107 protein-coding genes, 11 tRNA genes, 1 pseudogene, 1 riboswitch and 1 other annotated feature are annotated in these 115,343 nt (G+C 40.8%); of the genes and pseudogenes, 19 read left to right on the top strand and 100 right to left on the bottom strand.

Annotated features, from left to right (window positions below):
- Window positions 1-61 precede the first annotated feature (61 nt).
- The 3 genes from ptsP to EFB00_RS11050 form a co-directional block, all read right to left on the bottom strand.
- Window positions 62-1,789 (bottom strand): phosphoenolpyruvate--protein phosphotransferase, encoded by a 1,728-nt coding sequence (ptsP, locus tag EFB00_RS11060; RefSeq protein WP_122646850.1) that lies wholly within the window; start codon window positions 1,787-1,789, stop codon window positions 62-64.
- On the bottom strand, window positions 1,789-2,055 hold the full coding sequence (locus tag EFB00_RS11055; protein WP_122646849.1) for a phosphocarrier protein HPr: 267 nt from the start codon (window positions 2,053-2,055) through the stop codon (window positions 1,789-1,791). The genes ptsP and EFB00_RS11055 overlap by 1 nt, the downstream gene beginning before the upstream one ends.
- A gap of 150 nt (window positions 2,056-2,205) precedes the next feature.
- Window positions 2,206-2,409, bottom strand: a complete 204-nt coding sequence (locus tag EFB00_RS11050) for a hypothetical protein (RefSeq protein ID WP_122646848.1) — start codon at window positions 2,407-2,409, stop codon at window positions 2,206-2,208.
- Window positions 2,410-2,694: 285 nt separating this feature from the next.
- Between EFB00_RS11050 and EFB00_RS11045 the strand changes: the two genes are divergently transcribed.
- Together EFB00_RS11045 and EFB00_RS11040 are read left to right on the top strand one after the other, a co-directional pair.
- The gene (locus EFB00_RS11045) at window positions 2,695-4,938 is read left to right on the top strand and encodes an ATP-dependent Clp protease ATP-binding subunit (RefSeq protein WP_206423504.1); all 2,244 of its coding nucleotides are present in this window, start codon (window positions 2,695-2,697) and stop codon (window positions 4,936-4,938) included.
- Window positions 4,939-5,154: 216 nt separating this feature from the next.
- Window positions 5,155-5,472: a DUF1827 family protein gene (locus EFB00_RS11040; RefSeq protein ID WP_122646846.1), complete on the top strand. Its 318-nt coding sequence runs from the start codon at window positions 5,155-5,157 to the stop codon at window positions 5,470-5,472.
- Window positions 5,473-5,653: 181 nt separating this feature from the next.
- On the opposite strand, the gene EFB00_RS11035 is transcribed toward EFB00_RS11040, so the two are convergent.
- The 6 genes from EFB00_RS11035 to EFB00_RS11005 all read right to left on the bottom strand — a co-directional run bounded on the left by EFB00_RS11035 (window position 5,654) and on the right by EFB00_RS11005 (window position 13,284).
- The gene (locus EFB00_RS11035) at window positions 5,654-6,757 is read right to left on the bottom strand and encodes an alpha-hydroxy-acid oxidizing protein (RefSeq protein WP_122646845.1); all 1,104 of its coding nucleotides are present in this window, start codon (window positions 6,755-6,757) and stop codon (window positions 5,654-5,656) included.
- Between the two features lie 663 nt (window positions 6,758-7,420).
- The gene (locus EFB00_RS13490; RefSeq protein ID WP_164709469.1) at window positions 7,421-7,597 is read right to left on the bottom strand and encodes a hypothetical protein; all 177 of its coding nucleotides are present in this window, start codon (window positions 7,595-7,597) and stop codon (window positions 7,421-7,423) included.
- A gap of 698 nt (window positions 7,598-8,295) precedes the next feature.
- Window positions 8,296-8,601, bottom strand: a complete 306-nt coding sequence (locus tag EFB00_RS11020) for a bacteriocin immunity family protein (protein WP_122646842.1) — start codon at window positions 8,599-8,601, stop codon at window positions 8,296-8,298.
- A 313-nt stretch (window positions 8,602-8,914) separates the two neighbouring features.
- Window positions 8,915-10,492 (bottom strand): peptide chain release factor 3, encoded by a 1,578-nt coding sequence (locus tag EFB00_RS11015; RefSeq protein WP_122646841.1) that lies wholly within the window; start codon window positions 10,490-10,492, stop codon window positions 8,915-8,917.
- A gap of 177 nt (window positions 10,493-10,669) precedes the next feature.
- A complete protein-coding gene (locus EFB00_RS11010; protein WP_122646840.1) occupies window positions 10,670-12,043 on the bottom strand; it encodes a hemolysin family protein in 1,374 nt (457 codons plus the stop codon).
- 110 nt (window positions 12,044-12,153) lie between these two features.
- On the bottom strand, window positions 12,154-13,284 hold the full coding sequence (locus tag EFB00_RS11005; protein WP_122646839.1) for an AI-2E family transporter: 1,131 nt from the start codon (window positions 13,282-13,284) through the stop codon (window positions 12,154-12,156).
- A 124-nt stretch (window positions 13,285-13,408) separates the two neighbouring features.
- Here EFB00_RS11005 and EFB00_RS11000 point away from each other — a divergent pair, with 124 nt between their 5' ends.
- Entirely contained in the window at window positions 13,409-13,840 is a 432-nt protein-coding gene (locus tag EFB00_RS11000; protein ID WP_122646838.1) for a GNAT family N-acetyltransferase, read from the top strand.
- Window positions 13,841-13,916: 76 nt separating this feature from the next.
- On the opposite strand, the gene EFB00_RS10995 is transcribed toward EFB00_RS11000, so the two are convergent.
- The 4 genes from EFB00_RS10995 to recX form a co-directional block, all read right to left on the bottom strand.
- On the bottom strand, window positions 13,917-14,933 hold the full coding sequence (locus EFB00_RS10995) for an N-acetylmuramoyl-L-alanine amidase family protein (RefSeq protein WP_122646837.1): 1,017 nt from the start codon (window positions 14,931-14,933) through the stop codon (window positions 13,917-13,919).
- A gap of 133 nt (window positions 14,934-15,066) precedes the next feature.
- Window positions 15,067-15,600: a nucleoside tri-diphosphate phosphatase gene (ntdP, locus tag EFB00_RS10990; protein WP_122646836.1), complete on the bottom strand. Its 534-nt coding sequence runs from the start codon at window positions 15,598-15,600 to the stop codon at window positions 15,067-15,069.
- A gap of 91 nt (window positions 15,601-15,691) precedes the next feature.
- The gene (gene mutY, locus EFB00_RS10985) at window positions 15,692-16,852 is read right to left on the bottom strand and encodes an A/G-specific adenine glycosylase (RefSeq protein ID WP_122646835.1); all 1,161 of its coding nucleotides are present in this window, start codon (window positions 16,850-16,852) and stop codon (window positions 15,692-15,694) included.
- Window positions 16,842-17,642, bottom strand: coding sequence for a recombination regulator RecX (recX, locus tag EFB00_RS10980; protein WP_122646834.1), 801 nt, complete (start codon window positions 17,640-17,642; stop codon window positions 16,842-16,844). The genes mutY and recX overlap by 11 nt, the downstream gene beginning before the upstream one ends.
- A gap of 108 nt (window positions 17,643-17,750) precedes the next feature.
- On the opposite strand from recX, the gene rlmD reads away from it, so the two are divergent.
- Window positions 17,751-19,127, top strand: a complete 1,377-nt coding sequence (gene rlmD, locus EFB00_RS10975; protein WP_122646833.1) for a 23S rRNA (uracil(1939)-C(5))-methyltransferase RlmD — start codon at window positions 17,751-17,753, stop codon at window positions 19,125-19,127.
- Between the two features lie 25 nt (window positions 19,128-19,152).
- On the opposite strand, the gene EFB00_RS10970 is transcribed toward rlmD, so the two are convergent.
- The 11 genes from EFB00_RS10970 to EFB00_RS10920 all read right to left on the bottom strand — a co-directional run bounded on the left by EFB00_RS10970 (window position 19,153) and on the right by EFB00_RS10920 (window position 32,776).
- Window positions 19,153-19,350 carry a basic helix-loop-helix domain-containing protein gene (locus EFB00_RS10970; RefSeq protein WP_122646832.1) on the bottom strand — a complete coding sequence of 66 codons (198 nt, stop codon included), beginning with the start codon at window positions 19,348-19,350 and terminating at the stop codon, window positions 19,153-19,155.
- An 82-nt stretch (window positions 19,351-19,432) separates the two neighbouring features.
- Window positions 19,433-23,788, bottom strand: a complete 4,356-nt coding sequence (locus EFB00_RS10965) for a PolC-type DNA polymerase III (RefSeq protein ID WP_122646831.1) — start codon at window positions 23,786-23,788, stop codon at window positions 19,433-19,435.
- A 249-nt stretch (window positions 23,789-24,037) separates the two neighbouring features.
- Window positions 24,038-25,687, bottom strand: coding sequence for a proline--tRNA ligase (proS, locus tag EFB00_RS10960; RefSeq protein WP_164709468.1), 1,650 nt, complete (start codon window positions 25,685-25,687; stop codon window positions 24,038-24,040).
- Between the two features lie 48 nt (window positions 25,688-25,735).
- Complete coding sequence (gene rseP / locus EFB00_RS10955; RefSeq protein WP_122646829.1) at window positions 25,736-27,004, bottom strand: RIP metalloprotease RseP; 1,269 nt, start codon at window positions 27,002-27,004, stop codon at window positions 25,736-25,738.
- Window positions 27,005-27,164: 160 nt separating this feature from the next.
- Window positions 27,165-27,959, bottom strand: coding sequence for a phosphatidate cytidylyltransferase (locus EFB00_RS10950; RefSeq protein ID WP_122646828.1), 795 nt, complete (start codon window positions 27,957-27,959; stop codon window positions 27,165-27,167).
- Entirely contained in the window at window positions 27,956-28,759 is an 804-nt protein-coding gene (locus tag EFB00_RS10945) for an isoprenyl transferase (RefSeq protein ID WP_122646827.1), read from the bottom strand. The genes EFB00_RS10950 and EFB00_RS10945 overlap by 4 nt, the downstream gene beginning before the upstream one ends.
- Before the next feature lie 207 nt (window positions 28,760-28,966).
- A complete protein-coding gene (gene frr, locus EFB00_RS10940) occupies window positions 28,967-29,524 on the bottom strand; it encodes a ribosome recycling factor (protein ID WP_122646826.1) in 558 nt (185 codons plus the stop codon).
- Between the two features lie 2 nt (window positions 29,525-29,526).
- A complete protein-coding gene (gene pyrH, locus EFB00_RS10935; protein ID WP_122646825.1) occupies window positions 29,527-30,249 on the bottom strand; it encodes a UMP kinase in 723 nt (240 codons plus the stop codon).
- A 139-nt stretch (window positions 30,250-30,388) separates the two neighbouring features.
- Entirely contained in the window at window positions 30,389-31,270 is an 882-nt protein-coding gene (gene tsf, locus EFB00_RS10930; RefSeq protein WP_122646824.1) for a translation elongation factor Ts, read from the bottom strand.
- 128 nt (window positions 31,271-31,398) lie between these two features.
- Window positions 31,399-32,205: a 30S ribosomal protein S2 gene (gene rpsB / locus EFB00_RS10925; protein ID WP_122646823.1), complete on the bottom strand. Its 807-nt coding sequence runs from the start codon at window positions 32,203-32,205 to the stop codon at window positions 31,399-31,401.
- A 334-nt stretch (window positions 32,206-32,539) separates the two neighbouring features.
- On the bottom strand, window positions 32,540-32,776 hold the full coding sequence (locus EFB00_RS10920; protein WP_122646822.1) for a hypothetical protein: 237 nt from the start codon (window positions 32,774-32,776) through the stop codon (window positions 32,540-32,542).
- 224 nt (window positions 32,777-33,000) lie between these two features.
- On the opposite strand from EFB00_RS10920, the gene EFB00_RS10915 reads away from it, so the two are divergent.
- The gene (locus EFB00_RS10915; protein ID WP_122646821.1) at window positions 33,001-33,471 is read left to right on the top strand and encodes an arginine repressor; all 471 of its coding nucleotides are present in this window, start codon (window positions 33,001-33,003) and stop codon (window positions 33,469-33,471) included.
- A gap of 110 nt (window positions 33,472-33,581) precedes the next feature.
- On the opposite strand, the gene argS is transcribed toward EFB00_RS10915, so the two are convergent.
- The 4 genes from argS to arcA form a co-directional block, all read right to left on the bottom strand.
- The gene (gene argS, locus EFB00_RS10910; protein WP_122646820.1) at window positions 33,582-35,273 is read right to left on the bottom strand and encodes an arginine--tRNA ligase; all 1,692 of its coding nucleotides are present in this window, start codon (window positions 35,271-35,273) and stop codon (window positions 33,582-33,584) included.
- A 67-nt stretch (window positions 35,274-35,340) separates the two neighbouring features.
- Window positions 35,341-35,533 (bottom strand) — a binding site (T-box leader).
- Between the two features lie 170 nt (window positions 35,534-35,703).
- Window positions 35,704-36,648: a carbamate kinase gene (arcC, locus tag EFB00_RS10905; RefSeq protein ID WP_122646819.1), complete on the bottom strand. Its 945-nt coding sequence runs from the start codon at window positions 36,646-36,648 to the stop codon at window positions 35,704-35,706.
- 117 nt (window positions 36,649-36,765) lie between these two features.
- The gene (gene argF, locus EFB00_RS10900) at window positions 36,766-37,785 is read right to left on the bottom strand and encodes an ornithine carbamoyltransferase (protein ID WP_122646818.1); all 1,020 of its coding nucleotides are present in this window, start codon (window positions 37,783-37,785) and stop codon (window positions 36,766-36,768) included.
- A gap of 80 nt (window positions 37,786-37,865) precedes the next feature.
- A complete protein-coding gene (gene arcA / locus EFB00_RS10895) occupies window positions 37,866-39,095 on the bottom strand; it encodes an arginine deiminase (RefSeq protein WP_122646817.1) in 1,230 nt (409 codons plus the stop codon).
- Between the two features lie 482 nt (window positions 39,096-39,577).
- Here arcA and EFB00_RS10890 point away from each other — a divergent pair, with 482 nt between their 5' ends.
- The gene (locus tag EFB00_RS10890; protein ID WP_122646816.1) at window positions 39,578-40,252 is read left to right on the top strand and encodes a Crp/Fnr family transcriptional regulator; all 675 of its coding nucleotides are present in this window, start codon (window positions 39,578-39,580) and stop codon (window positions 40,250-40,252) included.
- A gap of 87 nt (window positions 40,253-40,339) precedes the next feature.
- Here EFB00_RS10890 and tsaD read toward each other — a convergent pair whose 3' ends face one another.
- The 6 genes from tsaD to EFB00_RS10860 form a co-directional block, all read right to left on the bottom strand.
- Window positions 40,340-41,344, bottom strand: coding sequence for a tRNA (adenosine(37)-N6)-threonylcarbamoyltransferase complex transferase subunit TsaD (gene tsaD / locus EFB00_RS10885; protein ID WP_122646815.1), 1,005 nt, complete (start codon window positions 41,342-41,344; stop codon window positions 40,340-40,342).
- A 6-nt stretch (window positions 41,345-41,350) separates the two neighbouring features.
- A complete protein-coding gene (rimI, locus tag EFB00_RS10880) occupies window positions 41,351-41,812 on the bottom strand; it encodes a ribosomal protein S18-alanine N-acetyltransferase (protein ID WP_122646814.1) in 462 nt (153 codons plus the stop codon).
- Window positions 41,805-42,347 carry a ribosomal protein S18-alanine N-acetyltransferase gene (gene rimI, locus EFB00_RS10875; protein WP_122646813.1) on the bottom strand — a complete coding sequence of 181 codons (543 nt, stop codon included), beginning with the start codon at window positions 42,345-42,347 and terminating at the stop codon, window positions 41,805-41,807. Before rimI (EFB00_RS10875) ends, rimI (EFB00_RS10880) begins: the two co-directional genes overlap by 8 nt.
- Entirely contained in the window at window positions 42,331-43,044 is a 714-nt protein-coding gene (gene tsaB / locus EFB00_RS10870) for a tRNA (adenosine(37)-N6)-threonylcarbamoyltransferase complex dimerization subunit type 1 TsaB (protein WP_122646812.1), read from the bottom strand. Before tsaB ends, rimI (EFB00_RS10875) begins: the two co-directional genes overlap by 17 nt.
- Before the next feature lie 248 nt (window positions 43,045-43,292).
- The gene (locus EFB00_RS10865; RefSeq protein ID WP_164709467.1) at window positions 43,293-44,039 is read right to left on the bottom strand and encodes a hypothetical protein; all 747 of its coding nucleotides are present in this window, start codon (window positions 44,037-44,039) and stop codon (window positions 43,293-43,295) included.
- A 95-nt stretch (window positions 44,040-44,134) separates the two neighbouring features.
- Window positions 44,135-45,940 (bottom strand): LPXTG cell wall anchor domain-containing protein, encoded by a 1,806-nt coding sequence (locus tag EFB00_RS10860; RefSeq protein ID WP_122647093.1) that lies wholly within the window; start codon window positions 45,938-45,940, stop codon window positions 44,135-44,137.
- Between the two features lie 415 nt (window positions 45,941-46,355).
- Between EFB00_RS10860 and EFB00_RS10855 the strand changes: the two genes are divergently transcribed.
- The gene (locus tag EFB00_RS10855; protein ID WP_122646810.1) at window positions 46,356-47,870 is read left to right on the top strand and encodes a helix-turn-helix domain-containing protein; all 1,515 of its coding nucleotides are present in this window, start codon (window positions 46,356-46,358) and stop codon (window positions 47,868-47,870) included.
- Between the two features lie 58 nt (window positions 47,871-47,928).
- Here the strand turns inward: EFB00_RS10855 and EFB00_RS10850 are convergent, their stop codons facing one another.
- Genes EFB00_RS10850 through EFB00_RS10835 form a run of 4 tightly spaced genes read right to left on the bottom strand, consistent with a single transcriptional unit; the run spans window position 47,929 to window position 52,590 of the window.
- The gene (locus tag EFB00_RS10850) at window positions 47,929-48,915 is read right to left on the bottom strand and encodes a LacI family DNA-binding transcriptional regulator (RefSeq protein WP_122646809.1); all 987 of its coding nucleotides are present in this window, start codon (window positions 48,913-48,915) and stop codon (window positions 47,929-47,931) included.
- Between the two features lie 11 nt (window positions 48,916-48,926).
- Window positions 48,927-50,414 carry a UDP-glucose--hexose-1-phosphate uridylyltransferase gene (gene galT / locus EFB00_RS10845; RefSeq protein ID WP_122646808.1) on the bottom strand — a complete coding sequence of 496 codons (1,488 nt, stop codon included), beginning with the start codon at window positions 50,412-50,414 and terminating at the stop codon, window positions 48,927-48,929.
- 16 nt (window positions 50,415-50,430) lie between these two features.
- A complete protein-coding gene (galE, locus tag EFB00_RS10840) occupies window positions 50,431-51,420 on the bottom strand; it encodes a UDP-glucose 4-epimerase GalE (protein ID WP_122646807.1) in 990 nt (329 codons plus the stop codon).
- Between the two features lie 12 nt (window positions 51,421-51,432).
- Entirely contained in the window at window positions 51,433-52,590 is a 1,158-nt protein-coding gene (locus EFB00_RS10835; RefSeq protein ID WP_122646806.1) for a galactokinase, read from the bottom strand.
- A gap of 155 nt (window positions 52,591-52,745) precedes the next feature.
- Between EFB00_RS10835 and EFB00_RS10830 the strand changes: the two genes are divergently transcribed.
- Window positions 52,746-52,913: a DUF3042 family protein gene (locus tag EFB00_RS10830; protein ID WP_122646805.1), complete on the top strand. Its 168-nt coding sequence runs from the start codon at window positions 52,746-52,748 to the stop codon at window positions 52,911-52,913.
- A gap of 161 nt (window positions 52,914-53,074) precedes the next feature.
- Here EFB00_RS10830 and EFB00_RS10825 read toward each other — a convergent pair whose 3' ends face one another.
- The 10 genes from EFB00_RS10825 to EFB00_RS10780 form a co-directional block, all read right to left on the bottom strand.
- A complete protein-coding gene (locus EFB00_RS10825) occupies window positions 53,075-54,865 on the bottom strand; it encodes an FAD/NAD(P)-binding protein (RefSeq protein ID WP_122646804.1) in 1,791 nt (596 codons plus the stop codon).
- Window positions 54,862-55,227 (bottom strand): DUF488 domain-containing protein, encoded by a 366-nt coding sequence (locus EFB00_RS10820; RefSeq protein ID WP_122646803.1) that lies wholly within the window; start codon window positions 55,225-55,227, stop codon window positions 54,862-54,864. The genes EFB00_RS10825 and EFB00_RS10820 overlap by 4 nt, the downstream gene beginning before the upstream one ends.
- Window positions 55,228-55,336: 109 nt before the next feature.
- A complete protein-coding gene (locus EFB00_RS10815; RefSeq protein WP_122646802.1) occupies window positions 55,337-55,735 on the bottom strand; it encodes a rhodanese-like domain-containing protein in 399 nt (132 codons plus the stop codon).
- A gap of 15 nt (window positions 55,736-55,750) precedes the next feature.
- The gene (locus EFB00_RS10810; protein WP_122646801.1) at window positions 55,751-56,716 is read right to left on the bottom strand and encodes an ROK family glucokinase; all 966 of its coding nucleotides are present in this window, start codon (window positions 56,714-56,716) and stop codon (window positions 55,751-55,753) included.
- A 5-nt stretch (window positions 56,717-56,721) separates the two neighbouring features.
- Window positions 56,722-56,928, bottom strand: coding sequence for a YqgQ family protein (locus EFB00_RS10805; RefSeq protein WP_122646800.1), 207 nt, complete (start codon window positions 56,926-56,928; stop codon window positions 56,722-56,724).
- Window positions 56,929-57,125: 197 nt separating this feature from the next.
- Window positions 57,126-57,824 carry a rhomboid family intramembrane serine protease gene (locus tag EFB00_RS10800; protein WP_122646799.1) on the bottom strand — a complete coding sequence of 233 codons (699 nt, stop codon included), beginning with the start codon at window positions 57,822-57,824 and terminating at the stop codon, window positions 57,126-57,128.
- A gap of 10 nt (window positions 57,825-57,834) precedes the next feature.
- On the bottom strand, window positions 57,835-58,374 hold the full coding sequence (locus tag EFB00_RS10795) for a 5-formyltetrahydrofolate cyclo-ligase (RefSeq protein WP_122646798.1): 540 nt from the start codon (window positions 58,372-58,374) through the stop codon (window positions 57,835-57,837).
- Between the two features lie 86 nt (window positions 58,375-58,460).
- Complete coding sequence (locus EFB00_RS10790; protein WP_122646797.1) at window positions 58,461-59,432, bottom strand: FecCD family ABC transporter permease; 972 nt, start codon at window positions 59,430-59,432, stop codon at window positions 58,461-58,463.
- Window positions 59,429-60,409: a FecCD family ABC transporter permease gene (locus EFB00_RS10785; RefSeq protein ID WP_122646796.1), complete on the bottom strand. Its 981-nt coding sequence runs from the start codon at window positions 60,407-60,409 to the stop codon at window positions 59,429-59,431. Before EFB00_RS10785 ends, EFB00_RS10790 begins: the two co-directional genes overlap by 4 nt.
- Window positions 60,406-61,200: an ABC transporter ATP-binding protein gene (locus tag EFB00_RS10780; RefSeq protein WP_122646795.1), complete on the bottom strand. Its 795-nt coding sequence runs from the start codon at window positions 61,198-61,200 to the stop codon at window positions 60,406-60,408. The genes EFB00_RS10785 and EFB00_RS10780 overlap by 4 nt, the downstream gene beginning before the upstream one ends.
- A gap of 179 nt (window positions 61,201-61,379) precedes the next feature.
- On the opposite strand from EFB00_RS10780, the gene EFB00_RS10775 reads away from it, so the two are divergent.
- Entirely contained in the window at window positions 61,380-62,309 is a 930-nt protein-coding gene (locus EFB00_RS10775) for an ABC transporter substrate-binding protein (protein WP_122646794.1), read from the top strand.
- A gap of 143 nt (window positions 62,310-62,452) precedes the next feature.
- Here EFB00_RS10775 and EFB00_RS10770 read toward each other — a convergent pair whose 3' ends face one another.
- The 3 genes from EFB00_RS10770 to rpmG all read right to left on the bottom strand — a co-directional run bounded on the left by EFB00_RS10770 (window position 62,453) and on the right by rpmG (window position 64,246).
- Entirely contained in the window at window positions 62,453-63,052 is a 600-nt protein-coding gene (locus tag EFB00_RS10770; RefSeq protein WP_122646793.1) for a DUF5052 family protein, read from the bottom strand.
- 293 nt (window positions 63,053-63,345) lie between these two features.
- Entirely contained in the window at window positions 63,346-63,867 is a 522-nt protein-coding gene (locus tag EFB00_RS10765; RefSeq protein ID WP_122646792.1) for a GNAT family N-acetyltransferase, read from the bottom strand.
- A gap of 229 nt (window positions 63,868-64,096) precedes the next feature.
- A complete protein-coding gene (rpmG, locus tag EFB00_RS10760; protein WP_122646791.1) occupies window positions 64,097-64,246 on the bottom strand; it encodes a 50S ribosomal protein L33 in 150 nt (49 codons plus the stop codon).
- A gap of 289 nt (window positions 64,247-64,535) precedes the next feature.
- Here rpmG and EFB00_RS10755 point away from each other — a divergent pair, with 289 nt between their 5' ends.
- From EFB00_RS10755 to EFB00_RS10745, 3 genes are read left to right on the top strand one after another with little or no spacing between them, the layout of a single operon-like run.
- Window positions 64,536-65,651, top strand: a complete 1,116-nt coding sequence (locus EFB00_RS10755; RefSeq protein WP_122646790.1) for a hypothetical protein — start codon at window positions 64,536-64,538, stop codon at window positions 65,649-65,651.
- Window positions 65,652-65,656: 5 nt separating this feature from the next.
- Entirely contained in the window at window positions 65,657-66,856 is a 1,200-nt protein-coding gene (locus EFB00_RS10750) for a hypothetical protein (protein ID WP_122646789.1), read from the top strand.
- On the top strand, window positions 66,853-67,716 hold the full coding sequence (locus tag EFB00_RS10745; protein ID WP_122646788.1) for an ABC transporter ATP-binding protein: 864 nt from the start codon (window positions 66,853-66,855) through the stop codon (window positions 67,714-67,716). Before EFB00_RS10750 ends, EFB00_RS10745 begins: the two co-directional genes overlap by 4 nt.
- A 276-nt stretch (window positions 67,717-67,992) precedes the next feature.
- Here EFB00_RS10745 and EFB00_RS10740 read toward each other — a convergent pair whose 3' ends face one another.
- From EFB00_RS10740 to EFB00_RS10720, 6 genes are all read right to left on the bottom strand, one after another.
- Entirely contained in the window at window positions 67,993-69,624 is a 1,632-nt protein-coding gene (locus tag EFB00_RS10740; RefSeq protein ID WP_122646787.1) for an ATP-binding cassette domain-containing protein, read from the bottom strand.
- An 84-nt stretch (window positions 69,625-69,708) separates the two neighbouring features.
- Entirely contained in the window at window positions 69,709-69,846 is a 138-nt protein-coding gene (locus EFB00_RS13485) for a hypothetical protein (protein WP_164709466.1), read from the bottom strand.
- A 288-nt stretch (window positions 69,847-70,134) separates the two neighbouring features.
- Entirely contained in the window at window positions 70,135-70,590 is a 456-nt protein-coding gene (locus EFB00_RS10735) for a hypothetical protein (RefSeq protein ID WP_122646786.1), read from the bottom strand.
- A gap of 76 nt (window positions 70,591-70,666) precedes the next feature.
- The gene (locus EFB00_RS10730) at window positions 70,667-71,026 is read right to left on the bottom strand and encodes a thioesterase family protein (protein WP_122646785.1); all 360 of its coding nucleotides are present in this window, start codon (window positions 71,024-71,026) and stop codon (window positions 70,667-70,669) included.
- The gene (locus tag EFB00_RS10725; RefSeq protein WP_122646784.1) at window positions 71,023-72,234 is read right to left on the bottom strand and encodes a CCA tRNA nucleotidyltransferase; all 1,212 of its coding nucleotides are present in this window, start codon (window positions 72,232-72,234) and stop codon (window positions 71,023-71,025) included. Before EFB00_RS10725 ends, EFB00_RS10730 begins: the two co-directional genes overlap by 4 nt.
- A complete protein-coding gene (locus EFB00_RS10720) occupies window positions 72,231-72,590 on the bottom strand; it encodes a nucleotide pyrophosphohydrolase (protein ID WP_122647092.1) in 360 nt (119 codons plus the stop codon). The genes EFB00_RS10725 and EFB00_RS10720 overlap by 4 nt, the downstream gene beginning before the upstream one ends.
- Before the next feature lie 125 nt (window positions 72,591-72,715).
- Here EFB00_RS10720 and EFB00_RS10715 point away from each other — a divergent pair, with 125 nt between their 5' ends.
- The gene (locus tag EFB00_RS10715) at window positions 72,716-73,609 is read left to right on the top strand and encodes a YitT family protein (RefSeq protein WP_122646783.1); all 894 of its coding nucleotides are present in this window, start codon (window positions 72,716-72,718) and stop codon (window positions 73,607-73,609) included.
- Between the two features lie 79 nt (window positions 73,610-73,688).
- Here EFB00_RS10715 and EFB00_RS10710 read toward each other — a convergent pair whose 3' ends face one another.
- From EFB00_RS10710 to rpsN, 4 genes are all read right to left on the bottom strand, one after another.
- Window positions 73,689-74,282, bottom strand: coding sequence for a YpiB family protein (locus EFB00_RS10710; RefSeq protein ID WP_122646782.1), 594 nt, complete (start codon window positions 74,280-74,282; stop codon window positions 73,689-73,691).
- 9 nt (window positions 74,283-74,291) lie between these two features.
- Window positions 74,292-75,554, bottom strand: coding sequence for a tetratricopeptide repeat protein (locus tag EFB00_RS10705; RefSeq protein WP_122646781.1), 1,263 nt, complete (start codon window positions 75,552-75,554; stop codon window positions 74,292-74,294).
- Window positions 75,555-75,562: 8 nt separating this feature from the next.
- Window positions 75,563-76,606: a hypothetical protein gene (locus EFB00_RS10700; protein ID WP_122646780.1), complete on the bottom strand. Its 1,044-nt coding sequence runs from the start codon at window positions 76,604-76,606 to the stop codon at window positions 75,563-75,565.
- 186 nt (window positions 76,607-76,792) lie between these two features.
- The gene (gene rpsN / locus EFB00_RS10695) at window positions 76,793-77,062 is read right to left on the bottom strand and encodes a 30S ribosomal protein S14 (protein WP_122646779.1); all 270 of its coding nucleotides are present in this window, start codon (window positions 77,060-77,062) and stop codon (window positions 76,793-76,795) included.
- A 372-nt stretch (window positions 77,063-77,434) separates the two neighbouring features.
- Here rpsN and EFB00_RS10690 point away from each other — a divergent pair, with 372 nt between their 5' ends.
- Window positions 77,435-78,016: a bactofilin family protein gene (locus tag EFB00_RS10690; protein WP_122646778.1), complete on the top strand. Its 582-nt coding sequence runs from the start codon at window positions 77,435-77,437 to the stop codon at window positions 78,014-78,016.
- 83 nt (window positions 78,017-78,099) lie between these two features.
- On the opposite strand, the gene EFB00_RS10685 is transcribed toward EFB00_RS10690, so the two are convergent.
- The 8 genes from EFB00_RS10685 to EFB00_RS10650 all read right to left on the bottom strand — a co-directional run bounded on the left by EFB00_RS10685 (window position 78,100) and on the right by EFB00_RS10650 (window position 87,124).
- Window positions 78,100-79,500, bottom strand: a complete 1,401-nt coding sequence (locus EFB00_RS10685) for a glycoside hydrolase family 1 protein (RefSeq protein WP_122646777.1) — start codon at window positions 79,498-79,500, stop codon at window positions 78,100-78,102.
- Between the two features lie 255 nt (window positions 79,501-79,755).
- Window positions 79,756-80,031 carry an HU family DNA-binding protein gene (locus EFB00_RS10680; RefSeq protein ID WP_122646776.1) on the bottom strand — a complete coding sequence of 92 codons (276 nt, stop codon included), beginning with the start codon at window positions 80,029-80,031 and terminating at the stop codon, window positions 79,756-79,758.
- Between the two features lie 239 nt (window positions 80,032-80,270).
- The gene (gene der, locus EFB00_RS10675; RefSeq protein ID WP_122646775.1) at window positions 80,271-81,581 is read right to left on the bottom strand and encodes a ribosome biogenesis GTPase Der; all 1,311 of its coding nucleotides are present in this window, start codon (window positions 81,579-81,581) and stop codon (window positions 80,271-80,273) included.
- Between the two features lie 148 nt (window positions 81,582-81,729).
- Window positions 81,730-82,938 carry a 30S ribosomal protein S1 gene (gene rpsA, locus EFB00_RS10670; RefSeq protein ID WP_122646774.1) on the bottom strand — a complete coding sequence of 403 codons (1,209 nt, stop codon included), beginning with the start codon at window positions 82,936-82,938 and terminating at the stop codon, window positions 81,730-81,732.
- A gap of 176 nt (window positions 82,939-83,114) precedes the next feature.
- Window positions 83,115-83,789, bottom strand: a complete 675-nt coding sequence (gene cmk, locus EFB00_RS10665; RefSeq protein ID WP_122647091.1) for a (d)CMP kinase — start codon at window positions 83,787-83,789, stop codon at window positions 83,115-83,117.
- A 192-nt stretch (window positions 83,790-83,981) separates the two neighbouring features.
- Window positions 83,982-84,656: a LysM peptidoglycan-binding domain-containing protein gene (locus tag EFB00_RS10660; protein ID WP_122646773.1), complete on the bottom strand. Its 675-nt coding sequence runs from the start codon at window positions 84,654-84,656 to the stop codon at window positions 83,982-83,984.
- A gap of 73 nt (window positions 84,657-84,729) precedes the next feature.
- Window positions 84,730-86,115 (bottom strand): RecQ family ATP-dependent DNA helicase, encoded by a 1,386-nt coding sequence (locus EFB00_RS10655; protein WP_122646772.1) that lies wholly within the window; start codon window positions 86,113-86,115, stop codon window positions 84,730-84,732.
- Complete coding sequence (locus tag EFB00_RS10650) at window positions 86,108-87,124, bottom strand: helix-turn-helix domain-containing protein (RefSeq protein ID WP_122646771.1); 1,017 nt, start codon at window positions 87,122-87,124, stop codon at window positions 86,108-86,110. The genes EFB00_RS10655 and EFB00_RS10650 overlap by 8 nt, the downstream gene beginning before the upstream one ends.
- A gap of 29 nt (window positions 87,125-87,153) precedes the next feature.
- Here EFB00_RS10650 and EFB00_RS10645 point away from each other — a divergent pair, with 29 nt between their 5' ends.
- A complete protein-coding gene (locus tag EFB00_RS10645) occupies window positions 87,154-87,378 on the top strand; it encodes a ferredoxin (RefSeq protein ID WP_122646770.1) in 225 nt (74 codons plus the stop codon).
- Window positions 87,379-87,583: 205 nt separating this feature from the next.
- Here EFB00_RS10645 and EFB00_RS10640 read toward each other — a convergent pair whose 3' ends face one another.
- From EFB00_RS10640 to tuf, 17 genes are all read right to left on the bottom strand, one after another.
- Window positions 87,584-88,924 carry a M20 family metallopeptidase gene (locus EFB00_RS10640; RefSeq protein WP_122646769.1) on the bottom strand — a complete coding sequence of 447 codons (1,341 nt, stop codon included), beginning with the start codon at window positions 88,922-88,924 and terminating at the stop codon, window positions 87,584-87,586.
- A gap of 137 nt (window positions 88,925-89,061) precedes the next feature.
- Window positions 89,062-90,582: a YfcC family protein gene (locus tag EFB00_RS10635; RefSeq protein WP_122646768.1), complete on the bottom strand. Its 1,521-nt coding sequence runs from the start codon at window positions 90,580-90,582 to the stop codon at window positions 89,062-89,064.
- A 546-nt stretch (window positions 90,583-91,128) separates the two neighbouring features.
- The gene (locus tag EFB00_RS10630) at window positions 91,129-91,737 is read right to left on the bottom strand and encodes an ECF transporter S component (protein ID WP_122646767.1); all 609 of its coding nucleotides are present in this window, start codon (window positions 91,735-91,737) and stop codon (window positions 91,129-91,131) included.
- A 133-nt stretch (window positions 91,738-91,870) separates the two neighbouring features.
- Window positions 91,871-91,995: riboswitch (FMN riboswitch) on the bottom strand.
- A 76-nt stretch (window positions 91,996-92,071) separates the two neighbouring features.
- Window positions 92,072-92,791: a pseudouridine synthase gene (locus tag EFB00_RS10625; protein WP_122646766.1), complete on the bottom strand. Its 720-nt coding sequence runs from the start codon at window positions 92,789-92,791 to the stop codon at window positions 92,072-92,074.
- Window positions 92,791-93,450 carry an SMC-Scp complex subunit ScpB gene (scpB, locus tag EFB00_RS10620; RefSeq protein WP_122646765.1) on the bottom strand — a complete coding sequence of 220 codons (660 nt, stop codon included), beginning with the start codon at window positions 93,448-93,450 and terminating at the stop codon, window positions 92,791-92,793. Before scpB ends, EFB00_RS10625 begins: the two co-directional genes overlap by 1 nt.
- On the bottom strand, window positions 93,440-94,195 hold the full coding sequence (locus EFB00_RS10615) for a segregation/condensation protein A (RefSeq protein ID WP_122646764.1): 756 nt from the start codon (window positions 94,193-94,195) through the stop codon (window positions 93,440-93,442). Before EFB00_RS10615 ends, scpB begins: the two co-directional genes overlap by 11 nt.
- A 14-nt stretch (window positions 94,196-94,209) precedes the next feature.
- Window positions 94,210-95,100: a site-specific tyrosine recombinase XerD gene (xerD, locus tag EFB00_RS10610; RefSeq protein WP_122646763.1), complete on the bottom strand. Its 891-nt coding sequence runs from the start codon at window positions 95,098-95,100 to the stop codon at window positions 94,210-94,212.
- Between the two features lie 144 nt (window positions 95,101-95,244).
- Window positions 95,245-95,733, bottom strand: coding sequence for a ferric iron uptake transcriptional regulator (gene fur, locus EFB00_RS10605; protein ID WP_122646762.1), 489 nt, complete (start codon window positions 95,731-95,733; stop codon window positions 95,245-95,247).
- 114 nt (window positions 95,734-95,847) lie between these two features.
- On the bottom strand, window positions 95,848-96,711 hold the full coding sequence (locus EFB00_RS10600; RefSeq protein ID WP_122646761.1) for a CvfB family protein: 864 nt from the start codon (window positions 96,709-96,711) through the stop codon (window positions 95,848-95,850).
- A 10-nt stretch (window positions 96,712-96,721) separates the two neighbouring features.
- On the bottom strand, window positions 96,722-97,045 hold the full coding sequence (locus EFB00_RS10595) for an AzlD domain-containing protein (protein ID WP_122646760.1): 324 nt from the start codon (window positions 97,043-97,045) through the stop codon (window positions 96,722-96,724).
- On the bottom strand, window positions 97,038-97,751 hold the full coding sequence (locus tag EFB00_RS10590; protein WP_122646759.1) for an AzlC family ABC transporter permease: 714 nt from the start codon (window positions 97,749-97,751) through the stop codon (window positions 97,038-97,040). The genes EFB00_RS10595 and EFB00_RS10590 overlap by 8 nt, the downstream gene beginning before the upstream one ends.
- A gap of 94 nt (window positions 97,752-97,845) precedes the next feature.
- Window positions 97,846-99,690 (bottom strand): cell division site-positioning protein MapZ family protein, encoded by a 1,845-nt coding sequence (locus tag EFB00_RS10585; RefSeq protein ID WP_122646758.1) that lies wholly within the window; start codon window positions 99,688-99,690, stop codon window positions 97,846-97,848.
- A 178-nt stretch (window positions 99,691-99,868) separates the two neighbouring features.
- Window positions 99,869-100,975: an RNA polymerase sigma factor RpoD gene (gene rpoD, locus EFB00_RS10580; protein ID WP_122646757.1), complete on the bottom strand. Its 1,107-nt coding sequence runs from the start codon at window positions 100,973-100,975 to the stop codon at window positions 99,869-99,871.
- 16 nt (window positions 100,976-100,991) lie between these two features.
- Window positions 100,992-102,851: a DNA primase gene (gene dnaG, locus EFB00_RS10575; RefSeq protein WP_122646756.1), complete on the bottom strand. Its 1,860-nt coding sequence runs from the start codon at window positions 102,849-102,851 to the stop codon at window positions 100,992-100,994.
- 226 nt (window positions 102,852-103,077) lie between these two features.
- Window positions 103,078-103,923: a DUF368 domain-containing protein gene (locus EFB00_RS10570; RefSeq protein ID WP_122646755.1), complete on the bottom strand. Its 846-nt coding sequence runs from the start codon at window positions 103,921-103,923 to the stop codon at window positions 103,078-103,080.
- Between the two features lie 62 nt (window positions 103,924-103,985).
- Window positions 103,986-104,612 carry a lysozyme family protein gene (locus tag EFB00_RS10565; protein ID WP_122646754.1) on the bottom strand — a complete coding sequence of 209 codons (627 nt, stop codon included), beginning with the start codon at window positions 104,610-104,612 and terminating at the stop codon, window positions 103,986-103,988.
- Window positions 104,613-104,848: 236 nt separating this feature from the next.
- Complete coding sequence (gene tuf / locus EFB00_RS10560) at window positions 104,849-106,036, bottom strand: elongation factor Tu (RefSeq protein WP_122646753.1); 1,188 nt, start codon at window positions 106,034-106,036, stop codon at window positions 104,849-104,851.
- A gap of 246 nt (window positions 106,037-106,282) precedes the next feature.
- Between tuf and EFB00_RS10555 the strand changes: the two genes are divergently transcribed.
- Window positions 106,283-106,639, top strand: coding sequence for a YxeA family protein (locus EFB00_RS10555; RefSeq protein WP_122646752.1), 357 nt, complete (start codon window positions 106,283-106,285; stop codon window positions 106,637-106,639).
- Window positions 106,640-106,756: 117 nt separating this feature from the next.
- Here the strand turns inward: EFB00_RS10555 and EFB00_RS10550 are convergent, their stop codons facing one another.
- Window positions 106,757-107,761 (bottom strand): nucleoid-associated protein, encoded by a 1,005-nt coding sequence (locus EFB00_RS10550; RefSeq protein ID WP_122646751.1) that lies wholly within the window; start codon window positions 107,759-107,761, stop codon window positions 106,757-106,759.
- A 211-nt stretch (window positions 107,762-107,972) separates the two neighbouring features.
- On the opposite strand from EFB00_RS10550, the gene EFB00_RS10545 reads away from it, so the two are divergent.
- The gene (locus EFB00_RS10545; RefSeq protein WP_122646750.1) at window positions 107,973-108,677 is read left to right on the top strand and encodes a hypothetical protein; all 705 of its coding nucleotides are present in this window, start codon (window positions 107,973-107,975) and stop codon (window positions 108,675-108,677) included.
- 96 nt (window positions 108,678-108,773) lie between these two features.
- Here the strand turns inward: EFB00_RS10545 and EFB00_RS10540 are convergent, their stop codons facing one another.
- Window positions 108,774-111,185 carry a hydroxymethylglutaryl-CoA reductase, degradative gene (locus tag EFB00_RS10540; protein ID WP_122646749.1) on the bottom strand — a complete coding sequence of 804 codons (2,412 nt, stop codon included), beginning with the start codon at window positions 111,183-111,185 and terminating at the stop codon, window positions 108,774-108,776.
- Window positions 111,186-111,368: 183 nt separating this feature from the next.
- Here EFB00_RS10540 and EFB00_RS10535 point away from each other — a divergent pair, with 183 nt between their 5' ends.
- Window positions 111,369-112,523 (top strand): hydroxymethylglutaryl-CoA synthase, encoded by a 1,155-nt coding sequence (locus EFB00_RS10535; RefSeq protein WP_122646748.1) that lies wholly within the window; start codon window positions 111,369-111,371, stop codon window positions 112,521-112,523.
- A gap of 205 nt (window positions 112,524-112,728) precedes the next feature.
- A complete protein-coding gene (locus EFB00_RS10530) occupies window positions 112,729-113,460 on the top strand; it encodes a potassium channel family protein (protein ID WP_122646747.1) in 732 nt (243 codons plus the stop codon).
- 212 nt (window positions 113,461-113,672) lie between these two features.
- On the opposite strand, the pseudogene EFB00_RS10525 reads toward EFB00_RS10530, so the two are convergent.
- From EFB00_RS10525 to EFB00_RS10470, 12 genes and pseudogenes are all read right to left on the bottom strand, one after another.
- Window positions 113,673-114,173 (bottom strand): annotated as a pseudogene (locus tag EFB00_RS10525) (ClbS/DfsB family four-helix bundle protein).
- A 146-nt stretch (window positions 114,174-114,319) separates the two neighbouring features.
- Window positions 114,320-114,404 (bottom strand) — tRNA-Leu (locus EFB00_RS10520).
- Window positions 114,405-114,432: 28 nt separating this feature from the next.
- Window positions 114,433-114,503: transfer RNA gene (locus EFB00_RS10515), tRNA-Cys, on the bottom strand.
- A gap of 36 nt (window positions 114,504-114,539) precedes the next feature.
- A tRNA-Gln gene (locus EFB00_RS10510) sits at window positions 114,540-114,611 on the bottom strand.
- 8 nt (window positions 114,612-114,619) lie between these two features.
- Window positions 114,620-114,692 (bottom strand) — tRNA-His (locus tag EFB00_RS10505).
- A gap of 17 nt (window positions 114,693-114,709) precedes the next feature.
- Window positions 114,710-114,783: transfer RNA gene (locus tag EFB00_RS10500), tRNA-Trp, on the bottom strand.
- Between the two features lie 3 nt (window positions 114,784-114,786).
- A tRNA-Tyr gene (locus EFB00_RS10495) sits at window positions 114,787-114,867 on the bottom strand.
- A 1-nt stretch (window position 114,868) separates the two neighbouring features.
- Window positions 114,869-114,944 (bottom strand) — tRNA-Phe (locus EFB00_RS10490).
- Window positions 114,945-114,970: 26 nt separating this feature from the next.
- Window positions 114,971-115,046, bottom strand: a tRNA-Asp gene (locus EFB00_RS10485).
- A gap of 8 nt (window positions 115,047-115,054) precedes the next feature.
- Window positions 115,055-115,127, bottom strand: a tRNA-Val gene (locus tag EFB00_RS10480).
- Between the two features lie 14 nt (window positions 115,128-115,141).
- Window positions 115,142-115,213, bottom strand: a tRNA-Glu gene (locus EFB00_RS10475).
- Window positions 115,214-115,222: 9 nt separating this feature from the next.
- Window positions 115,223-115,311: transfer RNA gene (locus tag EFB00_RS10470), tRNA-Ser, on the bottom strand.
- Window positions 115,312-115,343: the final 32 nt, after the last annotated feature.

The following is a 115,343-nucleotide window of genomic DNA, read 5'->3' as shown; positions in this document are numbered from 1 at the left end:
TAAAAAAAGATGGAAGAACAGCTGATATTCAGCTATCCATCCATCTTTTTTAAAAGTATCGTTATTTTACGTATTGTTCTACTAATTCAACAACTTCTTCTAACGTGTCGCATTCTTTCAATGCGCGGTCAGCAAGTTCTTGCATATCAGTAGTAGACAAGCGTTTCATCAAGCTGCGAGTCTTCAATACAGAAGTCGCGCTCATTGAGAACTCATCCAAGCCCATACCCATCAACAATGGTACAGCTGTTTGATCTCCCGCCATTTCTCCACACATACCAGCCCATTTACCTTCTGCGTGTGCAGCATCGATCACGTTTTTGATCAAGCGCAAGATAGAAGGATTGTATGGTTGATACAAGTAAGAAACGCGTTCGTTCATACGGTCAGCAGCCATTGTGTATTGGATCAAGTCATTTGTTCCGATACTGAAGAAGTCAACTTCTTTCGCGAATTTATCTGCTAAAACAGCAGCTGCTGGAATTTCGATCATGATCCCTACTTGGATCGAATCAGAGATCGCAACGCCTTCGCTGATCAGTTTTTGACGTTCTTCTTCGTAAATTTTCTTAGCTGCACGGAATTCTTTCAATGTAGCTACCATTGGGAACATGATACGCAAGTTGCCGTGAGCAGAAGCCCGCAGCAATGCCCGCATTTGAGTACGGAACATGTCATCGCCTAATTCAGACAAGCTGATACGCAATGCACGGTAACCCAAGAACGGATTCATTTCATGAGGCAGTTGCAAGTAAGGAAGTTCTTTGTCGCCCCCGATATCCATCGTACGAACAACAACAGGTTTGTCTCCCATACCTTCTAAAACAGCTTTGTAAGCCGTATATTGATCTTCTTCAGTTGGAAAATCAGATGAATCCATGTATAAGAATTCTGTACGGTACAAACCGATCGCTTCAGCGCCGTTATTGTGTACGCCATCTAAATCTTTTGGCGTACCGATATTAGCAGCTAATTCGAAATGTTTGCCGTCAGCTGTAACTGTTTCTGCATTTTTTAATTTTTCCCATTCTGCTTTTTGAGCAGCATAGTCTTCTCCAGCTTTGATAAATTCAGCTTTTTGTTCTTCGTTAGGGTCGATGATCACGTCCCCTGCGATCCCATTGACAGCTAAAATATCGCCGGCCTTAACTTTAGCAGTGATTTCTTTTGTTCCCACGATTGCAGGAATTTCTAAAGAACGTGCCATGATGGCAGAGTGTGAAGTACGTCCGCCGATATCAGTTACGAATGCTTTAACAAAATTGCGGTCTAATTGCGCCGTATCACTTGGAGTCAAGTCATGGGCAACCACAACAACTTCTTCGTTGATCATGGATGGATTTGGTAAAGTAACCCCTAACAAATGTGCCATGATACGTTTTGCAACGTCACGAATGTCAGCTGCGCGTTCTTGCATATAAGCATTGTCATCCATCGCTTCGAACATACCGATATACATGTCAGTAACTTCTTTCAATGCTGATTCAGCATTGACTTTGTTATCTTTCACGTTTTGCTTGATTTGACCAATCATTTCTGGGTCGCTAAGAACCATTAAATGAGCGTCAAATACTTGCGCTTCTTCTTCACCGAGGCTTTGCGCTGCTTTTTCCCGAATTTGAGTCAATTCATCGGTAGACTTTGCCAAAGCTTCGTCTAAACGTTTTTCTTCTGAATCTGTATCTTCCACAGTTTTTTTGCTGAAAGATAAATCCGGTTGAACTAGCAGGTAAGCTTTCGCAACGGCTACTCCGTCACTTGCGGCGATCCCTTTTAGCATTTCAGCCATTATTCAGATAATCCTTCTTTCTTCATTGTATCAACGATTGCTGCCATTGCGTCTGCTTCGTCAGCACCTTCAGCTGTGATTGTAACGTCAGAACCTTGACCAACGCCTAAAGACATAACGCCCATGATTGATTTAAGGTTTACAGATTTGCCTTTGTACTCTAAGTTGATGTCAGAGTTGAATTTGCTTGCTGTTTGTACTAATAAGGTAGCTGGACGTGCGTGAATTCCAGTTTCTGCTACTACGCGAAAGTCTTTCTTTTCCATAATCGATCGTTCTCCTTTATAAAACAAAGTTTTTTTGTTAGGGCTTCTTCTGCTTTTTACAATGTAAAAAAGGCATTTAAAAATCCCTTTCAACTGTAAAGATTACCATTTTTTTATCAATGTTACAACCGTTTTCTACTAATTAATCGTTTATTCAACCGTTGGCGGCTGATTTTTTTGATAGCGATAAATGATTTTTCCGTTTAGACCGGCTTCTCCAACGAAAGCTGTGCGATCTTCGCATTTCAGCCAAGCTTCGCGAAACGTCAAAAAGTCCGCCTGCTCTACTAAAAGTTCAGCAAGCGTTCCGTCACGCAGCTCCCGCAATTTTTCTTCGTAAGGATTTTCAAACATCATTTTCCCTCCTCTGCATTATTAGTATACTTATTTTTTGGCATTCCACAAGAAGGCGAAATCACTGCTTTATGCTTAGTCTAAGCAATAGTGAAAAGAACTTCTGTTCGAGTGTAATTAGTTGCATCTTATCAAAAAGTCAGTATAATAAAATCAAAGGTCAAATTTGGTCAGTTGTTTTACACGACCGATTTGATCTTCTATTGAGTTTATCTTTTTACGAAAGACGCGATACGCGTTAAAATTGATTCATAGGAAAAAAGGATGAAAGGTCGTGACTATTCTATGCTTTGTCAAAACTGTGGCAAGAATGAAGCAACGATTCATTTATACGCAAATGTAAATGGTCAAAGAAAACAACTAGATTATTGTCAAAGTTGTTACCAAAAAATCAAAAATCAAAAAGGAAGTCAACCAAATATGATGCAACAAGATCCTTTTGGTTTTGGAAGCCTTGACGATCTATTCCGACAAATGTCTCGTCAAATGCAACAAGGACCTGCTCCGGAACAAACTCCTCCTACCCAATTCGGCGGCGGAAATAATTTCAACGGCGGACAACCACCCCAAGGAAACCCTAACGCCGGCGGTTTATTGGATGAATACGGGATCAACATCACTGAACAAGCCCGTCAAGGAGATATCGATCCAGTCGTAGGACGTGATGAAGAAATCCAACGTGTCATCGAGATCCTTAATCGCAGAACCAAAAACAATCCTGTATTGATCGGCGAACCCGGTGTCGGTAAAACTGCCGTCGTCGAAGGTTTCGCACAAAAGATTGTAGACGGCGATGTGCCGCAAAAATTGATGGACAAAGAAGTCATCCGTTTAGATGTTGCTTCGCTTGTTCAAGGAACAGGAATCCGCGGACAATTTGAAGAACGGATTCAAAAATTGATTGAAGAAGTCAAACAATCACAAAACGTGATTTTATTTATCGATGAAGTCCATGAAATCGTAGGAGCCGGTTCTGCTGGCGATGGCAACATGGATGCGGGAAATATCTTGAAACCAGCATTAGCTCGCGGTGAATTGCAAATGGTGGGCGCTACTACCCTCAACGAATATCGGATCATTGAAAAAGATGCTGCTTTGGAACGTCGTTTGCAGCCAGTCAGAGTCGATGAACCTTCTGTTGAAGAAACCATCACTATCTTAAAAGGTCTGCAACCTCGTTATGAAGATTACCATCATGTTAAATATACAGATGAAGCTATCGAAGCAGCGGCTGTCTTATCAAACCGCTACATTCAAGATCGTTTCTTACCGGACAAAGCTATCGACTTGCTGGACGAATCCGGTTCTAAGAAAAATTTGACGATCCAAATCGTCGATCCAAAAGTTATCGATAAAAAATTAGCGGATGCTGAAGTACAAAAACAACAAGCTTCTCAAGAAGAAGATTTCGAAAAAGCCGCTTATTATCGTGATCAAATCAATAAACTGCAAAAAATGAAAGAACGCCAAATCAGCGAAGAAGAAATCCCGGTGATCTCTGAAAAAGATATGGAACAAATCGTTGAAGCTCGAACAGGTATTCCAGTTGGCGAACTGAAAGAAAAAGAACAAACACAATTGAAAAACCTAGCTGCCGATTTGAAAGCCCATGTGATTGGCCAAGATGAAGCAATCGACAAAGTAGCTAAAGCGATTCGTCGGAATCGTGTCGGCTTAGGCAAACAAAATCGCCCAATCGGTTCTTTCCTATTTGTCGGTCCTACCGGTGTCGGTAAAACGGAATTAGCTAAACAATTAGCGTATGAAATGTTTGGTTCAGAAGACTCCATGATTCGTTTCGATATGTCTGAGTACATGGAAAAACACAGTGTCTCCAAACTGATCGGTTCTCCTCCAGGTTATGTAGGCTATGAAGAAGCTGGCCAATTAACAGAAAAAGTACGCCGGAATCCTTACAGCTTGATCCTTTTAGACGAAGTTGAAAAAGCGCATCCTGATGTGCTGCACATGTTCTTGCAAATCTTGGATGATGGCCGTTTGACAGATGCTCAAGGTCGAACTGTCAGCTTCAAAGATACTTTGATCATCATGACAAGTAATGCCGGAACTGGGAAAGTCGAAGCGAACGTCGGCTTTGGTGCTGCTCGCGAAGGAATCACTCGTTCTGTTTTAGGTCAGCTGAACAATTACTTCACACCGGAATTCTTGAACCGTTTTGATGGGATCATCGAATTCAAAGCATTATCAAAAGAAAATCTATTGAATATCGTCAACTTGATGTTAGAAGATGTCAATAAAATGCTTAGCGGACAAAATATCCATATTGATGTACCAAAAAATGTACAAGAAAAATTGGTAGATCTAGGGTACAACCCAGCGATGGGTGCTCGTCCATTACGTCGTACGATCCAAGATCAGATCGAAGATGGTATCGCAGAATACTACTTGGATCATCCAAAGATCAAAAATCTAAAAGCAAAATTAGACAAAGACGGCAATATCGAAGTAGTCGCAAAAAATGCGCCTGCTAAACCAAAAGAGTCTGAATCTGGCGAAACAACAGAATAAACCGGTTTTTCAGTTATTGAATCCAGGACAACAGCCCCATCAACGCTGTTGTCCTGGATTTTTTATTCTCTAGATTCCTTGCAGCTAGAGACTCCCTTTACTCATTAACGTTATTTTTTTCTTATAATAGGGGTTATCGCTTTCCAATTCAGCAAAAGAAAATATATAATAGAGTTATTAAAAGTATACCGTGTATACTATGAGGGGTGAAAAAAGATGAAATTGATCAACGTAACCAATAGTCATTCTCGTATGGTCAAAAATCAGCTTGAAAATACAGATGCCGAGCTAGTCAAAGTGTATACAGACGGATCAACGACCGTGGTCTATACTGTTGCTCCATCACATAACGAGATTCTTTTGATTAACAAAAAACGAAACTTACGCTCATCCGAGATCCAAGAAGTAAAAGAATATTTTTTGAAAAAACTCCCTGAAGGCTCCTACTATCCAGACTCCATTACAACGATCGAGCTTCCCGGTTTAGTGGAAATCTCGATCAAAAAGCCAGTTTCTTCCAAAAAAGCGGTATAAATCCAACAGTTGATAAAATAGACAGACCAAAAAATGATGTCAAAAATAAACTATCCGAATGATAGAAAATCACACCTATATTTTACAAGTTTGCGTCGCAATTGTTAACGCAGTGATCCTCAGCTACCATTCGGATAGTTTTTTTATTTTGTTTTTCTTATTCTTGAAATACCTTTAATCTTCAACAATAGTTGTTTTCTCTTAATTTCGTTTTTTTGATATCTTCGACGGTTTGCGCTCCTGCTAACTGCATGACCATTTCCAATTCTCTTTTGAAGAATTCAAATACTTGGATGACCCCAGTTGCTCCTCCCAACGCAAGACCATAAATCGCTGGACGACCGATCGCCACCAGATCTGCTCCTGATGCGATTGCTTTAAAAATATGTTGTCCTCGACGCACACCACTATCAAATACGATAGGCGCCCGTCCGTTGACTGCTTCGGCAACATATTGAAGGGAATCAAAGGATGCTGGACCGCCATCTAATTGCCGCCCTCCATGATTTGAGACCCAGATACCGTTCGCACCAGATCCTAGTGCCCGTTCCACATCTTCTTCTGATTGGACTCCTTTTACATAGACCGGCAACTCTGAATATTTTGCAATAAATTCAACGTCTTTAGGACTTAATTTTTGTTTTGAGGAGCCGTAAACCGCGTCCATGGTTTGCCCGATCCCTGATTGGTAAGCTTGCACGATCGGCATCGCTAATGGGAAAGTAAATCCATTACGGCGATCCGTTTCGCGATTTCCTCCTACTGTTGCATCTGCTGTCAAAACGATCGCTTTGGCACCATTGCGTTTTGCCATATCTAAAATATCACGATTGATTCCATCATCTTTACTCATATAAAATTGGAACCATTGCGGTGCATCTGCTCCGCCGGCTGCGCGTATCTCTTCTAATGTTCGCGAAGCGTAAGAACTGGCGGTATAGATCGTACCAAATGTTGCTACACCCTTTGCGGAAGCTTCTTCTGCCGCTACATTGGCAAGCCCGTGAGCCGCAACCGGTGCCATGATGATAGGAGCCGTCAATTTATCACCGGCAAATTCCGTCGTTGTATCCGGTAATTCAACATCTTTCAACACATGAGGAATGATCAATTTATGATTGAAAGCCCGTTCATTTTCTCGATAAGTAAAAATATCACCGGCACCACTGTTGATATAGCCGTATCCTCCAGTGGGAATCACCGTCTTTGCGGCTTCTTCCAGATCAAAAACATTGATAAAATCAATAGGACCTTCCGCTTTGCTTGCTTCATAGAATTTTTCCATTTGCTGCGCCTACTTTCTTCTAAGATAACGTTTTCATTTTGCTTTACCTTTTAATAGTAACGCTAGAAATTTAAAACAGCAAATGATTTGACTGATAGAAAAGAGTCTCATATTAGAATGAAATTCCTTTGTACCTTCAGTTGCCTTGACTTTGCTATTTATATATATAATCTGCAAAAGTAATGCATAAATAGAAGACTGCCAGTAAAAAGATTTTCTGATATCAGTCCGTTAGCGGCATAAACAAACTTCCTATACTTAGGATGTCAAACAAAACTAGTACTGCAATAGTTGTTTTCGTTGTATTCATTCACTCCTTCCTCTTCGTAAAATTTTTTCAAATCACCTTGCCATCTAATTGAAAACCCACCACGCTGATAGAAAAATAGTTAATGTCATCAAAAGAGAATATAAAAATACTTGATGTCTTTGTTTTTCCTTGTAGGATTTCTGCAAATAATAAAACCAATACAATGCCAAAACTCCGCTATCAAGAAAATTTACGTTTGTATCTGTCAAAAGTCCATAAATTCCGATCAAAACAATCATTAGTACATATAGAAACAATACTTGTTTGTCTCTCTTTGTTTTAAACATTTTGATCACATCCTAAATTAAATCGATAATAGTAAATGTAAAAAACAATTTCTTCATAAAGAACTATCATCTACTTGATTCATCTGCTTTGTCGATTTTGGGTTGTTCAGGATCATTGATCCCATTGAAATTTATATTTATTTCCTCTGTTTTTGATTCTTTTACTCCATTATGAACGGCGGCTTTTATTAAAAAAATAAAGAAAAAAGCAATGATTCGTAATACTTGGCATAAAATATTCAAAAAACTAAACCACTTGCTGTTTCGCTATATATTATTGACCACTCCTCCTTCTAACTTCTTTTAGCCCATCAAACTGTCTTTTTTATACCATTTTCTTATACAACTCTTTCTGTTATGAATATATCACCTAAAAAACTCACTAATACCTTTAGTTTAGAACAATTTTCTTTTCACTAACACTTAGTTTAAAATATACCTTTTTTGAATTCATTTTCATAATTGGCTAAAATTTTTTAGGTTTCATTCTATATGTCGAAAGAAGTTTTCGTTACTTTAACATAAACCACCGATTTTTGAAAAGTAAATTGTTCGCTAAAATAAATATTTCAAATCTAAATTTACTAGTTGACTACTATCTCAAAACGGTTTTTTGTCAGTAGGATACTCAACTTCTTTAAGAACTTTCTTGATTTTCCACCACTGGAAAAATATAGCAAAACACCCGATCATACACAAAGATCCAATAAGAATTTTCTTCTTTAAAAGAATGACTAAACTAAGCAAGAAAAAAACTATCCCCATCAATAAATAATACACAAGATAACGTTGGAATTTTCTCATCATGCTCTCCTTTGAATAATCCTGTTTTTCTTCTCACATTTCGCTTATTTAATTAATACAAACTTTTATACACCCGTCTATTATGTTTTAGTGGTATCCTATCTATTTTTGTATTTTTTACATCACATTACTTGTCTCTAGTGTCCAAACGTAATTGGTGCAGATGCCAAACCGCGTCCTAATTCCTTTTCAAATTTTCCTACTGTCGAAATGTCCATATAAAATTTTGCGACAGGCTTAGACAATTCTCCACGAATAGCTGCGGGTCTCAAATTTTTTTCTAAATTATTCATAACTCTAGGAAAGTAATTATTTTTTTCTAGATTATTTTTCGCTTCTAACAAGATCTTTCGTTCGTTTTCCTTGATTGTTGAATCCAGCACCAAATCATACAGATTCGATAGTATAGTTTCTTTAATTTCTTTTTGACTTGTTTTTTTCATAATGATCTCCTATCTAAATACTTTTCATTAATTATAACGCTAGTTACTATACTTGCAAAACATAGCTATTTTTATCAACAAAATAATAATCATCATTTAGCATATCAAATATAGATAATACACTTACCAAATATTGATAGAGAAATTTCTTTTATTCATAGCTTTTTAAAAATTTTTTACTTTGATGATCAGCTACGCAAAAAAGCCTTTCTACCAGCTCAGGTAAAAAGGACTTTTTACAAATTGTTCTATTAAATTGCGAAAATCTATCGCTTGCGACGTTCAGCATTACAAGATACTGAATATCGCTTTCTTACATCAAACTCTTCAACTTCACATCAGGATATTTATCCGCAAACCAGCGTTCCGCGAATTGGTTTTCAAATAAGAACAATGGTTGGTCGAAACGATCTTTTGCTAAAATATTGCGGCTGGAGCTCATTCGTTCATCCAGATCTTCTGGGTCGATCCAGCGGGCGATTTTGTTCCCCATTGGTGTCATCACTACTTCGGCGTTGTACTCGTTTTTCATCCGGTATTGGAAGACTTCAAATTGCAGTTGTCCTACCGCGCCGATGATGTATTCATCGGTCAAATAAGTTTTATACAATTGGATCGCGCCTTCTTGCACCAACTGATAGATTCCTTTATGGAAGGACTTTTGTTTCATGACGTTTTTCGCAGAGACTTTCATGAACAGTTCCGGCGTGAAGGAAGGCAGTTCTTCATAAGCAACTTTTAATTTGCCTTCATACAATGTATCACCGATCTGATAATTACCGGTATCATATACCCCGATGATGTCGCCGGCTACGGCTTCTTCGATATTTTCACGAGTGTCCGCCATAAATTGCGTAACATTGCTCAGCTTCATTTTCTTGCCTGTCCGTTCCAAAAAGACATCCATGCCTCTTTCAAAAGTTCCTGAACAGATACGGACAAATGCGATCCGATCCCGGTGAGCAGGATTCATATTGGCTTGGATCTTAAAGACGAAGCCGGAAAAATCTGATTCGTAAGGACTGATCTCTTCTTCATCCATCGTTTTATGAGCATAAGGTGCTGGTGCGTATTGTAAAAATGTTTCCAAGAATGTCTGTACACCAAAGTTGGTCAACGCCGAACCGAAGAAGACGGGCGTTTGATTTCCTTTCGCGATTTTTTCTTCATCGAAATCATCGCCGGCTTCTTGCAATAATTCGATTTCTTCTAGTACTTGTTGGTAAACATTGTTTTGCTGCAAAGGATGATCTGCCGGAATCTCTCCGTTTTCATCCAATTCAACAAATCGTTCTTCCGGATTTTCCGGACGATACAATTCAACACGCTGATTGTGGATGTCATAAAGACCTTGCAGACCTTTACCCATACCGATCGGCCAATTCATTGGATAAGATTCGATATTCAATAATTCTTCTAGTTCTTCTAAAAGATCTAACGGTTCGCGACCATCGCGATCCAGTTTATTGATAAAAGTAAAAATCGGGATACCGCGTTTTTTGACGACTTGAAAAAGTTTTTTCGTTTGCGCTTCGATCCCTTTTGCGCTGTCGATGACCATTACGGCACTATCGACGGCCATCAATGTCCGGTAAGTATCTTCAGAGAAATCCTCGTGCCCTGGTGTATCCAAAATATTGATCCGTTTGCCATTATAGTCAAATTGCATCACCGAACTGGTTACCGAGATCCCCCGTTGTTTTTCGATCTCCATCCAGTCGGATTTTGCAAAGTTTCCGGTTTTCTTTCCTTTTACGGTACCGGCTTGGCGGATCGCTCCACCAAATAAAAGCAGTTGTTCAGTAATCGTCGTTTTCCCCGCATCCGGGTGGGAAATGATGGCAAACGTTCGACGACTGTCGACTTGCTCATGTAATTTCGGGTTGTCCATTTCATTCATCCTTTTCATTTTCTTTATCTAGTGTCACCTGTATTTTTCAACTAGGATAGTATAGCATGGATCAATATAAAAGTTCAAAATTGTTTTTGAGGAAGTTATAAAATCCATAAAAAGAGAGCAAACCAAACGGCATGCTCTCTTGTCCCATCTGATCAGTAAAGATGTTTACTATCTGCGAGGTTCATCTTCTTCAAACTCTTTACGAAAATGCCGGCGTTCTTCTTCCGGTTCGACATCTGTATCTTCAGGATGGAAAAAAACTCTGATCTTCAATACGCGCGAACCTTCCATCTCTTCTGAGACCAACGTAATGTTGTCTACGTCAAAAGAAAGTTTCTCGCCTTCATCAGGAATCGTTCCCAACGCAGTGATCAAATAACCCGCCATCGTATCTACGTCGCTCATATGCAGATTTTCGTCAAATATTTCGTTGAATTCATCGATCAGCATCCGACCTTGGATCATATATTCGGACTCGTTGATCTGTTCATACATGTTTTCGACTTCATCTGATTCGTCATCGATCTCGCCGACGATTTCTTCCAACAGGTCTTCTAAAGTCACAACCCCAACGACACCGCCGTATTCATCCAGCAGGATCGCCATTTGGTTTTGTGTCCGTTTCAATTCGTAAAGCAGATCATCAATAAATACCGTTTCCGGCATAAACAACGGTTCTTGTAAAATATTATGCAGATCAAGTTTGTCAAATCCGACTTGATACGCTGCTTTTAATAGATTTTTCGTATGCAGGACACCGATAACTTTATCTTTATCCTCATCATAAACTGGAATACGAGAATAACTTTCAGACAAGATCTCTGATACGATATCATCTACTGGATCATTAACGTCCACCATAAATGCATCTGTACGTGGAACCATCACTTCTCTGGCAACTTTTGTATCTAATGAGAAAACTCCTTGAAGCATCTCACGTTCTTCGTCTTCCAAAACGCCTTCTGTTTCCAGCATGTACCGCATTTCGTCACGAGTCATCTTATCGTCTTCATCATCAAAATCCATCGGTGTGATCCGCGCCAACAAGCTAGTTGAAGCCGACAACAGCCAAACGAACGGTTTTGCGATCTTTCCTAAAGAACGAATGACTCCTGAAGTAAATGAAGCAACCTCTTCTGTTTTATTTAAAGCGATTCGTTTTGGATATAGTTCACCAAAAACAATGGAAACATATGTCAATATCGCAAGGACGATAACGCTGGAAATACTTTTTGCCGCAGGAATATCTCCCAACGCAGATGCCAAACGGCTGGATAATGTATCAGCAAGCGAAGCCCCAGATAAAATATTTACAAGGGTAATACCAACTTGAATCGTTGAAAGAAAATTGGTAGGATCCTCTAAGATTTTTAATAGTTTCTGTGACTTGACGTTCCCTTCTTCAGCTTTTTGCTCCACTCGGTTTTTATTGATAGAAACCAATGAAATTTCCGAAGCGGCTAAAAAAGCATTGATCAACGTAAGAACGATCAATAATAAAATTTGCGCTAAAAGCGACTGACTCTCCGGGTCAGCATTCATAATAGCAATCTCTCCTTATTTTTAAACAATTTTATAGAAAAAAAGCGTGGCATTCTGCCACGCTAAAATCGTATCACAAAGCGGTTTTCTTTGCAATAAAAAGCCCATCATCATAAATCATTTGTAGTATCTGTCAGCTTTTCTCGGCTTTCTTTGATCCGATTCGTGCGGATCAAACGAACAACGAACACAATGATCGTCCGGCAAATCGCATAAAAAGGAATCCCCAAGAAGATACCGAACAGACCAGCGATGTTCCCAGCCACGAGCAAAACTAAAATGATCGTTAGCGGATGGATCGACAAAGATTTGCCGATTACATTTGGATAGATCACATTACCGTCAATTTGTTGGACGACAAGCACGACTACGCAACACAATAACGCTGTGAAAGGTTCATTGAAGACTGTCGCTAACACTGCCGGCAAAAGTCCCAGATAAGGTCCCAGATAAGGGATCAAATTAGTGATCCCGGCGATAACGCCAAATAAAAAGGCATAGTCGACACCAATGATCAGATAGCCGATAAACGTGAATGTACCAACGAAGATACATTCGATAGCTTGTCCGCTGATATAATTAGACAACGTTTGATTCAATTGTCCCAATAGGTCAACGATCTCTTTTCGGTTTTTTTCCGGGAAAAAGCGTTGGATATTCGGCACTAGACGGTCACCGTCTTTCAGCATGTAAAAGAGAATAAACGGCACCGTTATGATCGTAACGGTTGTGGAAGCGACTGTGCTGAAAATCGATCCTAAACTATTTGACAACCCGCTTAAAAAGCGTTGGATAAGTGCTGAATAGGAAATATCCATTTTTTCGATCTGTTGTTCGATGTCGATCTGATTGAAGATCGGGTTTTCGATGAATTTCCTCGCCCAATTTTGCATATTGCTTACAAATGTCGGGATATTTTCAGCCAAAGAAGAAATCTGACTGACCAAGCTTGGGATCACGCTGAGAACCATCCACACCAGTACACCTACTAAAAGAATGAAAACCAGAATGACTGCGTAGATTCTTTTCATTTTCGTATACTTGATCAAAAAGTTGACGATCGGATTCAACACGTAATATAAAAAGCCGCCAATCAAGACCGGAAGAAATAACGTCGTGAAGAAAGTTCCGATCGGTTGGAACAAGAAATTTATTTTTGTTGAAACAAAGACCAATGTCGCTAGGATCAGTAGTTCAAGCGACCAAAACATCAATTTTGAATTTTTTAGTTTATCAAACAATGTCTTCCCTCCCTATGATCATATTATAACCTATCTTTAAAAAAACAGCTTGTCTTAATTGCGTTCTGATCAATTATTTTGCAGATCCTTCAACTTTAGGTATACTACTAACGAGGTGAGAAGAGTGATTATTGTACAAACTAAAGATACGATGAGTCAAATCTATTTGGATGCCTTGAAGATCCGCTATCAAGTATTTGTTAAAGAGCAAGGTGTTCAATTAGAAAGAGAGATCGACAAAGACGAAGCATACGCGGTGCATTTCGTACTCTACGAAGATAACGAAGCACTAGCTACAGTTCGTCTGTTGCCAGTGGATGAAACGACGATGAAACTGCAACGGATGGCGGTCAAAAAAGAAGCCCGTCATCGTGGTCTTGGCAACATCATCATTGCTGAAGCAGAAAAGTTTGCAAAACAACAAGGATTTACTACCATCAAATTAGGCGCGCAATTGACTGCCCAAGAATTTTATGAAAAAATGGGCTATCAAGCATATGGCGAAGTTTTCCTTGATGCTGGCATTCAGCACATCGCAATGAAAAAAGAATTATAAACAAGATGAGACAAACGCATGAATTTAGCCTTTGTCTCATCTTGTTTGTTTTTATTTTTGTTTTTATCCTTGCCATTTATTCTTTTTCAACATTCCAGATAAGATAATCTTCATCAGCAAATTTTTTCACACTGGCTAAAACCGCTTGAGCAACTTTTTGGCGATATTCTTCTGTCGTGATGACTTGCAGATCCTCATCGGAATTCATATACCCGAGCTCCAACAGCAGACTAGGAATATATGTTTCTCGGATCACATAATAATTTCCTTCTCGTACCCCATTATTATTAAGCGTTGATTCCTTCGCTAATTCCTGAGTAACAGTCTCAGCAAATTTTTTCATTTTATCGTAGTAATAGTACGTAGTGAATCCCTTCATCACATTTGCGTAGTCATAATTATCGTAATGAAAACTAAGAAACAGATCAGAATTTTTTTCCAGACTGAATTCAGTGATTTCCGATAGTTCCAAATAGGTGTCTTCGGTGCGAGTATAAATCACGTTTATCCCGGCTTTTTCAAGAACTTCTCCAGCAGCCAGCGCAGTCTTCAAGGTCAATTCTTTTTCCATGACCGTTTCATCATTACTGACCGCACCTGAATCCATCCCGCCATGCCCCGCGTCTAAAACAACGGTCAACTGCTGCAGCTGTTTTGGTTCCTTATAGCGAGTGATCTCTTTGATTTTAGTGTTTTCCTTTGAGATATAGCCGGTCTTTCCTTTGTTTGTCTGAACATGGATCCAATTTTTTTCTTCACCTAAATAAGCGGTCCATTCTCCCCGATGGAGCTTTTCTTGGACTGCGCTGTTTTCATCCGCCTGTTTATACAAAGCAACGAAATCATTCTCAGTAACTACTGCTGAATCATAGAGTTTGGGGTCCACATAAACTTGGACCAATTTTTCAGTAGTTTCTTCTCGAACAGGTTCTTCTGGTTCAGAACTTGTGATCGTTTTTTCAGTGGATACTTCTGAGTTATCCGGAGGGGATGATTGTTTCGTGCTGGCCCCCAAACTGGCACAAATAACGATCGCTAACAAAAAAATAACAAGTATAACGTGTCTTGATTTAACGGAGAAGTTTTTATTCATAGGCTGTCCTGCTTTTCATTGATACTTTTATTTTACTTTACATACCTTAATCTTGTCTTAAATCAGCTCCTGATGTAAGAGGGCAAAATTGTTATAAAAAAACAACAGGCAATAGAGCACCTGCTGTTTTTCCTCATTTACGTGACAATTGCTTGTAGCGGTTATACCAAATATCAATATAGCCTTCTGAGAATGGTCCTTTACCATTATTGATCCAGTCTACCAGTATTTTGACATTTTCTTTTAAAATATAGTCAATGTCATCAGGATAATGCATGATCTTGCTGTGCAATTCATACTCATCCACATCTAATAAACGTTTTTCACCATCTGGAAATACCTTGATATCTAAATCATAATCGATATATTTCAAGGCTTCGTCATCCAATAAATAGGGTGAAGCTAGATTACAATAATAGGAAACCCCCTTTTCTCTGATCATTGCTATTACATTGAACCAGTATTTTTTGTGAAAATAAACGATTGCTGGTTCGCGTGTTACCCAACGGCGGCCATCTGACTCGGTCACTAATGTGTGATCGTTCACGCCGATCATTGAATACTCACTTGTTTTCAATACCATCGTATCACGCCACGTTCGATGCAAATTGCCATCATGTTTGTAACTCTGGATGGAAACAAACTCTCCCTCTTTAGGAACTCGCATAGCTACCCTTCCCTCAGCAGTCTTACTGCATTTGTTTGGGTGTTCATTACACCGACATCGTAAACATTATAGCAATAAAAAAAGGCTTTGCCTAGAAATCTTTATCTGATAAATGATTTTTCTTCAACTGTTCCACTAATTTTTGCTGCGGCTTAGGAAATACATACTCATTGAAAGCATTTACGGAAGCAAAACGCTGATTCTCTTCCAGTTCTTTTTGTTCCGTTCGTCCGTAAAATAAAAGCACATGCCATTTCAAATGGCTAAAAATATGGGTGATCTCACCTAGATGCCGTTTTTGCCAGACTACTTTCTGATCAAAGAACTCCGGCAGCTCCGATTCCTCAGCTACAAATAATGAAAGCTGTTCATCTGTTTTCTTCTGCCATTCCTTCAGCAGACGTTGATACTCCGTCTCGGAAACTTCCATTAGCGGAAATGTCCACATGGAGGCCAAAAGACCGCTGGCAGGACGCTGTTGCAGCAGATACTCGCCTTTAGAGTTTTCAAGAGCGGTAGCTACATAATAAACATCTTTAGGTTTGAGTTTTTTCGTTTTGACAGGAAAATCTTCTTGACGACCGTCCTTGTAGGCTAAACAGAAATCCTGCAATGGACATTCCGCACATTCTGGCGATGTTGGTGTACAGATTCTTGACCCCAGATCCATCAAGGCTTGATTGAATTCTCCTGGTTCTTCGTGTGAAATGATTTTTCGCATCGCTTCGTCAAACGTTTTGCGGCTGCTGGCTTTAGCGATATCTTCATCGATCTCGAATAGACGGCTGACGACCCGCATCACGTTACCATCGATCGCCGGTTCCGGCAGACCAAAGGCGATACTAGCAATCGCTCCGGCGGTATACGGACCGATCCCTTTTAGCTTTCGGATCTCCTCGATAGTTTTCGGCATCTCTCCGTGGTACTCGTCGACGATCTGCTGAGCCGCGATTTTTAAATTTCGTGCGCGGGAATAATAGCCTAATCCTTCCCAAACTTTTAAAAGTTTCTGTTCATCTGCCGCCGCCAAATCATGAATCGTCGGGAACAATTCCATAAAACGGTAATAATACCCAATGACTGTTTCTACTCGTGTCTGCTGGAGCATGATCTCCGAGATCCAAATGGCATAAGGATCAGAGGTCGCCCGCCACGGCAGATTGCGTTTTTCCCGATGATACCATTCTAAAAACTCCGCCTGTAATCTGGCGACAGTTTCCGGTGATAACTCGTTCCATTTCTCATTCTTCATCTTCTAATCCTTTTTCTTCTAAAAATCGTTGGATTTCCTCTAACTGAAATCCTTTTTGAAATAAGCTTTGTTTGATCTTATTGTCGCGTTCTCTAGGTGCTTTTCGTTGATGGCGCCGCCAGAGCCGTTCGCCTTCTTTTACCAGCGCTTCGTATTCGTCGTCTTCTTGTTTATCAAAAGGAAGATCTTCCATTACCAGACTGATGACATCTCCGGAAAAACCTTTTTGCATCAATGCCGTCCGCACCTTCTGGATCGTTTCCTTGTAACTTTTCCCGTGGATCCGCCGTAGACTTTTTTCAGCTACATGGCTGGCGACTTCTAATTGTTGGTCAAAGGAATACAAAGTGATGACCTGCTCGATCAATTCTTCTGTCAGTCCTTTTTGACGAAGCTGCTGCTTGACGACAGTCGGTCCTTTGTCAGAAGTACGCATCTGTGTTCGTACATAGCTTTCACCATAGATCCGATCATCCACGACTCCCAAGTCTTTTAAACGACTGATAATCCGATTGCGATCTTCTGCCGGGATTTCTTTTTCTTTTAGGAAACTGCGGACTTCTTTTTCAGAACGCAATTGATAGCTGATATAATTCATCGCTAATTGGACGCCTAAGTCATATCCCGTATTTTTTTGAAGTTTTTTAAAGTCCTCTTCGGAAAGTTCCATCCCCTTCAACAGACGATGACGGACCAGCATATCCTCTGAAACTCGAAGCTGTTCACCGTTAGAAAACTCGACTGTGAAAAAATTGCTTTTGCCTTTACTGATACGTACTACTGTGATCAATGCTGTTTCCTCCTTGCGAACATATATTCTAGTTTATCATAAAAATTATATTTCTCTACCTAAACTGTGTTAAAATAAACCGAGAAATTATTTTGAAAAGGAGTTCTTATGTCCGAACAAATCCTTAAAAACGGCCAAACAATAAAACTAAAAATCAAACGCCTAGGTATCAACGGTGAAGGAATCGGCTATTATAAACGCTTGATCGTCTTCGTTCCGAAAGCACTGCCTACAGAAGAGGTCATGGTCAAAGTCACTAAAGCCACCCCTCGTTTTGCGGAAGCGCAGCTGACAAAGATCGTCAAAAGCAGTCCGGATCGTATCACACCTCCTTGTCCTTTTTACGATCGTTGCGGCGGTTGTCAGTTGCAGCATTTGGCGTATCCACAACAATTAGATTTCAAACGGGACTTGCTGAAACAGTCTCTTGAAAAATTCAAACCCGCCGGCTATAAAAATTATCGTCTTTTAAAAACTATCGGAATGGAAGATCCTTGGCATTACCGCAACAAAGCCCAATTCCAACTGCGTTATAATGAAACCGCCAAACGAGCAGAAGCCGGACTTTATGAAGCGGACTCTCATCGCTTGGTCGCCATTGATAATTGTCTAGTCCAGCATGAAAATACACAAAAAGTTATCAATACCGTCGTTCAGCTGATCAATAAATATCAGCTACCGATTTATAACGAGCGGAAAAATTCTGGCATCTTGCGGACACTGATGGTGCGAGAAGGCATCCAAACCGGCGAGATCCAGCTGGTCTTCATCACCAGTACACCGAAACTGCCGCAAAAAAACGCGCTGATCCGCGAGATCAATCAGCGTCTGCCTAAAGTCGTTTCCATCATGCAAAATGTCCAAAAACAAAAGACCTCTGTCGTTATGGGAGATGAAACGATCCATCTGTGGGGCAAAGAAAGTATTCGCGAAAAATTGAATGATCTGACTTTTGATTTATCAGCCCGCGCCTTTTTCCAATTGAACCCGGAACAAACAGCCGTTTTATACGGTGAAGCCCGTAAAGCGTTGGCGCTTCAAAAAGACGAAACATTAGTAGACGCCTACTGCGGTGTCGGCACCATCGGCTTGAGTCTTGCGCCTTTGGCTAAAGAGATCCGCGGAATGGACATCATTCCCCAAGCGATCGATGACGCTCGGAAAAATGCACAGGATATGGGCTTTACCAATACCCATTATGAAACAGGAACAGCTGAAACCCTGCTGCCTAAATGGCTAAAAGAAGGTTTTGAACCGGATGCAGTCGTTGTCGATCCGCCTCGGACCGGATTGGATCAGCAGCTTCTGCAAACTTTGATCAAATATCCATCAGAAAAATTAGTTTATATCTCCTGCAATGTTTCGACTTTAGCTCGTGATTTGGTAACATTAGCAAAAGTCTACGATATTCATTATTTACAGTCCGTCGATATGTTCCCTCAGACTGCTCGTTGCGAAGTCGTTGTAAAAATGACCAAAAAGTAAAAAAGAAGGAATGGCTGAATCTCAGCTATTCCTTCTTTTTATTCTCTGAAACAGGCGGTTGGTCCCATAATTTAGGACTCCAAATATTGCCTTCTAGTGCAACTTGAAGACTTTCATTATCATCTTCCAATTGCTCGATATAACGGATCGCTTCTTGGATCACCAATGCGTTCTCAGGACTCTCCAATGCTGAAAGCTGTTCTTCCAACCATTTATTCCGCATCCTTCTCACCTCATTCTCAGTTTATCATAGATCAAAACCAGCTAAGGTGTTTGGTGCTTGTAGATGTTTCTGCAGATATCTCTTACAGCATGTCGAATAATGATAATTGGTTTTCGTCAGGAAGATCTTTTAGTACCCCTTGCTCTGTCATATAGTCGATCAGTGTCTTGGAGACTTTCCCGCGATTGGCCAGATCTTCTTTTGACAAGAATGGGCCATCTTTCCGAGCTTCCACGATTTGTTTGGCCACGTTTGATCCCAAACTTGGTACTGCTCGGAATGGTGCAATCAATTTATTGCCTTCGATCACGAAATTATTAGCATCGGATTTGTATAAATCGATCATTCCAAATTCATAGCCGCGTTCCAACATTTCATTGGCTAATTCCAAAACTGTCAGCATATTTTTTTCTTTCGTAGAAGCATCCATACCTTTGTCTGTGATCTCTTTCATGCTGGCTTTGACGGCGTCTTTTCCTTTTGCCATAGCTACCAAATCGAAATCATCAGCACGTACAGAAAAATATGCACAATAATACAAAATTGGGAAGTAGACTTTGAAATATGCCACCCGCAACGCCATCAAAACATAGGCTGCCGCATGGGCTTTCGGGAACATGTATTTGATTTTCGAGCAAGAGTCGATGTACCATTCGGGAACATTGTTTTCTCTCATGGCTTTCAAATAAGTTTCCCGCAGTTCTTCAGGGATCTTGTTCCATTGTCCTTTACGCACGGTTTCCATGATCTTGAAGGCCATCCCGCTTTCAAGACCGGCGTGCATCAAGTAAACCATGATGTCATCCCGACAACCGATAACGTTCGCTAATGTCGCTTCACCGCGGCGGATCAACTCTTCCGCATTACCCAGCCAAACGTCCGTACCATGTGATAGTCCGGAAATTTGTAAAAGCTCCGCAAAAGTCGACGGATGGGTCTCTTCCAACATGCCCCGTACAAAACGGGTACCAAATTCAGGAATCCCCAATGTTCCGGTCTTAGAATAGATCTGTTCTTCCGTCACATCCAAAACGTCCGGTCCGGCAAAGATCCGCATTACTTCCGGATCATCAGTCGGGATCGTTTTAGGATCAACTCCGGAAAGATCCTGCAGCATCCGGATAACGGTAGGATCATCGTGTCCTAGAATATCAAGTTTCAAAATATTGTCATGGATCGAATGGAAATCAAAGTGAGTGGTTTTCCATTCCGCATTCAAATCATCAGCGGGATATTGGATCGGTGTGAAATCATAGACATCCATATAGTCAGGGATAACGATGATCCCCCCCGGGTGCTGCCCGGTAGTCCGCTTGACACCAGTCGCGCCTTTTGCCAGCCGATCGACTTCTGCTCCGCGGAAATGCAAGTTGTGATCGCGTTCGTAGCCTTTTACGAAGCCGTATGCGGTCTTATCCGCTACGGTACCAATCGTTCCTGCCCGATAGACATAATCCTCACCAAAAAGCACCTTCGTATAATTATGGGCTTCTGGCTGATATTCACCAGAGAAGTTCAAATCGATATCGGGCACTTTATCTCCGTGGAAGCCTAGGAAAGTTTCGAAGGGGATATCATGACCGTCTTTTTTCAAGCGTGTACCGCATTTTGGACAGGCTTTTTCCGGCATATCAAAACCAGAACCGTAAGAGCCGTCTTCGTAAAACTCGGAATACTGACACTCTGGGCAATAATAGTGAGGCGCCAGTGGATTGACCTCTGTGATCCCGGTCATTGTGGCAACAAAACTGGAACCCACCGATCCCCGTGAACCAACCAGATAACCATCGGCATTGCTTTTATGCACTAATTTTTGAGCAATCAGATAGATAACGGAAAACCCGTTACCGATGATGGAATTCAATTCCTTTTCCAATCGTTTTTCAACGATCTCCGGTAAAGGATCGCCGTATAATTCCTTCGCCCGTTGATAACTTAGATCTGTGATCTCTTGTTCAGAACCGGGGATCTTTGGTGTATACAGCTGATCTTTGACTGGGATCACGGTTTCGCATAGATCCGCGATCTTATTTGGATTTTCCACCACGATCTCTTTAGCGGTCTCTGCTCCTAAAAATTGAAAGGCTGTCAGCATCTCATCAGTCGTTCGGAAGTGGACATCCGGCAAGCTGTGACGATTCAACGGATTCGCCCCGCCCATCGAGTTGATCAAAATCTTGCGATAAATGGCGTCTTCTTCATTCAAGTAATGAACATTCCCGGTAGCAACGACCGGTTTATCCAATTCACGACCGATCTCTACCAAATTGCGGATGATCTCTTCCAAGTCTTTTTCATTTTTGATCAATTCTTGTTCAATCAATGGTGCATAGACCGCTTTAGGCATGACCTCGATATAATCGTAAAATTTCGCCAATTCGCGAGCGGCATCGATCCCTTTTTGCATCATCGCCACGAAAACTTCCCCTTTGTCGCAGGCGGTACCTACTAAAAGCCCTGAACGCAATTTGACTAATTCAGAACGAGGGATCCGGGGAACTTTGTCATGGAAATATTTGACGTTTGACATAGAGATCAATTTAAACAGATTTTTCAATCCGTCTTGGGTTTGCGCTAAAATCGTCGCATGGAACGGCCGCGCCGCTTTGAAGGAATTCTCTCCTCCTACATGGCGGTTCAGATCATCGTGATAGAACATCTCATGATTTTCCATCGCTTCTTTGACAAAGATCCATGCCAAATGTCCAGTCGCTTCCGAGTCATAGATGGCCCGGTGATGCTGTTCCAATCCGACACCGAATTTTTTCGATAATACGCCCAAACCGAATCGTTTGAATTCCGGATACAAGTAACGTGCCAACTCCAGCGTATCGATCACCGGATTTTGCGCTTCCGGCATCCCTAGTCGGCGATAAGTCGTATTCAGAAAGCCCATATCAAATGACGCGTTGTGGGCTACCAAGATCGTATCTTTAGAAAATTCCCGGAACAATTCTAAGACTTCTCTTTCTGATTTGGAACCCCGCACCATTTCATCAGTGATCCCTGTCAGATTGATAGTCGTATTGGATAATGGGTGACCGGGATCGATAAATTCGTCAAAGGTGGCGATCACGTTCCCTTTATGCATCTTGACTGCCGCCAATTCGATGATCGTATCATAAACCGCCGACAGACCCGTCGTTTCCACGTCAAACACTACATAAGTAGAATCCGTCAAGGAAAGGTGCTGATCATTGTAGGCGATCAAAACACCGTCATCCACGATATTCGCTTCAACGCCGTATAAGATTTTCACGCCTGCTTTTTTACCAGCTTGGTGAGCTTCCGGAAAGGCTTGGGCACCGCCGTGATCCGTGATGGCGATGGCTTTGTGTCCCCATTTTCCAGCTTGGGCTACTAATTCTCCCACATTGGCTGTCGCATCCATCGTACTCATATTGGAATGTAAGTGTAATTCTACCCGTTTTTCGCCTTCAGGGGCATAATCTTTGCGTTCAGCATGTTTGACTTCCACCAAATCTTGCGCGTTCATGACCAGATCCCGCATGAAGGTGTCTTCTTGGATACTTCCTCGAACTTTCAGCCAACTGCCTTTGGCGATCGCGTCAAAGATCTGTTCATCCGTTTCATTATTGGAAAATTTCTTGACAATAAAAGATGATGTATAGTCAGTGATTTTCAGGGTCAAGATCTTGCGTTTCGAGCGCAGTTCCCGCACTTCTTTATCAAAAACATAACCTTCGATGGTGATCCGTCGTTCTTCTTCCAAGATATTTCCCATCGGTGTGATAGGTTCATCTGCTGGAATATTGCGCCCCAGTTGGATCGGGCCTTCTAAAACAGGTCCCCGTTCCTTCTTCTCTTTTTTCCGCTGTTCGTGAGCCGCAAGATTATCCGCAGCCTGCTGCATGAAGACTTGCGCCTGTTCTTCTTTTCTAGCTTCCAATTCCTTTAATGCCGCTTGCGCCTGCTGTTCATCTACCCGCGGTTCGATCCGAAATGCTGGAAATCCTACACGGCGATAACTTTGTTCCACGATCGGCAAATATTGTTGGACAAGATATGGAATGACCGCTTCATTGGAGATCGGTAAAAGTACTTTTTTATCTTTTAATAAAGGCAATTGCGATTTGATCGTCTGTTGGGCTAACTGAGTATCACAACTATGGTTTGCAATGGCTACCGCCCAATATTCTTGTAAAAGCAATTCATCGAAATCTGATGTTTTCGTTTCGATCGTCAATGCGACTTTCGCAATATCCTTGAAAGCCATCTCAAGATGCTGACGGAAAGATTGATACAAAAAGACCGGCAGTATCTGATCAAAAGTGATAACAAAAGACCAAACCTTCGATTGCCGATGAACTATTACTTCTTTGATTTCACCTGTAGAAATTAAGGGATGTTGTCGTTCTTCTGGCTCAAGTTGGATCTGATCCAAAAGTATTGCAAACGTTTCTCGATTCTCTGACAAGTTAACTTCCTCCCTTGTTTTTCATTCAACAGTTTCTAGTATAACGTGCTTTGATTGATTTTTCATTAAAAAAAAGAGTGTTAAACCAAAGACATATAAAAAGCAGAATGCCCCAACGATTAAATGCACGTTTTCAAGAAAATCATCTTTGCATAATGAAACAACGATTTTTTCTAACATTGGGGTAGTCTGCTTTATTACTGCTTGTTTCTCACAGTATTCAATTTTTTTACGATTAGATAAATGTATCTACTCTTCTGAGCCAGATAAAATAGCCAGCGTATCGAACAATTCTTCTTTACGGACCTCCACCATAGCACCGGTATGTTTGATGGTGATCTCTACGATTCCTTCCGCCGCCTTTTCACCAACACTAAGACGTAAAGGACAACCGATCAGATCAGCGTCTTTGCTTTTTCTATCTGTCGCCACTTTGCGATCATCTATTAAAACATCATAACCTCTTTCAGTTAAGGATGCTTCCAACTCCGCAACTAACTGTGACTGAGCAAGATCCGCAACATCAAATTGCAGCAGATGCACGGCAAACGGCGCGATCTCATCCGGCCAATGCAGTCCTTCTTCATCCGCGTACTGTTCCACGATCGCCGCAAACAGATGGTTCACATCTAATTCATAACTGCCGAGGGCAAATGATATATTCTCTTCCGCCTCATTTAAAGCAAGAGCTTTCATTTCAGTGCTCTTTGTTTTTTTGAAAAGGCGGCTTAAACGGATCCCTCTGGCAAGAGCCAAAACTCCTTGACCGTCAGGAGAGATCTCACCGATTTCCGCAAATCGAAAATCGCCAAACGCTTTCGGCTGAAAATCTCGTTTTGGGTCAACATTCAAAAACCATTGATGTTTTGTATTAGCGCCAACCATTCCATTGGTTACATCTTTCACATAATGATCCGCATAAAGTTCGATCGTTTCAGGTAAATTTATAGGACTTACGGTCACCGGATCAGCATCAATATATGATGAGATTTTCTCATCCGATATCTTAATGAAACGGTCAGCTTGCAAATATTTTCTTACTTTGTTCGGATTTACTTGATGGTCCCCGCGTGTCAATATCATGACTGGACGGCCATCAGCTAAAAATAATTCTGCTCTGACGGCTTTCTTATAATCGACCTCAAAATAATCTGCTGCGGCTATCAGAGAATCCGCATCCGGCGCAGATTTTTTTTCAAGCTCACCAATGCTGGCATGCAGTCGTTTGGGGATATATTGACTGGCGGCTATTTCTTTATGCGCCGCATAATCACTTTCTGTGGAATAGAAAAAAGTTTCCTCACCGATTTCAGAAACCGCTATAAATTCTTTGGCCTCAGCAATACCTTTTGCGGCATCGTTGCCGTTGATCTCACGTACTTCGATTTTACAGCGAGCAAATATTCTTCGATAGACTTCTTCGTATCGGCGAAAAAAATCTTCCAAATTCCCCTCATTCTCATGAAAAGAGCGGCCTTCTTGCAAAAGATATTCCTGACTTTTCAGCCAGCCAAATCGAATAGGCGACTTTTCCCGCAACTTTGTTTGAAATTGAAACAGATGGAGGGGCAATTGAGTGGTGGAATAAATATCTTGGGTCAGCAGTGCGACAAAAGGATCCTCAGTAACTTTTTCTGTTTCATAAATTTCCGGATCTTTTTGCCATATTTCTGTAGACTGCTGAGACGGCAGCAAAATTTCTTGACCACCGATATCCGCTAATTCCTCCCGGATGATCCCTTTGATCTTTTCAATCACCCGGTGAGCTAGCGGCAAATAACAATAAGAACCTGATGCAAATTGACGAATGTACCCTGCCCGAACTAACACGTAAAAATGCGGTTCATCCATTGTCGGTAAATCTTCTAACGTTGGGATCAGCATTTGCGACTGTTTCATTTTTTTCTCCTTCATTCCAGATCATTATTTCAAGAATACTAATTTTGGTTAAAAGAAAAACCGCTGGATATCATTCCATGTCACCAGCACCATCAACACCATCAGCAACCCAAATCCGATCAGTGTCAATATTCCTTCTTTTTCTTGACTTAATGGTTTGCCGCGGACGCCTTCAATAATATTCAACACCAGTTTGCCTCCGTCTAATGCGGGAATTGGCAATAGATTGAAGATCCCCAGATTTATCGACAAAACAGCCATCAGCAAAATAACTGTCGTCACTCCTTGTTCTGCGGCTTGCGAAGACATTTGGAACATCGCTACTGGTCCGCCTAATTTGTTGATATCCGGATGTACGATCAAGCTGCCTAATGCTTTGAAAATAGCCAATGAATTATCCAAAGTCATTGTAAAGCCGCCTGTTATGATAGCTGAGAAACTGTCATCCATCGGGGCGTAAATGCCTAGTTTCCCAACAGTCTGATCGCCTTCTTTTTCCGCTTCTGGAACAACCGTTTTTTCAAAAGTCTCTTGCCCTCTTTGGATCTCAAAATTCAGCTTTTTCTCAGGATTCTTTGTAATGATCGTAGTCAATTCTTCCCAGCTGTTGATTTTTTCTCCATCCACCTGCAAGATTTTATCATTCTCTTTCAGACCCGCTTGTGCCGCAGCGCCATTTTCCACTACTCGACCGATCCCATTGGTGTCTAAAACCGCAGTTCCGCCTTGAATAAATGTAAACACAATAAACAAAATAATCGCCAAGATGAAATTGTTCATCGGTCCGGCAAAATTTGTCAGCATCCGTTCCCACAACTTAGCAGATTGGAATTGAACATCCCGGGGAGCGATTCGAACTTCGGTACCGTCTTGTTCAATGATCGTAGCGTCATGCAAAACTTGATAGGTCTCCAAATGACTTTCATCACCGTTGACATACCCTGATATAGTCAGCTGATCTTCCAAATCAAATTCCACCAATTCCATTGGTATGCCATTTGGTAATTGAACTTTTTTACTCGTATTGATCTTCGTTATTTTTCCTTCATCATTTTGGACTAAAGAAATCGGCATTCCCGGCGCAAGTTCGGTCTCATCTTCCCCCATTCCTGCCATTCGAACATACCCGCCGATCGGCAACAGCCGCAACGTATATGTAGTACCGTCTTTTCCTTGATGTCCGTAGATCTTTGGTCCCATACCGATAGCAAATTCACGAACTAGGATCCCTGCCCGTTTGGCAAAAAAGAAATGGCCAAATTCATGTATGATTACAATAACACCAAAGACAATAATGAATGTCAAAGCTGTTTTCATCTTTTTTCCTCACTTTCAAAACCGTATTAAAAAATATTAAAATTCTTTCTCATTTTAGCACATTCAAAAAGATTAACCAATACAGCATTTTTCCTGCTTGATTTCAACAAAGGTATAAAAAAACTGCAGCGGCATAGTGATCCAACTGCAGTTAAGATTTTTAAAATACACCCAATAAGTGCATAAGGGGAAAAACGAACAACAGGCTGTCGAAGCGATCCAAGATCCCGCCATGTCCTGGCAAGATATTTCCAGAATCCTTCACATCATAATGGCGTTTGATAGCTGATTCAACCAAGTCGCCGAATTGTCCAACAACTGAAAAGACGATGGTCAATAAGATCATGACCAATGTACCGTGTCCAAAGTATTCTTTTCCAGGAAACAGTAATAGGTAGATGGCAGCAACTACCACTGCGCTAATGATTCCGCCGATCGCGCCTTCAATAGTTTTATTAGGTGAGATTTCTGGCCATAATTTATTTTTTCCATATTTACGGCCTACCATATAGGCTCCGATATCTGTCGCCCAAACGATAAACAAACCGAAAATCAATACCACTAAGCTTTCCATTCTGGCAGCCACGAAGTTTTGGAATCCGACGCCGACATATAAACTCACGATCACCGGAAATCCTGCTTCATCGATAGTATAGGTATTTTTAGAAATAACCGATACTCCCAACAGCACCATGACTGTCAAATAAAACAGTAGGAATTGGTTGTTTTCTCCTGAAGAAAGCCAATCCATGATCGGCAGAACCAGGAAGACTGCCCCGATCGCAGAAATGATCCCTTCAAAACTGACGATATCCAATCCTTTCATTCGGAATAACTCATAGACGCCCACCACTGCTAGTAAAGCCGCAGTAACTTCAATGGCAATGCCGCCGACATAGACGATCGGTAAAAAAATCACCAATGCCACGACAGCAGTTATAACACGTTGTCTCACTTTTTATCCTCCTCTTTATTCTTTAGTCCGCCGAAACGCCGATCGCGATTTTGAAATGCCGCGATCGCATCCTCTAACAATGAGCCATCAAAATCCGGCCACAAAGCAGGCGTAAAAAAGAATTCGCTATAAGCGATTTGCCACAGCAAGAAATTGCTGATCCGTTCTTCGCCGCTGGTACGAATCACCAGTTCAGGATCCCGCAATTCCGGTTCTAAAAATCCAGTCATTAAATGATCCGCCACCATTTCTTCGGTGATAGCATCCGCGGATAGTTTTTCTGCCGATAGTTTTTTTACGATTTCTTTGACACCGGTAACGATTTCTGCTCGACTGCCGTAATTCAAGGCAAAATTCAAAACCATCCCAGTATTTTCTTTCGTCTGCTCAATGGCGCGTTTAACAGCGTCTTGAGTATGAGCCGGCAAAAATTCCGTATAGCCCATGACATGGACTTTGACATTTTCTTTGATCAATTCCGGAACAAATTTATCAAAGAAATCCACCGGCAACTGCATCAAAAAATTGACTTCCTCTGTGGGACGTTTCCAATTTTCAGTAGAAAAGGCATATAAGGTCAAGACTTTGACGCCAAGTTTTGAGGCATGTTTCGTTACCTTTTTAACAGTTTCCATTCCCTCTTTATGCCCTGCGATCCGCGGTAATCTGCGATTCTGCGCCCAGCGGCCGTTACCATCCATGATGATCGCGATATGTTTGGGGATCGGACCATCAGCTGCAAAAACAAATTCGCTTGTTTCTTGAATGTATTTATTTTTTTGCGGGAAAAAACGCAGCATAATCTTAGCTCCTAACGAATTTACATTTTATCTTCCCTATTATACCAATAAAATAGCCGCTTTCCTATGAAAAAAAGCAAGCGCCTTTCAAAATTTAATGAAAAAAGAACCTGATCGTAAGACAATCTGGCAACACCAAGTTTTTGACTCGGTGTTGCCAAGGGTATCTCTATCTGATCAAGTTCTTCTAAATCCAATTGAAAAATATTAAACTTCTAACAATTCTTTTTCTTTTTCGGCAGCGATGGCATCCAATTGTTTGATGCTGTCATCTGTCAATTTTTGCACGTCTTTTTCTAAACCGCGCAGATCATCTTCTGTGATGTCGCCGTCTTTTTGTTGTTTTTTGTAGCTGTCCATCGCGTCGCGGCGGATATTACGTACAGCGATCTTAGAATTTTCAGCTTCTTTTTTCACTTCTTTAGCCAATTCTTTCCGACGATCTTCTGTCAATTGAGGAATGACCAAACGAATAACGTTCCCGTCATTTGCCGGTGTGATCCCTACATCGCTAGTCAAGATCGCTTTTTCGATGTCTTGGATCGTTGATTTGTCAAACGGTGTGATCATCAACACACGAGCTTCTGGGATCGTGATGGAAGCCATTTGATTCACAGGTGTTGGTACGCCATAGTAAGTTACCATCACTCGATCAAGCAAGCTGGCATTCGCACGCCCAGCACGGATCTGTCCTAATTCCCGTTGCAGATTTTCTGCCGCTTTCTGCATTTTTTCTTTTGCTTCTGTCATTATTGCATCTGCCATTATTATTTCCCCCTAACTGTTGTTCCGATATTTTCTCCCATGATTGCCCGACGGATATTTCCCGGCTCGTTCAAATTAAAGACAACCAATGGAATATCGTTGTCCATACTTAATGAGCTTGCGGTGGAATCCATTACTTGCAGGCCTTTGGCGATAACATCCAAATGTGTCAATTCTTCAAATTTCACTGCGTTGGCGTCAAGTTTTGGATCAGCTGAATAAACGCCGTCCACATTGTTTTTCGCCATCAATATAACGTCTGCGTCGATTTCTGCGGCGCGCAATGCAGCAGTTGTGTCTGTTGAAAAGTACGGATTACCCGTACCGCCGGCAAAGATAACGATCCGGCCTTTTTCCAAATGACGTTCTGCCCGACGGCGAATGTAAGGTTCCGCGATTTGACGCATTTCGATAGATGTTTGGACCCGTGTTGGGACACCTTCATTTTCCAATGTATCTTGCAATGCTAATGCGTTCATTACTGTTGCCAGCATACCCATGTAATCGGCTTGCGCACGTTCCATGCCCATTTGCGCACCGATTTGTCCGCGCCAGATGTTGCCGCCGCCGACAACGATCGCCATTTCTACACCTAATTCATGTACTTCTTTGATTTCTTTGACGATCTCTTTGATAACAGGCGGTTTGATTCCGAAACCTTCTTCACCTGCTAGTGCTTCACCGCTCAGTTTTAAGACGACACGTTGATATTTTGTTTTAGCCATTATGATTCCTCCGTATTTCCCTACTACTATTGTAGCATATCACTTAAGTTATGCCAGTACTATCCTGACATAGCAGATATTTGCTTAAAAAAAGGGAGCGCATTATCCATGCGTTCCCAGCTATTCAACTGAATAGAAATTATTTTTTCACTTGGCTCATAACTTCTTCAACAAAGTTATCTTCACGTTTTTCGATACCTTCGCCAACTTCAAAACGTACAAATGATTTCACAGTAGCGCCTTTTGAAGCAACGTATTTTTCAACAGTCATGTCAGGATCTTTAACGAATGGTTGATCAACTAATGCGATTTCTGCTTTAAATTTCTTCAAGCGGCCTTCCACCATTTTTTCAACGATGTTAGCTGGTTTGCCTTCGTTCAATGCTTGTTCTGTCAAGACTGATTTTTCATGTTCTAATTCAGATTCAGGAATTTGTGTTTCGTTCACATAGCGAGGGTTGATCGCAGCTACGTGCATCGCTACATCTTTAGCAACAGATTCGTCAGTTGTTCCTTCCAATACAGTCAGAACAGCGATACGTCCGCCCATGTGCAAGTATCCGCCGAATGCTGCGTTATCGTCTTTTTCAACAACTTCGAAACGACGGAAGCTGATTTTTTCACCGATAACTTGAGTAGCTTCGATCAAAGCTGCTTCAACAGTACCTTTTGAAGTTTCAAGTTTCATTGCTGCGTCCATGTCAGCTGGTTTGTTTTCAGCAACTAGTTCAGCGATTTCTTTCACTAATTCTTGGAACATTTCATTTTTTGATACGAAGTCAGTTTCTGAGTTGACTTCAACGATTGCTGCTACGTTACCTTTTACAGCAACTGCAGCTAAACCTTCAGCAGCGATACGATCGCTTTTCTTCGCAGCTTTAGCCATACCTTTTTCACGTAAAAGATCGACTGCTTTATCCATGTCGCCTTCTACTTCTACCAATGCTTTTTTCGCATCCATCATACCTACGCCAGTCATGTCGCGCAATTCTTTTACCATTTTAGCTGTAACGTCTGCCATTTTAATTTCTCCTCCTGATTATTGGGATTTTTCGGGAGCATAGCCCGTTGTTTTCTTCTAAAAAAGCTGTTTCAAAGGAGAGTGAGGCTTGAGCGCCTAGCCTTTGAAACAGCTCCATCATTTAAAAATTATTCAGCTGATTCAGCAGATGCGTTGTCGCCTTCTACTACATCAACGATTTCTTCGATTGAAGTTGTGTTTTCTGTGTTTTCAGCATTTTCTGCTGCAAAATCTTCTTCTACGACTTGGTCTTCACCTTGATTGCCTTCGATGAAAGCATCAGCCATTTTAGCAGTGATCAATTTAACGGCACGGATCGCATCGTCATTTGAAGGGATCACTACATCGATTTCGTCTGGATCGCAGTTTGTATCGACCATCGCAACGATTGGGATATTCAATTTGTGTGCTTCTTGAACAGCGATACGTTCTTTACGTGGGTCAACGATGTACATTACATCTGGAATTCTAGGCATATCTGCGATACCGCCCAAGAATTTTTCAAGACGTTCACGTTCTTTGTTCAAGCCGACAACTTCTTTTTTAGGAAGAACTTCAAATGTTCCGTCTTCTTCCATTTTGTCGATTTGTTTCAAGCGAGCAACACGTTTTTGGATTGTTTCCCAGTTTGTCAATGTTCCGCCTAACCAACGATGGTTAACGTAGTATTGACCTGCACGTGTAGCTTCTTCTTTGATTGCTTCTTGTGCTTGTTTTTTTGTACCTACGAATAAAGCAACGCCGCCTTCTTCAGCTACGTTTTTCATGTAATCGTAAGCTGCATCTACTAACTTAACTGTTTTTTGTAAGTCGATGATGTAGATACCGTTTCTTTCTGTGAAGATGTATTTCTTCATTTTTGGGTTCCAGCGACGTGTTTGGTGACCAAAGTGTACGCCGGCTTCTAGCAATTGTTTCATTGAAATGACTGCCATTTGTGTTTCCTCCAGTTTGGTTTTATTTTTTCCTCTCTTGTCTTTCAACTCTTTGAAGAACTGAATAACAGCACCCCTTCGCAGATCGGGCAAGATGTGGATTTGTGTAAGTTTGTGACTCACACCTTTAGTAGTATACAAGAATCGTAATAGAATTGCAATGATTTTTTACTTGAAAAACGGTTACTAAAAACAGCTCCAAAAAGACAAAAACCAACGCCCATTGAGCCTCGCCTTCAGCAGGATCGTTGTATCTGCTGACAGGTGGCTCTCTTAACGTTGGTTGCTATTTTTCAAAATACTTCTTATATTGCATTGCTGCTGAATTCTTCAATTATTTAGAAAGACCTTGGGCAAAGTGATCCATCGCTTGTTTGACTTCTTCTACTTTGTCTTCTTTTAATAATGGCAGAAGTTTTGCTTGTAAGGCTTCAAAGTCTGCGTGAGTAAAGTTGTCAGTTTGTTGATCTGCGAAAGATTGTACTAACAAAGCTTTTGCTTCTTCGACCTTTCCTTCTTGAACACGTTCCAAAAAGAATTGTAAGAATTTTTCTTGATCTTGTTGTTTCATAGTGATCCGCTCCTTTTAACAAAATAATTTTTACAAATAAATTATACCCCTTTTTTCAGGATATAGGTATTTTGAACACTTCTGCTGCCATCAGTCGATTTGTTCGACAACTGTTTTTTTAGATGAAAATTCAAAATTTATGAATAAAAATTCGCTCATCCATCTGGGCAGCTTGACTAGTATTTGCTATGATGTTAAGAGAAAAAAGAAAAGGAGTTCAGCATATGCGCAAAGCAGACCGACACTTATTAATCAAACAGATCATCAGCAATCAAACGGTTCGTACTCAAGAAGAATTGCTTCGCCTCTTAGAAAAAAAAGGCGTTTCTGCTACACAAGCTACTATTTCTCGTGATATCCGCGATTTAAAGATCATCAAAGCCCCCGATGAAACTGGGCAAGCCCGTTTTGAAATTTTTCAAGGAGACCGCTTCGCTCAAGATGGTCAAGAAGAAGAACGCCGACTGATCCATATGATCGAAGATGTAGTGACCAAAGTTGATCGGGTCCAGTTTTTAACGATCGTCAATACATTGCCTGACAATGCGCAATTGATCACTGCTCTGATTGATGAGGTGGATATTCCTGAAAAAGTCACTACGCTTGCCGGATTTGACACAGTGATCATTATCTCTCGCACAGAAGAAGACGCGAAAAAAATCGAGAGATATTTCAGAGCACATATCTTAGCTTGATCCCAAGATAGCTCAAAGATAGAAAAATCGATGCCAAATCAAAAACACACTGACCGGTTATTCGCGGTCAGTGTGTTTTTTGGTATAAACTTTCTGATTTGAAAGAGTTTTTACATTTTATCTGGTGCGTGTAATCCCAACAGACGCAGATCTTCTTTCAGCAAGACAGTCACGGCATAAACCAATGCCAAGCGTGCTTCTTTTTGATCATCTTCAGCTAAGACTTTTGTTTGTGCATAGTACTTGTTGAAAGCTTGTGCTAATTTGATAGCGTGTTTTGCGATCACGGATGGTTCATATTTTTCCGCAGCTTGCAAGACTGTTTCTGGGTATTTTTGGATCAGTTTAACGATTTCCCAGCTGCTTTCGTCAGCTAATGCGTAATTTTTGTTTTCATCAGGAACGAATTGCGCTTTTTCAAGGATACTCATAGCACGAGCGTGAGTATATTGTACGTATGGTCCAGTTTCGCCTTCAAAACGAACGACTTCTTCTAAAGTGAAGTCAAAAGTATTCAAACGATCATTTTTCAAGTCATGGAAAACAACGGCTCCGACACCCACTTGTTTAGCAACTTCGTCTTTGTTTTCAAGATCTGGATTCTTTTCAGAGATTTGTTCTTTTGCGGAATCGATCGCTTGGTTAAGCACTTCTTCCAACAAGACGATCTTTCCTTTACGAGTAGATAATTTCTTACCTCCTTGAGTGATCAAACCGAAAGCGATGTGGTGCATATCGTCTGACCAGTCAAAGCCCATTTCCTTCAAGACAGCTTTCAATTGTTTGAAGTGGTAGCTTTGTTCGTTCCCTACTACATAGATAGATTTTGCGAAATCATATGTCCGTTTGCGGTACAACGCTGCTGCTAGATCCCGAGTGATGTATAACGTAGCGCCGTCTGATTTGCGGATCAAAGCAGGGTTCAAGTCATAAGCTGATAGATCGACGATTTCAGCACCGCGGTCTTCTTTTAATAGATGTTTTTCTTCAAGAAGATCAGTGATTTCATCCATTTTGTCATTGTAGAATGCTTCACCGTTCAATGAATCGAATTTCACTTCCAACATATTGTAGATCTTGTTGAACTCTTTCATTGATTCATCACGGAACCATTGCCATAATGAAACAGCTTCTTCATCTTTATCTTCTAGTTTTTTGAACCATGCACGTGCTTCATCATCCAGTTCAGGTTGCGTTTCTACTTCTTCGTGGAATTGCACATATAAACGTAATAATTCATTAATCGGTTCAGTTTTGACTGCTTCTTCTGAGCCCCATTTTTTATAAGCTACAATCAATTTACCAAACTGTGTGCCCCAGTCGCCTAGGTGATTGATACGGATTGGTTTGTAGCCGATCTTTTCATAAATGAAGCCGATAGAATTCCCGATAACAGTAGAACGTAAATGTCCCATAGAGATCGGTTTAGCGATATTAGGTGAAGACATATCGATAGGGACGTTTTTGTTTTCGCCGATATTCGCGTCACCGTAATGATTTTTTTCTTTCACAACAGCGGCCAAAACATTTTTGCTGATAACTTCTTTGTTCATGAAGAAGTTTAGGTAAGGTCCTACGACTTCGATTTTTTCAAAATCTGAAGGATCGATTTTTTCTGCTAATTCTGGAGCGATTTGTTGCGGTGCTTTACGATAAGCTTTGGCTAATGCGAAAGCTGGAAAAGCAACGTCTCCGTGATCAGCGGATTTTGGGTTTTCCAATAATTTTGCAACTTGTTCCAATGATAGATCGTCTTTCACGACATCATAAATAGCTTTAGCAACGACATCTTTGTTATTCATTTCTGTTCCTCCTTGATTGTTGAGTCTCTTTTGAAAGCAATAAAAAAAGCCCCCAGTGAAAACTATCACCAGAGACGAGATTACCCGCGGTACCACTCTAATTGTTCTATAAAGAACCTACTTAATCTTATAACGGCAGATGACCGTCTGCATCGCAGATTTTCCCAAGTGCGCTTCTCTTTTGCTTCCCTGTCCGGCTCTCACCTGCCCGAACTCGCTGAATGTTCCCCAAAAGATACTCTCTTGTTCAACAAATCATTTATTAAACTTCATCTGATTATAGCAAAAGTTCTTTTGAATGGCTAGTATTTTTCTTTTTTTTAAATATTCCTTTTAAATAAGCGTCTTTCATCGGGCCTAAAGGAGAAAAATCCACGATGTAAAGACGCTTATCTATAAATCAAATCCATCTGACGAAAGATTGATCTACCTAGTCTGCAACTACGATCGTACCATCTTCGTTGGTCAACAGATTCTCGATGTTTTCCAATGATGTGATGATCGCTTTGGCGTTTGGACACGCTTCAACAAATTGAATAGCCGCTTGCACTTTTGGCAGCATGCTGCCTGGCGCAAATTGTTTTTCTTCAATATATTGTTTCATTTCAGAAACGGTAACTGTTTCTAGTTTCTTTTGATCTGGTTTTTGATAGTTGACGTAGACATTGTCGACACCTGTCAAAATGATCAGCAAATCAGCGCCGATGATCTCTGCCAATTTTTCAGAAGCAAAGTCTTTATCGATTACCGCTTCTCGGCCTTCTAAGCCATGGACTGTTTCAACGACAGGAATTCCGCCGCCCCCAACAGAAACGGTGATCACACCCTGATCCACTAAACTTTCGATTACTCGTGCTTCTTTGATAGAGATCGGTTTTGGCGAAGCGACAACTTTGCGCCATCCGCGACCCGCGTCCTCTTTAAACGTAGCAGAAGTATCTGTCATCTGTTGTTTTGCTTCTTCTTCAGTGAAAAATGGTCCAACTGGTTTTGAAGGATCTTTGAATGAAGGATCGTTTTCATCAACAATGACTTGGGTAACAAGAGATACGACATCTTTATCGATCCCTTTTTCTTTTAAAACAGTGCCCATCGCATTTTGCAGCCAGTAGCCGATCGAACCTTCTGTCATAGCTACGCAAGTATCTAAAGGCATTGCCGGTGTTTTCTCGGAATCCGCCGCCGCTTGTTGGATCAACAGGTTTCCAACTTGTGGGCCGTTGCCGTGAGAGATGATCAATTCATCTCCTTGTTCGATAAATTTCACTAGATATTTCGCAGTTTCATTTAATGCTTGTTGTTGGGCTTTCGCTGTTGCGTCATCTGATAAGATCGCGTTTCCGCCTAATGCAACAACGACTTTTCGTTTTGCCATAGTGTAAGACACTCCTTTTCCGGTGTTTTTAAGAATGACAAAGCGAGCCAGCGCCTGTCGCTTGTTTTTACAAACCTACAACATACTGACCCGCTTTTGTTAAAGTAGTCTTTTTAATTAAACTCGGGGAATAAACAGGTTTCCAAGAGTAGCCGCCATGATAGCTTTGATTGAATGCATGCGGTTTTCTGCTTGTTGGAATTGACGAGCGTATTTACTGCGGAACACTTCGTCTGTCACTTCCATCTCAGTAATACCGAAACGTTCTTTCATTTGTTCACCATACACAGTGTTTGTATCATGGAATGCTGGTAAGCAGTGCAAGAAGATCAACCGGTCAGTGTTGTGTGTTTTTTCAACCATTTCCATATTGATTTGATAAGGTTTCAATAATTTGATCCGTTCTTCAAATTTATCTTCTTCACCCATTGATACCCAGACATCAGAATATAATACGTCCACGCCGTCTACACCTTTATCCACATCATCAGTGATCATCAATTGAGCACCAGATTCAGCAGCAAAGCCTTCTGCCAATTTTACGATTTCTTCATCCGGTTGTAATTCTTTCGGCGCTACGATACGCATATTCGTTCCTAAGATCGCACCAGTTACTAATAAAGAATTCGCCATGTTGTTGCGTCCGTCGCCGCAATAAGCTACTGTGATGCCTTCTACTTTGCCAAAGTTTTCTTGGATTGTTAAGAAGTCAGCGATCATTTGTGTTGGATGCCATTCGTCAGTCAAGCCGTTCCAAACCGGTACGCCTGAAAACTCAGCCAATTCTTCCACCATTTTTTGGCTGAAGCCGCGGAATTCGATCCCATCGAACATACTGCCTAAAACGCGGGCTGTATCTTCAGTAGACTCTTTTTTACCTAATTGGATATCGTTGGCACCTAGATATTCAGGGTGTGCTCCTAAATCGATCGCCGCTGTTGTAAAGGCCGCCCGTGTACGAGTAGATGTTTTTTCAAATAATAGCGCAATATTTTTTCCTTCTAGATAGTGATGAGGAATACCGCGTTTTTTCAGATCTTTCAAATGTTCAGAAAAATCGATCAAGTATTGTAATTCTTCTTTTGTAAAATCTTTCTCGGCTAATAAACTTCTTCCTTGGAATACTGAATCTTTCATAGTTTTATTCTCCTTTAGTTTGGGTAATTATTGATGCTGTCTAGAAGCGGACGTCCGCCCGCTTTTGAACAGCTAGTCGATTATTTCAAATCTTCTCGAATCAATGGTTGGCTCATGCAGCGTGGACCACCACGACCGCGAGACAATTCACTTGAATGAATCTCCAATACTTTGATGCCATAGCTGCGCAGTAATTCATTAGATACATAGTTGCGGTTATAAGTAACCACGACTCCTGGGGCAATCGCTAAAGTGTTGGATCCGTCGTTCCATTGTTCCCGAGGTGCAACGATCGCATCGCCGTTACCTGTTGGGATCAATACTAAATCGTCTAGATGCAATGCTTCTTTCAGTGTACCATGGAGATCTTGACTGTGGGAGATTTTGATATCGTCGCCATCAGCTTCCAAAGTGTACACATCGATTTTGCCGTCAGCATCTTGGATCGCTGGATGGATCGTAAACTTGTCATGATCTACCATTGTAAATACTGTATCTAAGTGCATCATTGCCCGGTTGTTCGGGATCTTGATCGCCAATACTTTTTTGAATCCGGCATTTTTCGCAAATAGATTACGAGCGATTTTTTCGATAGAACGTGCATGTGTCCGTTGTGAGATACCGATTGCTACAACTTCATGGCTCAATACCAATTCGTCTCCGCCTTCGATATGTCCATCTTCATCCCGGTCTAACCAAACTTCAACACCTTTGTTGGCAAAACGCGGATGATGATTCAAGATATAGGTCGTGAATAATGATTCGCGACGACGCGCTTCAAATGTCATTTTATTGACAGACATCCCATTTCCGATCGATGCGGAAGGGTCGCGTGTAAAGTAAAGGTTTGGCATTGGATCCATATAAAATGGATAGTCGGCATCATTGGAAAGGTCGAACAGTGAATGAGGCTTAACATCCAACTCATTTGTTCGAACACCTGCCATCACTTTGTCCACCATTTCTTGAGTGCCCATTGAAGATAGATATTCAAACAGACCTTGACGAACAGCCGCAGAATCGATAAAAGATTCATCCAGCATTCGATTCAAGAATTCTTCTTTGACATTACCGGCATCGATTGCTTCTGCCGCTAATTTTTCCAAGTATAACGTTTCTACACCGTTTTCTTGCAAAACTTGAGCAAATTCATCATGCTCAGCCTGCGCTACTGGAAGATAGGGAATATCATCGAACAAAAGACGTTCCATAATATCAGGTGTTAAGTTTTCTACTTCTTTCCCTGGTCTTTTCAGTAAGACGGTTTGTAATTTCCCTATTTCAGAAAATACGTGAATTGGTTTATCCATTTTCCTGCCTCCTTGTTGTTGATTACGGTATTAGCATAACGCGCCATAGTAAGCCCTTTCAGAAATATTAGACATTAAAAATGCCAAATATTTCACACTAATGACTGCGTTATTTATATTTAATCGTATTTATTCTTTTTTGTCAAAAAAAGCGATTGTTTTTATACAAAAAATAGCCAAAAAAAATATTTATTCAAATTATTTTTTTTTATGTATATAAAAAAATTTTGCTTTACAACAATTTTGTTATCGCTTACTGAATATAAATATTTTTCGTTTTTTGTATATTTTTTTATACAAATAATTCTATTATTCATTTTTGACGGACAAGGGATTTCTTTATTTATTTTCACTCAAAAGTTTATTTAATGGTCGTTATGCTAAAAAAACAGTTAGTATCTTTTTTGCTTTTTCCTCTTTACAAGCGGAAGCAAAAAAGTCACAATTGATAGTAGAAGACAAGGAAGAAATGAGGGATACAAATGTATGTCGATAAAACCGATTTTCAATTTTCTCGCTTGCGATATCAAAAAGACTTTGAACAGCTCACTGATGAGGAATTCAAACTTTTGAAAGGAAATGTCATCTTTCGTTCTTACAAAAAAGGCCAGATACTCTTTGATGAAGGAGATGCCAGGGATCGCCTTTATTATGTGACAAATGGGTTGGTGCGCCTTGAACGTTATGACGAAAGTGCGACTTATTACTATTATGATTATGTATCAAACAACAGTGTCTTTCCTTTAGGCGGAATTTTTCACGAAAAAACATATTGTCATAGTGCACAGGCGATGACAGACATCGAAACGTTCTATTTTCCAGCTCATATTTTTGAACAAGTTTGTCAAAACAACCCGAAACAGCTGATTTATTTAACTAAAAAATTAAATCAGATCATCGAAGCTCATCAACTGCGCTTACAGACCGGCTTGACTTCCAATGCCCATGACCGCGTCAAACAAAATCTCTACATACTGAAAAAAGAACTCGGGCAAAAAGAATCAAAAAATACCACCGTGATCCCGTTTCCCATCACGTTAAAAGAGCTGGCAGTCAACAGCGGGACCACACGGGAAACCGCCGGACAAGTGATCAAAAAACTGAAGCAAAGCGGTTGTTTGGATTACGACAAAAAAATTTTTACTTTTTATGAATAAATAAGATCCGCTTGTCTTTCGAGGATCCTGCAAACCAATTTGTAAACGGTCAGGATCGGCTCGATCAACAAGCGGATCTTTTATTTTTTAAAAAGATAAGCTGGGTGCAGCATTTAGATGCCAATCAGCAAAATGACGTTTTTTCAATTCGATATGAGCGGCTGCTCCGATCATGGCTGCATTGTCACCGCATAATTTCAATGGCGGAATCACCAATTCAACATTTGGAAGCTCACCGATTTTTTCCTGAAGACTTTCCCGCAGACCTTGGTTTGCCGCAACCCCTCCGGCTACGATCAATTGTTTGACGGGATATTTTTGACAGGCTTTGACTGTTTTTTCAGTCAACACGTCTACTACACTGGCTTGAAAACTGGCTGCCAAATCATTTGGCGAAAGCTCTTCTCCTCGTTGTTGCGCATTGTGGACCAGATTGATAAAGGCGCTTTTCAAACCGCTGAAACTGAAATCAAAATTATCTTCATGGATCATTGCCCGCGGCAGATGATAAGTATCTGCTCCTAAATGAGCCATACGATCGATTTCTTTCCCGCTAGGATAAGACAGCCCCAATACACGACCGACTTTATCATAGGCTTCTCCTGCCGCATCGTCGCGAGTTTCTCCGATGATCTCATAAGAGCCGTCTTCTTCCATATAGACCAACTCTGTATGCCCGCCGCTGACTAATAATGCCATCAACGGAAATTCCAATGGTTTAACAAAACGCGCTGCGTAAATATGCCCTGCCATGTGACTTACAGGAATCAATGGTAAGCCATTAGCCCAAGCAAACGCCTTTGCCGCGGAAATCCCGATCAGCAACGACCCTACTAAACCCGGTCCATAAGTCACTGCGACAGCTTGCAGATCTGAAGGCACGACACCGGCTTCACTCATTGCTTCATCGATACAGCTGGTGATTTGTTCTACATGGTGGCGGCTGGCAACTTCAGGTACTATACCGCCAAAACGCTGATGACTTTTTATTTGAGAAGCGATGATATTACTGCAGATCGTCTCTCCATTTTTTACAACTGCGACACTTGTTTCGTCACAGCTGCTTTCAATTGCTAAAATCAATTCATCCATTGATCGTTACCTCACTTTCTTACGCATGATCAATGCATCTTCCGTCGGTGCAGAATAATAATTCTTCCGCCGACCGATCACTTCGAAGCCGTTTGCCAGATAAAGATTTTGTGCGGAATGATTGGAAACCCGCACTTCTAAAAAAATCACAGCGGCCGTTTCACTGACTTGTTGAAACAACCCTTTTAATATCTTCCCACCATAGCCGTTTTTCTGCTGAGAAGATGCCACTGCAAAATTTGAGATCTCTACCTCATCAAGGACTTGCTGATAACCAATAAAACCTGCGATCTGCTGCTCTATTTGCAACAACAGGTAACGGCTGTGCTCTGCTGAAAGGTCGTTCATAAACTGTTCTTCTGTCCAAGGCGACCCTTGAGGATATGCCTCATCAGCCAACAAAAAAAGCTCAGAGGCCGTTTGCTGATTATCTTTTTTCTCATAAAGTATTACGTTTGGTTCATTCATTTATATATTTCACCATATCCAAGGCGTCTTCATTTGTTTCATCATAATAGCCGTTTTTGACCGCGCGGGAAACAAAGCCGACTTTACGATAAAGCCGCTGCGCTTCACGATTGCCCAATCTTACTTCCAAGGACAAACTTGTGCACTGATTTTTGATGGCATAGGCTTCGATCTCTTTCAATAAAAAAGTACCTAAGCCTTTTCCTTGGTACGCTGGCAAGATCGCGATATTCGTGATGTGTCCGTCACCATCTGAAAGACGGCAGCCGATAAACCCCACTAATCTTTCTGAATGTTCTACACAAAGATATAGATGCGGCAGTGCAGACAACAATTCTGAAAGAAACGCTGATCTGGTCCATGGGATTTTCCCATCATAAACCATACGCTGGACATCTATCAGTTCCTTAACGTCTTCTCGCGCCATTTTTCTGATCAAATAGTCATTTTCGCCGATTTTTTGAATCTGCATAGGATAGGTTTCTTCTTGCCTGAAAGGCAGACACTGAAGAAATGTTTTAAATTTTTTCAACATACTGCTCATCCCCTGGATCATGCGAGGTCAACCATTTTTCTTCCGCTTCTACCCGTTTCAAGTAATCCGGCAAAAAGCTGTCGATAGGTACCGGCTGTGCCGCCGCCCCTAGTTCTGCAAGAACGATCCCAGACGGATGATTCCATTCTGGTATTTTATTAAGGACAGCATTTGGCAAATTCTCGCGGATTTTTTCTGCAAATTTTACTACATCTGTGCCTACAAAAAAAACTTTTTGCTCAGTAAGTTTGGTCAGCAGCTGTTCCAAGGAAATGTGCTGATCCGGTAGAACGTTGACTAATTTTCCATCCTGCCACTGGTATGCTCCGGCATATACATTCCCGCGCCGAGCATCAAAAAGCGGAACGATCCAGCCATCTTCATTGCGACAATTGGCAGCAATCACCGCCAAACTGGAAACTCCTACTAATTCCGCAGACAATGTATCCGCTAATGTTTTCCCGGTAGTAACACCGATACGCAGCCCGGTATATGAACCCGGTCCTTGCGCCACTACGATTCTCGTAATATCTTGCGGTGTCCATCGAACCATTTTCATTAATTCGGCGATCGCGGGCATCAACGTCACGCTATGATTTTTATTTACAGCCGTTTGGAGCTGTCCAACGACTTGATCATCTTCCATTAAACCAACCGCCAACGATTGATTGGATGTATCGATAGCTAATATTTTCATCGAAATCTCATCCCTTCCAAAATACTTTCATATTTTATCATAGATTAGAGGGCTAAGCCAAACGCAAAAAAGTTTTCAGTTCTATTTGTTTTAGTTTCATATTTTATTTAAGCTTTAACGTTAAAAAGTTTAAATTTAACTACAAATCTATTCTATATAAATTTGCAATACAAAAAGAACGGAAACACAAACGAGAAATATCTCAGGTTGTGCGTAAACGACAGTATAGCTCCGTTATATTCTCTTCTTTACTTTTTCTCATCCGTACGTAAATCAGCAAATGTCTGCAATAGCATTTTTACTGCCTGATCAATATCCTTCTGTGATGCTTCCTTGTTTCGATAAATTTCGAAAGCATCAGCTTTTGCAAGCATCATTTTCCCCCAAGCAGTCGGAGAATACTTTGATTCAACTAAATCAATGGAATAATTGTACGCTTCTACTAATTTAGAGCGATCTGTTCTGTTAGGCATTTTTTTGTCTTTTCCAGCAAGATAAACTGCTCCCATAAAATAATTGTCTGTAGTTTCAGCGATATAGATACCTACTGCGTCTTCAGTAGAATCATCGTTAAGCAAAAAATCCGAGTTGTCTTTCAAAAATAGATAGAAAATTTCTTGAGCACCATTTTTGATAAGCCATTTTAAACTATCGCTAGCCAAGCTTGTAATAACTTCTAACTGAATGAATTTTTCTTTGGAATAGCCGAAGTCATAAGGAGCATCCATTCCTTCCTTTCCATTAGGACGAATACTTTTTGGAGTTGACAAAATCTCTTTACCTCTTAAATCAGCTCCTGCTTGTATGTAGGGATTCCATTTACATTCACTGAGATGTTTTTCTTTTCGGTAATTGTCAATGATCAAATGTGTTTCTCGAGAAATTTTTTGACTAACTTGTAAAAGTATTTCCTCACTAACCAGCTTACTTAATGAATTTACGTGTTCCGTGCTCTCCTTTCCAAAAGACGAACCACTTTCCTTTTTCCAATCCATGACCTTGTTCCCCTCGCTCTTTTTTCAAAAAATCACCTCCTTGCAAAATCGAGCAAGGAGGTGATTTATACATTCTTGATTTATCGCAATAATTTTTACAATACTTCTTTGCGTGATTTCATTGCAATAACACCAACAGTTGTTGTTGCAAGGATCACGGCACCTAAGGCAACCATTCCGGAATTTTCAGCTTCACCCGTCTTAGGCAATGTTGCTTTTGTAGCTGTAGCAGCAATTACCTTGTTACCTTTTTTAGCTGTTGGTGTTTTTGCAGCAATCGTAACAACAGCGGGTTTTTTAGAAGTTGTTCCAGTTTCAACTACATCAAATACACGATCATTCGTTTTATCTTCATCTGTATTATCATAAAAATCTTTGGCAGTTACAAACACACCCTCACCATTTTTAGCGCCGGTGACTACAAGATTATTCGTTGGATCATCATCTGTATTATCATAAAAATCTTTAGCAGTTACAAATACACCCTCACCATTTTTAGCACCGGTAATTTCAAGATTATTCGTTGGATCATTATCTGTATTGTCATAAAAGTCTTCAGATGTTACAAATACACCTTCGCCATTTTTAGTAGTAGTTACAGGATTTAATTTAAAATATTCTTCTTTAAGAACAGCTAATTGTTCTTCGCTTGGTTGTGTGGCTTGGCCCATGTGTGCTGCTGCTTTAGAAGCTGTTTGCGCTGCTGCAAGTTGTTCTGGTGAAGGTTGTGTTGCTTGACCACCTAAGTGTGTTTCTTGATATTCTGCTTTCAAATCAGCTAATTGTTCTTCACTTGGTTGGGTGGCTTGCCCCATGTTTTCTGCTTGGAACTTAGCCAATGCCTTTTCTTCTTCAGCAGCTGCTTTTTGTGCACGAATAGCTGAACCTGCATTGTATCCATCTGCAAATGCTTCAACATAATTGTCATTCTTGCCAGCTAAATCTGGAAGAACTGCCCCAGTTTCACCATAACGTTGACCATCATTAAATGCTTCGTTCGCTTCTTTAGCAGCTGCTGCTTTTGCATACGCTAATTTTTGTTCATAGATTTTTACACCTACATTATATCCTTTTGCAAATGCTTCTATATAGTTATTTGTTTTTCCTTCATGGGTCTTAGGTAGAGTTGCATTAGTTTCTCCATAACGATATCCATCTTGATAGCCTTGTTGTGCTTCTGCTTCTGCAGCTTGCTTCGCATACTCTAACTTTTGTCCATAAATTTGTGCTCCTGAATTATATCCATCTGCAAAAGATTTTACATACGCATCACTTTTTCCTTCATATGTTTTTGGTAATGTTGCATTGGTCTCACCATAGTGATAACCATCTTGATAGCCTTGTTTCGCATCAAGATTTTTTGTTAATCGTTCAGTTTCTTCTTGTTTGAATTCATCGTACGTTTTTGCATCTTCGGCTTTTGCTGCAGCTTCAGATTCTTTAGCAGCCGCTTGATCAGCAGCTAGTAATTCTTCACTTGGTTGGGTTGCTTTCCCCATATTTTCTGCTTGTTCTGCAGCTTTGGCAGCAGTCTGATCAGCAGCTAGTAATTCTTCACTTGGTTGGGTTGCTTTCCCCATATTTTCTGCTTGTTCTGCAGCTTTGGCAGCAGTCTGATCAGCAGCTAGTAGTTCTTCATTTGGTTGGGTTGCTTTCCCCATATTTTCTGCTTGTTCTGCAGCTTTAGCAGCGGTACGTTGTTGTTCTAGTACCTCTGTACTTGGTTGTCCGGCTGTGCCAGCTTCAGCGGCACTTACAGTTGTTGTTTGCACACCACTGGCAATACCTAAAGCAACTAATAGAGTTGTTGCTCCATAAACCCAATTCTTTTTTTTCTTCCACATTTTATAACGTTTGATTTCTTCCGATGCCGAAAGAGTACCCAATTGATTCTTTCTCATTTCAATTCCCCACTTCTATTAAATATGATGTGTATTTTTATACAACACTTATTATAACTTAAAAGAACTAAACAACTGTGTTCAAAAACCAACTGGAAATGAGCGTTTTTTGAACAATTTATTTTATTTTAATGAAATAGAAATGAATGATAAGAGTTATGAATTTATTAAAATAGCCATTGAAACAAATATTTTAAATATAAACGTCATTTATTTAATAATTTTTTAGTAGAAATGACATTTATAAAAAACTTTTGTAAAATAGAGCGTTTTCAATAACGCTTTATAAAAAATATATTATAATATTTTATACCTTAATACTTTTTAATATTAATATTTCCCATATTAGTTGTTGCTTTTTTGTGTTTTGTTCTTGTTTTAGTTTTTTCTAAAGTTTTTAGGAGGATCCATAACTATGAATTATCTGAGTAAGTACAATCAACTAAAAATCGAAATAATTGAACAATTAGATCAAATCAATCAAGAAATTTCATATAATGTTTTATGTTCAAGGCTCTCCAAAAATATGTCGGTCTCATCACTGTACACACTTTGCAAAGAATTGGAGTCTGATATAGCGCATGTTTATCCTCATCATAATGTGTATTTAAAAGTCACTCCGTCTACGATTCAATTAATACGATATTCTTCTACGTTGCTATATTTATATCATGCAATTTTTTCGTCTGATTTATCCTATAAAATTATCGAATCACTTTTTTATAAACGCTATTTTACGACCGAGGATTTTTGTTTCAAACAAGGAGTTAGCCTCTCCACATTAAGAAGAAAAGTCAAAGATCTAAATGAATTCTTGTACTCTTATCAACTACACATTACTGTTTCAAGCCGAGTATCTCTAAAACCACTTACCAAAAAAAAGAATGGAGAATTCAATATTCGCTTTTATCTCTTCTCTTTTCTATATACTGTGCACCGACAGGTTCAAAACATCCAATGGATTAGAGATAATGATAAATTACAAGATTTACAAAAAAGGATTTTTATGGAACTTGGAATTGAATTTACCGAAGGGACAACTGATGCGATCCTTTTATGGTTATACGTAATTCAAGTCTCTGCATTAAATAATCATAGTCTTCATTTTTCAGAAGATGAATATTTGCTTATTGATCAATTAGGTTTTTCAAAAAAACCTGATTATTTGATAACATGGACCAATGAAGATTGGTATTTTTTTAATATCGTACTCTGTTCTTTTGACCTCACTGGTCTTGTCATTAACAAAGAATTAATGATACCTTCTGAAGCAGAAGAAATAGTCCAAGATATCCATACAATCTGGTTAGAATCATTTGAAAAAGAATTTCATTTCCTATCAGCAGTTCAATCAAAAACCGCCTATCGTTATTTGAGAAAAAGATACATTCTACAATTGTTTTTTCCAATTAATGAAGTAACCATACAACAATTCAATTTTTTTAATAAAGCTGTTTTTCATGCAACGTATCCTTTATATTATAGAAAGTTTCAAAATATGTGGCAACATTTTGAAAATCTTTTATCTAAAACTAAACTCAAACTTTCTTACTTTGAAACTGAAGCTCTTTTGTTGAGTATTTATCTTGTACCACCAACTTTTTCTTTGCCGGATTTTAAAATCTACATTTTATCTGATTTAGGTTGCTTCTATGAAGTCTATGTGCGAGAACAAATATCTAATTCATTAAAAAGTATCGTAAATCTCAATTATGTAGATAATAGTGTAGAAGCAGACTTAACAGTCAGCTTGATTCCTCCACCTGTTTCCCTAGGGATCTCAGATGATGCACTATTCTTACTTAAAATGCCAATTAGCGAACGGGATCTATTGGCTTTATTTTCCCTTACTAAAAATTTAGTGAACACTCGCTATGCGCTTGATGGACTTGATGAAACATCAATTTTAGAAAAAATCTCTGATTCATAAATAAAAACTAAAAGAAAGCAGTACACCGAACTCACCATATCGGTATCACTGCTTTCTTTTAGTTTTTAGTCGATTCTCGTAATACTAATTTTGTGCCTAAGGTGATTTTTCTTGGGACTGGCGGTGTCTCCTTGGAAAGTTCCTGCAAGGTCGTCAACGCCAGTTCCCCCATCCATTCAGTAGGAACACTGATGGTGGATAATGCTGGAAAGACATATTTAGCGACACTGACATCATTAAACCCGATCAAAGAGAAATCATCCGGTACTTTCAGACCTTTTTCTTGGATCGCCCGCATGGCACCGATTGCCAGTGCATCACTTGAAGCAAAAAATGCTGTTGGGTGATCTGTTTGCGTCTCAAGATAATTTTTCATTGCCTGATACCCGCCTTCCACGGAAAAATCCGCAGAAAGATGGTAGTTTTCGTTGAACAACTTCAACTGGTTCATCCGCTGACGAAAGGCGATGAAACGGGGATCATCAATCTCGCTTTTGGACTCTTTCGTGTATTCGATCCCTGAAAGTATACCGATCTTGTCATGACCTTCCGCAATAAACTGATCGATCACCAAATCTACTGCTTGTTGAAAGTCAACTGTCAGAGAATCATAGCCTTTGCCCATGCCATCATAATCAACGAATAAAATCGGTTGATTCAGTTGAGCAAAACGTTTGATCTGTTTTTCATCAAATTTGCCTAAAGCAATGGTACCATCCGTCTTTGTTTCGGAAATTTGATCCAACGATTCCTTGACCAGACGAATGTTCAGCTCGTCTGCTTTATTTTCGATCCCTAAACGAATCGCTAAATAATACAAATCGGCTAATTCTTCTTCTGTTTCATACCATTGGACCAAGCGGAAAACTTGGTCCTCTTTTTTTTGCTTAGTTTTGTATTTCGTATAGTTCAGTGCCTCAGCCGCTTCAAATATCTTCTGCTTTGTTTCTTGTCCCACAGAAAGCTCGCTATCATAATTCAAGACGCGGGACACCGTCGCCGGCGAGACACCTGCTTTTTCTGCAATATCTTTTATGGTAGCCATTTTTTTCCTTTCTATAACTTGTCTAGGAAACGTTGAAACGCGGCCTGTCCTTCTTCATTTCGTTTAAATACGCCAGCGTCTTCCAAAACACGTGCGAAAACAAGACCAACTTCATCGTAAAGGATCTCTTCCGCATTTTCTTTTGTAAAAGTATGGGTTGATTTTAAAGTATCCGCCCATTCCACATGGTAATCAGCGATCTGATTTTCTTCGTCCAAAAGATATTTTTCCACTTCAACTAATTCAGTAGCTAGACGAGGCGGTAAAACAGCTAAGCCCATCACTTCGATCAATCCGATATTTTCTTTTTTGATATGCTGAACATCTTTATGCGGATGGAAGATACCGTCTGGATGTTCTTCTGATACATTATTGTCCCGCAATACCAGATCCATCTCGAACAGATCCCCTCTGCGGCGAGCGATCGGTGTTACAGTATGATGCGGCGTGCCGTCTTCTGAATAAGCTGACACTTGTACAGAAGGATCAGAATAACCTTGCCATTGTTTATAGATAAAATCAGCCGCTTCTACTAATTCACTAGTATTTTTCGATTGGAGACGAATCACTGACATCGGCCATTTGACGATACCAGCCGACACATCAGCAAAGCCATCTAAGGAGAATTCCTTTTCGATAGGTGCTTTTTCCATCGCGAATACATGACGGCCGCCTTGATAGTGATCATGTGAAAGGATCGATCCTCCCACGATTGGCAGATCCGCATTCGATCCGACAAAATAATGAGGCAACACTTCAATGATCCGCAACAAACGCTTGAAAGTTTCTTTGCTGATCTTCATAGGACGATGTTCCTCTGAGAGAATGATGCAATGCTCGTTGTAGTATGCATATGGCGAGTATTGGAAGCCCCAGCTTTCGCCATCGAGATTCATGCGAATGATCCGGTGATTGGTACGGGCTGGGTAATTGATCCGCCCTTGATAACCTTCGTTTTCCATACACAGCATACATTTAGGATATGCTACTGTAGCAGGCGCTTGATTGCGTTCAGCGGCGATCTGTTTGGGATCTTTTTCCGGTTTGGAAAGATTGATAGTGATCTCCAATTCGCCATATTCTGTTTCTACCGGAAAAATGATGTTTTTAGCGATCGCTCGTGTTTTGATATAGTCATTATTTTTACATAATTCAAAAAAGTAATCCGTAGCTTCTTGTGGTTCCTTTGCATAATGTTGCGCAAACAACGCATTGACCACAGAAGGCGGCGGTGTCAAAAGATCCATCAACTGTCCAGTCAGGATCTCTTTTTCCGCTACCGTATCTTCAATCACTTGATTTTCGATAGCTTTCTCCAATAAGAGATCCAATAATTCCAATGAAGAGTGCTGAGGCATCTGCACAACAGTCTCACCCAGTGCATCTTCTCCGATCAAGGCCAGCAGTCTGTTTTGAAGATAGATACGGTCCATATCCATCCAACCGCCAGCTTGGATCGCTAACGTAGTAAAGTCAAAAATCGTTTGACTGATCGACATATAAATTCCGCTCCTTCTATTTTTCATACCCATTAGGATGGCTAACATGCCAATCCCACGCTGTTTGAATGATGGCTTTCACATCGGTATATTGAGGCTTCCAGCCTAAAACTTCTTTTGCTTTATCGCTGGCGGCGATCAACGTTGCTGGGTCTCCTGCACGACGAGGTGCGATTTTTGCCGGAATCTCTTTGCCAGTGACTTCCCGAGCCGCTTCCAGCATTTCTTTTACAGAATAGCCATGATTGCTGCCAAGGTTGAAGGCATTACTTTCGTTTCCTGCTTTCAAATATTCCAATGCTAAAATATGTGCCGCGATCAAATCTTCTACTTGCACGTAATCTCGGATACAAGTACCATCTGGCGTATCATAATCATCACCGAAGATTGCTAATTCTTTTCGTTGTCCCAATGCCACTTGCAAAATGATCGGCACTAAATGAGTTTCCGGATCATGGTCCTCACCGATCGTCGCGTCGGCTTTAGCCCCGGCAACATTGAAATAACGCAAAGCGACATATTTCATACCGTAGGCGTTGTCGCACCATTTCATCATTTTTTCCATCATCAATTTGCTTTCGCCGTATGGATTTTTAGGATTTTTTGGTGTGGTTTCACGAATCGGTGTTTCTTCCGGCTCACCGTAAGTTGCCGCCGTAGAAGAAAAGACGATATGTTTCACGTCATATTCATGCATCACTTCCAACAAGATTTGCATACCATAAACATTATTATTGAAATACATCAATGGTTTTTCAACCGATTCGCCGACTAATGAGCTGGCGGCAAAATGGATGACTCCTTCGATGTTTTCTTTTTCAAACACTTGTTGCAAGAATTGTTTGTCCCGCACATCTCCTTCGTAAAAACGAGCTTCTTTGTGGATCGCTTGTTTATGTCCAGTCAGTAAATTGTCAACAACGACAACGTCATACCCTTTATTGATCAATTGGTCGACAGCATGAGAGCCGATATAGCCCGCTCCCCCTAATACTAAAATCGCCATGTTTGTTTCCTCCTAGCCGAGTTTTTTTGCTCCATCTTCAATGCTTGCTTTATAAATATCCGTAGCATAACCGATTTTATCATTATATTCCTTTTTCACTGCGTTGACAAAGGCTTCCCAGTTGCTTTCTTTGACTAACGCGATAGCACAGCCGCCAAATCCCGCACCAGTCATCCGCGCGCCTAACACACCTGGTTGAGCTTGTGCTGCAAATACCAATGTATCCAATTCGATACCGGTTACTTCATAATCTTTTTGCAATGACTCATGAGAAGCATTCAATAATTTCCCAAAAGTCACCAGATCACCTTTATCCAATGCCGCTTTGGCTTTTAATGTTCGCTGATTTTCTGTGACCGCATGTTTTGCCCGTTTGATCAAGACATCATCACCGATCAGATCCGTATTGGCGAAAAAGGTCTCTTCATCCAGTTCACCCAATGCGTGGATGTCTAATTTTGTTTGCAGACGCCGCAATGCTTCTTCACACTCGGCACGACGTTCATTGTATTTGGAATCTGCCAATTCCCGGCGTTTGTTGGTATTCATGATGGCAACGACATATTCGCCGAATTCCGCCGGTACCACTTCATATTTCAATGTATTGGTATCCAACAATAAGGCATGATCTTTTTGTCCCATACCGATAGCAAATTGATCCATGATACCAGAATTGACACCGATAAATTCGTTTTCTACTCGTTTGCCGGTTTTCACTAAATCAAGACGCTCAACTTTTAAACCAAATAGATCTTCCAGAATGACTCCTGTCAACAATTCAATGGATGCAGAAGAAGATAAGCCGGCGCCATTTGGGATCGTGCCGTAAAAAGCAATCTCCATCCCGGAATTGATAGGATGTTCTTCTTTTAAATAGCGGATCATTCCTTTAGGATAGTTGGTCCAATCATGTTCTTTTTGATAGCTTAGATCATTTAGCGAAAATTCAATGATCCCTTTTTCGGGAAAATTCTCGGAATACAAGCGTATCAAGTCATCTTCTCTTTTACGCGCTGCGCCGTAAGTACCAATGGTGATGGCTGCTGGAAAAACAAAGCCGCCGTTATAGTCAGTGTGTTCACCGATCAGATTGATCCGACCTGGCGCAAAAAACTCACCTTCTGCTTCTGAACCGAATTGTGTTTTAAAAATTTCGCTGATGTTTGTCATTGCTTGTCACACAACCTTCTTAATTTATTTAGTAAATTTATTATAAAATATTTACTAAATATTTTCAAGAACATTCTCAAGTGTTTTAGCTTTTCATTTTTAGCGCTTTCCTTCATAATGTAGATAGAATAACAAAGGAAATGGAGTGTATCTATATGAAAAAATTTGCATCTGGTATTTTGGTCGGCACTTTAGCGACTGTTGCTGCAGCGGCAGGCTTTGTATTAGCTGTCAAAAAACAAGTGATCGATCCAATCGACGAAAAAGAAGCAATGATCGATGAAAATCGTAAAAAAGCGATGCGCAAACGGATCGCCCGTTAATACGATCCATATCCGTTTCTCAACGTGCTTGTTTAAAGAAATCAAAGAACTGTGTTATAAGTCGATACTAACTAAAATATCCGAACCTTGTTGCATCGCTTATTACCCTCGATGCAGCAAGGTTCGGATATTGGGTTAGCTAGACATATTTCACAGTTTTTTTATTTGTCGTAAAGGATCAAACAAGCAATCTGATCAGCTTGCCGCAAATTCCAAGCATTTGTTTCTGGTCGGGAGACGCTGGCTGTCAACCATTCTTCTCCTTCCACCGGAATGCCGTAACAATACAACTTCTTGTGTACGACACCTTTTTCATCGATCACTCGATTGGTGCCTCTTTCGATCGTGACAGCACCAGTCTGCAGATCGTCAAAGTAGGCAAACGGCGTCAGCAGTTTTTGTTTTCTTAAACTCTTTAGCACCGGATTTGTCGTGTGCACTAACTGATTGCTGGGCAGACGGGCTTCGATCAAGTAATCCCCGGTGATTTTTTGTTCCTTGTAGTAGCTGACAAAATGCCCATCCTCAGTATCGATCGTCATTTTTGGCGGCAGCAACACGAAAATTCCCGCTTCTATCAATGCCCTCAGCTCTTCACTTCGTTCCAATGGCGGACCGATCGTCAAAAACGCATCCAACGGCGTAAACCACTGCCACATCGTTTTCAATTGCTTTTGACTGAACAGATTATGATCTAGCATAAAACGGACTTTATCCCGCAGATCTTTCCAGACATCCACTGCCGCGGCGATCGGTCCATCGAGATTTCCTTTAGCAGCTTCTTGGATCTGCCAATCAAGATAATTCATGCTCGCTTGTTCAAAAGGTCCTTCAAAATAAGCTGCCGGATCAGCGATCTTATCCCAGTCCCATCTTTCGATCGAAGCTGGCAGCATTGCTAACCCATCTTGAGAAGAATGGATGAATGTTTGTCGGAAAACTTCGCTGTCGACAGAAAATTTTCCAGCTGCTAATGTCCGCAGATAATAAACCAACTCAACTTCTTTTTTCAATCTTTCAAAAAAATCCGATTGGTGATTTTGTGTTTGCCGAATCTGCTCTAAATAATCGGTGGTCAAAAATTGCGCCTCAGCTGTTACACCACGCTCTTTTTGATTTATCCCCCGCGGAAAATAAGGGATTCCTTTTCTTGAACCGGCATAGACTTTGGGTTCCTTTCCGGAGGGCTGATACCGAAGTTTTCCATTGTGGCGATAAAACTTACCGCCGCGCCGCAGAGCAAAACATTCGATATAGTCAAAAAAGGCCAACCCCAATCCTCGCAAGAACACATTTTCTCCGGCAAGAATCTGTTCTACCTCCGCATCTGCTGTATTGCGGGGCAGTTGGTAAAATAAATGATATTTTTCCGCATAATCAGAGAATCGCTGTTCTTCCTCATTTTTTTCATTTTCCCAGTGTCCTGTCGCCAACACTAACTGATCCAAGAAAAATTCCTGATTGCCAACGGTCACTTTATACCCTTCATCGACCTGTTCTGCAGACCGCACCACTCCTTGCAGGAAATTGATGCGGCAGTTTGACGGCAGTTCATTGATTATTTGTTGATAAAACCACCGCTGATAAACACCATACATCACGCGGCTGACTACTCCATCTTCTTTCAGATCCTTGATTTCTTCCAGCATAATTTTCGGATTTGCCGCTGTTTCTTCAATAAAGGCACTTCCGTATTGTTTGCACCACTGAAACAGGTCCGGGCCATTTTTTATTTTTCCTTTTATTTTAACCGTAGCATCTGTAAAAAGAGTTACTTGCTGTGCAACAGAATTCATCATTAGATAAGGCGATTGATCTTCTCGCCAAACTTTCCCGCCGATTCCGTCTGCATCAAACAGAAAAATCTCTAACGATCCTTCTTGGTGATTTGCTGTCAAACGTTCGCATAAAGATAAGCCTCTTGGTCCGGCTCCTACGATCCCGATTTTCATTTTTTCATCAACTCACTGTCTAAGTATTCTTTTAATACGACTGCTTGATTTTTTGTTTGAGTTTTAGCACTGTAAATCAGTGTAACGATGTCGTGCTTTTGTATGATGTTTCGCAACTCATCCACAGCTTCACTGGCAGGTCGCTGCGCCAATTCAGCAAGATACTTTTCTTTAAAATCAGGAAATTTTTCCGGATCATGGGCATACCACTTCCGCAGATCCGTGGAGGGAGCGATTTCTTTTAACCAACTATCCAATGCGGCATCAGTTTTTTTGATTCCTCGCGGCCAAAGACGATCTACTAGCACCCGATAACCATCTGTGTCTTCCGCCTCTTCGTAAATTCTTTTGAGTTTGATCATTGAGCTTTCCCCCCTGTTTCTTTACTTAAAGTGTAGCACTTACTGGGTATTCCACCAAAGAAAGTGAACAAAAAAAGAAAACCACTCAAAAGAATGGTTTTCTAAACTATTAACTATTTTTTACTTTTGTTTTTCCGGTCCAATCTTGATAACCGCCTTTTAAGACATACATATCTTGGAAACCTTGTTTTCTTAATTTGTTGACCGCGCGGATACTCATTGATCTTTTCTGGTCGTAGATATAGATCGGTTGATCTTTACGGATGCTGCTGTAAGAATTTGTCAGCACAGAATATGGGATGTTGCGGGCGCCAAGAATATGACCGCTGTCGAATTCGTTTTTTTCACGAACATCGATTACTTGCGCTTTTCTCATGCCTTCTTTGAATTCTTCTTCTGTCAATACTTTTGCGGAACGTTTTAACATGATCCGCAAATACAATTCGTTAATACCGATCGCTAATAAGATTGCTAGTAAAATGACATTGATCCAACCTAAAGTACTCATAAGTTCCTAACCTTTCTATTCTGCAAATTGTAATGCCAAGGAACCCGCGCCGATCACACCTGCGCCATTTCCAAGTTCTGCTAATTTGATTTTTGTACTTTCCCGTACTTGAGGGAATGTAAATTCATTAAAGTAATTTTCTACGCGGCTGCGTAAAAATTCACCGGCTGCTGAAACACCGCCGCCCAAGACAATGCTTGAAGGATTCAATGTATTTCCCAAATTTCCGCAAGCAAGTCCTAGATAGAAACAAACTTTGTCTACTACCATCAAAGCAAATTGATCATCTTCTTCTGCTAGCTCGAATACATCTTTTGAAGTGATATCTTGACCATCATCAAGACGTTTTTTCAATTCAGAATCACCTGCATATTCCTCAGCAAGATGACGTGCTACTCGTACTACGCCGGTCGCGCTGGAAACAGTTTCCAGACATCCCCGTTTGCCGCAAGTACATTCGAACCCATGAGGATCTACTGTGATATGACCAACTTCACCGGCGCTTCCTGCGACACCATGCAATAGATTACCGTCTGCGACGATCCCGCCGCCGACACCAGTACCTAATGTAATGAAGACAACATCTGGGTTGTTTTCCCCAGCGCCTTTCCAACGTTCACCTAATGCGGCAACATTGGCGTCATTATCTAGAGTAAATTGAATACCGGTTCCTTCTTCGATTTGTTGACGAATTGGTTGAACCGTCGTCCAGTTCAAATTGTAGGCACCGATAACAGTTCCTTGTTCACGATCGACGCTGCCGGGTGTTCCCATGCCGATCCCTAAAAAGTCTTCCGCTTTCATTCCATAAAGATTTAAATGATGATTGATAGAATCGATGATATCTGGAACGATATGAGAGCCCTCATCTAAAATATTGGTCTCGATGCTCCATTTTTGTTGAATTTCTCCATCTAATGTCATGATGGCAAATTTTACTGTTGTACCGCCTAAGTCGATACCAATGATTTTTTTATCCATGCTATTTATCCTTTCTCGCGGCTTTCCTCAATGCGATGCTCTCGTTTCAATATACGCCAAGCAGTCATATATGTATCTTGATCGATCAGCCTTCCGTCATAAAGCTTGCGGAGTTCGATGATCATAAGTTCGATATCATACAGACGTTTGCCAACGTAAATATATATACCGAATTGTTTAAATAATTGTTGAACATCATATAAGGTTTCCATTTAATGCACTTCCTCAACTATTATACAAATAAATCCTTTCTTGTACAAAAGAATTTTCGCTTTTTCGCAGATCAGTTTCCATCTTTTTTACTTTAACACATTTTCAGGTCCTTTTCTTCATTAGTTATAAAAATGATATTTTGACAGATCTTCGTATTTTTCAGCAAAATAAAAAACTGCGCAGCAACACGCAGTCTTTAAAACAGCAAACTATATTTTCTCAAGCCATAAAGAATGCAGACAGCTAAAAGAAAAACAAACAGAAGCGTAGATAAAATCCGGGCGTGGATGGAGAAATTCCCATGGTTTTTAGGCAATGTCAACATATTGCCCAATAACAGCCCGCCGATGATTCCGCCGATGTGTCCCCACATATCAATAGATCGATCAAAGACCCCAAACAGCAGACTCATTCCGACAAATAAAGCGAATTGCCGCACCATTCCTTGAATCGCCGGATTGTGTTTGAAATAATAACCTAACAATAAGAATGCTCCAAATACCCCAAAAATCGATGTGCTGGAACCTGCTGACTGGATACCTGCTGTATTAAACGCAAAGCTCATAGCATTGCCCATCACCCCGCTCAGTAAATAAAGCAGGAAAAAACGCCAATGACCATAGATTGCTTCCACTTGCTGACCGATAAAATACAGAACTAAGGAATTAACCACAAAATGCAGCAGCGAGAAGTGAATAAAGATCGGTGTAACAAACCGCCAATATTCATGGTAGAAATAAATATACGGTCCAAACATCACTCCTCTGCTTTCTAACGAAGCGACAGGGAAAAATGTGATAATAGCATATACGACCGTCTGGATCGCTAAAAATCCATAAGTAACAAACGGTTTATTCATCCACCGTTTGATTTTCATTTTAGTTTGATAGTCCATAAATTCTCCTTTACTTATCCGTGAAAATCTTCATGATCGGTACATCAAACGATTCCGGTTTCCAAGTATCATCGAATTGCTCTTTAAAAACCAAGCTGCAAGTTTTTCCGGAAAAATCTTTTAAATAGCGGTCATAATACCCGCCGCCAAAACCGATCCGATACCCTTCTGATGTGAAAACAAGCCCCGGAACGATCATCAAGTCAATGCTCTCTTTTAAGGCAACCTGCTCACTAACAGGTTCTTCGACACCAAAAGCAGAAACTTCATAACGGGTTTCAGGAGTCACGTGGTAAAATACCATTCGGCGGTCTGGCAATGATTTGGGAACAACCATTTGTTTGCCCTCAGCAAAACCTCTGGCAAATACCGGTGTTGTCGAAAATTCAAATCCTACCGAACGGATCAATCCGATCGTTTGTGATTCCTTCCAAAGAGAACTGGCAAAAAAATCAGCCAAGATTTGCTGCTCTTTCGCTTTTTTTAGTGCATCATCGTCTGCCAGCTTTTCTAAACGCTGGATACCTTTTATACGTAAACTCTTTTTCATGGATTGATCTCCTTTACTTGCTTACTTGCATAGTATCGAAAAAAATCAAAAATAGCAAACCAGCCTCTCGCTAAACGAATCGTTGCCTACTTTGCTTTGATCAGCAGATACAAAAAATAAGGGGCGCCAATGATGGCAATAACGATTCCTGCCGGCACTTCGCCGCTTGGTAAAAGCAGTCGCCCCAAAATATCCGCTCCCAATACCAGGAGACTGCCGATCCCGCCGCTGACTAGAAAACTCTGTCTGGATTCTTTTTTCAGCCAAGCTTTACTGATATGAGGAGCCAGCAAACCTATGAATCCCAGATTGCCGGTAAATGCTACACAACTTGCCGCCATTGTCGCGGCCAATCCCAACAACAGCATTCGTTCATGAGTGATCCGTATGCCAAGACTGATCGCCCGTTCCTCTCCTAACCCCAACAATGGCAGTAGCGGAACTCTCCGGTAGGCCAGCAAACCAAAACAGGCAATCAGTGGAAACAAAAGACTAACAGAAGTCCACGATGTTCCCCAGATCGATCCCGCCAGCCAAGAAGTCACAAAACTATAACTGTCTTTTGAAATTCTGATAGTCACTAATAGCGTAAGTGCACTAAAACCCGCATTCACAGCAATTCCTGCCAAGAGAAGTTTCTCCATAGATAAACGCTGTTTTTGCTGAAAAGCTAAACCAAAAACAATTACAGCGGCCAAAATACCGCCAAAAATCGCTAAAATCGGCAAAACAAGGACAGACCCTTGGGCAAAAAAACCAAGATAAAGCAGTACCAAAAATCCTGCACCGCTGTTGATCCCTAAAATACTGCCGTCAGCTAAATCATTGCGAGTGGTTCCTTGCAGCAAAAATCCCGAGTAAGCAAGGCCACAGCCGCCAATAAGTGCGATCAATGTTCGCGGCAGACGAAAATTCCAAAAAATCAGTGATTGAGACGCCGAAGCTTTTCCTAAAAGTATCTGCTGTAAATCTCCTAAACTCAAAAAAGTCGTCCCATACATTACACTCAGCAAAACAACGATCAATAAGGCGCCTGTAAGCAATAATGATTTTTTCATCTCACCGACCTCCTTATCTGATATAAAAGAAACGGAACGCCGATCATGGACAACAACAGTCCAAAAGGTGTTTCAAAAGGCGGATTGATCAAACGTGCCGCCAAGTCTGCTGCCATTACCAACAAACCGCCTCCTATTATACTGAAAGGAACCACATAACGATAACTTGATGAAATCCGGCGGACAACATGGGGAACCATTAATCCGATAAAACTGACCGGTCCCACTAAAGAAACGGCCGCTCCTGCCAATAAGACCACTAAGAACAAGGAAATACCGCGAATACGAGTTGGCTTTTTACCTAAACTGATCGCCGTTTCATCACCAAAAGATAGGACATTCAACTGTACCGCGATAAGCAAACTTCCCACTAATGCAAACAAGAAAATCGGCAACGACTGGAGCAAACGGGTCCAAGTGACAGACGCTGCACCGCCCACGAACCAAAAAGCCAAATCTTGCTGCAAATCAAAAAAAAGTGATAGAGATTGACTAAGCGCAGAAAAAAATGAGCTGAACGCGACTCCGGCTAATACGAGACGCACAGAGGAAATCCCTTGCGCAGAAAACCGTGTGACAAGATAAATACAAACCGCCGCAAAACATGCACCGATAAATGAAAATACGACCGCACCTAAACTTTGATTAGGAAAAAGAACAAAACTAAGCGCCAATCCTAATGAAGCACCGCTATTGATCCCAAGTAGCCCCGCATCTGCCAACGGATTATTCGTCACCGCCTGCATCAATGCGCCGCTAGCAGCAAAAGAACTGCCTACTAGAAACGCCGCAATCACTCGCGGCAAACGAAGATTACGAATGATCTGCTGCATCTGATCGTGCGGATCAAAGGAAAAAAGCGCTGACCATACAGTATTTGGCGATGTTGACACCGCACCGTTTGTTAAAGAAAAAATGAATAAAATGATACCTGCTGTCAGCATACCCCACAAAAAAATCCGTCGTTTACTTTTCATGCGCCGATCCCTCGCAACTCGTAACTCAAGACTAGCGGTTTCGTGCTATTGGGAAATGTGGTTAATTGAGCATCGATTGCAAACAGTTGTCCCAGCCATTCTTTCGTCAATACTTCCTCTGGGGTACCGCAAGTGAGTAATTCTCCATCCTTTAACGCGTAGAGATGATCGCAAAATCGCGAAGCCAGATTCAAATCATGGATCGATAAAAGAATCGTTTTCCCATGGCGCTGGTTGATCGTTTGCAGCAGTTGCAAAACTTCCAATTGATGAGCAGGGTCCAAAAATGTGGTAGGTTCATCAAGAATCACAATATCCGTGTCTTGCGCCAATGCCATCGCGATCCAAACACGCTGCTTTTGCCCGCCGGAAAGAGCATGGATAGGAACCGTCTGCAAATCGGATAATCCCGTCGCTTCGATCGCCCATTGGATCGCTTCCTGATCTTGTGCAGACAATTGTCCAAATCCTTTTTGATACGGAAAACGCCCGTAAGCAACAAGTTCTTCAACTGAAAGATCCACTGTACTTTCACTGGTTTGAGTAAGCAACGAGATTTTCTTAGCCACTTCTTTTGTAGCAAGTGTTTGGATATCTTCTCCATCTAAAAGAACGGTACCTTTTTGTGGAAGCAGAACTCGAGCCAACGCTTTCAACAATGTTGATTTTCCGCTCCCATTCGGACCGATCACCCCAACGATTTGTCCTTCAGGGATCGCCAGCGTCAATTGTTTGATAATTGTATGTTTTTGATAACCGACAGATAGATCAATCGTCTTTAATTCCGTCATTTTTCTTTCCCCACCATCATTGATAATCGTTCTCAATTATCTCTTTCTTTTTTCTTTTCGTCAATAGCTGTTCAGTGAATCACACAAGATAACAAAGTAACGATTGACTTTCTCGCAGCTTTTGTTAGTATCTATAGTTGATAATGATTCTCAATTACAAAAAAAGAAAGGATACTTTTATGAAAAAAATTACACTCAAAGGACTATTCTTCGGTGCCCTTTTAAGCAGCGTGATGCTTTTTGCCGGATGCAGTGCCTCTAACTCTACAACTGAAAGCACCCAGACAAAAACAGACGCACTGTCACATAAAGTTTCGATCCCTGAACATCCTAAACGTATTATCGGCAGCTATCTTGAGGATTATCTTGTTTCTCTTGATGTCAAACCGGTAGCGCAATGGACAGTCGGCAAAGGTTCCATTCAACATTATCTGCAAGATGACTTAGCAGATATACCAACTATCAACTTTGATCTGCCTTATGAAGATGTTCTTAAATTTGAACCTGATCTTTTATTGATCGAATCCAACTCAATGGTAGAAGGCGGAAAATACGCGGAATACAGTAAGATCGCCCCTACCTATGTAGTAAAAAACGGTGATAAAGTCACTTGGCAAGAAAAACTTGAAGACATTGCGTCAGTTTTAGGAAAAACAAAAAAGGCCGATCAAGTGATCGATACCTATGAAGAGTTAGTTACTACTACAAAAGAACAATTGAAAGACAAGATTTCAGGAAAATCCGCCGCTGTCCTTTGGGTCACCAACAATTCTGCTTTTATGGTGGCAGAAAACCGCTCTAGCGGAAATCTTCTTTACGATCAGTTGGGCTTTGAAGTGCCTAATCTGACAAAAGAAATCAGCAAATCCGCTTCTTCTGACTGGTCCCCCGTCTCATTGGAAAAATTGGCGACACTGGATGCTGATTATTTGATCCTAGTCAACAGCGACAAAAGCGCAGCTATGTTCGAAGATCAAATCTGGCAAAACATCCCCGCCGTCAAAGCTGGGAACCTCTGGGAATTTGGTCCTGAAACCAGCTGGTTATATAACGGACCGATCGCCTATACACAAATGATTGAAGATATTCAGGAAAAACTGGAAAAATAATTTCTGCCGACAGGATTTTACTTTTCTACAAATTTTATCATTCATACACAAGTAAAAATCATCCGAAGATCAATGAAAGAACTGTGTCCTTCTAAAACGGCAAGTCCTTGATTGGAATCGGATGATTTTTTTTCTTTATTTTATTAGTTCAACAGCGCCCGATCATAAATAGTGTAATCACAACGATAAACAAAAAGATATTTACCGTCGATCAAGATCCCGGTGCTTTTCGGTACGTCTGTTTTATAAGTAGACACAGAATCTCCCGCATAAGTAGCTAACGGTGTACCATTTTGACTGCGGATCAAAATCACTTTGTTTTTCCCGGTAAAGGAATTCTTCATTTCATTGAGCATGGAATTCAAAATCGGAATGCTCCGATCCATCTCTGTGACATCTACTTTTTTCGTGTACGCGTCAAACACGTTTTCCAAACCTTTTTCCGCAATGATCATTGATGAACCCACGTGATGCAGTTCGTTTCCGCCGATCGTAACTTTGATCACGTCGCCTTTATCCGTTGATTCTCCATTGGTCGTATCAAATTTTTTATCCCGTTCGATCATCACTGATTTTCCATCGATTTGATCGATCACTTGGCTTTCCTCGTCATAGGTTCGCACCGTCATTTCCAACCCTTTAAAACTCTGCTCGAAGCCTTTAAAAAACATTCTGACGTCTTGGCATGCTGACAAGCTTACTGTCATCAAAACCAACCCGGCAAATAACCACCATTTCTTCATTTTTATGCCTCCTCTCACTGTATCCTTTAGTTTATGTAAGCTCTCAGTAAAAGTAAATACATCTGGAGACTGAAGAAATAGTTGGATTGGCAAGAAAATAGAGATGTATTATTGGTTTTATAAATATTTCAAAAAATCCATTGAATCTCTAATTGCTATTGAATTCATAATAAAAAGCACCGTCCAAAACCTTATATTCTAAGGCTGAGACGGTACTTAAAAAATGAGTCACTATTCTGGCCCGCAAATTTCTCGTTTAGGCGAAAAACAAGCGCTGCTTTTATTTCTATCAATCATTCGTCCAAATAAAAATAAATATCGGCTTTTCCCTCTTGTTGAGTGTGTCGATAGACTTGTGTGTTTAGTCCACCGACCACAAATCCTTGTTTAAGATAAAAAAGACATGCGGCTAGATTATTATCTTGCCCAATCGTAAACACTCCCTGGTACCCGTTTTCTTTTGCAAGTGCTCGACCTTTTTCGATCAGCTTCCCTGCGATCCCTTGGTTTCGATATGCTTTGTTGACCTTTAAGTCCTGCAAATAGGCATATCCTCCCCATTGGTTTTCAAAAATCGCTAAGCCAACACATTTCTGTCCTTCGTAAGCACCGATCGCAAATCCTTTTTCATCCACTTCTTTATAAGTATATCCCTCATCAGGAAAACGCATCGTTTCTTTCGTTTCAAAAAAAGTAGTGTCATACTGCCACTTTTCATCTCTTCGGCTGACCAGCATCCGTCCAAACAACTCAAATTCTTCATTCGGCAGTTGCAGATCCGCAGCCCTTGCTTCAGTAATTCGGTGATAGTCCATTCTCATCGCCCCTTTTTTTGATTATCTGCTAAGGCGCAAAAAAATACAAGTATGTGTTCGCTGATATTAATGGTAAAGGGAATATCATAGGGAAACCTATACCCACCTAACTAAAAATAACAAAAAATCTGCGGTTGATAAACTTATCAGCCATTTAAATTTCTAGCAAATCTACGTCAAAAAAATAAAAACCCTCCAAAACGCTAGTTTCAAAGGGTTTCTTAAATGCTTATTTTGTTTCGCGGTGTAAAGTAACTTTTCTTTCGCGTGGGCAATATTTTTTCTTTTCCAAGCGGTCAGGATTGTTACGTTTGTTTTTGCTTGATAGATAATTGCGTTCTTTGCAAGAAGTACATTCTAATGTGATGTTTACGCGCATTTGTTTTCCCTCCCATATACACTAGCATTCTCTAAGATCTCTCTCAGACCTAAATATAATATCATGTTTTTTAGGCGAACGCTAGTCTTTTTCATCATTTTGTTAAGTAGTTTTACTTGACGAAAATAACCAATCGAAACTCCCTTCATTGTTCTATATTTTATTATTTAGAGATACGGATTATTTCTTTTGTAGGATGTATAATTTTGGTAAGATAAAAATAATAATTCCCTTACAATTAAAGTTGCATCCTATATTCAACCATAAAACAACCAAAGGAAGGTTGCCGATGAACTACTTTTCTGTACTATTTAAAATCAGTAAGAAAAATCTCAAGTACCGCATCCTCTTGATAGCGGCAGTCTTATTAGCTATTATCCAGACATTTTTTACCCTTTCCCAAAATCGTCAAGTATTACTGGAAGAAAACTCCGCTGATCGATCGGCTGTTCAAAGTGTGCTCAGCGAATTCAAAAAAGTTGATCTTTCCGCACCAGATGCAAAAAACGATCCACTTTATACTAATCTGGTTCAACAATCTGAACTGCTCGCTCGCAAAGAACAGACCCTCTTATTTAACAACTGGCCTCTTTTTATCGATACTTCTATAGAATTAAGTACTATTCGAAAAGACTTTCGTTCCTTACCAGGTGCGGAAAATTACACCAGCTATCTCCCTGCACCATCTGACAATCAACTGGAAAATGCTTTTTATACACGCATCAAAAAAGCTGATATTCCTTTAATGGCCCAAAACAACACGATCGTCATGAGTATGCTGACGTTATTTAGTTTTCTCGGTATTCTTTGGTTTCCAATGACCACTTTGATCACCAATGACTTGCTTTTAGAAGAGCTGCGTCATCTTTCATTGACTAACGGTTTTCCCCTCGCATTGAAAAAGCGACTTTTGACAAAAATCGGCTTCACCACTGGCTTTCTTTTGCTTGCCTTGGGAGCTGTTTATCTAGTCTGTATGGCGTTTGCTGTGCATTTTCCGATCGGTGATCTCAATTATCCGGTTCCGGTCTTTTTGACCAGTTATACTACACTTCCATTTATCGGTTATTTAGGAATACTGACCTTCTATTTTCTACTGTTGGCGGTATTTTCCTGTCTCTTATCCATCGTATTGAATTATATTTTGAATGATTTTTATCTGTCTCTCTTTTTTAGCTTTGGTCTTTACTTGTTGCCGTTCTTCTTTCCCGCAGCCTCAGCCAAGCTGTGGTTCCTGCCGGCTATTTCTCTTAATCCAGTCAAATTGCTCCAAGGAAAACATTTGGAATTTTCAAACTATGGCAACTGTTTCTTCGGGATCATGGTCTTGCTGTTTTGGTGTATCCTCTTCCTGATAGTCATCAAACGTATGATCACCATTAATACTCTAAGGGATCGGAGGTAACGGTCATGAAAAATTATCTGTTTTTAGAACTGGATCAATTTTTGAAAAGCAAGAAAAATCAAATCGTCTTTTTGATCCTTGTTGTTTCAGGATTATATTTCAGTTTAATTGCCAACGATACCTATGATCCCATTGAAAAAGTGAATAAGCCGGAGATCACTGCTCGCTACAATGAGCGCAAAGAATTTCTGGAAAATGTCCAGATCAATGAAAACACTCACTATATGATTCGATTTGCCGCCGATGTCTTTCCGGAATGGAATAACTTAGATAAAGCAAGACTGGATGCTCTTGATTCTGGTGATTTCACTCGCTATGCTGAAAAAACGGCTGACTGGTATGTCTATTCGGACAATATCTTTTTTCAGAGAATATCAGAGGATCTGAATTACAATACTCGCTATTATCAGCACGGCAATTATTTCGCCCATTTTGACGGCCATTACGCGTACAAACGAGAGGCCGCCAAATATCTTGCTTTTTCCAAACTCAATACACCGTTATCCATCAATGCCTTTGAAGAACGCACCGCCTTTCAGACCGTGTATCGCTTGAGCCAGACGCTGCTGCCGTTGATCATCCTTACCGCATTATTGTTTTTATCCAGCGATATCCTCACTAAGGATCGGAATCATCGCTCTTTGATCGCAGGATATCCAGTCACACCTTTTGCTCGATTGATCGTCAAAGCCTTCCTGCTTGTTTTGAGCCTTTTTGCTATTGTAGCAGCCTTTTTGCCGGCGTTTGTGATCATCGGTTGTAAATACGGCTTTGGCAGATTAAATTACCCGATACCGATTTACCATAATAATCATTTGAATAATGGAACCTTCACTGTGATCTCTCTTGGAAAATATCTGCTGATTTTTGGAGGACTTTTATTGATCTTAGCACTGTTGATCATTTTTCTGTTGATCATGATCAGTCAGCTTTTTAAAAGCGATATGTTGAATATCCTAATAGGCTTGTTGCTGATCTGGGGAGAATATCTCTATTACCGGCAAGGGATCGGCGAATATTCATCTTATGAATGGCTGCCCAGCTCCTTTACAAAAATTGGTGATATCATTACAGGCCACCATAATTACCTGTATGTGACCACCAAATTTACGGTTCCGCAAGCTTTGTTGGTACTAGTTTCTTCATTACTGATCACCTTTTTACTCTCTTACTTTTTGACAAAACGAAAGGAGTCCTTGCATTGATCGCTATCAACGATATTTCTGTCACTTTTGGTACCCATCATGTCTTGAAAAAACTCAACTTTCAAATCAATGAAGGTGAGATCATCGGCTTGGTGGCTCCTAATGGCACCGGAAAATCCACCTTATTGAACGTTTTGATGAATTATGTGCGCCCCACAAGCGGAACAGTTGCTTTTGATGACTTGACCTATCAAACCCCTAAAGCCGAAAAAAAGATCCACGAACAAATAACGATGCTTCCGGATCAGGGAGATCTCTATAATTTTCTGTCTGGTCGAGATCATCTTGAGATCTACCAAAAAATGTGGCACAAAACCTCCATCTCGCCCAGTCAAGTGATCGAAACATTGCAGATGAGTGGTTATATAGATAAAAAAGTCAGTGCCTACTCGCTTGGAATGCGGCAAAGATTGTGTTTTGCGATGCAGATCGTAGCCAATACACCCTATATGCTGATGGATGAAGTCATGAATGGGTTAGATCCAACGAACGTCGAATTGCTGTCAAAAGTCCTTGTAGAAAAAAGAGCGGAAGGAAAAGCGATCGTCATCGCTTCTCACTTGCTGGAAAATCTTTCACACTATTCCGATCGGGTATTCTTTTTGAAAGATGGTATCTTCATCAACGAGATCAAAAAAGATGTTCCGTCAAAACAAGTGATCAAATTTACCTTACCAGAAAAAAATCTGACTCAAATCAACGGTCAAAAAATCACTACACTTCCCAACGGTGTCAGTTTTATTTCTCACAACGAGACCCAGATCGCGGCTATCCTTCAAGAGTTGCACAACAACGGTATCTACGAATTCTCTATCGGACCTATCAGTCTCAGTGATTTTTACTCGATGTATTTTGAATGAGATCAGCTTCTATTTTACTGACGTTGCTCCCTCACTACTGATACTATCGAATTGCGTTGTATGTCTAACAAACAGCTTTAAATGTGTTCTCTAGAAAGAATTTAGGATTAAAAAGTTGAAATAGTTTAAACTAAAAAAACTGGGACCGATGGAATTTCCTCAGTCCTAGTTTTACAGTACTAATTTTGATTGTTCTTTCCTATTTCTTTCTGGAGAAAATAAAGTAGCGGCTATCATTACGTTCCATTTCATCAAGCTGTTAAATACACTGGAAAATTAATAGCTAGCGGTCTTGTCTACTAGTTTCCCCTCTTTAAGCTCCAAAACCTTATCAAAGTTCTTTAGAAATTGTTGATTGGTAGAATGTGTTACCACAATGACTAATTTATCAGTCAAATTATGGATTGCTTTTCCAATTTCGATTTCTGCCGTTTCATCAAGTCCAGAAGTGGGCTCATCCATCAGAAAGACTGAACTATCCTTGTACAGTCCTCTGGCAATATCTAGTCTTTTTCTCTCACCGCCGGATAAGTTGTTCTCTCCGATTTTCTCATCCAAAACGTCGCTCTTTTTCTCTAACCATTTTTTCAGTCCTGCTTTATGGATACTTTCTTCAATTAGATTTTCATTGACAGGTAAAAATAAAGAAACATTTTCCGCAATCGTTCCTTCAAATACTGTGGAATGTTGCGGTACATAGGCAATATTTTGATAATAACTATTCAAATCTATCTTGCTCAAACACTTATCGTTTACGACTATTTTCCCTCTGTTCGTCCTTTTTACTTCTAATAGCAACTTAAGCAGCGTACTTTTACCAACTCCGCTTTCACCGCGGATCGCATATTTTTTTCCGGATTCAAATAGATGATCCATATTTTGAAAAAGAGGATGATTTCCTTGGTTATAAATTACCTTTTCCAGTCGAATGCTATGGATCTTTCCAATTTGATGGTGCGTTTTATTTTCAGTCACCGCTTCATTTTTTGATAGATAATTTAAATAATCATTTACCACTTTTTTGGAAGAAACGATCTCAGTATAGTATGCATTCATTGTTTCAATAGGACCAGCGATCATACTCATAAGAGTGGTCATCGCGATCAATTCTGGGAGTGTCATCATATCATTAAAAACGAATATCCCGCCAATGATCCAAGTTCCAGAATAAACAATATTCCCCAAACCATAAGAAACAGCATAGGTTTTTCCTACCGCTTTCTCAAATTCGATCGTCTTATTTTGAAGTGATTGACTCTTTTTCTTCAGACTCATTCCGAAAGGCTTTTTTGCATGACTGATTCGTATAAATTCTAGATTTTGAGTCACTTCTTCAAATTTGCTTAAATACGATTTTTTTAACTCTTGAGATTGTTTTTTCTTATCGGATAAGATATTTTTGGAAATGATCGGACTTAGAAAAGGGATAAAAGACAAAGCCAACATAATCAGTGTCAAAGAACTTTGTAGTGTTAATGCAGCTGCTAAGGAGAACAGGAAGATAAATAAACTCAAAAATGTCGAGAATAAAGGTATTAGATAATTTTGTTCGATGACTTGTAAGTCATTTACTAACTTACTTGATCTCTCACTTGGTTTTTCATTTTCCAATTTTTGAATATCTTGTTTCATAAAATGATTTACAAGACCATTCCTCATGTCATTCATTATCCCTTGAACAGCAACAGATCTTGCCGCTCGAGGAACATAGTCAAAAGAGGCTTCAATGACTAAATATGGAATGGCAAACAATGCAACTTTTATAAGCCGCCTAAAGTCATTAGATGTGGCAGCTTCCGTTAACGCCTGATAAATAAATGCGATTCCCACCATAAGAGCTGCAGCTATTGCTGAAACAAACGCATATAGTATGATTTTTTTTATATTATTTTTGTAGTAACTTCTCATTAACTCCTCCTTCTCTAACCAATTCAACTTGTTAAATTAGCTAAGGTCCGTTCAAATTGCTCAGTAATATTATTTAACTCTTGACTACCTCTTACCAAGTTCTTCTTTAATTTCTTTTAGTATTTTCAATGTTTTGATCATAAAAATAAAAAATGTTACCCCTAGAATAATCTTTCCTATGCCAAATACTATACTGAAAAATAAAGCTGTTTCTGCTGACATGTAACTCCTCCTTTTTTCACCTTCAATGTACTGTAATTACAATCTGGCAACGTGTAGCAATTTCAACACTAAAAACTGCCTATTTCATTAATACAGCTGATAAAACAGACTTTTGTTAAAATAGAACTTTTATACGATTTTATTCTACATATATTCTAAACTAAAAACGTTTACATCGAAATATCTTTCTTTCTAAAAACAAGCGATTTAGGATGAATCCACAAAAAAGGAAGCATCGAAATGCTTCCTAAAAATCTGATTCAACTATTGCTCTTTACCAACGAGTTCTTATTCAAAAAATTCGCCATATACGTCATCGACTGTTTGAGCAGGATCGATCACGATGTAAAGGCTTTTTGTTTTTTCACTGACTTTTGTAGATTGGTAAACATTGTCCAAGCCTTCTGTATCTTTGTCTTTGTATGGGAAATAAACAAGATCAGGTGTGCCTGTACGATATAAGATTTCCATCCGTTCGATATCTTCGTATTTCAATGCCCGTGAGAACATGCCTAATTCTAGACCGCCAAGATTGATATCATGTGTTGCTACATGATCGCCTTCTTGGAAAATTTCGATTTTGAATCCAGCACATGGATGGATTTCTACAAAATCGCTGCCATTGATCCGGCCAAAGCTTGTTGTGATTTGTTTGATCCATAGATCGCCGATATAACGACGGTCGATCGTCCATGTTTCTCCGTTTCTAAAATAAAATTTTAACGCTTGCATAGTTCTTGCCATTTTACCTTCTCCTCACTTCTTTTTTTTAACCGTTGTAGTGCAGCACACTCAAAATCTAGTTTCGAGAGTGCTTACATTATAAGAGTTTCGATAAAAACTTCTGAGAAACGACGACTGCCCTGCGATGAGTGCCAAACGCGATTTTTTGCTCACCATCGAATGCTTCAAACTCAAAGGAGATACTTTTTTCATCTTCTTTGATTTCTTGGAGCACGACTTCGATTTTAGAACCGATCTTTGATGGATAGATGTGCTTTAGGTCGATTTGGATACCGACGCTGGTTTCTTCCGCTCGCAGAAGTTCTTCTAGGTAATTATAGCACGTATTTTCGATCATTGTCACTAACGCGGGTGTCGCTAATACATCTAGTCCGCCGGAACCGACCGCTTGCGCAGTCAGTTCTGGACTTACTGTAAAGGTTTTTGTCGGCTTCATTGATTTTCCTCCAAATAACTTTTTGCGTAGTCTAATAAAACAGATTTGCTATTTTCGATTTGTCGTAAAATCACCGCTTTTTCGCATTGCTCCAAGACATCCTTCAACCATTTTCCAGGTTTCATCTTGAATGTTTCCATCAAATCATGTCCATTGATCGCCAACTCTTTCAGAGAATGGATGGGTAATGCGGCTATCATTGATTGGACTGTTTCGGTATCTGGTTTTCTGTCGTAATAAAACATCAGCTCTTCTGCTTTTATCGCGTACTCTGCCAGCTGATAGATTTCCAGCGGCTGCCAAGGATGTTCTTTGCGCCATTGCAACCCTTGAAAAATAGCCCTTGTTTCTGCGATCAATTCGTTAGATGCTTTCCATTTTTTCAAAAATGAACGGAGATCAGTGGTCTGCAATCGCAGCTGGTCGGCCAACAATGCCCATGCTTGTGCTTCAGATGGGATCTTTTTAGCCGGCAGATCTGCAAAATTTAACAGCTCTGCTCCTTTGTCTCGGAGTCCGGGACAATATTGATAGCATTCTGTTTCTACGAATGATTTGATCGCTTCTATACGATAATTTCCTAATAATAATTTGTTGAATTCGATGAAGATCCGTTCGACAGAGATTTTCTCAAGCAATTCATGATTCTCGCAAATCGCGTCGAATGTTTCTTGTTCCATCTGAAATCCTAAATAGCTGATGAATCGCAATCCCCGCATCATTCGCAATGCGTCTTCGTGGAATCGTTCATGGGGATTTCCCACAGCTCGCAGGATCTTATCTTTTAAATCAACGAGCCCGCCGAATAAGTCGATGATCTCACCGTCTTCTTTCAATGCAAACGCATTGATGGTGAAATCCCGCCGTTTCAGATCCTCCTCTAAAGAACGCACGAATTCCACATGGTCTGGACGACGAAAATCTTGATAGGTAGACTCAGTTCGAAATGTGGTAATCTCGTAACTTTCTTCTCCTTCTAAAACCAGCACCGTCCCGTGTTCGATCCCTACATCGATCGTTCGGGGAAATATCTGTTTGATTTCAGCCGGAAAAGCGCTGGTAGCGATATCTACGTCATGGATCGGTTGACCCAGTAATACATCTCGGACACTGCCGCCGACAAAATAAGCTTCAAAACCAGCTGCTTCGATTTGCGCAACGACTGGAAGCGCCTTGGTAAATTCGATTGGTAGTTTCTCTAATTTCATTGATTTTTTTCCATTTCTTCGGTTTTTCCATCTTTGCGTTCAAAACGATAGCGATCCCGATGATTAAATTTTTCCATGTTTTCTTCAAATACTTCTGTAAGATCGATATCTAAGGAATTTGCCATGATCAATGTTACAAACAAGACATCTCCTAATTCTTCGGCGACTGTTTTAGAGGCCTCAGAAGATTTTTTAGCCTTTTCTCCATATGCGTGGTTGACTTCGCGAGCCAACTCGCCCACCTCTTCTGTCAAACGCGCCATCTGAGCCAGAGGGCTGAAATAGCCGGCTTTGAATTGTTGGATATATGCGTCGACTTCTTTTTGCATTGATTGCAAGGAACGTTTTTCTGTCAATTTCTTCACCTCTGCTTCCTTTATCTTAACAAAAGAAGCGGATTTTTCCTAGCCATGAATAATTGTGCAGAAAATTTTTTCGTGCTACATTAAAACTACGATAGTTATAATTGGAGGATATATACATGAATTATTCTAAAATCATCAAAGATACACTGATCATTTTGCTAGGGACATTCATCTATGCGTTTGGTCTGATTTATTTCAATATTCCCAATCAATTAGCAGAAGGCGGGGTAACTGGGATCACGCTGATTTTTCGCGCGTTGTTTGGGATCAACCCGGCCCTGAGTACTTTGGTCTTGAATATCCCCATTGTTTTGCTGGGGGGTAAAATTTTGGGTCGGCGTTCGTTTGTCTATACGATCATCGGTACGGTAGCTCTTTCAGGCTGGCTTTTTTTCTGGCAGCATATCTCTTTTGCGATCGATATTGATCATGATCTGTTGATCGCGGCGCTGCTTGCCGGACTGTTTGCCGGTTTCGGCAGCGGGATCATTTATCGGGTGGGCGGTACCACAGGCGGCAGTGATGTATTAGCGCGGATATTGGAACAAAAATACGGTATCTCGATGGGGCGTTCATTATTGATCTTCGATATTTTCGTCTTGACTGCCTCATTGACTTATATCGATTTGAAACGAATGATGTACACATTGATTTTCTCTTACGTCTTTTCCCGGATCGTCGATACGATTTTAGACGGCGGCTATTCCGCAAAAGGTGTCTTGATCATTTCCGATCACACAGATATGCTGACGCCTGCTTTGATGGTGGAATTGCAGCGAGGTGTCAGTTATATCAAAGGCGAAGGTGCCTACTCAGGTACAGATAAGAACATCATCTACATGGTGGTCAGTGCCAGCGAGATCTCTGAAGTCAAACGGATCGTCCATGAATATGATGAACGTGCCTTCGTTTCCATCATCAATGTCCATGAAGTAGAAGGCGAAGGGTTCACCTACATGAAACCACGAAGCCGTCTGCTGAAAAGAAAACAACCAAAAATAACCGAATAAAAAAATAAGAGACCGAGAACAAATCCTCGCGAGCCTATAAGGCTTTCAGCGGAAAATGTTTTCGGTCTCTTGTTTTTACTCAATTTTTTGTATCTTCTTCCAAAAATTTTGAAACGTTGCGCTGCGGTTTTTGCAATTTGAGCAATTCGCGATTGACTTCATCTGATAGTTCAAAGAAAGCGGATTTGTCGCCAGCCTCCAACGCGGCATCAATCTGTTGGTAAAGCAGATGGATACGGGCTTCGACTCTTTCTTTTTCCAAATAGGTCTCGATTTGTTCTATCAACTCATCACTGATCGTGTCATTCCAACGTAAATAAGGATTGTCTTCCAATACTGACAAATATAACGGCTGATCCCATGAATTCTTGAACAAGCATTCGATATACAACGGTTCCTTCCAGTTTAAACGGATCTCATGAAAAATCTGATCACTATCATGAAATAGTTGGTTCTTGATCTGCAAAGACAATGGTTCGCCGCTGCAAGTCAAGTCGCAGATTTGAAGTCCCCTTTCCGTTGCCTTTGCACCTTCAATAAAGTGCACATTTTGCAGGATCGACTCATGATTTGCAAGATAATTAAGGATCCATGAAACTTCTCTTCGACTGAAAGAAACGTTCGAAACAAACCAATTTAAAAAATCCTTCTTTTCTTTTACATCTACAGACATCGTCATCACCTATCTTTCTGTTAAGGCATCAATGATTGATTGCACCTCCAAATCACCTGGTTCATGACTCAAGTAATGCGTCAATAAAGAGAGCGCCTCTTCTAAACGTCCTTCTTCACGTAAAAAGATCCCATATTCTTTCATAAATTCCGGTTCATGATGCAACGAGAGATTTGCCTGTTCATAATGAACAGCCGCCTCTGTAAAATCTTCTAATTCATTATAAGCATGAGCCAGATTCCATTGTGCGAAGGCATCATCTGGATTCTCCATTTTTTCGATGGTTGTGATCACGTCTTCGAAACGCTCGGCTTTCAGATACAGATTGCTGAGCATCAAACGGGTTTCATCCGTTTTTTCGCCAGTTTCCAATGCTTTCAGTAAAAATTCTTCCGCCTTGTCTTCATCATGAAGACGATAGGCGTTTTCTGAAGCGAATTGATAAAAGTCTACTTGGAATGGATTTTCTTTGATTCCTTCTTCGATAGTTTCTTGGGCTTCTTCCAATAATTCCTCTTCTTGCAGCGCTTGTGCCAAATAAAGATACAGCGATTGATATTGAGGATTCAGCGCACGCAATTGTTGCAGATAATTGATCGCTTGCTGATTCTCTTTCAATTGCAAATAAACAAAAGCAGTCTGGAACAAACGATCATCTGTCACTTCTTCTTTCAGAGCCCGTTCCAAATGAGTGACCGCATCCTCGAATTTTCCTTCTAAACTCAGCGCACTTCCTAAGCGTTCTTCTAAAGAAACACCGGCTAATTCCTGTACGCCTGCGTTCAACAATAACTGATAAAGTGTCGCAGCATCTGAAAAACGATCTGAATTAAAATACAATTCTGCTAAAGCAAACTGGATCAATGGTTCATCCGGCAAAATTTTCGCTGCTTCATTCAGTTTGGCTTCACTGACTTCAGGAATGCCCAATACTTGGTACAGATCAGCTGAAAGCAGTAACGCTTCCGGATAAAACTCGCTGTTTTTATCTACGCTTTCGATGTAATCAAATGCTGTATCGATTTGATCGTTTTCGATGGCGATTTCCGCTAACGACAATTGCAACTCTGCGTTTTCGGGAAATTTTTCTAATAGATTTTCAAAAATCTGTTGTGCTTCTTCTAAAAATCCTAACTGCATCAATTGACTGCCCAGATCCGTCAAATCTTCCGGCTGATCATTGACTAGCGCCTGATTGAAAGCCAGTTGTGCGGATGCTAAGTCTTCGTTTGCAAGTGCGGTTAACATTTGTTGACTGTAAGTTGTGTCCATTATTTTCCTCAAATCTCATTTATAATTTGTTGGTATGTCTGCATCATAGCAATCAATGCAGATTCTGAAGGTATAGTGTTTTCTCCTAAGCGGCCAATAGCTGTAAGAAGCTGCGGTGCTTGCGAGCTCTTACTTAATTTTACCACGTTTTCGCTATATTCACTAAGCGATAGCTGTTGAGGGACTTTGATCGGATACCCTAAACTTAAAAGCCACGCCATAAAATTCTGCAAATGGAAAGGAAACGGCTGCTCGCTGCTGCTCCAAATCAAATGGAACAAGATTCCCAATAACCGTTTCATATCGGAAGAAAGCAGATGTCCATTCTCAGTTTCATAAAATGCTTGTTCAAAAAGCGCACCGAACTGCTGGATCTGGCTTCCTTGTTTTTGGTAGTAGTCGGTAAGATCTTTCAGCAATGCGGTAAATGAACGAGTCAGCACCTGTTTTTTAGTGGGAAAATTTTTATAAAGGTTCTTCAAAAAAAGATGATCACAAACCAGTCCGCATTGGATAAACATTAAAAAGTCCACTAACTTCCCGTCGACTTGACCTTCAGCGATGATTTGATCATAGATCGTTTTTTGAGGAATATTTTCTATTTGCAAAACTGCCGCATTGCTGTTTCTGACGATTTTTTGCTGAAAGACCATACTTTTTGTCAGAGCGCGAACAGAAACCGGGATCGCCCAAAGAGCAGCATTCAGCACCGTATTTTTTTGTAAAAATCCTGAAAGCTGGATCACACCCTCATTTCCAAAAGCTATCATAAGATACTCTTTATTTTTAGGAAATTTTTCAAAAAAATCCAATATATCCATCATTTCTGTCAAATTGTTGCAATACAGCTGATTGCTGACAATATACCAATCCAGATCTGTTCCAGCATCCATCACACGACTGATTTTTTCAAAAAAACGATCATAATAACGCTGATTGGTAATGATCAGAACATGTTTTCCTTGAAGAAGCTCTTTTGGTACAGCACTTGCCAATGGTTCGCCATAGACGACGGTAGAAGTCAGCTGATCCTTTTGAAATTGAATATTCATCCTGCCCCTCCTCTCTACTTTAGTTTATCACCAAAGACAAAAGAACTAAATGTATTTGCAGATAAGTAAGCGTAGGACACAGATTTATACCAAACAAAATACCCGAACGATATTCCCCTGCATTAGAAAAGCAACGGGTTATCGTTCGGATATAGTTGTTTGGAAAAAAATTATGTCAAACTTTGATTACCAGCTGGCTTTTGTCACACCAGGGATTTTCCCTTCATGGGCCAGTTTACGGAAATTGATCCGAGACATGCCGAATTTACGCATGTAACCGCGGGGACGTCCATCAATCAAATCACGATTTTTCAAGCGATTAGGGTTAGCGTCCTTTGGTAATTTTGCTAAGGCTTCATAATCGCCTTTTTGTTTCAATTCGTAACGCAAGTCTGCATATTTTTCAATCAAGGCTTGTTGTTTTTGGGCTTTAACGATTTTAGATTTTTTAGCCATATAAAATTCCTTTCATTCTTCTTATTCTTCTTATTCTTCTTATCTTCTTAGAAATCTGCCAGGTTATCTATCAATGAGCATTGCGCAATTTTCAAATATAAAGTGTAATCTTTACGTTTTAAAAGAATAACACGAACCTCTGTTTTTAGCAATCAATCTGTTTCTTTGCTAAAAAATGATTAAAAAAAATAAAAATTTTTTTCTTTTTTCCTCGCTTAATCACAAGCAAATGGAATAATTTCAACTCAAACACTTATTTCCGTTGTTTATTTCACAAACTTCAACTGAGTATTTTTGGTTGACGTATCATACTAAAACCCTTATCATCTAGTATGTATTAAATAATAACTTTATTTTAGGGGAGATTTTTTTATGAAATTCGTGAAAGTCGTAACGTTCGCTGCAGCATTGTTGGCAACCGGTGGTGTATTGTCAGCTTGTGGCGCAGACAAGGATACTAATTCATCAAGCGCATCATCATCAACTGCAGCTTCAACAGAAGCTTCATCTACAGTTGAAGTTACATCAACAGCATCTGTAAGCAATGACGCTAGCGTGCTTGAAAAAGCGCTTAGTGCAGACGGTAACTGGATCGTTGCAGCAACAGCTGACGTAACATTTGATAAAGACTTGACTGTTGCCGGAGAATTCCACGATAAAGGCGATGCTTCTGCTGATATCTACCGCAAATTTGCTTTGTATTCACAAGATGCAGACCGCAACGTAACAGCTGAATATACAGTAACTGTACCAAAAATCGTTGTTGAATCAGAAAACTTCAACATCGTTCACGGAACTGTTAAAGGCGACATCGAAGTAAAAGCAAACGGATTTGTATTGAATGGCGCAAAAGTTGAAGGTAACATCACTTTTGACAAACAAGAATACAAAGATTCTGCTAAACTTGAAGAAGACGGCGCATCAGTTAGCGGCGACGTAACTGTAGCTGAATAATCATTCTAATTAGATAGTAATAAGACCGGCGATAAAGCTCTTTTAAAGTTCTGACTTTAGAAGACTTTATTGCCGGTCTCTTTTTATTCTGTTTTATCAGTCAGCGTATTGGTGTCTGCCAGCTGTTTAAACCAATGCCCAGACTTTTTAATGGTGCGTTTGCCGTCTTCAGCCAGATCCACTGAAATAAAGCCGTAGCGGTTTTTATAAGCGTTTGTCCACGACCAGTTGTCCATGCAGGTCCACATATGATACCCTAAGCAATCAGCGCCTTCTTGGATCGCTTGGTGTACAAATTTGAGATGCTCTGCCACAAATTCGATCCGATAATCATCATGGATCATTCCATCTTCTTGGATAAAACGCCCCTCGTTTTCTACTCCCATGCCGTTTTCTGAAATGAAGCAAGGAATGTTGCCGTAATTGTCCCGCACATTGATCAGGATATCATAGATCCCTTTTTCGTAGATTTCCCAACCGCGATACGGATTCATCTTTCTTCCTGGCATTTCATAGACATCAAAGTAATCTTCCGGCATTGGACCGTTTTCTGCTTTTGGTGTTTCTTTATCTTTGATTCTGCGAGGCTGATAGTAATTGATCCCTAAAAGATCGATGGTATTATCTTTAATGATCTGCAGATCACCTTCCTGGGTTTCCGGCAAAAGATCTGCTTCTTTTAACAATTCGATCAATTCTTTAGGAAACTCGCCTTTTACCGCTGAATCTAAAAAGGAACGATTGAAAAACAAGTCGGCGATTTTTGCCGCCTTCACATCACCTGGGTTTTCAATATCTCTTGGATAGCTGGGCGTCAGATTTAAGATGATCCCGATCTTGCCGTTTTGCGACTTGTGGTAAGCTCTAACAGCAAGTGCAGAAGCTAAGGCTTCATGATAGCCGACTTGGACCGCATGTTTCATATTCGCTTCTTCAGGATAATGCAGTTTGTATAAATAGCCTGCTTCCACCGGTACGATCGGCTCATTGTGTGTAAACCATGTTTTGACTTGATCACCGAATAGTTCAAAACAAGTTTCGGCATATTTTTCGTAGGCTTCCACCGTTTTGCGGTTCAGCCAACCGCCTTCATTTTGTAAGGACATCGGCATATCAAAATGATAAAGATTGATGAACGGTTCGATCCCGTTATCTAACAATTCTTGAAAATAGTCACGATAAAATTCCACAGCTTTAGGATTGACTTCACCGGTACCCTCAGGAATCAGCCGGCTCCATTGAATCGATGTCCGAAATGTATTGTGTCCGGTCTGTTTCATCAATTGGACATCTTCTTTGTACTTCGTATAGACTTGTGAAGCCTTATTAGGACCCACATGGTCAAAAAACTTTTCAGGTTCTTTTTCATACCAGTAATCAAAGATATTCTCACCTTTGCCGTCTCCTGGGACACGACCTTCTGTTTGCGGACCGCTTGCCGCAGATCCCCACCAAAAACCATCTGGAAATTTATATTGCATTATTTTCTCGCCTCATTTCATTTTTTCCTTCTATAATTTCATAGAAGTAATAAATCGTTTTCACATTATCAGCATACCTATTCCCATAAAAAAAGACAATCCCTTTATTAGGAATCGTCTACTCTTTATAAAAGATTTCATGGCTGAATGCTTTGAGGCTTTTGATAGCGATAATAGTTTTTCTGGTGTGTTGCCATAAGTTGATGACAAAATAAAAAAACCGCTGCAGCATTAAGCTACAACGATCTATTTGCTGAATTATTTTACAGCGTCCTTCAATGCTTTACCTGGTTTGAACGCAGGTACTTTGCTTGCAGGGATTTTGATTTCTTCACCAGTTTGTGGGTTACGACCTTTGCGTTCTGCACGAGAGCGAACTTCAAAGTTACCAAAACCGATCAATTGAACTTTTTCACCTTTAGCTAAAGCATCTTGGATTGTTGAAAATACTGCGTCAACTGCTGCAGTTGCGTCTTTCTTAGTTAAGTCAGTAGCTGCTGCAACTTTTTCGATTAATTCTGCTTTGTTTGCCATGGATGATTTCACCTCCTCAAAAAGGGTTATGATGTTTAACACCACATCACAAAAATTTGAGTGGTCCAAACTTTTGTGATAAATATTGATAACCATCAATATTCTGATATAACGTTATCACAAGAACCTTGTAATATCAAGGAAATTCACGCTTTTGTCGCCATTTTCCCTACAAAAAGACGTTTTCTTGAAAAAAACAGTTTTTCTTTGAAAAAAGCGTCTGATTATGCTAAAATCTTTTACTTTCTTCTGCGAGGAATGATCTTGATCGGTGTTCCTTCAAAGGTAAATGCTTTACGGATCTGGTTTTCCAAAAAGCGTGCATAAGAGAAGTGCATCAGCTCTTCTTCATTCACAAAAATAACAAATGTCGGTGGTTTGACCGCTACTTGTGTGGCATAGAAAATCTTCAAACGTTTGCCTTTGTCTGTCGGTGTCGGATTGATCGCCACTGCATCCATAATGACATCATTCAGCAATGCTGATGGGATCCGCATGTTTTGGTTGGCACTGACTTCTTCGATCAATTCAGGCAATTTGTTCAAGCGTTGTTTGGTTTCTGCTGAGACAAAAATGATCGGTGCATAATCCAGATATTGGAATTCTTCCCGGATCTCTTTTTCAAAGTCTCTCAATGTATTGGTCTCTTTTTTCACTAGGTCCCATTTGTTGATGACGATCACGATACCGCGACCTGCTTCGTGGGCATAGCCGGCGATTTTTTTATCTTGTTCGCGGATGCCTTCCTCACCATTAAGGACCATCAAGACCACGTCAGAGCGTTCGATCGCCCGCATCGCCCGCATCACACTGTATTTCTCAGTGTTTTCATAGACCTTGCCGCGCTTTCTCATCCCGGCAGTATCGATCATCAAAAATTCTTGTCCGTTTTCAGAAGTAAAACGTGTATCGATAGCGTCTCGAGTAGTCCCTTCGATATCCGACACGATCACCCGATCTTCGCCTAAAATAGCATTGATCAATGAAGACTTACCAACATTTGGCCGTCCGATCAAACTGAATTTGATCAGATCTTCATCCTCTTCTTCGATCTCTGTTTTGAAGTATTTGACTGCTTCATCCAGTACATCACCGATCCCCAAGCCATGACTTCCGGAAATCGGAAAAGGATCGCCCAGACCAAGTGAATAAAATTCATAAATTTCTGAACGCATTTCCGGATTATCGACTTTATTGATCGCCAAGATCACGGGTTTGTTGCTTTTATAAAGAATTTTCGCAACTAATTCATCCGCATCTGTCACGCCTTCTCTGGCACTTGCAATAAAGATGATCACATCTGCTTCATCGATCGCGATTTCCGCCTGATGTCTGATCTGTTCCATAAAAGGCTCATCACCTAAATCGATACCGCCTGTATCGATGATACTGAATTCACGGCCCAACCATTCCCCTGTCGCATAGATCCGGTCCCGTGTAACGCCTGGTGTATCTTCTACGATCGAGATTCGCTCACCGGCAATTCGGTTAAAAATCGTCGATTTGCCGACATTCGGCCGACCGACGATCGCTATTGTTGGATTCGCCATTTCTTTTCCTCCTTGTTCCTTTACAATCTTACCTAGTTTAACTAATCCATTACCAACTTGCAAGTTCAAATTCTTTTCCCTTCAGTCAGCAACGTTTTTTTTCAAAAAAAGAGACATCAATCTAAAAGATCAATGCCTCCAATAACATTTATTCTTCGTCAGAGTTTGTATCGTCTTTCAACGCATCGCCAAGAATGTCACCCATGGTAAAGCCAGTTGATTCTTCCGGCATCTCATAAGTTTCTTCTTTTTCTTCTTGCGGTTTTTCTTCCAAAGCTTTGATGCTTAGTGCTACGCGGTGTTCTTCAGGATGTACTTCCAAGACTTTCACTTGAACAGTGTCGCCTTCTTTAAGTACTTCATGAGGCGTCGCGATATGTTTGTGAGAGATTTGTGAAATATGAACTAGTCCTTCGACACCTGGGAAAATTTCCACAAATGCGCCAAAACTTGTCAAACGTTTCACAGTACCTTCTAAAACAGTACCTGCAGCAGCTTTTTCTTCGATGTCTGTCCAAGGTCCAGGCAATGTATCTTTGATAGATAGCGAAACACGTTCTTTTTCCGGATCAACAGAAAGAACTTTGACATTTACTGAATCGCCGACGTTCAATACATCGCTAGGGCGTTCAACGTGTCCGTGAGAGATTTCTGAGACATGGACCAAACCATCAACGCCGCCAAGATCGATAAACGCACCGAAGTCTGTTAAACGGGCAACTGTTCCTTCCAGAGTTTCTCCTTCATGGATAGAAGAAAGAACTTCTTGCTTTTTCGCTTCTTTTTCAGTTTCAACAACTGCTTTATGGGATAAAATCAAACGATTTTCAGAAGGTTCGATTTCAATGATTTTGAAAGCAAGAGTTTTTCCTTTGTAATCTTCGAAATCAGCAACAAAATGGTCTTCCACCATTGAAGCTGGTACGAAACCGCGTACGCCTACGTCAACGACTAAACCGCCTTTGACAACATTTGTAACAGGGGCTTCAATGATATTGCCTTCTTTAAAGTCTTTTTCGATATCTTCCCAAACTTTTTTCGCGTCCAGACGACGTTTTGAAAGCAGGTAGCTGCCGTTTTCTTTGTCTTTGCCAATGGTTGAGATTACAACTAGATCCAATACATCACCGACTTTGACGATTTCATTGATGTCCTCTACTGGCAAAGTAGACAATTCTTTAGCTGGAACAACGCCTTCCACGCCTGCTCCTTCGATACCTACGATCGCTTGTTTATCTTCAACCGCTAGTACTTCGCCTTTAACGATATCGCCGACTTTTACTTCTTGGAAACTTTCCAATGCATCAGCCATTGATTCATTTCCGTTTTCTACTTGACCGTTTTCAAATTCTGTCATAACAAATGTCCTCCTAACCAACAATTAAATTCAATTCTGCATATAGACTACAACCTTAAGTGTAAAATATTCTTTTAAAAAAATAAAGCGATTTCGCTTATTTCTTTCAATTTCTTCACTTTAGACAGGTCATCCTCTTATTTGTGAATAACAAAAGAACGTTTTTCGTCTATTAATTATAAATAACCTTTGTCTGCGACAACTTTTTGGATTGCTTCTACTACTTCTTGGATGCTCATACCGGTAGTGTCTACTAATACAGCATCTTCCGCTTGCTTCAAAGGAGAAACTTCGCGATGGGAATCCAGATAATCCCGTTGTTCGATCTCTTTTTTCAGCGTCTCGAAATCAGTTGCAATCCCTTTTTCTTGGTTTTCCTTGAATCGGCGTTGTGCCCGTTCTTCTGCGCTGGCGATCAAAAAAATCTTCACTTCCGCGTTTGGCAATACAGCTGTTCCGATATCACGGCCATCCATCACAACTCCGCCTTCTTCAGCGATTTTTTGTTGTTGACGGACCAACTCAGCTCTTACTTTTCCGTGAGCAGAAACTTCGGACACATTGTTGGTCACTTCAGGTTCTCGGATCACTTTGGAGACGTCCTCGCCGTCGATGAAGACTAATTGTCCGTTATCCGTTTGTTTGAAAGATATCTCATGCTCTTTGATTAGTTGAACAAGCCCAGCTTCATCTGAGAATGCTACATTTTTCTGGATCGCTAAATAAGTGACACTGCGATACATCGCTCCAGTATCCGTGTAAACAAATCCGTACTTTTTGGCTAAAATCTTGGCAACCGTGCTTTTACCGGAAGAAGCCGGTCCGTCGATCGCAATATTGATCTTTTTCATAAAATTGACACCTAACACTTTCCCTGCTTGATAAAAATCATAAGAAATGGTCTGTGACATAAGCTCTGACAGAAAAATATCCAAAACAGAGTTCTGTGATCCAACAGCTCCTCATCGATTGCGTCGAAGAGGACGGATCAACTCTCATTTGGATATTCGCCTGTCTCCACTTATGCCCCAGACCCTTTTACATTATTTGACGCGTACTTGTTGACCAGGATACAGCATAAAATTATTAGGATCCATGCCGTTTAATTGGAACAATTGATCCACCGAGATACCCATACGAGCAGCTACTTGGTTAGGACCTTCTCCATCTTGAACAGTGGTATATTGCTCACCGCCAGTTTGGTTGTTTGTTTGGTCGTTTGCTTGATTATTTGTTTGATCATTTGCTTGGTTATTTTGGTTTTGCTCTTGATTTTGAGTTTGCCCTTGATCTTGTCCTTGATTTTGGTTTTCTTCTTGATTTTGAGCAGCATTCTCATTTTCAGCAGCTTGATTGGTTTCTTCAGACGACTCGCTGGTTTCTTCTGTTGAAGATTCCTTCGTAGAGCTTTCACTTGTTGAAGATTCTTCTGTTGAAGATTCCTTCGTAGAGCTTTCAGTGACTTCTGTCGTTTGCGCAGTTTCTGCTGTATTGCTGTTTCGATCACGGATCAAGAAGTAATAGGCAGCTGTAGGCAGCGCGATACTAAGAGCTAATAGAATCACTAGAGCCACCAAAAATGTTGAGTTGCCGCGTTTTTGTTTCCGAGTTTGTGAACGAGAAGCGCTTTGGTCATACTCCGTATCATAAATCGGCTGTTCCCACGGTTCTTGTGTTTCATTTTTTTGAACGTCGTTATGTTTGTCTTTTCTGCTCAATGTGTTACCCTCCTAAAATCTTTCGTTTGTTATTATACCATAGGAAATTATCAGCTGTCCTGAAAAAAAGCAATCAAATATTTTCTTTAAACAATTTTAGTAAAATCTCTTGCCAATGATCAACTGTTGCCATGGCAGCCCGTGGTATTTCAGGATCTGGCAGTTGCGCGCCATGAAGATCACAGCACTGGTCTGGGATCACGCCTAACTCTTCTTCAAAATTAGCTAATAATCTTTCTCTTCGGCAACCAGTGGAAAAGATATAAGACAGCATATTTTGCAATCGTTGTTTTTTCATTTCCTCATTTTGCGTCAGCAACTGCAAGACAGCTTCTTCACCGATGACCTGTGCTTGGTTCTGCCATTTTTCCTGCAAGGGCGTCGTTTCTTCTTGCTGGTGAGCAAACAAACGCTCCAGTCCTTCCCGCTCTTTTTGCGTGATCTGCGAGAAGAAGTGATGGACATATTCGTCCCCTTGTTGATAAAGAAGGATCGCGTAACTTTGCCGGCCGTCTCTTCCTGCCCGTCCGATTTCTTGGATATAATTTTCCAAACTGTCAGATAGATCATAATGGATGATAAACCGAATATCCGGTTTGTTGATCCCCATCCCAAACGCATTCGTGGCGATCAACAATTGCAGTTGTCCTGAAGAGAACTGCTGCTGCAGAACCTTTCGCTGATTGGTTTCCAGTCCACCGTGATAATAACCGACATTCCAGCGATCTTTTAGAAGACCGTACAGTTCTTCGACATTTTTTCGTGTTGCGCAATAAATGATTCCTGATCCACTGAAATGCTTCAATGTCTCTTCTAGTGTCGCAAATTTATCATCGGTTTCTCTAACAAAAAGCGCAATGTTAGGCCGATCCACCGAATAAACGATCTCGTTAAGATTTTCTTTCAAAAGCGTTGCGGCAATATCGTTTCTGACCAGTTTTGTAGCTGTCGCGGTCAAAGCCAGTGTCACAGGGTCCTTCAATCTTTTTTTCACCCGCTGCAGTTGTCGGTATTCCGGACGAAAATCGATCCCCCACTGTGATACACAATGGGCTTCATCAATCACCAGCAATGCGATCTTGCATCGCTCTAAGGCTTGCAAAACTTCTGGCTGCAAAAGCATTTCCGGACTGGCAAATAAAAACTTATATTGGTTCAGCTTGCGGAGAACAAACCGTTTTTCTTCTTTTGTCAGCAGGCTGTTCAACGCGATCACCCGCTTTTCCTGCGTTTTCTGCAACGAACTGACTTGATCTTCCATCAATGAGATCAACGGTGAAACAATCACCACCAATCCCTCCAGCAAATAACCGGATAGCTGATAGCAAAGACTTTTTCCTGTCCCCGTCGGCAAAACCGCTAAGGTATCGTTGCCTTGGAGAACAGATTCGACTACCTCTTTTTGCCCGATACGAAATGTGTCGTAGCCGAAGTATTTGTGCAGCGTTTCCTCAAGCATGAGTTTCCTCCCGTTTTCGCATGATTTGATAGAGTCGGACTTCTTCAAATGGGATTTGATAAGCCGCCAAGATTTCCCGATAGTCCCAATTGCGATAATCACCATCGATCGTTACCAATTTTTCCAATGCAGCAGATGAGATGAACGCGGAAAAAGGAAATCGTGGATCTCGCAACGCCCATTCGATCAAATGATCGTTGATAGTACCAGCTTTCAAATGTCTTTGCTTCATGATCTGCTCTTTAGAATAGCCCGCAAGAAATAATTCTCGGGTTTTATGCATACTTTGATTTTCATTTTCCAGATAATAAGGAGCCGTCAACTGGTACAAAAGAAAGTCAGGATGCTGTTGCAGCAAACGGAAAAAATATTGGGTGTGACTGTCATGATACAGCTGAGACCAAGGAAATTCGCGGAAGTTATCTGGGGTCAATTGATACGCCGCATGACCAATCACTTGATGTCCAGTAAATGTCTGCGCTAAATAATCGGCAGCTTTTGCCGGCATGGACTCAAAAATCACTGTCAATTCTTGAAAGATACGATCAGCAAGCTGATCAGGATGCTGACGTACGAGATGCCGGATCTTCTCTGTATACTCTGGCGAAGTCTCTAACGGCAGATAATGGTTGGTCTTTCCTAAATTCGAAGCGACTTGGACCGTAAATTGAACAAGACGCCACATTTTTTCACTTCGCCTTCCCAAAGTAAAATAATCGACTTTTTTCAAAAATTCAGTAGGCAGTTTCTGGATCGCTTTTATTCCTGAAGGTGTGATCAGCACCTCTTCATCCCTTGCAACTAATGAACCTTCAGCTATCAGTGTATCGATCATGTGCCAAAAGGCTTCTTGTTCATATTTAGGCAGCATACCGTTTAAATGGAGCAAGTCATGAAAAAAACCAAATGATAAGATCGAAGTCGTCCGTTTTCCTTTTAATAAGTGAAACAGCGAACTCGGCTTTAGCTTGCCATGTTCTTGGAACAAAGCTAAAATGAATTCATTCATAAAAACCTCCAGAAAGTGAGTGAGTAATAATGGCCCGATTATGTAAAATCGTTCCTGAACGCTGTATTGCTTGCGGATTATGTGCCGTTTATGCTCCTGATATTTTTGAATATGACGAAGAAGGGATCGTTTTATTCAAACAAGAACCAGAGGCTCATCAACAATTTGTTCAGCCGGCAGAAGAAGCCGCTGTGACCAAAGCTTATCAAAAATGTCCCGTCCGCGCAATCTTGCTTGAGGAACTGGATAAATAGCAGCGATCACATTTTCTGAAAGTAAAGGAGTTAACGCTGATCTGGTTAAGACAGCCTGACGCTCTTTTTGATCGTTTAGACTGCCAACGATTTTCTAAAATGTCAGTTTCCAGAAGTCTTCAATTATTTGCGCTTCTACTTCTATCAGTTAAATACTCTTTCAATAAGAAAAATCCTCCAAAACAAATGTTTTGGAGGATTTTTCTTATTTTCCGCATAAACGATAGATCGCTTCAGCGTAGATTGTCATGACCTTGTACATGCTGGCCAATTCCCATTGTTCATTGGCTTGGTGCATGAAGTCAGGCGTATCGGTAAACATCGCTCCGAAAGCTACGCAATTGTTCATCGTGCGGGCAAATGTCGCGCCACCGGATACCATTGGTTCAGTCATATCACCGGTTATTTCGCGATATGTTCCTAAAAGTGTTTTGACTAATTCGCTGTCAACTGGTACATACAATGAATCTAAGAAATCAAATTCTTCATAAGTCAAATCATAATCTTTGATTTTTTCTTTGATTTTTTCAACCAGATCATCTTTTTTGAAAGTAACCGGGATCCGCATGTCGATACCGATCTTTGTTTGTTCAGGAGTGATCTCAAGACTGGCGATATTCATTGTTAATTCTCCGGATTGTTCGTCCATCGTTTTGCCAACAACGTTTTCTCCTGTGGCGTTTTCTTTAACGACATTGCCTAGAAAATCAAGGGGCGCAAAATCAGCGATCGGTGCTAGTGCCATCGCCAAGCGAGACACTGCATTGGTTCCTTCCGGCGCGTCTTTAGCATGGATACTTTTACCAAGTACAACGATCTCTTCGCCGTTTTCTTCAAAATCAAAACCGAATTTTTTCAGATTTTCTTTTACTTCCTGAACATTCGCTCCGCTGTAAGGCGCGGTATCAGGCACAACATTCAATGCACCGCCGGCTTTAACAGCAAATTTATCTGTTCCAGGACCTGTCAAGTAGGCTTGCAGCAATCCTTTTTCCGCGTAGATCAATGGGAATTCCGCGTCTGGTGCAAACCCGCGAGTGATTCCTTCTTCTTTTTCATTGTATTTTTCGATACAACGCCAAAGATTTTCTTCGTCTGACCCAAAAATAAAACGAATCCGTTGATTGAATTCAACACCGGCATCCATCAATGCTTTGACAGCAAACAATGCCGCCATTGAAGGACCTTTGTCATCTTGTGAACCACGACCGATGATCATGCCGTCTTTGATTTCTGGAGTGAAAGGATCAGTTTCCCAGCCCTTTTGATCTGCTGCCGGTACCACATCCATGTGGCAAAGAACACCAAACAATTCTTCTCCTTCGCCTACTTCAGCATACGCGTAAAAGCCGTCAGGATCTCTGAAGGTTTTAAAACCAAGACTTCCGCAGATTTCTACTACTTTGTCTAACGCGGCAACAACATTTTTACCAAAAGGATGTCCTGCTCCCGCATCTGCTTCGTCAAGCACAGAAGGAACTTTGATCAGTTCTTCCAACGCTTTGACAGCAGCATTTTGATGTTCTTCTGTAATAAATTGTTTCATCTTTCCTACCTCCTATAAAATAAGAGAAGATCTCGATCAGATAATCGAAATCTTCTCCAACTCTCTAACTAATGCGCAGTTTCAGATCATCTGTATGATTCCATGTTAGACTTCTTCTATTTGATTGTCCAGAAAAATCACAGCAGCGCTGCAACCGCCAATATTACACAGATCGCCACGAACAAGATCGCGATCAGTTTACCCATGAACTTGAACCATGTTCCGATATCAAAGCGAGCGATCGCCAAAGCACCCATTACGATAGCAGAAGTTGGTGTGATCAAGTTTACTAATCCAGATGCGGATTGGTAAGCTGTGATGACCAAGTCTCTGCCTACGCCGGCAAATTCGCCCATTGGTCCCATGATCCCCATAGTAGCTGACGCTAATCCAGAAGTAGATGGGATCAAGAATGACATTGGGATGTAGAAGATGAATGTCAAGACGATGAATACGCCTGAGTTCAATCCGCTCAACCCTTGTTCGCCCCAATGAAGGATCGTATCAGTGATCAAGCCTTGGTTCATGATTACTTGGATACCACGTGCTACCGCTACGACGATGGCAACGCCAAGCAAATCAGATGCTCCAGCCATAAATTCAGAAATGAACGTTGACTCTTTCATACCGTAAATGACAGCTGTTAAGATCGCCATCAATAAGAACAGCATAGTGATTTCTGGGAAATACCAATCACCAAATGGCAGCATGTCCTTCCCTAAAACCATTCCGATCACAGGTAAACCGGTGATCCAGCTTGTTAGGTTTTCAAAGAATGTGAAGTGGTCATTCAACATTGTCCAAGGAATCAAGCTGATGATCATCAAAATAAATGTGATGAAGAACAAAATCATTACATTTCTTTGTTTTTTAGTCATCGTTTCTTGATTAGCGATCGCTTCGATATCAAAGTGTTTGATATCTTCTTGACGTCGATCGTAAACAAGCGATTTGGTCGGATCTTTTTCGATCTTCGAGGCGTAACGATAAACATATACGATAGAGATCGCTACTAAAACAACAAACATGATAAAACGTAATCCGATCCCTTCACCCATTGAGATCCCTACTGCATCAGAAGCTACCCCTGTTGCGAACGGGTTCACTGTTGAAGCCAAACATCCTACTTGCGAGCCGACTAATACGATCGCCACAGCGACTACCGTATCAAGACCGATCGCCATCATTACTGGGATTAATAAAGCATAAAACGGAATCGTTTCTTCCGCCATCCCATAAGTTGATCCGCCTAACGCGAACAAAATCATCAAAACAGGAATCAGCATTTTTTCTTTGCCTTTGAATCGTTTTACGACAGTGGCGATCCCGGCATCCAAAGCGCCAGTTTTATTGATGATCCCCAAAAATCCGCCAACGATCAAAATAAAGAATGAAACTTGAATAGCCGCAGGAGTCGCTTTGGTGTATTCTCCAGCATCTACCCCCAGCATACCATTGACTGGTGCCATCAAAATATCATAGATCCCTTGTGGATTAGATTCTACTTGTTCGTAAGAGCCAGCGATAATGTTGCCTGCATCATCTACACTGTAGTGCCCAGCTGGAATGAACCAAGTAAATACCGCGATAACTGCAATGATAATGAATAAGACCGTATACGCGGAAGGCATTTGAAACTTTTTCTTCGTATTTTCCATCTTTCTCTTCCTCTCTGTATTTTTTTGACACACAAAAATCGCATGCAAAGTTATTTTATCAAATTGGAGATGATCTGAAAACCAAAAAGAAAAAAACAACTCAAAATCTCCGAATGACAATTTATGTATAAATGCAACGATTTTTATATGCTTTACCTATTATCAGCAGTATTTTTTACAAATTCCTGCTTTCATCAAAATTGTAACGCTTTCATTTAATCTGTAAAACGAAAAATACCAGCTTTTGAATGTGAAATATTTGGCTTTGTACATACCAAATTCGATTTTTATACAACAAATCGTATAAACGGGTTGTTTCCGCTTTCTGCCTATCAACAATCTCCCCTATCCTGTATTTTTTTTCATAGAAAAATAACATTGATTTGATATTTTATTTTTTGAGGGTTAAATAAAAAAGACCGACACCAAAACACGTACTGCGTTTTTGGTGTCGGTCTTTTTATAATAATGAGGTCATTGACGATCACTGCTGACTCTGAAAAAGCAACTGTTGATCGAACAGACCGCTTAAATGATGGCTCTTTATCAGCTTTTAGTCATAGTTGAATTGATCCGTGTTTGTTTTTGCTTGCGGCTCAACCAAGGCAAAAGTTTCGCATGTAAGACTAGAAATACTGCGCTGACGATGGCTCCTTTGATCAAGTTGAAAGGAACAACACCGATCGCAATGTATTTTGCTAAAGATACACCTAAGAATTCACCTGCTGTCACACCAAAAAATTTCAGATAAAGCGGTGTGATCACAAAGTAGTTAGCGATGCTCATAAAGACAGTCAAAGCCAAGATACCGGTAATGATCCCGAATGCTTTGTTGCGTTTGGTTTCATGATCTTTAAAGAAATAATACATTGGCAATGTAAAGATCACAGAAGACAAGAAGCTTGCTGCATCCCCCACCATGTTGCTAGGTTCCAGTCCAGTCGTCAGCAAATGCAACGCAGAACGGATAAACGCTGTAATGATCCCAGATAGCGGTCCGAATAAGAACATACTCAGCATTACTGGAATATCACTGAAGTCGACTTTCATAAAACTGAACGCCGGAATGACTGGAAATGCCACATATTGCAAAATCAAACCCATTGCCGCAAACATCGCGATCGCTACCATTTTTTGTACCTTACTGTTTTTCATTGAAATCCTCCTAGTTTAGGAAACATCTTCAAACGAACCTTTTCAAATCAGTGCAGCAAACAAAAAAACTCCATTTTTCACAGGGAAAAATAGAGTTAGAGTTATTTGATCGTTTTGCACCAATTCAAATAAGCCCTATCTTCTTTATCCAGACTTTAACTGTCGGTATCGGAATTTCACCGATTCAGCCACCTCAATGAAGTGGGTCGTGGACTATAACCACCGGTCGGGAATTACACCCTGCCCCTGAAGACGAACCTTATATATTTTTTTTACATCTTTCATTATACACAAAAAAGATTGATTGACAATTAATTTATCTTACGTACCTTTTTTAAGCACGTGCGGCGTTCAATAAAGAAGTGACTTCTTTTTTTGAAAGCTCCCGATATTCACCAGGACGCAGATTGCCCAGCGTAAGCTCTCCATATTTTTCCCGTTTTAATTTTTGTACAGGATAGCCAACAGCCATCAACATATTTTTGACTTGGTGATTGCGTCCTTCATGGATCGTCAACTGGACGATACTGGTTTCCGTTTTCGTATCTGTCGAAAGAATCTCAAAACGGGCTGGCGCGGTCTTCTTTCCTTCGATCCTCACGCCGCGAGCCAATGGTGCTAACTGTCTTTTTTCAGCGACCCCTTTGACTTTCGCTACGTAGACTTTATCTACTTCATGCTTCGGATGGGTCAGTTTTTGTGAAAAATCACCATCGTTGGTCAATAATAGCAGTCCTGAAGTATCGTAATCCAAGCGTCCTACCGGATAGATCCGTTCTGTTACATCCTGCAGATAGTCCACTACTACTTTACGACCTTTATCGTCAGAGACTGCTGAAATGACTCCTCGCGGTTTGTAAAACATAAAATAGACAGGTTCTTCCTGATAAATAGGAACATTGTCCACTTCGATCACATCTTGTCGTTGGACCTTGACGCCTAATTCTCGTACTACTTCACCGTTGACTTTGACGCGGCCTTCGGTGATCAATTGTTCAGCTTTTCTTCTGGAAGCAATGCCGGCATGGGCAATCACTTTTTGCAAACGTTCCATTAGTTTTCTCCTTCTTCGGCAAATGGCCAAGTTGCGCCATCCGAATCGCCGGTTTTATCATTTTTTTCTGATTTTGATTCTGTAAGTCGCGCGTTTTCTTGTTCTTGGTAACGATCAAAGAACAGATCAGTCGGTACATCTTCAGATTCTTCTTCCAGCAAATGGATATCGGGAAGTTCTTCCAATGTTTTCAATCCAAAATAATCCATAAAATAATCAGTGGTTCCATATAAGATCGCCCGTCCCGGTCCTTCCACGCGGCCTTTTTCTTCGATCAATTGTCTGGCAGCTAATTTTTGAACGGAACCGGCAGACTGGACTCCGCGGATCTCATCGACTTCTACTCGTGTGATCGGCTGTTTATAAGCAATGATCGACAATGTTTCTAAAGCCGCCTGAGAAAGCGTATTGGCGATAGGTGAACGAGCATATTTTTTTAGTAACGGCGCAAATTTCTTTTTCGTGGTCAAGACAAAATGATTGCCTACTTCCAAGATATGCAAAGCGGATAATTCATTTTCTTGGTAGTTTTGCTGCAAAACTTGCAGCCATTCATAAACGACTGCTGTCTCACTTTCCAGCAAATAACTCAATTCTTCTAACGTGATCCCTTCATCACCTACGACAAAAAGCAGCGCTTCTAATTCACTAAGTTTCATTCTGACTTTCTCCTGTTGCATAAAGCATGATTTCTGAATAATTGTTTTCCTGTTCGACGCGGATACGGCCTTTTTTCATCAATTCCAATAATGCCATAAAAGTCGTTACGACTTCTGATTTGCTGTAAGTGACAAAAAAAGAATCAAAAGAACGACCTTTTTTAGAAGACAATTGTTTCATCACGTCTTCGATCTCGTTCATTTTTTCTTCGATGGTGTTCTCATCAGCAGTGATGGTAGTTTCCAATACCTTACGCTTTTTGCGCTTTTCCAGCATCTGATGAAAAGCGAGAAACAGATCAATAGTGTTCAACTGATCTTTTTGCAGCACGGTAGAAGATTCTTTGAATTCGTCCACGTCCATCGGTTCTTTTGTAAAATATTGACTGCGCTCCGCGGCTTTTTCCGATAGGCGTTCTGCGGCGTATTTATACTTGCGGTATTCTAATAATTGCGCCACCAAAGCATCACGAGGGTCTTCCTCATACTCTTCATCGATCGGTTCCAGCTCTTGTTTTGGCAGCAGCATTTGCGATTTTATCGCCATCAGGCTGGCCGCCATCACTAGATATTCTCCCGCCACTTCCAGTTCCAACGTTTTCATGGCATGGATATACCCCATATACTGATCTGTGATCGCCGCAATAGGTATATCGTAGATGTCCAATTCCAGTTTTTGTATCAAGTGCAATAAAAGATCCAGCGGCCCTTCAAACACATCTAATTTGATTTTTATTTCCTGCACCTTATCACCTTTTCTTATGCCCGAGGGAAGTGTTGTTTATACACATCGGTCATGCGTTTTTTCGTAATATGGGTATAGATCTGCGTGGTTGAAATATCCGCATGCCCTAAAAGTTCTTGGACAGTTCGCAGATCCGCGCCGTTTTCCAGCAAATGTGTGGCAAAACTATGCCGCAATGTGTGGGGCGTGACCGTTTTTGTGATCCCTGCATCCCGCACGATTCCTTTAAGATTTTTCCAAATTCCTTGGCGAGATAATCCGGTGCCATGACTGTTAACGAATAGATGAGCTTCTTCTGGATGTTTTCTAGTCAAATAAGGACGTGCTTCATCCAAATAGCGCTGTATCCACTGGATCGCATAATCTCCCAGCGGCACGATCCGTTCTTTGTCGCCTTTTCCTAAGGTCTGTAACAATCCCATCCCTAAATGCAGATCATTCAATTTCAGACCAATCAGTTCACTTACCCGCAGACCGGTAGCATAGAGAACTTCTAAAATCGCACGATCCCGAATACCCAACACATCTCTGGTATCAGGAGTTGCAATCAATTTTTCAACTTCTTCCAAACTCAACGTGTCCGGCAGCTTTTGCACTTTCTTAGGAGAATCAATATGCTGCATCGGATCATGGTCAGTATACCGTTCTTGTCTTAAAAATTGATGGAAACGGCGTAAGCTGGTCACCATTCGTGAGATCGTCGCTGGTGATTTCTGAGCTTCTTTTAATTCTTGTAAAAAATTCAAAATCAAAAAACGGTCGATCTGGTTCCAATCAGTTATCTGGGCTTTTTCCAAAAATTGCAGATACTGCGACAGATCCCGCTCATAACTTTTTCTCGTATTGAGGGACAATCCCCGCTCAATCGTCAAATAATGAATATAATCAATCACTTGTTCTTTCATTATCAACCCTCGACTTTCGACTGTACTATCATAACAAATAACCGGCTTTTAGGACAGAAAAATATCCAAATAAAAAGTCTCGCCTCAGTGAACAGACGCTTTCTCATGGAGAAGCACTGCCTGCTCACGATGCCAGACTCTTGATCAATTATTGGTTTGTTGGGTCACTGCATTTTGCTCAGCAAGTGCCTTCTTTTGACAATTTTGACAGATTCCGTGAAATGTCAATCGATGGTCTTTTACCAAGAAATGATAATTGCTTTCTACGATTTCCTCAACTGCTCCCAACAAATCTTCTTCGATTTCTTCGATATTGCCGCATTCAAGACATAATAGATGATGATGGAAGTGTTTTGCTCCTTCTTTTCTCAAGTCATAACGGGCAACTCCATCATTGAAGCTGACTTTATCAAGGACGTTGATCTCAGTTAAGATCTCTAATGTGCGATAAACGGTGGCCAAACCGATCTCAGGACTTTTTCGTTTAACAAAAAAGAAAATCTCTTCTGCGGAAAGATGATCTTTTTCATTTTCCAAAAGTACCTGTAACGTAGCTTCCCGCTGCGGTGTGAGCTTAAATCCCGATTCATGAAGTTGTTTTTTGATCTTCTTCAATGCATTAATTGTGTTCATCAGCTCTTCAACCTTCCCAGTTGTTACTTTATAATAATTACAAACTAAAATTTATACCATAACGAATAGATTGTATTTATTATAAATAAAATTCGCAATTAATACAAGGGATTCTCAATTAGATTTTTTCAATAAATAGGTTACACCGTCTTTTTGCTCAATATATTTTTCTTTTAAAAGATGACCGATCGCCCGTTTGAACTGGCCTTTACTGATGCCAAACATCTGCTTGATCTCTTCCGGCGCGGATTTATCCGTATAAGGCATTTTTTTCTCAGAAGTCCGCTCTAGATAAGCCAACAACATCGCCGCATCATCGTTGATCGCTTCATGAGCTCGAGGCTTCAATGACATATTCAAGACACCATCTGGACGGACTCCGATCACTCGAGGTTTTACGATCTCACCAAGACGCGGTTCTTGATAACGTTCTGACGGATGGACAAAACCAATATAAAAATCATCTGTTAACAGATAGGTTCCTGCTAATTTTAATCGAAAAACGGTTCCGACTTTGTTTTGATTTTTCATATCTTCCGTTCCCCGCTTGCTCAATGAACGAAAAATCTTCTCATCCGCAAGGGTCGCCCAGATCCGTTCTTTGTGATCCACTCGCAATGCCACCATCAAACGGTCGCCTTTTTTCGGCCAAAGTTCCCGCATAGTCGGCAGTTCATCCAAAGATACCACCATATCTTTATCCGGAAGACCGATGGAAACAAAGACTCCAAGATCTTTACGAGTCTCGGTAACTGTTCCATAGGCGTAATGACCTTTGCGGCTTTTAGGGATCTCAGTCGTAAAGCAAGGTGTTTGGTTCTGATTCAAATAAGCAAATCCTTCAACCGCCATGCCTAATTGAAATTCCCCTTCTGTTTTCGCCAAGCGAAAAGTCTGTCCGTTTTTTTGTACAAAATAATGGGTATCATTTTCATCGGTGATGATTCCAGTAAAAACTGAAGCAAGTAATTCTTCCATTTTTTTCTCCTTAAAGTATAAGTCGTAAGAGGGCGATAGACACCACTCCTGTTACGACGATTTTCATTAGGTCCTTCGTATAGTAACCTACCATTAAAGCGGGAATACAAGCAAGTATTTCCGTTAATTTTATGCTGGGAAATCTTCCCTGGCGGATCTCCAGCAAACTTTGCACAAACAGTGCCGTTAAAATCGATAAAGGTAAAAAGCTCAAAAAGGTTTGGATCTTTTTAGGAAAAATCAATTTTCGGGAAAAAACAAAAGGCAGCACCCGTGGGATCCAAGTAACGATCCCGCACAAAAAGATCATCCATAAGATTCTTCCATCAATCATCTGCCAACACCGTCCCTGTCAAGCAACCTAAAAGCGTAGCTCCGATCACAGCCAATTCTCCAGTAGTTATACGCATCAATAAAACAAGAGACCCGACAACTACTAATAAGACCGACAATGTTTGAGCGGTCCGCTTTTTCAGCGGAAGCTGTACTTGGAACAAGAAAAGCCCAAGAAACATCGCTGTTAAAGCAAAATCCAATCCCAAAGCCGCTGGATCAGGAATAAACTGTCCAAACAAACCGCCTAAAAGATTCGCAATCAGCCATGTTAAATAGGCAGCGACATTCAATCCATTGGTCCATGCTGCTGTCACAGGCTGTTTTTCTTGAAGGGATGTCGTTAAAACACCATAAGACTCGTCTGTCAACAAGGTTCCCAAACCGAGTACGGTATACCATTTTTCTTTTCTAAAATAGCCGGCCACTGACAAACTCATCAGAAGATGACGGAGATTCACTAAAAAAACAGTTATCACGATGGAAGATAACGGTGCCTGCATCACCAGCAATCCGCAAATAATAAATTGCGCGCTGCCTGCGTAAACGATCAACGACAAAAGCGCGATCTCAATAAGGGATAATCCGACTCCTTTTTCGACGACACCAGCCGCAAAACCGATTCCCAGATAGCCCAGCATCGTAGGTACACACGCTTTTATTCCGGCAATGAATTCGTTCATGACCGATTCTTGTATTCTCTGCATAAAAAGCCCCTCTTTTTTTCGTTGAATGAACCCATCATAACGGAAAAAAAGAGGGGGAACAAGTAATTTTCAGAAAATAAAAACTCTTCTGTTTTTAGCGTACAGTATGGTCAGAACCGTTGCCGCGGAAATAACCAGTCTTACAGTTGATAGTCACCAGATAAAACGGCAATGCATCATCTGAAATACCCTTCATCAGTTTTGAACGAGTATTGGTAGCAAATAGATTATAGTAGCCTTCACCGTTTTCAATGCGTACTTTTTCCAATGTATAGCCGCCTTCAACGATATATCCGCGAGCGATACAAGTAGCCAAAACTTTTTCTTTGACACCTGGAGCCCATTGCCATGCAGGATTATCCGCATCTGCTACATCACTTGGAACTGTTCCTAAAATTGGTTGGTTGTTGCTGTTTGTCTGCATATTCGGTGAAGCTTCAGATGGTAAAGCAGCTTGTTTTTCTGCTTCTTTTGCTTGGGCAGCCGCTGCTTGTTTTTTCGCCTCTGCCGCTTTTGCTTCTGCTGCTTTTTTAGCTGCTGCCTGTTTTTCAGCAGTTTCCTTTTTAGTCAGAGAGGAATCAACTTGTTTCAAAGCAGCTGTCAAAGCTTCTTTTTTGCTGCTGTCTGGCAATTTAGCAACTTTTTCTTTAGCTGCTTCGTAATTTTTACGTGTCGCATCTTTTGCCACTTGATCTTTTTGATAGACTTTAGCGACAGCCTCATCTGCTTGTTGGTTAGCGTTCGCTTGATTTGATGCCTGATCAATTGCTTGTGCTACCAACGTATCAAAAGGTGTCTGGCCTTCAGGTTTTTCCAGTTTGACCGCTTCACTTGACAGGTTGACCGCTTTTTTATCCAACTGGTCGCCAACGATTATTGGTCGGTCGAACAATTGATTGACTTCATCAACGATGTGCATTTTTCCTTTTATATCTTCATACGTTTTATGAAGTGCTGCATAGTCTTTTTCCTTTTTATAAGGGGCAAGATCGGCATTGATAGTTTCCAATTCCGCCATTGATTTATTTTCTTTTATAAACTGATTGTCTTTATCAGTATAGAATTGATCCAATTGCCCTTGGATCGTTTCAAGAGCAGAAGACACACGCTGCGCTTCCGCTTTTGCCGCTGCGACTTTTTCCTGATGATCATAAAACAGCCAGCCGCCGACACCTAAAACCATAACTGCCGCAGCCGCTACGTAAGGTGTACGGGAACGACGAGGTTTTTTGTGTTGTTCTGGCGCTTCTTGTACTGGCGCAGGATCAGTAGTCTGTTCCTTTGGTTCTTCAACTGGAGTCTCCTGAATAGGTTCTTCAGTTTCAAGAGGTTCTGTTGACTGTGTTGTCTCATTTTCTGTTTCTTCAATCTCTGAAGGAACGATTTGTTCAGCAGGCTCTTCGGTTTCTGAAACCAAATCAGTACCCTCCGCAGATAAACTCTCCGCTTCGATCGTCTCAGCTGTAACATCTGTCATGTCATCCATATCTTCTGGATCTGTTGGTTGTTCTGTCTCTTCAGATACAGTTTGTTCTGCTTTTTCATCCTCTTGTTCATCCGTTGCAGAGTCTGCTTCCGGTTGAACCTGGGTTCCTTTAGCGATCAGTTCTTCTACCGATTCGCCTTCTTCCCCTTTATGTTGTCGGATATAGGCAGATAAAATCGGATTTTCGCTGAGTTCTTCCGGTTCTGCCGATTCTTTTTTAGGTTCTTCGTCATCTTTAAGACTATGTTGTTCATTAAACGTTTCCATTACCGAACCGATAGATACGTCTTTAAAGTCTGACCAAGTAATATTATCATTTTTATGGGTATCTTTTTGTTCATTTTGTTCTTCAATTTTTTGTGCGATATTTTCCTTGATTTCGAAACCGCAATTGGGGCAAATCATTTTTTCTGCCACAGGTTCAAAACCACATTGTGGACATTTGTTGATCACTATTCTCTTGCTCCTTTACTTTCATAGCACTAAATCTATCATACTATGAATTATTCGCCAATAGTGAGAACATTAGGTTTTCTTTAAATTTATTTTATGTAGATTTCTTTTGTAACAAAAAAACTTTTAAAAGCCTCAAAAGACTTCTAAAAGTTTTTTCTCCCACTTCAAAAGAATCCTATTCCAAGAAATCCTTCAGTTGTTTTGAGCGAGACGGATGGCGTAGTTTCCGCAACGCTTTTGCTTCGATCTGACGGATACGTTCCCGTGTCACACCGAATACTTTTCCGACTTCTTCCAATGTCCGTGTCCGGCCATCATCTAAGCCAAAGCGCAGACGCAGCACGTTTTCTTCTCGGTCAGTCAATGTATCAAGAACATCTTCTAGTTGCTCCTTCAACAGTTCATATGCCGCATGTTCTGCTGGGCTGGTAGCTTCTTGGTCTTCAATGAAATCACCTAAATGAGAATCGTCTTCTTCGCCGATCGGTGTTTCCAAAGATACGGGTTCTTGAGCGATCTTCAAGATTTCACGAACTTTTTCTGTCGGCAGATCCATTTCTGCGCCGATTTCTTCCGGCGTAGGTTCCCGACCTAAATCTTGCAATAATTGACGTTGGATACGGATCAATTTATTGATGGTTTCTACCATGTGAACAGGGATCCGGATCGTACGCGCTTGGTCAGCGATCGCACGAGTGATGGCTTGACGGATCCACCATGTAGCATAAGTTGAGAATTTGAATCCTTTACGATAATCAAATTTTTCAACAGCTTTCATCAAGCCCATATTTCCTTCTTGGATCAAATCAAGAAATTGCATTCCGCGTCCTACGTAACGTTTTGCGATACTTACTACCAAACGCAAGTTGGCTTCTGCAAGACGTTGTTTGGCTTCTTGATCGCCTTCTTCGATTTTTAAAGCAAGAGCGACTTCTTCTTGCGCCGTCAACAATGGTACGCGACCGATCTCTTTTAGATACATCCGAACTGGGTCATTGATTTTTACGCCTGTTGGTGCAGAAAGGTCTTCTTGTTTTGCTTCTTCCGCTTTTTTCTCGTTGCTTTTCAAGCTGTGGATCGATGGCTCGCCGTTTTCATCAACGACGCTGATTCCTGCATCTTCAATTTTTTGGATCAGTTTGTCCATTGCGTCAGCATCTAAGGAGTAAGGAGTCGCCAATGTGTTGGATAGTTCATCGTAAACGACTTGCCCTTTGGTTTTATTCACACGAATAAATTCTGCCACCGCTTTATCGTAATCAGTATTTGTTTGTTTTGCCATAAAAAGAAGGCTCCCTTCAATGTAATTCGGCTTGCTTCATCTTTTTTGTTAAGTTTATTATTTCAATAGCCAATTCCAATTCTACTTGCTGATTTCCTTTTTGGCTGGCTTCTTGCTGCTGGATTCTTTTTTTATTGATTTCTTCAGCGATAGCGGCCTTTTTGAAAATTCGCAGTAATTGTTGGATCTCATGTTCTGAACTTTCTTCCGGAACATTGAGATAGGCAATTTCAATCACTTTATTTTTGATTTCCTGATCTTTTAAAAAGTCCAGAAACTCTGCTAATAAAAAATTCCCGTTGCTTTCAATATACGTATCATAGAGAAAATAGATCTCCTGATACCTTTCATGAACAAATTGCAATCCTTCTTGTTTCAACTTATGGTTGAGGAAGGAATCACTGAACAAGCGATTCAACAAGAGCTGTTCGGCTTTTTCCAATTGGGTCAGCCGCTGTGCTTTAACACCAGTCAGAGGCGGTGATTTTGTTCCACGGATCTCACCTGTATCATTTCGTCTCTGTTGCTTGTTTTCATCACTTTGTATGCGTTGCAGCTGCTTGATTTGTCGCAGCTGCTGCTGCAATGTTTCACGACTTATTTGAAACTCTGTGGATAATTGAGTAAGGTAACGATCTTGTTCGATCAGCGAATCGACTTTCGCCAACTCTGTCAACAATTCTTGAACATAGTCGATCTGTTCTTTTTCATTTTGCAGATTGTGGTGCAGACGATGATACATCATCTTAAATGAAAAAACGGTATCACGTCCATGATACGCTAATTCTTGAAACGCCTCTGCTCCATATTTTTGTACATATTCATCCGGGTCCAGTCCTTCTGGCAGGCTGACAACTGTCAAGCGCAGACGGCTGTGAGTGTGCAACAACTCCACCGCACGATTGGTCGCCTCGACCCCTGCTGAGTCGCCATCATAACATATCACCAATTCTTTGGCGGCACGTTCGATAGCCGCGATCTGCTGATTTGTCAAACTGGTTCCCATGCTGGCGATCCCATTTTGGATCCCTGCCCGCCAGACGGCCAGCACATCCATAAAGCCTTCGAATAAGAAAACCGTATTTTCTTTACGGATCGTATTTCGTGCTTTGTCAAAGTTGAACAGGACTTCCCGTTTTGTAAATATCTCTGTCTCAGGACTGTTCAGATACTTTGGCTGATCTTTCCCCGGAAAATCCTTCGTAGGCAAGAAACGGCCGGAAAAACCGATCGTCTTTCCTTGCGGGTTTCGTATTGGAAACATGATGCGTTGATAGAAACGATCCGAAAACGTCCCATCTTCCCGTTCGACGAATAATCCGGAAAGCGGATAAAGCGTCTCAGGTACATTTTCATTTTTGAAAATCTGTCCCAGAAACTGGCGCTCATTTGGTGCAAAACCAATCTGGAATGTTTCGATAAGTTCTTGAGTCAACCCTCGTTCCAGCAAATAATCCAGCGCTTGCTGTCCGGCAGCAGTATGGATCAGCATATGATGAAAAACATCTGCGGCTTTTTCATGAAGGCCGATCAGCTGACGAGCTTGAGAATTTTCGACCACTTCCACTTCTCGATACTGTTCGTCGACTGGTATGTTTTCCAATTCAGCGATCTTGACGACTGCTTCTGGAAACGAGACGCCTTCGATCTCTTGGATAAATCCGAAAACATTTCCGCCGCGACCGCAACCAAAGCAGTGAAAAATCTGCTTATCTTCCGCTACGGAAAAAGAAGGTGTTTTTTCTTCGTGAAATGGACACAAGCCGGAATAGTTTTTCCCTGACTTTTTCAACTGGACGTATTGCCCGACCACTTCCACGATATTTGTTTTTGTACGAATTTCCTCAATAACAGACTGAGGAATCCTTTTTGCCATCATACTCACCCCCTGCGTGAAATGCTAAGACGAGTTTATTTGTTTCTATAATGAATGTCGGTAAAAAATCGCACTAACCGAGATCAGCGCGATTTTGAGAATGGCACAATTATACATGTTCATTCTACCATAATTCCGTTGTTTTTCAAGTTTTTTATTCGGCACTTTCTCCTTAAAAATGAGAAGATCAATGATGTTTTTTCCCTTCATCATTGATCTTCGAGTATTATTTATATTTGTCTTCTAATTTACTCATCCAAGCGCCTAATGCCGCCCCTGCTATACATAAAACGATGCAGCCGATATAACTGCCTGCTGAAAATCCTTGATAGTCTGTCGGTATGATCATAACTGTTGAAGCAAAGACCACTCCTAAGATAAAGTGGAACAATTGCGGGTACGCTTTACTGAAAATGTAATCCATGACTTTGGATAATCCTAAGACTGTGACGATCCCGCCAATTCCGATCGGTATGATCACTCCAAAGTTCAATTCCTTGATACCATCTGACATTGCTTTATACATGCCCATATAAACCAAGAAGTTTGACGGACTCAATCCTGGAACGATCATCCCCAAACCAATCAAACCGCCTGCGATCATCCACGTAAAGAAGTTTTGATCGACATGAGAGAATAAACCGGAGCCTTTCCATAAGAATAAAAATCCTAAAACAAAGCTGACGATCAAAATAACGATCTCGCGAGTCGAACGTCCTTTTTTGCCGGCTTCTTTCCATAACGCCGGTACGGTCCCGATGATACAACCTACAAAGAACCATAAAATAATCGTTTCATAAGTACCTAGTAAAAAGCTGACCGCAAAAGACAACAGGAAGACTCCTGTAACACCGCCCAATCCGACTGGGATAAAGAATAGAACATTCTCTTTGAAGTTTCTTGTGATATGGGCTAAAAAAGCGATGATCCGTTCATAGATCCCAAAAATCGCAGCTAACGCGCCGCCGCTGACACCGGGAAGAATAAATCCTGAACCGATAAACATTCCTTTAACAAATCGTAATAGCCAATCTTTTGTGGCTCCTTGTTTTTTTGACTCTACCGTTTCCATCTAGTACGCTCCTTGCAAAAATATTTCTTTCCTAGTGTATCATATTCCCCAAACCAATCAAGTTAAAAAAGAAAACTGGTCCCGCGGATTTTGAGTTGATTGAACTTGACGATCTCTGCATAAAATAGATTGCCCCCATTATGATACAGACGTCCGCCATTGTAAAATAAAGAACGAATCCCCCAATAGCGGTATTGATTTTGGTCAGTATTCCCCAACATCGGCGAAAGGACATCCCGGGAATACTCTTCTGCCAGCTTCAATGTATTGTGCCCGCCATTGTCAGCAATAAAATCAATGTAATCCAAACCGAAATTATAAGCCTGAACAGCCGTCCAAAGATCACAGCCCTGTTCTTTTGCTTTTTTTAGAGCTTGCGCTAAAAAGCTCACGCCATGCTCAATACTCTCCTTCGTATCAGTGATCTTCCCCGGATCACCATAAACACTTTCAGAGCTTTGCATGATGTCGACATCTTTTCCTTTACTTTCCGTAAAAATAATAGCAGAAACTAAATCTTGATATTCAGAGATGTCATGTTTTTCAGCTGCTTGCGCGACTTCTTGGTCAAATTGATGTACTTGACGCAAGATCAAATAATTTCTGACTCCTAATGCTATCATAGCAGTTATAAAAAGCAGCAGAATTGCCATCCCTAGATATTTTAACCATCGTAATGTTGTTTTCATCTGAACCATCCCAAATTTTTTAAGCTATTTTCATATAGTACTATTTCTTTTGAGATTGAACCACCATTCACCTGATTTTGCGACTAAAATTAATAAAAATAAAAGATTTGTCTAATTATAAAAAAATACATTTTTGTTATTTCCGAATCACCGATCGTTTATTCGCAAAAAAATAACCGAAGGACGATTTATCTTGTCCTTCGGTTATTTAAAGTGACTGTGGTCACAACTCTTTATTAGGCTTCGATTTCTGTTACGATACCAGAACCGACTGTACGTCCGCCTTCACGGATAGAGAAAGTCGTTCCTTGTTCAACAGCGATCGGATGGATCAATTCAACATCGATCGTTACGTTATCGCCAGGCATTACCATTTCAACGCCTTCTGGCAACAGGATGTTCCCTGTCACGTCAGTTGTACGGAAGTAGAATTGTGGACGATAGTTGGTGAAGAATGGTGTATGACGACCACCTTCTTCTTTCGTCAATACATATACTTCAGCTTTGAATTTCGTATGCGGTGTGATAGAACCTGGTTTTGCGATAACTTGACCACGTTCGATTTCGTCACGAGTGATCCCGCGAAGCAAGACACCAACGTTATCGCCGGCTTGTCCATAATCCAATGTTTTACGGAACATTTCCAAACCAGTAACGACAGCTTTTTGTGTTTCAGGTTTGATCCCGACGATTTCGATTTCATCGCCGACTTTAACTTCCCCACGGTCGATACGTCCAGAAGCAACGGTACCGCGACCAGTGATTGAGAAGACATCTTCGACAGGCAGCAATAATGGTTTGTCTGTGTCGCGTTCAGGTGTTGGGATGTATTCATCTACAGTATCCATCAATTCCATGATGGCTGCTTCAGCATCTGGATCGCCTTCCAATGCTTTCAAAGCAGAACCTTTGATCACTGGAATATCATCGCCTGGGAAACCATATTCAGATAATAATTCACGAACTTCCATTTCAACCAAGTCGATCAATTCATCATCATCAACTAAATCAGTTTTATTTAAGAAGACGATCAGATATTTTACACCTACTTGACGTGAAAGCAAAATGTGTTCACGAGTTTGAGGCATTGGACCGTCTGTTGCGGAAACAACTAAGATGGCTCCATCCATTTGAGCGGCACCAGTGATCATGTTCTTTACATAGTCCGCGTGCCCAGGAGCATCGATGTGAGCATAGTGGCGTTTTTCTGTTTCGTATTCAACGTGTGCAGTATTGATCGTGATCCCGCGTTCACGTTCTTCCGGAGCAGCATCGATACTTGCATAATCTTGCGGATTCGCAAGTCCTTTTTTCCCTAAAACAGTTGTAATAGCAGCTGTCAATGTTGTTTTCCCATGGTCAACGTGGCCAATGGTACCAATATTAACGTGTGGTTTGCTTCGATCATAATGTTCTTTTGCCATGTGTAAAACCTCCTGTGGATTGGTTCCAAGTTTCCTTGGGCTTATAATCCTTATTATAGACATTTGCTTACAATTGTAAAAAATTTACACTTGAGAAGTTTCTTATTTTTTGTAAGTTTTAAATCTGTCTTTATTATAGGTCAATTTTAGTCAAAGTCAAGAATTTACCCTCGCGATCTGAATACATTAGACATTTCATTGGACGTTTCCATGCTTTTATAGAATAATGGTACCGAGGTGAAGAACTTGAAAAAAACAATACCTATTGTGTTGCTTTTGATTATTTTTATTGGCGGCTGTTTTTACAGCTATCAGTATTTTTATGGCGGAGCCAGCTATTACACAAAGATCACGACAAATGGGGAAAAAACCAGTGAAACAGCTGATAATGGCGAGACGTACACTGTATATAATTATGAAGACCAGCCTGCCTATAATGAGGAAGGAGAAAAAACGACGGTCGAACTTCATGAGTCACGAGATCAGCCTTTGCGATTGAACGCCTACTTAAAATTAAAGGTCAACCCTCGTAAAGGGGTTCTAAGCTGGGAAGAAGTTTCTCAAAAAGAGGTACCAAAAAAAGCACTGGACAAATTGGAATGATTCCCAAAGCTGATTCTATTTCGCTACTAAAATGAATGAAAAATATCCTGTCATGCACCGAAAGACTCGTTGAGTACACAGGCATGGCAGGACATTTTTTGTCGCCATCTTTGAAGATCACAGCTTGTTGATGACATCTTCGACATTTTTGATGGTCACGGAAATCGTACCATCAGGATTATTGACAAATTCGATCAGATCACGGTTACGGTAAACATCTAGCGGTACGATCAATTCGATACCGTTGGATAATTTCAATTTTTGTTTGCCGTATTTCTTTTCTGTGATTTCTTTGACTTCCCGCAGCATCGGCGTCTGATCCGCTACACCCTTTTCCAGTACTTCTTCTTGGAAGGCCATTTGTGCGGTGATATTGTCTTTGAAAACATGCTGCGCAACTTCTTTGATCGCCAGTTGCCCGCTTTCTTCAATGGAGGTATACACGGCTTCTTTGATATCAGCAGCTACGTCATGCTTCGGCGCTTCGAATTTTTCGCCGATTTTTTCCGCCACACGTTTCATGACTTTGACATTTTCTTCCAACGACGGAACCGGCTGGGTCTCGATCACATTCGTAGAAAAATAAAACATCTTTTCTCCTGAAAAGGTATATTTTTTCTCGATGAGTTCATAACTCAGATCATTCAGATTCACCGCGATCCCTTCGTCTGCCTTTTGCGTCTTGTTTCCTAAAATCGCCCGATTGATGATCAGTTTATTGGCGATCCCTTCTTCTTGCGCGTCTACATAATGGGTGAAAGCTTGCGTATAGTTGACCTTTAAAAAGGCTAGATGCTGAATCGTGTCTTGTTCGTATAAAACAATAAAGACGTCCGCGCTGGGAGCATCTTCGCTTTGCTGATAACTGTCGAACCAGCGTTGAAGCAGCTTTTCACTGCCTTCTGAAAAATTGGTCATCGTTTCCTTAGCCATTTCCGCAAAACTTGAATTTTCCATCAAGATACCGGTTTTTGTTTGCGGTGTTGCTAATTTTTGGATCTTTTTCGTTAAATATTCCCGAATATATTCTGTTGTTAGATCCAATTCGATTTGCGAGATCACTGGTGTTCCCGCTTCGCGATCCACAACATGCAGGATCGCCTTTTTTAAATAGATATCCATTCTCACTGCTCCTTTTCTTTTTTAGGGTAGTAGAAAACAAAACAAGAAACAAGTGGTTTTTCACTTTTAAGATAAAAAAGCAGCGGAGAGTGGGAAAAATCTAAAAAACTGCGGAGAAAACTTTATCATTTCAAGTTTTTTTCATTTTTTCCTTTTCATTTTTCAACTTTTTTCTTATAATACAGAAGGTATCAGATTAAAGGAGAATACGATGAAGAAAAAACAAATCCAAAAATTAATGAAACAATTTCGCCCTTCGTTTGAACAAGTCCGTTTGCAATTGTTCGATAAAATCGAGCAGCTTGCAAAGCAAAATCATCACTTAAACATCAAAGTTTATATTGATCCTAAGAAATTAAAAGAAATGACGATCGAATTATTGGGTGAAACACACAAAGAACAAATCTTGTCTGTTCCTATGGATGAGAACTTTGTGACTGTACTGAAAAGAATCCAAAAACAAGAAAAAGGCTTGATGGACCGCTTCGCTTCTAACTTGGCAAGTGAAGTCGCTGGTTATTGGGCACCTGCTCGTCAATCACAAGCGCCAGCTGAACCTTCAGCAGCTCCTGTAAAACCAGCTGAAGATAAACCAGCCATTGAAGAAACTGTTGTTGAACAACCTGTTGCTGAAACAACAGAAGCAGCAGAAACTGCCGAAAAATCAGAAACTTCAGCTATGAGTTACGAAGAATTTACAAAACAAATCGAAAAATTCCCGAAATTCTTTGTTGAGGATGCTGACTCGATCGCTGTCAAAGAAAAAGGCAAAGAAGATCGTCTGCTAGCCACCATTTCTAAAACAACAGTCGCTGAATACACGATCGAAAAAGCTTTAGAAAGAAAATACAAGCTGAAAACAGAAGTTATCCCGTTGATCCAACAGTTTTCTGAAACACCTCTTTCTGAGCGTTAATCATTGCTTTAAAGTGAATCTAACAAAAAAACAACCGAACGTTGACGAGTACTCTTGTAGGAGGATCGTCTAACGTCCGGTTGTTTTTTTATTCTATCATCTTTGTTTTCGCAATTCCTCTAAAATCGCCTGAGCAGTCTTTTGGTTCATAACTTTTTCTTGTTGTAATCGGCTTGCAATCTCGGAGACTTCATCTCCTTTAGCCCCAACAGTCATCGCCAAAGAACGAGCCTGTAAAGCCATATGACCCTTTTGGATCCCTTCAGAGACTAATGCTTTCAAAGCAGCGAGATTTTGCGCCAAGCCCACAGAAGCGATCACTTCTGCTAATTCAACAGCATTATCAACGCCTAAGAGCTCCAACGCAGCCTTGGCTTTCGGTAAAAGGTTAGTTGCTCCGCCAGCTGTCGCCACTGCCATAGGAAGCACAAGAGAGCCCCACAGCTGATCGTCTTTTATTTCCCAGCGACTCAATGAACGATAGGCACCATTGCCAGCAGCGTACGCATGACAGCCGGCAGCTACTGCTCTCGTGTCATTCCCCGTAGCTAATACTACCGCTTGGATACCATTCATGATCCCTTTATTGTGAGTCGCCGCTCGATACGGATCGATTTCCGCATAACGGCTCGCCGCAGCGATTTTTTCCGCAATCAAATGACCATCTTTTTTCGCCAATCGGTCAAACGGTATCTTGCACTCGACACGAACCAGCGATTCCGTAGCATAATTACTTAAAATACTAAATAGGATCTTTTCTTCCGGAAACCATTCTCGAAACGCTCCTGCGATACCTTCAAGAATCGTATTGACGATATTGGCTCCCATCGCGTCTTTGACATCTACAAAAATATCTGTCGAAACAAAATCTCCGTCCAATATCCGCGTTTCCAAACCGGCAAAACCACCGCCGCGTTTTAAGATCGACGGATAGCTTTCATCAGCTCTCTGACTGATCTCTTTTTTTCGTTCATGGATTTTTTTGATCAGTTCTTGAGGATCGTGAACATCTTGAAACACGATCTGTCCTCGCATCAATCGACTGGTTACCGTTGCTTTAAAATTACCGCTGATCTTCGCACCGTTACTGCAGGCGGCGATCACAGAAGGTTCCTCGGTAGCCATCGGGACAGTATAAGTTCGTCCATTTACCTGTACATTACGGCTGACACCTAAAGGAATCGAAAATTCACTGATCTGATTTTCGATCAAATGATCCGCAATAGACTCTTCCAGCGCCATCTTTTGAAACTCTTCTTTTGTTGAATTAGAAATCTTTTTTTCTTCTTCTAAAAGAGTCAAGCGCTGTCCGGGTGTCAGCTCATAAAACTTTGACGGCTGTTTTTTCTCGGGGTGCTCCAGCAATACTGCTAGTCCCAGCCCGCCTCCAATACATAACGAAGCGACTCCGTACCGTTTACCGTGTTCCTTCAACTGATAGCTCAATGTCGTCAAGATCCGCGCGCCGGTAGCACCGATAGGATGTCCCAATGAAATACCGCCGCCGTAGATATTGACCTTCTCTGCCTCGATTCCCAATTGTTCTTCAACAACTGTCGATGAAGCTGCAAACGCCTCATTGATCTCAAACAAATCGATATCTTCTATATCCATTTGATTTTTTGCCAATAGTTTTTGGATCGCTTTGATCGGTGAGATCCCCATGATAGAAGGATCAATCCCAACTTCTACCGCGTCTTTGATGACTGCTAAATACTCTAAGCCATGTTCTTCCGCGTAGCTTTTTGAAGCCAATAAGATCGCTGAAGCACCATCGTTCAATGTGGATGCATTCCCGGCTGTCACCGTGCCATCTTCTTTGAAGACCGTACGCAATGTGCCTAGTTTTTCTACCGTCGTATTAGGCCGAATACTTTCATCTTCTTTGACCTGTACATCGCCTGCTTCGACCGGTATGATTTCCGGATCAAATGATCCAGCGGCCTGAGCTTTTGCGGCCTTCATTTGTGACTGATAAGCAAATTGATCTTGCTGTTCTCTTGTCACTTGGAATTTCTTCGCCACATTCTCTGCTGTCAAACCCATATGCGTGCCGCTGAAGGCATCCATCAGCCCATCTTGCAGCATACTTAGAACCGGTTCGCCGTATTCGCCGTTTTCTGCTTGATAAGGAGCCAGCATCGGGGCTTGAGACATACTCTCGGTTCCTCCGGCGATCACGACCTCAGCTTCTTCTAATTGGATCAGTTGTTTCGCCAAGATCACCGCTTTCATCCCCGATCCGCACACTTCGTTGATGGTGGACGCTGGGACCTCTACCGAAAGTCCGCTGTTCACTGCGATCTGCCGCGCGGGATTTTGACCGTTTCCGGCTTGCAGTACATTACCAAAGATCACCTGCTCCACCGCATCTTTGATCCCATGATTGCGTGCCAGCAATGCTTTCGTTACTTGTGTTCCTAAATTCACGGCACTGTTTTTGCTCAGCGCGCCTTTATATTTTCCAATTGGTGTTCGCAATGCATCAATAATGACAACTTCTTTCAAAAGATACACCTCCAATTTGCAATATATCATTAAAAGTAAGAAAAACAAATAACAATTTCTTTACAGTGGAAACTCTCGTTGAAAATTTTAACAAACTTTAAATTATCTGCTTTTTTTTCCAAAAATCACAAGAATTATGATACCTTTATATCATATTGAAATTTGACCTGAAGGAGTTCAAAAATGACAGTAGGTATAGATAAAATCAGTTTCTTCGTCCCCCCTTATTATATAGATATGACCGATTTGGCTCACGCTCGCGATGTAGACCCTAATAAATTCCATATCGGTATCGGACAAGATCAAATGGCAGTCAATCCTGCCAGTCAAGATATCATCACTTTTGCGGCCAATGCTGCTGAAAAAATCTTGACGGATGAAGACAAACAAGCGATCAATATGGTCATCGTAGGTACGGAATCCAGTATCGATGAATCCAAAGCTTCCGCTGTAGTATTGCATCGGTTGATGGGCATCCAACCTTTCGCCCGCTCTTTTGAGATCAAAGAAGCCTGCTATGGCGCAACAGCAGGCTTAATGCTTGCGAAAAATCATATCCAGCAAAATCCAGACAAGAAAGTGCTGGTCATTGCTGCAGATATCGCCAAATACGGATTGAATTCCGGTGGCGAACCCACGCAAGGTGCCGGTGCAGTGGCGATGTTGATTTCCAGCAATCCTAAGATCTTAGTTTTAAACGACGACAATGTCAGCTTGACTCAAGATATTTATGATTTTTGGCGGCCAACAAATCATGCGTATCCGATCGTCGACGGTCCTCTTTCAAATGAAACCTACATCGCTTCATTTGGTAAGGTGTGGCAAGAATACGTACGCAGAACCGGCAAAACATTCAACGATTTTGCCGCATTGACATTCCATATCCCTTATACAAAGATGGGAAAAAAAGCTTTATTGGCACAAATTTCAGAGCTTCCTGAAGAAGAACAAAACCGCTTGTTGGCGCGTTATGAGGAAAGTATCGTTTACAGCCGACGGATCGGCAATCTGTATACCGGATCTCTTTATCTAGGATTGGTTTCTTTATTGGAAAACAGTACCTTCCTTAACGCCGGAGACCAAATTGGTTTGTTCAGCTATGGTTCAGGTGCGGTCGCCGAATTTTTCACAGGCGAACTGGCAGCCGGTTACCAAGAGCAGCTAAATCCAAGCTATCATCAACAGCTTTTAGCAGATCGCAGTCAATTGACGATCTCAGAATATGAAACGATGTTTTCAGAAACATTAGATATCGACAAAGATCAATCCTTCAACGATGCAACTCCATTCAGCATCCGCGGTATCAATAATACGATCCGTACGTATAAGGAAAATTAAAGTATCTATATAAAATAAAGCCCCGCCAGAAAATCTGCTGATTTTCCGACGGGGCCTTTTTGCGCCTAATTAGTTGCGTACGTTACAAATGGTTTGTTACTATCGATTTATAGAAAAGCGCCGCATTCACTCACTTGCAGTGCAACTCTTTTATCAGTAAAGAAAGACTTCTGATAGAATCATAAATTATCAGACGAGGGATTTTATGAAAAAACACATATACGACATCACGATCGCCATACTGGCCGTCATTTCCATTACTTTAGTAGTTCTTGATTTTTCTTCTGTTATTTCCCTTAAAGATCAACCTTATCAATCGATCGATACTAGTATCTTGGTGATTTTTGCCATAGATTACGCCTACCGTTTTTGGAAAGCAGATAAAAAAGGACAATTTTTCCGCAAGAATATTTTTGACTTGATCGCTATCATTCCTTTCAATACGATCTTTTCCTTTTTCAGGATCGCGCGAGTCTTCAGGATTGCTCGGATCTCTCGTTTTGCCAGATTGAGTCATCTAGTCGGCGTTACCGGTAAATTGACAAAACATCTATCTGATTTTCTCAAGACTAAAAATTTCATTCAAGTATTGTACGTATCAGCGGCACTGATCCTTGTTTCTGCCGCTATCTATTCCTATGCTGAAAATATCTCTTATTTAAAATCGATCTGGTGGGCATTAGTCACCGCAACCACTGTCGGTTATGGCGATCTCGCCCCTACAAGTCCCCTGGGCAGGATAGCCGCTGTGATGCTCATGCTGCTGGGGATCGGGTTCATTGGTCTTCTGACTTCTACTATTACTGAATACTTCAGCTCTCAAGGTGATCCAACGACGATTGACGATTTGGAGGAAAAAATCGATCTGCTGCTCAAAAAAGTTGACCAACTCGAAGAAAAAGTCGATCAACTATCAGACTCAGACAAGGAAAAATAATTCAGATAATACTTTCCTTTCATTAATCAGGATCGATAGAGAATTTCTATCGGTCTTGTTTTTATTAAGAAAGTTGGGGGGATCATTATATACTTTTCTAAATATATTTTATAGATAACAAGTTTTATTAATCACAGAAAATTTACGATAAGTCCCTGGCATATCAAACAAACTACCTCCGACTATTTACTCATGAGATGCATCTGCGACATTCAATTTTTCCATTTGCGGATTTTTGTTCTGAAATTTGTAAATGGGGCCACGGTATTAATATGTATCCACTTGTATACAGGCCATTTAGCCTTCGTTATAGACCACTCTCGTTGTTCAGGCGTAAATAATTCATCAGCTGACAGCGTACTTCCAATCGCATAATTCATTGACTGCTTCTGTCAATTGCTGCTCTTGCTCTTTCAACGTCAATCCTCCATATTTTTCATAGAAAGATTGATACAAGCCTCCTAAATTGTTCCATTTATAGCCCTCAGCAGGTGTTACGACTTTTAATCCTTGCCGCTCTTTCCGTTCCCATTCCAGCAACAAATTTATCCAACCTAATTGATAAGATAAACTTTCAGATGGACTTCTATCTGTACCTTCATAATGTAAGTTTTTCAGATCCTCAGAAATATCATTGAACTCCGATATATATATTTTTGATACCTCTCTTGAATTGTTTCAATCAATTCTTCTTTATTCGCATATTCTTTCACAAGCTTGTCCCCCTCCCGATACTATTTAATATCATTGTATCAAAAGAGTTAGAATAACTAAAAGATGATGATAACTCCATTGTTTTCTACAAAAAAATCAAAAAAAAGATGTACCAATCTTCCTAAGAAGACTGGTACATCAAGTATACCGGCGGCCGGGGTCGAACCGGCACGCCCTCAACGGGCACTGGATTTTGAGTCCAGCGCGTCTGCCAATTCCGCCACGCCGGCATGTTAAGGGTAAATAGTATTAGTACTAAGGCGGTAACCGGATTTGAACCGGTGATGAAGGTTTTGCAGACCTCTGCCTTACCACTTGGCTATACCGCCATTATACTATTTTCTTCTACAATTGTAAATGTAGAACTGGGGTAGCTGGATTCGAACCAACGCATGACGGAGTCAAAGTCCGTTGCCTTACCGCTTGGCTATACCCCAATGTTAAGGGCGAACGATGGGAATCGAACCCACGAATGCCGGAGCCACAATCCGGTGCGTTAACCACTTCGCCACGATCGCCGTAATCAAAATATAAATGGCAGGGGCAGCAGGAATTGAACCCACACTAACGGTTTTGGAGACCGCTGTTCTACCTTTAAACTATGCCCCTAAATGGAGGAGAGTGGATTCGAACCACTGAACCCGAAGGAACGGATTTACAGTCCGTCGCGTTTAGCCACTTCGCTACTCCTCCATGGTGGCGCGGGACAGAATCGAACTGCCGACACATGGAGCTTCAATCCATTGCTCTACCAACTGAGCTACCGAGCCACAAAAATAAACTAATTAAATAATAATGGCGGTTCCGACGGGAATCGAACCCGCGATCTCCTGCGTGACAGGCAGGCATGTTAACCCCTACACCACGGAACCAGTCATTATGGAGGTTAACGGGATCGAACCGCTGACCCTCTGCTTGTAAGGCAGATGCTCTCCCAGCTGAGCTAAACCTCCATATTTAATTATAATGATCCGTACGGGATTCGAACCCGTGTTACCGCCGTGAAAGGGCGGTGTCTTAACCACTTGACCAACGGACCAGTTTAAAACGGAGAGTAAGGGATTCGAACCCTTGAGACAGTTATTACCATCTACATGATTTCCAATCATGCTCCTTCGGCCTCTCGGACAACTCTCCCGAGTGAAAGAAGCTCATTACTCTACAATTTT

Source organism: Enterococcus mediterraneensis (assembly GCF_900604485.1).
In the GTDB taxonomy this organism is placed as follows: Bacteria; Bacillota; Bacilli; order Lactobacillales; family Enterococcaceae; genus Enterococcus_C; species Enterococcus_C mediterraneensis.
This window is presented reverse-complemented; position numbering and strand designations above follow the sequence as displayed.

Excerpts from the sequence above, each read along its gene's own strand:
- EFB00_RS10570 (WP_122646755.1), bottom strand. The coding sequence starts at position 103,923 with ATGGAAACGGTAGAGTCAAAAAAACAAGGAGCCACAAAAGATTGGCTA.
- EFB00_RS11040 (WP_122646846.1), top strand. The coding sequence starts at position 5,155 with ATGAAATTGATCAACGTAACCAATAGTCATTCTCGTATGGTCAAAAAT.
- EFB00_RS10600 (WP_122646761.1), bottom strand. The coding sequence starts at position 96,711 with ATGGAAGAATTACTTGCTTCAGTTTTTACTGGAATCATCACCGATGAA.
- EFB00_RS10830 (WP_122646805.1), top strand. The coding sequence starts at position 52,746 with ATGAAAAAATTTGCATCTGGTATTTTGGTCGGCACTTTAGCGACTGTT.
- EFB00_RS10690 (WP_122646778.1), top strand. The coding sequence starts at position 77,435 with ATGAAATTCGTGAAAGTCGTAACGTTCGCTGCAGCATTGTTGGCAACC.
- rpoD (WP_122646757.1), bottom strand. The coding sequence starts at position 100,975 with ATGGCAAAACAAACAAATACTGATTACGATAAAGCGGTGGCAGAATTT.
- EFB00_RS10860 (WP_122647093.1), bottom strand. The coding sequence starts at position 45,940 with ATGAGAAAGAATCAATTGGGTACTCTTTCGGCATCGGAAGAAATCAAA.
- EFB00_RS10730 (WP_122646785.1), bottom strand. The coding sequence starts at position 71,026 with ATGAAGCCGACAAAAACCTTTACAGTAAGTCCAGAACTGACTGCGCAA.
- ntdP (WP_122646836.1), bottom strand. The coding sequence starts at position 15,600 with ATGCGAGTTCCTAAAGAGGGAGAGTTTGTTTCCATCCAGAGTTACAAA.
- EFB00_RS10920 (WP_122646822.1), bottom strand. The coding sequence starts at position 32,776 with ATGAAACAACAAGATCAAGAAAAATTCTTACAATTCTTTTTGGAACGT.
- EFB00_RS10790 (WP_122646797.1), bottom strand. The coding sequence starts at position 59,432 with ATGAAAAAATCATTATTGCTTACAGGCGCCTTATTGATCGTTGTTTTG.
- tsaD (WP_122646815.1), bottom strand. The coding sequence starts at position 41,344 with ATGGATGAATTGATTTTAGCAATTGAAAGCAGCTGTGACGAAACAAGT.
- EFB00_RS11035 (WP_122646845.1), bottom strand. The coding sequence starts at position 6,757 with ATGGAAAAATTCTATGAAGCAAGCAAAGCGGAAGGTCCTATTGATTTT.
- mutY (WP_122646835.1), bottom strand. The coding sequence starts at position 16,852 with ATGAAGAATGAGAAATGGAACGAGTTATCACCGGAAACTGTCGCCAGA.
- pyrH (WP_122646825.1), bottom strand. The coding sequence starts at position 30,249 with ATGGCTAAAACAAAATATCAACGTGTCGTCTTAAAACTGAGCGGTGAA.
- EFB00_RS11015 (WP_122646841.1), bottom strand. The coding sequence starts at position 10,492 with ATGGACAACCCGAAATTACATGAGCAAGTCGACAGTCGTCGAACGTTT.
- EFB00_RS10590 (WP_122646759.1), bottom strand. The coding sequence starts at position 97,751 with ATGCAGAGAATACAAGAATCGGTCATGAACGAATTCATTGCCGGAATA.
- rpsA (WP_122646774.1), bottom strand. The coding sequence starts at position 82,938 with ATGACAGAATTTGAAAACGGTCAAGTAGAAAACGGAAATGAATCAATG.
- EFB00_RS11020 (WP_122646842.1), bottom strand. The coding sequence starts at position 8,601 with ATGAAAAAAACAAGTCAAAAAGAAATTAAAGAAACTATACTATCGAAT.
- rpmG (WP_122646791.1), bottom strand. The coding sequence starts at position 64,246 with ATGCGCGTAAACATCACATTAGAATGTACTTCTTGCAAAGAACGCAAT.
- arcC (WP_122646819.1), bottom strand. The coding sequence starts at position 36,648 with ATGGCAAAACGAAAAGTCGTTGTTGCATTAGGCGGAAACGCGATCTTA.
- tsf (WP_122646824.1), bottom strand. The coding sequence starts at position 31,270 with ATGGCAGACGTTACAGCTAAAATGGTAAAAGAATTGCGCGACATGACT.
- EFB00_RS10780 (WP_122646795.1), bottom strand. The coding sequence starts at position 61,200 with ATGACGGAATTAAAGACGATTGATCTATCTGTCGGTTATCAAAAACAT.
- EFB00_RS10800 (WP_122646799.1), bottom strand. The coding sequence starts at position 57,824 with ATGGACTATCAAACTAAAATGAAAATCAAACGGTGGATGAATAAACCG.
- EFB00_RS10735 (WP_122646786.1), bottom strand. The coding sequence starts at position 70,590 with ATGGCAAGAACTATGCAAGCGTTAAAATTTTATTTTAGAAACGGAGAA.
- argS (WP_122646820.1), bottom strand. The coding sequence starts at position 35,273 with ATGAATAACAAAGATGTCGTTGCTAAAGCTATTTATGATGTCGTGAAA.
- EFB00_RS10565 (WP_122646754.1), bottom strand. The coding sequence starts at position 104,612 with ATGAAAACAACATTACGATGGTTAAAATATCTAGGGATGGCAATTCTG.
- der (WP_122646775.1), bottom strand. The coding sequence starts at position 81,581 with ATGGCGAATCCAACAATAGCGATCGTCGGTCGGCCGAATGTCGGCAAA.
- EFB00_RS10945 (WP_122646827.1), bottom strand. The coding sequence starts at position 28,759 with ATGCTGCGTTTTTTCCCGCAAAAAAATAAATACATTCAAGAAACAAGC.
- EFB00_RS10820 (WP_122646803.1), bottom strand. The coding sequence starts at position 55,227 with ATGATCAAACTCAAAAGAATTTACGAAGAGGCGGAAGACACAGATGGT.
- EFB00_RS10545 (WP_122646750.1), top strand. The coding sequence starts at position 107,973 with ATGAAGAAAAAACAAATCCAAAAATTAATGAAACAATTTCGCCCTTCG.
- EFB00_RS10650 (WP_122646771.1), bottom strand. The coding sequence starts at position 87,124 with ATGAATGAATTCATTTTAGCTTTGTTCCAAGAACATGGCAAGCTAAAG.
- EFB00_RS10815 (WP_122646802.1), bottom strand. The coding sequence starts at position 55,735 with ATGAGTACTTTAGGTTGGATCAATGTCATTTTACTAGCAATCTTATTA.
- EFB00_RS10680 (WP_122646776.1), bottom strand. The coding sequence starts at position 80,031 with ATGGCAAACAAAGCAGAATTAATCGAAAAAGTTGCAGCAGCTACTGAC.
- EFB00_RS10715 (WP_122646783.1), top strand. The coding sequence starts at position 72,716 with ATGAATTATTCTAAAATCATCAAAGATACACTGATCATTTTGCTAGGG.
- EFB00_RS10865 (WP_164709467.1), bottom strand. The coding sequence starts at position 44,039 with ATGGATTGGAAAAAGGAAAGTGGTTCGTCTTTTGGAAAGGAGAGCACG.
- EFB00_RS10750 (WP_122646789.1), top strand. The coding sequence starts at position 65,657 with ATGAAAAATTATCTGTTTTTAGAACTGGATCAATTTTTGAAAAGCAAG.
- EFB00_RS10825 (WP_122646804.1), bottom strand. The coding sequence starts at position 54,865 with ATGAAAATCGGGATCGTAGGAGCCGGACCAAGAGGCTTATCTTTATGC.
- EFB00_RS10770 (WP_122646793.1), bottom strand. The coding sequence starts at position 63,052 with ATGAAGAAATGGTGGTTATTTGCCGGGTTGGTTTTGATGACAGTAAGC.
- EFB00_RS11010 (WP_122646840.1), bottom strand. The coding sequence starts at position 12,043 with ATGAATGCTGACCCGGAGAGTCAGTCGCTTTTAGCGCAAATTTTATTA.
- EFB00_RS10625 (WP_122646766.1), bottom strand. The coding sequence starts at position 92,791 with ATGGAACGTTTGCAAAAAGTGATTGCCCATGCCGGCATTGCTTCCAGA.
- EFB00_RS10725 (WP_122646784.1), bottom strand. The coding sequence starts at position 72,234 with ATGAAATTAGAGAAACTACCAATCGAATTTACCAAGGCGCTTCCAGTC.
- EFB00_RS10855 (WP_122646810.1), top strand. The coding sequence starts at position 46,356 with ATGAATTATCTGAGTAAGTACAATCAACTAAAAATCGAAATAATTGAA.
- rimI (WP_122646813.1), bottom strand. The coding sequence starts at position 42,347 with ATGTTGAAAAAATTTAAAACATTTCTTCAGTGTCTGCCTTTCAGGCAA.
- EFB00_RS10710 (WP_122646782.1), bottom strand. The coding sequence starts at position 74,282 with ATGTCTGTAGATGTAAAAGAAAAGAAGGATTTTTTAAATTGGTTTGTT.
- EFB00_RS10645 (WP_122646770.1), top strand. The coding sequence starts at position 87,154 with ATGGCCCGATTATGTAAAATCGTTCCTGAACGCTGTATTGCTTGCGGA.
- argF (WP_122646818.1), bottom strand. The coding sequence starts at position 37,785 with ATGAAAGATTCAGTATTCCAAGGAAGAAGTTTATTAGCCGAGAAAGAT.
- EFB00_RS10915 (WP_122646821.1), top strand. The coding sequence starts at position 33,001 with ATGCGCAAAGCAGACCGACACTTATTAATCAAACAGATCATCAGCAAT.
- rpsB (WP_122646823.1), bottom strand. The coding sequence starts at position 32,205 with ATGGCAGTCATTTCAATGAAACAATTGCTAGAAGCCGGCGTACACTTT.
- cmk (WP_122647091.1), bottom strand. The coding sequence starts at position 83,789 with ATGAAAAAGATCAATATTGCGATCGACGGACCGGCTTCTTCCGGTAAA.
- EFB00_RS10785 (WP_122646796.1), bottom strand. The coding sequence starts at position 60,409 with ATGAAAAGTAAACGACGGATTTTTTTGTGGGGTATGCTGACAGCAGGT.
- frr (WP_122646826.1), bottom strand. The coding sequence starts at position 29,524 with ATGGCAGATGCAATAATGACAGAAGCAAAAGAAAAAATGCAGAAAGCG.
- tuf (WP_122646753.1), bottom strand. The coding sequence starts at position 106,036 with ATGGCAAAAGAACATTATGATCGAAGCAAACCACACGTTAATATTGGT.
- EFB00_RS10995 (WP_122646837.1), bottom strand. The coding sequence starts at position 14,933 with ATGAATAAAAACTTCTCCGTTAAATCAAGACACGTTATACTTGTTATT.
- scpB (WP_122646765.1), bottom strand. The coding sequence starts at position 93,450 with ATGAAACTTAGTGAATTAGAAGCGCTGCTTTTTGTCGTAGGTGATGAA.
- galT (WP_122646808.1), bottom strand. The coding sequence starts at position 50,414 with ATGTCGATCAGTCAAACGATTTTTGACTTTACTACGTTAGCGATCCAA.
- EFB00_RS10850 (WP_122646809.1), bottom strand. The coding sequence starts at position 48,915 with ATGGCTACCATAAAAGATATTGCAGAAAAAGCAGGTGTCTCGCCGGCG.
- galE (WP_122646807.1), bottom strand. The coding sequence starts at position 51,420 with ATGGCGATTTTAGTATTAGGGGGAGCGGGCTATATCGGCTCTCATGCT.
- EFB00_RS10740 (WP_122646787.1), bottom strand. The coding sequence starts at position 69,624 with ATGAGAAGTTACTACAAAAATAATATAAAAAAAATCATACTATATGCG.
- EFB00_RS10640 (WP_122646769.1), bottom strand. The coding sequence starts at position 88,924 with ATGAAACAATTTATTACAGAAGAACATCAAAATGCTGCTGTCAAAGCG.
- tsaB (WP_122646812.1), bottom strand. The coding sequence starts at position 43,044 with ATGAAAATATTAGCTATCGATACATCCAATCAATCGTTGGCGGTTGGT.
- proS (WP_164709468.1), bottom strand. The coding sequence starts at position 25,687 with ATGAAACAGTCGCAAATGCTGATCCCAACGTTAGAAGATTTACCGACA.
- EFB00_RS10705 (WP_122646781.1), bottom strand. The coding sequence starts at position 75,554 with ATGGACACAACTTACAGTCAACAAATGTTAACCGCACTTGCAAACGAA.
- rpsN (WP_122646779.1), bottom strand. The coding sequence starts at position 77,062 with ATGGCTAAAAAATCTAAAATCGTTAAAGCCCAAAAACAACAAGCCTTG.
- xerD (WP_122646763.1), bottom strand. The coding sequence starts at position 95,100 with ATGAAAGAACAAGTGATTGATTATATTCATTATTTGACGATTGAGCGG.
- EFB00_RS10550 (WP_122646751.1), bottom strand. The coding sequence starts at position 107,761 with ATGGATATCTATTTAAAAAAGGCGATCCTGCATGTTGTGGATCGCGAA.
- EFB00_RS11055 (WP_122646849.1), bottom strand. The coding sequence starts at position 2,055 with ATGGAAAAGAAAGACTTTCGCGTAGTAGCAGAAACTGGAATTCACGCA.
- EFB00_RS11045 (WP_206423504.1), top strand. The coding sequence starts at position 2,695 with ATGCTTTGTCAAAACTGTGGCAAGAATGAAGCAACGATTCATTTATAC.
- ptsP (WP_122646850.1), bottom strand. The coding sequence starts at position 1,789 with ATGGCTGAAATGCTAAAAGGGATCGCCGCAAGTGACGGAGTAGCCGTT.
- EFB00_RS11050 (WP_122646848.1), bottom strand. The coding sequence starts at position 2,409 with ATGTTTGAAAATCCTTACGAAGAAAAATTGCGGGAGCTGCGTGACGGA.
- EFB00_RS10755 (WP_122646790.1), top strand. The coding sequence starts at position 64,536 with ATGAACTACTTTTCTGTACTATTTAAAATCAGTAAGAAAAATCTCAAG.
- EFB00_RS10655 (WP_122646772.1), bottom strand. The coding sequence starts at position 86,115 with ATGCTTGAGGAAACGCTGCACAAATACTTCGGCTACGACACATTTCGT.
- EFB00_RS10635 (WP_122646768.1), bottom strand. The coding sequence starts at position 90,582 with ATGGAAAATACGAAGAAAAAGTTTCAAATGCCTTCCGCGTATACGGTC.
- EFB00_RS10775 (WP_122646794.1), top strand. The coding sequence starts at position 61,380 with ATGAAAAAAATTACACTCAAAGGACTATTCTTCGGTGCCCTTTTAAGC.
- EFB00_RS13485 (WP_164709466.1), bottom strand. The coding sequence starts at position 69,846 with ATGTCAGCAGAAACAGCTTTATTTTTCAGTATAGTATTTGGCATAGGA.
- EFB00_RS10810 (WP_122646801.1), bottom strand. The coding sequence starts at position 56,716 with ATGGATAAAAAAATCATTGGTATCGACTTAGGCGGTACAACAGTAAAA.
- rimI (WP_122646814.1), bottom strand. The coding sequence starts at position 41,812 with ATGAATGAACCAAACGTAATACTTTATGAGAAAAAAGATAATCAGCAA.
- EFB00_RS10805 (WP_122646800.1), bottom strand. The coding sequence starts at position 56,928 with ATGGAAACCTTATATGATGTTCAACAATTATTTAAACAATTCGGTATA.
- EFB00_RS10835 (WP_122646806.1), bottom strand. The coding sequence starts at position 52,590 with ATGACAAACATCAGCGAAATTTTTAAAACACAATTCGGTTCAGAAGCA.
- EFB00_RS10535 (WP_122646748.1), top strand. The coding sequence starts at position 111,369 with ATGACAGTAGGTATAGATAAAATCAGTTTCTTCGTCCCCCCTTATTAT.
- EFB00_RS10970 (WP_122646832.1), bottom strand. The coding sequence starts at position 19,350 with ATGCGGAATAAATGGTTGGAAGAACAGCTTTCAGCATTGGAGAGTCCT.
- rlmD (WP_122646833.1), top strand. The coding sequence starts at position 17,751 with ATGTCCGAACAAATCCTTAAAAACGGCCAAACAATAAAACTAAAAATC.
- EFB00_RS10595 (WP_122646760.1), bottom strand. The coding sequence starts at position 97,045 with ATGATTGATGGAAGAATCTTATGGATGATCTTTTTGTGCGGGATCGTT.
- dnaG (WP_122646756.1), bottom strand. The coding sequence starts at position 102,851 with ATGGCAAAAAGGATTCCTCAGTCTGTTATTGAGGAAATTCGTACAAAA.
- rseP (WP_122646829.1), bottom strand. The coding sequence starts at position 27,004 with ATGAAAACAGCTTTGACATTCATTATTGTCTTTGGTGTTATTGTAATC.
- fur (WP_122646762.1), bottom strand. The coding sequence starts at position 95,733 with ATGAACACAATTAATGCATTGAAGAAGATCAAAAAACAACTTCATGAA.
- EFB00_RS10700 (WP_122646780.1), bottom strand. The coding sequence starts at position 76,606 with ATGAATATTCAATTTCAAAAGGATCAGCTGACTTCTACCGTCGTCTAT.
- EFB00_RS10795 (WP_122646798.1), bottom strand. The coding sequence starts at position 58,374 with ATGAAAAAGAGTTTACGTATAAAAGGTATCCAGCGTTTAGAAAAGCTG.
- EFB00_RS10765 (WP_122646792.1), bottom strand. The coding sequence starts at position 63,867 with ATGGACTATCACCGAATTACTGAAGCAAGGGCTGCGGATCTGCAACTG.
- EFB00_RS10890 (WP_122646816.1), top strand. The coding sequence starts at position 39,578 with ATGTATGTCGATAAAACCGATTTTCAATTTTCTCGCTTGCGATATCAA.
- EFB00_RS10630 (WP_122646767.1), bottom strand. The coding sequence starts at position 91,737 with ATGAAAAACAGTAAGGTACAAAAAATGGTAGCGATCGCGATGTTTGCG.
- EFB00_RS10530 (WP_122646747.1), top strand. The coding sequence starts at position 112,729 with ATGAAAAAACACATATACGACATCACGATCGCCATACTGGCCGTCATT.
- arcA (WP_122646817.1), bottom strand. The coding sequence starts at position 39,095 with ATGGATAAACCAATTCACGTATTTTCTGAAATAGGGAAATTACAAACC.